This is a genomic window from Bounagaea algeriensis (genome assembly GCF_054491375.1).
Genome location: NZ_CM137102.1, coordinates 2057896 through 2172116, shown reverse-complemented (window position 1 = coordinate 2172116; position 114221 = coordinate 2057896). Strand labels below are relative to the sequence as shown.

Sequence of the window (114221 nt, the reverse complement as noted above, 5' to 3'; positions counted from 1 at the left end):
GCCGCCGTCGGCCAGTCTGAACTCGGTGCTCACTGCCTCACCGCCCTTGCCGTGGTCATGGCATCGTCGTGGATCTCGTTGGTGCTGGTGTCCCGGTGCACGGTCAACCAGCGGCGACAACCGGCCGCGTGGAACCACCTCTCGGTGAACAGGCCCTTCGGGTTGGCGCGGTAGAACAGGAACTGCGCCCAGTCCACATCGGAGACGGCCTGCGGATCGGTCGGGTAGGGCACGCCGGCCTGGCCGCCGTAGTGGAATTCGACTTCGTTGCGCGGCCCGCACCACGGGCAGGGGATGAGCAGCATCGTGGACTCCTTCAGTGCGCCACGCCGGCGGCGCCGTGTTCGTCGACCAGGGCCCCGGTGGTGAATCTGTCCAGGTTGAACGGTGCGTTGAGCGGATGCGGTTCGTCGTGGGCGATGGTGTGGGCGAAGCACCAACCCACCCCCGGGGTGGCTTTGAAGCCGCCGGTTCCCCACCCGCAGTTGATGTAGAGGCCGTCGAAGGGCGTCAGACCCATGATCGCCGAGGCGTCGGGGGTGACGTCGACGACTCCGGCCCAGGTGCGCAGCACGTGCGCGCGGGCGAACATCGGGAACAGCTCGACCGCCGCGGTCATCTCCCGTTCGATGGTGTGAAACGCCCCGTGTTGGCGGTAGGAGTTGTAGGCGTCCACTCCCGCCCCGAGCACGAGTTCGCCCTTGTGGGCCTGGTTGACGTAGACGTGGACCGAATTGGACATGACCACGGTCGGGTGCACCGGTTCCAGCAGCTCCGAGACCAGTGCCTGCAGCGGGTGGCTCTGGATCGGCAGGCGCAGCCCGAGCGTGTCGGTCAGTACCGACGTGTTGCCCGCGGCGGCCAGCGCGACCTTGCCGGCACGGATCGGCCCGCGCGTGGTCTGCACTCCGACGATCCGGTCGCCGACGCGTTCGAAGCCGGTGACGTCGCATCCCTGGATCAGGTCCACGCCCATGCGGTCCAGCGCGCGGGCGAAGCCCCACGCGACGTGGTCGTGCTTGGCGATACCGGCCCGCGGCTGCCACGTGGCCCCCAGCACGGGGTAGCGCAGGTCCGGCGAAGTGTTCAGGATCGGGCAGATCTCGGCGACCTGGGCGGGATCGAGCCATTCGGCGTCGATGCCGTTGAGCCTGTTCGCACCCGCGCGGCGCACGGCATCGCGCACCTCCTGCAGCGAGTGCGCCAGGTTCAGCACTCCGCGCTGGGAGAACAGCAGCGGGTACTCCAGCTCCTCTTCGAGGCCTTCCCACAGCTTCAGCGCGTGCTCGTACAGTCCCGCGCTTTCGTCCCAGAGGTAGTTGGACCGGATGATCGTGGTGTTGCGGGCCATGTTCCCGCCGGCGAGCCAGCCGCGTTCCAGCACGGCCATGTTGGTGATGCCGTGGTTGACCGCGAGGTAGTAGGCCGTGGCCAGGCCGTGCCCGCCGCCACCGACGATCACCACGTCGTAGGAGGGCTTCGGGTCTGCGGAGTGCCAGAGCCAATCGGGGTGCTCCGGCAGGTCGGCGCCGGGGGTGCGCGGCATCAGAGCCCTCCTGTCAGATTCGGGTGAAGACTGGCACGCAGTTGTCATCTAACTGACATATCAGATGGCTTTTAGCTTAGCAGCGCGCGTCGTGAGGTCAAGGGAGTCGCGACATCGGCTGTGCCGCCTCGCCGTGCGCTCCTGCGGCAACGGCCGGCTCCCGCGCGCACAGGACCCTCGGACCCGGAGCCGCTGCGCGGACAGCAGCAGCGCCCGCAACCTACCTCGGTTGCACCGGGGTGTTGACCACGCCACACCCACGGCTTATCTTGCTGACCAGTTGATATATCAGATGTAGATCTCAGGGATGCACTCGGACCCGGAACCCGCCACCGAGCCCGTCCGCTCGTCAGCCCGAACACCCCGCCACCGCGGCAACGCAGCCCGAAAACGCCGCCCTCGCAGCAGTCCTCGCAGCAGTCCTCGCAGGCCGCTCGTTAGGAGACCAGCATGAGCACGAGCCCTCGTGTCGTCATCATCGGAGCCGGGATCGTCGGTGCGAACCTGGCCGATGAGCTGACCGAACGCGGATGGAACCAGGTCACCGTCCTCGACCAGGGGCCGCTGCCGCTCACCGGCGGATCGACCTCGCACGCGCCCGGTTTGGTCTACCAGACCAGCGGATCGAAGACGATGACCGAGTTCGCCCAGTACACCGCCACCAAGCTCAAGAGCCTCGACGTCGACGGTGGATGGTGCTTCAACGAGGTCGGTGGGCTCGAGATCGCCACCACGCCCGAACGACTCAGCGACCTGCACCGCAAGCAGGGCTGGGCCACCTCCTGGGGAGTTCTCGGCGAGATCATCGGACCCGAGGAGTGCGCGAAACTGCACCCCCTGCTCGACCCGGAGAAGGTCCTCGGGGGCTTCTACACGCCCGCCGACGGACTGGCCAAGTCCGCTCGAGCGGTCGTCGCGCTCGCCCGCCGCGCCGAGGCACGCGGCGCCCGGTTCCACGGGTCGACGCGGGTCCTCGACATCGCGCAGCACGGCGGGCGGGTCACCGGCGTGCACACCGACCACGGCGAGGTCGCCGCCGACGTCGTCATCTCCTGCGCGGGTTTCTGGGGCCGGGCCGTCGGCGACATGGTCGGCATGAACGTGCCGCTGCTGCCGCTGGCCCACCAGTACGTGCAGACGAACCAGCTCCCCGAACTCGTCGGCCGCAACGACGAGCACATCGAGGCGCAGATGCCGATCCTGCGCCACCAGGACCAGGACCTCTACTACCGCGAGCACAACGACCGCCTCGGGATCGGCACCTACGCCCACCGCCCCATGCCGGTGCGCCCCGACGAGCTGCCGCAGCAAGACACCGCTGCCGAAACGTCCATGCCCTCGAAGCTGCCGTTCACCGCGGAGGACTTCGCCCCGTCCTGGGAGAACAGCCGGCAGCTGCTGCCCGCGCTGAACTCGGCGCAGATCGCAACCGGGTTCAACGGCGCCATGTCGTTCACCCCCGACGGAGGCCCGCTGATCGGCGAATCCCCCGACGTGGCCGGCTTCTGGATCGCCGAGGCCGTGTGGGTCACCCACTCCTCCGGCGTGGCCAGGGCTGTCGCGGAGCTGCTGGTGCACGGCCGCAGCCAAGTCGACCTGCACGGCTGCGACGTGCACCGCTTCGACGAGATCGAAACCACCCAGCAGCACGTCGAAGAAACCGCCCAGCAGAACTTCGTCGAGGTCTACGACATCAAGCACCCGCTGCAGCCCAAGCTCTCCCCGCGCGAGCTGCGGGTCAGTCCGTTCCACGCGCGGCAGAAGCAGCTCGGCGCCTTCTTCCTGGAGGCGCACGGCTGGGAGCGGCCGCACTGGTACGAAGCGAACGCCCCGCTGGTCGACGAACTGCCCACCGACTGGCAACCACCGTCGCGGGACGCCTGGTCCGCCATGTTCCACTCCCCCATCGCGGCAGTGGAAGCGTACAAGACCCGCAACGCCGTCGCCCTGTACGACATGACCTCCCTCAAGCGCCTGGAGGTCAGCGGCCCCGGCGCTCTGGAGTTCCTGGACCGACTCACCACCGGCAAAATGGACAAGTCCGTCGGTGCGGTCACCTACACCTTGATGCTCGACGAAGCCGGCGGCGTCCGCAGCGACCTCACCGTCGCCCGCCTCGGTCAGCAGTCGTTCCAAATCGGAGCCAACGGCAACCTCGACCACGACTACTTCCACCGCCAGCTCCCGGCCGACAACAGCGTGCAGGTACGCGACATCACCGGCGGCACCTGCTGCATCGGCGTGTGGGGACCGCTGGCGCGCGAGCTGGTGCAGCCGCTGAGCCGCGACGACCTCTCCCACGAGGGCCTGAAGTTCTTCCGCTGCAAACCAGCGCACATCGCGGGAATTCCGGTCACGGCGATGCGGGTGTCCTACGTCGGCGAGCTGGGTTGGGAGATCTACACCAGCGCCGAGTACGGCCAGCGACTCTGGGACGTGCTCTTCGACGCCGGTCAACCTCTCGGCGTCGTGGCCGCCGGCCGGGCCGCGTTCAACAGCCTGCGCCTGGAGAAGGGCTACCGCGCGTGGGGGGCGGACATGACCACCGAGCACAACCCCTACGAAGCAGGCCTCGGGTTCGCCGTGCGGCAGCAGAAGGACTCCTTCGTCGGTCGCGACGCCATCGCCCACCTCGACAAGGACGCGATCTCCCGCCGCCTGTCCTGCCTGACGATCAACGACGGCCACAGCGTGGTGCTCGGCTCGGAGCCGGTGTTCGTCGACGGCGCCCCCGCCGGCTACGTCACCTCTGCGGCCTTCTCCCACACGCTCGGCACGCCCATCGCCTACGCGTGGCTGCCCGCCGCGGCCACCGTCGGCACGGAAGTCGACATCCAGTACTTCGACCGCCTCGTGCGCGCCACCGTCACCGCCGAACCACTGGTCGACCCGGACATGAACCGCATCCGCCGTTGACCGGTACGACGCCCGCGCCGGCCACGAGTCCTGCCCACGTATGCGAGCGAGTTGGGAGCACCCATGACCCTCTCCGTCTTCGACCTGTTCAAGGTGGGCATCGGCCCCTCCAGTTCGCACACGGTCGGTCCGATGCGCGCGGCCTATCTCTTCGCCGCTCGGTTGCGCGCGTCGGGGGTTCTGCCCCGCGTCGCAACCGTGCGCTGCGAGCTGTTCGGCTCGCTCGGAGCGACCGGGCACGGCCACGGCAGTGTCCAAGCCGTGGTTCTCGGCCTCCGCGGTGAACAGCCCCACCTCGTGGATCCGGTCGCTGCCGAACCCGAGGTGCGGGCAACGCGCGAACGAGGGCGCATCAGCCTCTGCGGCGAACACGAGATCGCGTTCTCCGTCGACGACGACGTCGTCCTGCACCGCACGAAGCAACTCGCCTTCCACAGCAACGGCATGGTCTTCGAGGCCCACGACGACGGCGGCGCCCGGCTCGACCGTCGCGAATACTACTCCGTGGGCGGCGGTTTCGTCCTCGACGAGGACGAGACGGGCCAGTCCGCGCTGGTCGAGGACGACACCCCGGTGCCCTACCCGTTCCGCACCGGCGCAGAGCTGCTCGCGCACACCCGCGCAACCGGGATGCGCATCAGCGACATCATGCTGGCCAACGAACTCACCTGGCGCCGTGAAGACGACGTCCGGGCCGAACTGCTGAACATCTGGGCGGTGATGCAGGAATGCGTCCACCGCGGCACGCACACCAGCGGAACCCTGCCCGGCGGGCTCAAGGTGCGTCGCCGGGCGGGTGAACTGCGCGAGCACTTGGAGTCGAGCGCCGACACCACCGACGCCCTGCCCGCCATGGAGTGGGTCACCCTCTACGCCCTCGCCGTGAACGAGGAGAACGCCGCGGGCGGACGAGTGGTGACCGCACCGACCAACGGTGCTGCAGGAATCGTGCCCGCCGTTTTGCACTACGGCGAGCAGTTCCTGCCCGGCTTCGGCCCGGACGCGGCCGTGCGGTTCCTGCTCACCGCGGCGGCGATCGGCATCCTGTTCAAGGAGAACGCCTCGATCTCGGGAGCCGAGGTCGGCTGCCAGGGCGAGGTCGGCTCGGCCTGCTCGATGGCCGCGGCGGGACTCGCCGAGATCATCGGCGGCACTCCCGAACAAGCCGAGAACGCGGCCGAAATCGGCGTCGAACACAATCTCGGTCTGACCTGCGACCCCGTCGGCGGCCTCGTGCAGATCCCCTGCATCGAACGCAACGCCGTCGCGGCGGTCAAAGCGATCACCGCCGCCCGCATGGCCGTGCACGGCGACGGCAGTCACCACGTCTCCCTCGACAAAGCGATCAAGACCATGCGTGAGACGGGAGCGGACATGAAGGACAAGTACAAGGAGACCGCCCGCGGCGGACTGGCTCTCAACATCGTGGAATGCTGAGGAGAAATCCGTGACACGCTCGTTCATCCTCACCCTGAGCTGCCCGAATCGCACCGGCATCGTCCACGCCGTCAGCTCCTACCTGTACGAGCACGGCTGCGACATCGGCGAATACCAGCAGTTCGACGATCCGGTGCGCCAGCGCCTGTTCCTGCGCACGCACGTCACAGCCGCAGACGACGTCGACCTGGCGGAGATGTCGAGCGGATTCGAACCCATCGCCGCGGACTTCGAGATGAGCTTCGACTTCTGCGCCGACCGGAACGCGCGGATCCTGGTGATGGTCTCCAAGCTCGGGCACTGCCTCAACGACCTGATCTACCGCTGGCGCGCCGGCAACCTCAGCGCCGACATCGTCGCCGTGGTCTCCAACCACGAGGACCTCCGGCCCATGGCCGAGGCCGCCGGCCTGCCCTTCATCCACATCCCCGTCACGTCGGCGGACAAGGCAGCAGCCGAGACCCGGCTGTTGCAGGTCGTCGACGAGTACGACGCCGATCTCGTCGTCCTCGCACGCTACATGCAAGTCCTGTCCGAGCAGACCTGCAAGGCCCTGCACGGCAACGCGATCAACATCCACCACTCGTTCCTGCCGGGCTTCAAAGGCGCGAAACCCTACCACCAGGCCTACGACCGCGGCGTCAAACTCGTCGGCGCCACGGCGCACTACGTCACGCCGGAACTCGACGAAGGCCCGATCATCGAGCAGGAGGTGATCCGCATCGACCACACCCACGACCCGCAGGCCCTGCAGACCGTCGGGCGGGATGCCGAAGCGCTCGCGCTCTCACGCGCGGTGCGCTGGCACTGCCAACGCCGGCTGTTGCTCAACGGGCACGGCACCGTCGTTTTCCAATAGCGCACAGCCGGCCTCGTCGGCAAGATCCGGCACTCGCCCCGTTTTCGGCAACGACCTCGGCGGCACGCTGCTGTTCCGCGGCGCTGCCGTTGGGTAGCGTGTCGCACAACTCCCCTCCCCTTTCCACCCCCGCTGCTGCGGAACGCGGCCCGGCGCGTGCATCGCCGCCCGGGCCGGCGCCGCAGCAACACGTCCCCGTCTTCCCGAGCGAGGAGCACTGCTATGACGACCAGTGAACTGCCCACCTCCGCCGAGGGCCAAGACCTGCCGGAGAGCCTCCGGGAAACGCTGGCAGGCCACTACTACACCGATCCCGCGATCTTCCGGGCGGAACAGGAGTCGATCTTCGAGGCCAGTTGGTTCTGCGCTGTGCTCAGCGCGGACCTCGCCCGCCCCGGCCAGTACGAGACCGTGCAAATCGGACGCGAGAGCGTCGTCGTCGTGCGCGACCGCAACGGCGCCGTCAACGCCTACCTCAACGTGTGCCGCCACCGCGGAGCTCGGCTGTGCACGCAGGAGCAGGGCGAAGTGCGGCGCTCCTTCCAGTGCCCCTACCACGCCTGGACCTATTCCTTGGACGGAAAGCTGGTCTCCGCTCCGAACCTCACCACGATGTCGGACATCGACCGCGGCGAGTTCGGGTTGCACCGGGTGCACGTGCGCGAGTGGCTCGGCTACGTGTGGCTGTGCCTGGCCGAACAGCCACCGTCGTTCGAGGACACCGTCGTCGAAGACGTCGCCAACCGCTTGGGCACACCGGATGCGATCGTCGGTTACCAGATCGCCGAGCTCAAACTCGGCCGGCGGATCGAATACGACGTCCAGGCGAACTGGAAGCAGATCGTCGAGAACTTCATGGAGTGCTACCACTGCGCGACGATCCACCCCGAGCTGACCGAGGTCCTGCCGGAGTTCGCCGACGGCCTGGCCGCGCAGTACTTCGTGGGGCACGGCGCGGAGTTCGGCGAGGACGTCCAGGGCTTCACCGTCGACGGCTCGGCCGGTTTCGACCGCATCCCCGGGGTGGACGAGGAGCAGGACCGCCGGTACTACGCGATCACCGTCCGCCCCCAGGTCTTCATCAACCTCGTTCCCGATCACGTGGTCTTCCACCGCATGTTCCCGCTCTCGGCGCACCGGACGATCGTCCGGTGCGACTGGCTCTACCTGCCGGAGGTGGTCGACTCGGGTTCGGACATCGCGAACTCGGTGGAACTGTTCCACCGGGTCAACCAGCAGGACTTCGACGCCTGCGAGCGGTGCCAGCTCGCCATGGACTCCCGCGCCTACAAGAACGGCGGTGTCCTCGTGCCCAGCGAGCACCACATCGGCGATTTCCACGACTGGGTGCGCCAGCGCATCGCCTGATCCGCGGTTCTGCTCGCCCCGTGCGGACGGTGACGTCCGCACGGGGTTTTCCGCACGGCTGAGCCGGTGGTCGCTGCTCCACGACGGGCTTTCAGCGTCCGCACCGGCGCGGACCGCGCGGGCCCGGAGTCAACGCTGCGGACTGTCGTCGTCTCGGCCTGAACTCCGCACTGGTGGTCTGACTCCGCACTGGCGAAGAGCGCGTCAGGAGTTCGAACGGGGGTGTTCCATGGGAATTCCCTCCGCCGACAGCGGCGGGGACGGAAGTTCCGCACTGGAGGCCAGCGGAGCAGCCCCGGCCAGCGGCCGACCGGCGTGTTCCCGCAGGAAGTGGGTGCTGATGACACCGATGATTCCGGCAGCGATGAGGTAGTACCCCGGCCAGTCGAGGTTTCCGGTTGCGGTCGTCGCGGTTTCGATGATCGTCGGGGCCGTGCCGGCGAACACGGACACGGCGACGTTGAAGATCACGGCCAGGCTGGTGTAGCGGAGCATCGTGGGAAACAGGGCCGGCAGCAGCGAGGGCGAAACGGCCGCGAAGCACATCAGGGACATCCCGATGATGAGCAGTCCCGCGATTTGACCCAGCAGTCCCTCCCTGAGCAGCCACACGGCCGGCAGTCCGAGCACGATCAGCGACAGGCTGGCCGTCATGAGGATCGGTTTGCGCCCGATCCGATCGCTGAGCCGCCCCACGGACACGATCGCGCACAGCATCACGACCATGACGGCCACTTGCAGGGCGGTCGCTGTGGCTTCGCTCGTTCCGCTCTGCCCGTGGCGGGGGAGCGTCCCGGTGAGGTAGGCGGGTATGTAGTTGGTCAGCACGTAGTTGGTCACGTTCCACGCCACGATCACGCCGGCTGCCACCAGCGCCGCGGACCGGTAGCGCACGGCGATGATCTGCACCGCGCGTTTGACGGACATCGTGGCCAGCGCGGGTGAGCGCTCCATGAGCTGCCGGAACGCGGGTGTGTCCTCCAGGCGCATCCGCAGGTAGAGACCCGTGATGCCCAGCGGCAGCGCGAGCATGAACGGCAGCCGCCAGCCCCACGAGAGCAGCTCGTCCTCCGGCAGCAGCGCGATCACCGTTCCGCAGACACCGGCGCCGAGCGCGTATCCGGTCAGCGTGCAGAATTCCAGCCAGCTGCCGAAGAATCCGCGCCGCCGGTCCGGTGAGTACTCGGCAACCAGGGTCAGCGCCCCGGTGTACTCCCCGCCGGCCGAGAAGCCCTGCACCATCCGCGCGAACAACACCAGCAGCGGAGCTGCGATGCCGAACGCGCCGTAGCTGGGGACCAGTCCGAGCAGTACTGTCGCGCCCGCCATCAGCAGCACGGTGACGGACAGGACTTTGGTGCGGCCGATGCGGTCGCCGAGCCAACCGAACACGACCCCGCCGAGCGGACGCATCAGGAAGGCAGCGGCGAACGCCCCGAGGGCGTAGACCGTCGTCCACTGGCCGACGTCGGGGAAGAAGACCCGGTTCAGCACCACCACCGCCAGGTAGGAGTACAACCCGAAGTCGTACCACTCGGCGATGTTGCCCACCGACGCTGCGGCCACGGCTCGGCGAACAGTGCGCTCCTCCTGCACGACGGGCGGGGTGATGCCCCCCCACGGCCCTCCCGACTGATCGCTCATGCGGTCTCCCGATGCTGCCTGCAGCGCATCCCAACGCGGTGTCGCGATCCCAGCAGACTCAGCGCCCTTGTGACAGGGATCGACGATTGATATATCTGTGCAAGATAAGTTACCGGTCCTGCGAGGTCAACGTGCTGCTCAGCACGTCCCTCCCCGCCCCTTCGCGTCGACGGTTCGATACCACGTACGCGCTCGAGCACGCCCCGCCACGAGCGGCTGCACGCATCCGGCCCGGGTGCGGGCCGAACACGATTCTCCTGGCTGGCCACCAAATTCCATCGTTGACGACCGGGGGTCGGGGCCGCATTATGTGAGTTGCGCATTGCACTACCTAATCCGCAATATGCAACAGGAGGCGAGATGATCTTCGTGGGCGAGCTGGCTGACCTCCCGCCCGGGGAGTCGGTGCGCGTGCAAGGCGAGGTGGCGATCGCGGTGTTCAACGTGGACGGCGAGCTCTTCGCGATCGACGACACCTGCACGCACCAGGACGCGTCGCTGTCCGACGGATGGTTGGAGGGATGCGCGGTCGAATGTCCCCTGCACGCCGCCTGCTTCGACCTGCGGACAGGCCGACCCAGCGGACCGCCCGCGAAGAAACCCGTCCGCACCCACCACGTGGACCTCGCTGACGGACTGATCTACGTCCACGAGTCGGCCCCGGTCGGCGCGGAAACAGTTGCGAAAGAGGTGGGTTGATGCAAGACATCACCGTCATCGGGTCATCGCTGGCCGGCCTGGCGACCGTGCGCGCCCTGCGAGCGCACGGCTTCGAGGGACGTGTCACCGCCATCGGCGACGAGAAGCACACCGCCTACGATCGCCCGCCGCTGTCGAAGGAGTTCCTGGCCGGCACCGCATCCGAAGACGACATCCGCCTCACCGACGAGGACGACGCGGAGCTCGAGGTCGAGTGGATGCTGGGCCGCACGGCCCGTGCCCTCGACACCGAGGAGCAGGCCGTGCTGCTGGACGACGGCAACCGCATCGCCACCGACGGCGTCGTCATCGCCACCGGCGCACGGGCGCGGACGCTTCCGAGTTCGGCGCCGGCGGGAGTGCACACGCTGCGCACGCTCGATGACGCGCAAGCACTGCGCGGGGAACTCGCCCCCGGGGCACGGTTGGTGATCATCGGCGCCGGGTTCATCGGAGCCGAGATCGCCTCCACCGCAGTCGGTCTCGGCTGCGAAGTGGACATCGTCGAAAGGGCGGCAGTGCCCTTGCAGCGGGCACTGGGCACCGAGATGGGCACCGTGTGCGGCCGGCTGCACGCCCAGAACGGCGTACGGCTGCACGCGCAGACCGACATCGCCGAGCTGGTCGGCGATCCCCGCGTCACCGCTGTCCGGCTCAGCCACGGACGTGAACTGCCGGCCGACGCGGTGGTGGTCGGCATCGGTGCGCAGCCGAACGTCGAATGGCTCGAGGGATCGGGTGTCGCGCTGGACAACGGCGTTCGCACCGATGCGCGGGGCCTGACCAACGTCCCGGCCGTCGCTGCCGTCGGTGACTGCGCCAACGCGCACCGGACTTACACCGCACACCCCGTGCGACTGGAGCACTGGACCAATGCCCTGCAGCAGCCGGCAGCGGCCGTGGCAGCACTGCTCGGCACCGAACACACAGCACCCGCGCACCACGCCGTTCCCTACTTCTGGTCGGACCAGTACGGGCACAAGATCCAGTTCGCGGGGCATCGCAGCGAGGACTGCTCGGTGCGCATCGACGAGGGCGACCCCGACTCCGGCGAGTTCCTCGCGCTCTACCTCGACCACGCGGGTGAACCGGTCGGCGTCCTCGCGATCGACCGCCCCCGCTCATTCGGACGATGGCGCCGACAGCTCGCCCAGCGCATCTGACCGGGCCGTCCCGCACCGAGGTGCTGGACGCCGGCGCTTGCGCTGCTGCTGTTGGTGCCGCGGAGCTCAGCGGGCTCGCCCCGGGGAACCAACGCTCAGACCACTGCGCGGATCGCCTCCTCGAAGCCGAGCACGTGCTCGCGGGCCAACTCCTCGGCCTGCTCGGGATCGCGCGCGCCGATCGCCCGGAGCAGTCCGGAGTGCTCTCCCACGTGGAGGTCGAAACGCACCATGCGGTCCAGGAACAGGCAGAATATCCGGGTGGCCAGGTTGTCGTAGCGCACCAGGGTGTCTTCGAGGTGCGGATTGCCGGCCGCGCGGTAGATGGCGCGGTGCACGTGCAGGTCCCAGCGCATCAGTTCATCGCGGCTGAGCGAGTGCACGTCGACCGTGTCCAGCGTGTCGGCGAGTTCGGCGAACTCCGCGAGCGTCGCTGCACCGGCCGTCTCGGCAGCCCGGCGCGCTGCCAGCGGCTCCAATTGAACCCGCAACTCGGAGATGTAGGCGAGGTCGGTGATGTCCACTGCCGTGGCGAACGTGCCCCGGCGCGGGTAGGACACCACGAGGCGGTCGCTCTCGAGGCGTTTGAGCGCTTCGCGCACCGGGGTTCGACCGATATCGAGCGAGCGGGCGAGTTCCACGTCATCGATCGCCGCCATGGGAGGAATGTCGAGCATAATCAGACGATCGCGGATTTCCTCGTAGGCCTTGTCCGCCAACGAGCCGTAAACCGGTTCGCCGGCCGGTGCAGCATCCACCCCGGCCGCGACGTCGCCATCACGTGACATACTAGGAGTGTATCTGTTGACGCGCGAACGGTGGCGGGTGTACGTGGGTCGCGTCACAGCGGGCCGGCACGGGCGCGGACCCCGGTTCTGCACGCCTGCGCGAACTTCGAGCAGCGGTCGGACGGCTCGGGCGGTCGAGTCGGAGCTACGCGACGGATTCACCGCGCAGGATCGCGAGCACGGTCAGCACCGAGAGGATGCCGAAGAACACGAACGTCGCGAGCAGGACCGCCACGCGGGGCCAGCCGATGCGCAGCGGCCGCGGCAGAGCGGTGCGGTTGAGCACCACGAGCAGAGCCGAGTACAGGAACATCTGCACCCCGGCGACCGACGAGGAGATCACCACCAGCAGGAACGGTTCTTCGATGCCGAGCAGGAGGATCACGCTGCCGGAAGCGATCAGCAGCCACACCACCGCGACGTAGAGCTTGCTCTCGCTCCAGAACCGGTTGCGCGCCAGCGCGTGGATCTTGACCTGGTCTGCGATGAGACGCGCCGTGTAGTCGATGATGCCCAGGTTCGTCGACAGCAGAGCCACCATCCCGGCGAGCCAGAACGCCACGCCGAACCACGGGGCGATGTTTCGCTGCAGCGCCTGGCCTTCTTCGAAGACGAAGCCGACCTGCGAGGTGATGTACGGCCACAGCACGTATTCGCCGGAACCGAGCGCGGTTGCGAGGATGATGACGCTCGCGCCGGTGATGCGCCGCAGCCGCACGGGCTCGGGCAAGTCGTGCGCGGAAACGCCCGGCAGGTGTTTGGTCGGCAGGGTGCTCTCCGGCTGCGCGGGACGGTCGCTCATCGATCCGCCTTCCGGGTCGTGACGCGGACGCGCTGCACGCTACTGCGCGATCCAGGTCACGTCAGCACGCGTTCCAGTGAGCAGAATCCGCCGCGCACCGGCGAAACGTCGCCGCACGCATCACCCTTCGTCGCCGCGTCCGGCGATGCCCCGGCACGGTCGCGAGAACGGCTTGCAAATCGCGGCGATCGGCCGCACCGGGCGTCCGCAGCGCGGAACACCCCCCGCGCGGTAGGGTGATCAGCCCACCAGGTCCAACGCGCAGTCGCCGACGGGGAGTGCTGGGATGGTCCGCGAAACACCGTGGCCGGACAAGGTCGTGCCCGCCGATGCCGAACAGGGCCGGCGTGCCACCGAGGCGCTTTTCCGCGAGTGGCAGTGGAACGAACCGCGGCGCAGCAGCGTGCTCGACTACCTGCAGCGCTGGTACGACGCCGGCTGGAGCCCGCAGGCGGTGAAGATCGCGCTGCAGTCCACCCCGGACGGCACGCACCAGCGCCCGCGCGGGCCGGGCGAGGACGTCGAACACTTCCTCAAAGACCGCCTACGACCCTGGCACACCGACGAGGCCGACTCGGAACGCGGCTCGCGGCTGGACCCGCCCCGGCAGGGGATGGACTACCAGCAGTGGTGGGAGATCACCCGAGCCGACCGGGAACGCAGCGGCATCCGCCGCCGGCAGCAGTTGGGCCGGCAGGGGCGGCGCGCACGCGAACAGGCCCGGCGGCAGGCGGACACCGCGCGCAAGGACGCGCTCACCCGCGGTGCCGAGAAGGACGCGCGCATCGCCGAGGCGTTCACCTCCCTCGACGAGCTGCTGCGCCCCACAACGGACAGCGGGGGCGGGCCCGCTGGCGCGGCACCTTCGAGCGAACCGCAGTCCCGCTCCGGCATGGCCGCCGCCTACGCGGGCCGCCGCGCGAGCATTTCCGAGCACCCCACCATCCGGCGGATCGTGCAACGCCTCGTCGACGAGGACCGCCGCCCCGGCACTTCCGAACGGCAGGTGCTGGCCAACGCCCTGTCCGAGGCGAAGGCCCAGGCGGCGCTGGGCACGTTGGAAGCCAGCTGCGCCGACGACACCGGCGAAGTGCTCAGCGACAGCGCGCAACGCATCCTCGGCTACCTCGACCACACCGGCCAGGACGACGTGCCGTTGGACGCGCTGCTGGTGCTGCTCGACCGGCACGCCGCCCGCGGCGAGTGAGATCAGCCCAGCACTCCGACGGCGGCGTAGCTGTTGGACCGGCGGGCCTGCGCGTCGGTGACGGGAGCGTCGGGCCGCCAGGCGGCGCTGGGCACGACGCCGGGGTCGAGCAAGGTGTAGCCGGCGAAGAGCGCGGCGATCTCGTCGCGGTCGCGCAGGTGCAGTTGCGGCGTGCTGGTGTGCGCGAACACCTCCTGGGCCCCGTCGCGTTCGGCCTCGGTGAGCTCCAGGTCGGCGCTGTGCGACACGGCCAGGGCACTGCCCGGGCGGCACGCGTCGCGGTAGGTGGCCAGCAGCCCGGCCGGGTCGGTGTCGACGATGTCGAGCACCGCCACGACCAGCACCGCCACGGGCCGGGTGAAATCCAACAGCCCGGCCACGCCGGGGGCGTTCAGCACGCTCCGCGGCTCGCGCAGGTCGGCCCGGGTGACGGTGGTGCGGGTGGCGTCCTGCAGCAGGTGCCGCGCGTGGGCCACCGCGGTCGGGTCGATGTCCACATAGGCCACCCGCGCGGCGGGGTTGGCCGCCGCGGCGACGTCGTGCACGTTGCCCGCGGTGGGGATGCCGGATCCGAGGTCGAGGAACTGGTCGATGCCGCACGCGCACAGCGTGCGCACGGCGCGCAGCAGGAAGGCGCGGTTGATCTGCACCCACACCTGGTTGCCGGGGAAGGCGGCGAGCAGCTGCGCGACCGCCTCGCGGTCGACGGGCAGGTTCGCCGACCCGCCCAGCAGGTGGTCGTACATCCGGGCGATGTTCGGGGTGGAGGTGTCCACCTCGGGCAGTTGCGACGGGTCGGTCACCGGCGGTGCCTTTCTGTGCTGGGCGAGCGGGCGGCTGGGCGTGGTCTGCACCGGTGATGCTGCGGGAACCGCCGCCGCTGCGGCAACGGGCGTGGCACGGATGCGGCACAGTGGGGGGCATGCCTCGCACGACGAAGGTGGCGGATCTGACCGGTCCCGGACTGACCGACGCGTTCGGCGTCGGCGGCACGGATCTGGGCGTGCTCACCACGGCGCCGGACGGACGGTTGGTGGCCGTGTTCGGCGACACGTTCGCCCGGCCCACCGTGGGCGGCCCCGGGTGGCGCTCCCCCGTGGTGCTGTTCGCCGATCCGAGCAGCGCGTTCGGCGGGTTGCGCTGGACCGGCTCCAGCGGGGGCCGCACCGTCCGCGCCGGCCAGCTCATCAACTACCCGAAGACCGGGCTGCTGCGTCGGCCGCGGTGCTCCACGATCCTGCCCACCGACGTGATCACGCTCGGCGACACGATGTTCCTGCACGTCATGGCCTGCCGCGGCCTCGGCAACGTGCTGTTCACCGACGTGCTGGTCTCGCGCGACAACGGGGAGAGCTGGCACCGCGCCGGCGTGGAATGGCCCGGTTCGGCCTGCGGCGGGCTGTTCCAGATGCTCACCTGGGAACTGGCCGACGACGGCTACGTCTACGCCTACACCACGGGGTTCCAGCGCAACGCCGGGCTGCTGCTGCACCGCGTTCCCGCCGAGGCGCTCACCGACGGGCGGGCGTGGCAGCCGTGGGGTTTCGCCGACGGCCGGTGGGCCTGGGGAAACGCGGCGACGCTGACGCTGCCCGGCGCGCACGGCGAGCTGTGCCTGCGACGAGTGCCCGGCCCGGACGGGCAACGCCACTGGCTGCTGGTGTTCTTCGACGCCGGCGGCTACCGCATCGACGCGCTGCTGCTGGACCGGCCGAACGCGAACCTGTACGAAGCGCCGCGGGCGACCGTGCTGGCGGGCACGGCCTGGGACGGCGAGGACCACGGCACCGGCCGGGTGGCCCAGCTCTACGGCGGCTACGTCGTCCCCGGGTCCACGCTGGAGGACCTGCACCTGGTCGTCAGCCAGTGGAACACCACGACCAACTGGCCCTACCACGCGATGCAGTTCGCCACCGACGTCTCCGAACTGCTGTGACGGCGGCGCCGCGCTCGCCCCGCCCTACCGCGCTGAGCACTCGGACTCGGCGGCAGGCAGGTCCCAGGCGCGTCTGCGGATGTGCACCGGCACCTCGTCGCCGCAGGCGATGGCGGCGAACACCGCGCCGCGCGCCCGGCGCCACCACACCAGCACGCGGTAGGCGCCGACGATCAGCACGGCGACGACGGCGAGCAGCGCCACGCGGTACTGCCCGGCGGAGACCTGCACCAACACCCCGACCAGGAGCGCGGCGATGGTGGTCGCCACGAACCCGCCGACGTTGACGACGCCGGTCGACGTGCCGACCCGGTGCGTCGGGTTGTAGTCGCGGGCCAGCATGAATCCCACCGTGGACACCGGCCCGCCCAGCGACAGCAGCGCGAAGCACGGGATCAGCACCGCCAGCGGGATCGAACCGGGCCAGCTGAGCAGCACCGCCCACACCAGCAGCGCCACCAGCAGGTAGGCAACGGTCAACGGCATGCGCAGCGACGCCCTGCGCGCGATCAACCCGCCCACCGCAGGACCGCCGATCATGGAGCCGAACACGAACACCATCAGCAGGGCGCTGGCCGCGGCCGGTTCGAAGCCCTGCCCGCGCACCAGGAACGGCACGCCCCACAGCAGGGTGAGCACGTTCGGGGCGAACATCGTGGAGAAGTGCACCCAGAAACCCAACCGCGTGCCCGGTTCCCGCCAGGCACCTGCCACCTGCTGCGCGAGCGAACCGCCAGCGTGCTCCGCGGCGGGGCGCTCCGCGGTGGGGCGCGTCGCACGCGCGGCCGCCCCGTGCGGAGCGTCCCGCAGGCACAGCACCGCGACCGCGGCGAAAGCGCTCGTGCCCAGCCCCACCACCAGGAACGTGGGCGTCCAGCCCTGCCCCGCCACCGCCATCGCGAGGGGAAACGTCGCGGCGAGGTTGCCGACGTAACCCATGGCCGTGGTCAACGAGGCGATCAGCGGGTACTGCCTGCCGGAGAAGTGCGTGGCGATCAGCCGCAACACGCTCACGAACGTCAGCGCATCACCGAGGCCGAGCACACCGCGGGCGAACAGCCCCACCGGGTAGGACTGGGCCAGGGCCAGCAGCACCTGGCCGAACCCCAGCAGCAGCAGAGCTGCCGTGAGCACCCGGCGCGGACCGAAGCGATCGACGAGCACCCCGGTCGGGATCTGCATCGCCGCGTACACGCCGACCTGCAACACGGTGAACGCGGCCAGCGCCGCAGCACCCACCGCGAAGCGCTCCGCCGCGTACAGGCCCGCCACCCCGAACGAGGTCCGGTGGAACACGGCGAGCAGGTAGATCAACGCCCCGACGAACCAGATCAACCAGGAACGAGCACGCGCACGGTCCTGCTCGCGCTGCTGCGACGGCCGCGGCCGGGCCACCACTACGCCCCTCCCCCTCGATGCCACTCATGGTCCAGTAGTTATATCGACCAACCAGCCGGGAAACGTACCCGTCATCGCGGTAAGCTTGCCCACACTCGCCGGCAGCGCCCCGGCCGGCCGCGTCACTGCTGGTGGGCGGCGAGCACGTGGGCGCGAGCACCGTCGATGTGCGCGCTGATCACCTGCCGCAGCGCCGCGGCGTCCCGCGCCGCGAGGGCGTCGACCATGCGCTGGTGCTCGTCGTCGATGCGCTGCAGGTCGTGCCCGGAGCGCACCCACCGGCGGCTGTAGGGCTCGACCAGGTGCAGCAGCTGGTCGACGAACCGCAGCGTCAACCGCTGCTCGGCCAGCTCGTAAATGCGGCGGTGGAACCGGTAGTTCAACGCCGCCCGCGCGTCGGCATCGGTGCCGTGGGCGCGCATCTGATCGGCCAGCTGCTGCAGCTGCTCGCGGTCGCGGTCGCGGCACCCGCGCACGATGTCGCAGGCCAGGTTCGGTTCGAGCTGCCGGCGCAGGTCGAACAGCTCGGCGATGTCCTCGCCGCTGAGCTCGGCCACGGTCATGCCCCGCGGGTGCACCTCGATGAGCCCTTCGGCGGCCAGCGCGTGCAGCGCCTCCCGCAGCGGGATGCGGCTGACTTCCAATTCGGCGGCGAGGCGCTCCTGGATCAGCCGCGTGCCGGGCAGCAGCTGCCCGCTGCGGATCGAGGTGCGCAGCTGCTCGGCGATGGCCACGGCGCTGTTGGAGGTGTGGGCAGCACGGATCACGCCCGGGAGAATACTGGTTGAACCGGACGCAGCGTCTGTATACACTCGCTGCGCCCTATGGCGAGGGAGGTCCGGCATGGCAACCGACACCGACGTCGCAGTCCTCGGCGGCGGCATCCTCGGCCTGGCCACCGCCCGCGCGCTGCGCCGCGCCCACCCGGCCACGTCGGTCACCGTGCTGGAGAAGGAAACCCACTGGGGCGCGCACCAGTCCGGGCACAACAGCAACGTCATCCACAGCGGGCTGTACTACACCCCGGGCAGCCTCAAGGCCCGCCTGGCCCGCGCCGGCGGCGAGGAGATGATCCGCTTCTGCCGCGACCACGACGTGCCCGTGCAGCGCACCGGCAAACTCGTCGTCGCCACCCGCCCCGCGGAACTGCCGCGCATGGCCGAACTCGCCCGCCGCGGCAGGGCCAACGGCGTGCACCTGCGCCAGCTGGACCGCGCCGAGATCGCCGCACGCGAGCCGCACGTGGCCGGCATCGCCGCCCTGGCCGTCGACGACACGGCGATGACCGACTTCGGCCAGGTCTGCCGCGCACTGGCCGCCGACCTCGCCGCCAGCGGCGCCGAACTGCACCCGGCCACCACGGCCCGCGGCCTCACCCGCGCGCACGGGCGCACGGTGGTGCGCACCGACCGCGGCGAGCTGCGCGCGCGGGTGCTGGTCAACTGCACCGGGCTGCACAGCGATCGCATCGCCGCGGCCGCCGGCGCGCAGCCGTCGGTGCGGATCATGCCCTTCCGCGGCGAATACGCCGCCCTGGCTCCGCCGCGACGTGCGCTGATCACCAACCCGGTCTACCCCGTGCCCGATCCGGACCTGCCGTTCCTCGGCGTGCACATCACCCCGATGCTCGACGGCGCGGTGCACGTGGGGCCGAACGCGGTGCCCGCGTTGGCGCGGCAGGGCTACCGCTGGCGCGACGTCGACCCGTGCCTGGTCGGCGAGCTGTTGCGCGACCCCGCGCTGCGCGGACTGGCCCGCCGGTACTGGCGCTCCGGCCTGGCCGAGGCCGCCCGGTCGCTGCTGCGGCCGCTGTTCGCGCGCGAGGCCCGCCGGCTGCTACCGGCACTGTCCACGCAGGACCTGCGTCCGCACGGCGCGGGCGTGCGGGCGCAGGCGATCACCCCCGACGGGCGGCTCGTCGACGACTTCGTCCTCGACCGCTCGCCCGGCGCGGTGCACGTGCTCAACGCCCCGTCGCCGGCGGCCACGGCCAGCCTGCCCATCGGCCGGCGCATCGCCGCCGACGCCTGCGAACAACTCGACCTGCCCGACGTGGCGCGCGCGCTGCGCGCCAATTGACCACCGTCACCGCCCGGCAACGCCCCGCCATCCCCCGTTTCCTGCTCCGTTCTCCTTCAACGACGAATCGAGGACTGCCATGAGCACACCGCAGCAGCCCGCAGCGCAGCCCGCGGCCCTCGACCCGCCGATCGGGTGGCGCGCCAAGGCCAAGCAGATCGGCCCGGGGATCGTGGCCGCGGCCACCGGCGTCGGCGCCGGCGACCTGGTGGCCTCGATGGTCGCCGGCTCGCAGTACGGCTACACGCTGCTGTGGGCGGTCGTGCTGGGCACCGTGTTCAAACTCGCCCTCGGCGAGGCCGTCGGCCGGTGGCACCTGGCTTCGAACCGCACCATGCTGTCCGGCTGGCGCACCCTCGGCCGGTGGGCCACCGGCTTCTTCGGCGTCTACATCGTCATCTGGGGATTCGTCTACGGCGCCACGGCCATGTCGGCCTCCGCGCTGCCGTTGAACGCGCTGTTCCCCGCGCTGTCGGTGCGCTCGTGGGCGGTGCTGTGCGGACTGGCCGGGCTCGGGCTCGTCTGGTTCGGCCGCTACGCCCTGCTCGAACGGGTCATGACCGTGCTGGTCGGTGTCATGTTCGTCACCGTCGTCGGCACCGCCGTGCTCGTGACCCCGAACCTGACGCTGCTGGCCGGCGGGCTGGTGCCTTCGCTGCCGGACGGGTCGCTGGCCTACGTCCTCGGCCTCATCGGCGGCGTGGGCGGCACGATCACCATGGCCGCCTACGGATACTGGACGCTGGCCAAGGGCTGGCGCTCGCCTCGCTGGCTGCCGTTCATGCGGCTGGACAACGCCCTCGGCTACACGGTGATGGGCGTCTTCGTCGTCGCCATGTTGATCATCGCCTCCGAACTGCTGCTGGGACAACCCGTCGTCGACGGCGACGAAGGGCTGCTGCAGCTGGGCGAACGGCTGGCCACCGACTACGGGCAGTGGGCGCGGCTGCCGTTCCTCGTGGGCTTCTTCGCCGTGACGATGAGCTCGCTCATCGGCGTGTGGAACGGGGTGAGCCTGCTGTTCGCCGACTGGTGGCGCACCTGGCGCATGCCCCGGCAAGCCCCCGCCGAGACCGCCGACTCCTACGCGGAGCAGGCCGGTGAGCACAGCCGCCCGTTCCGGCTGTACCTGCTGTGGCTGACGTTTCCGCCGATGGCGCTGCTGTTCTTGGACAAGCCGTTCCAGGTGACCATCATCTACGGCGTGCTCGGCTCGCTGTTCATGCCGTTCCTGTCCGGAACGCTGCTGGTGCTGCTCAACTCCCGGCTCATGCCCGCCGCGCACCGCTCGCGGTGGCTGTCCAACGCGGTGCTGGGGCTGTGCCTGGTGCTGTTCGCCGTGCTCGCCGTCAACGAGATCGCCGGCTACGTGGTGTAGATGCGCACGGCACCGGTTTCGTCGTCGGCTGGCGCACTCCCGCGAACCCGAGCACCGCGCCGGCGGCGTCCCCGATCACTTCGTACCCGAAGCCGTGGCGCTGCCAGTGCTGCATCCACTCGGCGAGTCGTGTGCGGCTGGCCGCCTCGTCGTCGGGTCCGGCCGGGTTGTGGACGTTGGTTCGCGGGTCGCCGTGCACCCGGAGCACCTCGCTCAGGTCGGCAGCAATCGGCCGGCGGAAGAAGAACTGGGCGGTCATGCCCGAACCGTGCTGATGGGCCCTGACAGTCCTGGTCGACTGGACGGGGGCGCAGAAGTAGGCACCTCCGCCGGGAGCGACAACGCCCCGGCAGTCCGGCCGTCTCACCGAACGACACGCGCGAGGTTCCCGCCCCGGAGCGGGAATTGGCGGATATCTGCCTCACCGCAACCGAGCAACAACGAGTCGACGCCGTCTTCCGCGATGTCGCCGAAGCGCAGGCGTGCGGACGAAGCGGGCTGAGGCGCCTTCCCGTCCACGGGCCACAGCGCCGGCAGTGCTGCGGGATCGCCACTCGCCAAGGCCCCTGGTCGAGAATCTCGTGCAGCTTTGCAGGTTCACACGCCGAGCCGTTGTCGGTGCCCGCCGCTACGGTCGGCCGCATGGCACTTTCAAAACCGGAACGAGAGCAATTCCTGGCCGAGCCGCACATCGGCGCGCTGTCCGTGGTCGAACGAGCCGAGCGCGGACCGCTGACGGTGCCCATCTGGTACCACTACACCCCGGGCGGGCAGCTGTGGGTGCGCACCGGAGCGGATTCCCGCAAGGCGCGGGCGATTCGGGCTGCGGGGCGGTTCAGCCTGCTGGTGGAACGGACCGCGCCGACGGTGCGCTACGTGTCGGTGGAGGGCCCGGTGAGCAGGACGGTCCACGACAGCCGCGAGCAAGCGCGGGAGATGGCCGCGCGGTACCTGCCGGAGGAGGCGGTCGCCGACTTCGTCGAGTACGAACGGACCCATCTCGGCGAGCACGTCGTCATCTGCATGCAACCGGAGCGCTGGGTGTCCGCCGATTTGGGAGCCGTGTAGCCGCGGCGGCGAAGTCGTCGAAAACCCGCATCGCCGCCGCGCTGCGCCGGGCCGGCCGCAAACATCTCGTCGAGGCCACCGCCGTTGAGCGGCAGCCAGCACCGCGCCGCGACCAGCTGCATCGACCCGAGCTCGTCGAGCACGCCGCACCGAAAGGTCGCCGAGATGCACGCTGCGGACGGTTACCGGACCGATCTCCACGAGCTGAGGACCACACCGCAGGACACCGCGCTCGTCGGGATCTATGCGCCAGTGGTCATGGACCTCAGCGACGTCGGCGGCCGTCCGAACACGACGGTGTACGACTACGTGGTCCAGGAAGTCGACATCGCCACCGGAGCCAAGTTGTTCGAGCGGCACGCGCTGGACCATCTCGACATCCGCGATTACCAAGTACCGGTCCCGACGGACGGCCGTCCGTACGACTGGATCCACGGCAACTCCGTCGGCCTCGACCGGGACGGCAACCTGCTCACCTCGGCCCGGCGCACGTGGACGTACAAACTGGACCGTCGCACCGGTGAGGTGATGTGGATCCAACGTCCCGCAGGCCACGGAGTTCCGCGAGGACGGCAGTCAGGCGTTCGACCTGTACCTGACGAACAACTCCCACCGCGTCGTTCGGCACCCGTGGACCGGACGACCGTTGGAGGCGCCCGCCGTCGCGGCTCGCGCGACGGAGCGCGCGCGATGACCGTGTTCGCGAGCTGGAACGGTGCCACCGAAGTCACAGACTGGCAGATCGTGGCCGGTGACCGCGTGAACACGCTCGATCCCGTCGGTGCTCCGAAATCCAAGGCAGGCTCGAGACCCCGACACCCGAAGGCAGGAGCTTGCACCGACAGGTGGCCTGGTGATCCGAGGTGCTTGACCGATTCCGGCGGCAGGTGATCGTGGTTTTCCACGGGCGCGGCGACGGCGGCTGTGGCGCACCTCTCGAAGGCTCGGCCTGTGATCCGCGGCGGGGTGCATTGGCTGGCTGCGCTGGCCGGATAGCATCCAGCCAGGTAATCCACCCGGCTAGCAGGAGATCAACGCTGATGACCCCAACGCCCGTTACCGTCACCGTCACCGGTGCTGCCGGTCAGATCGGCTACGCGCTGTTGTTCCGCATCGCCTCCGGTCAGCTCATCGGCCCGGACACGCCGGTGCGGCTGAAGCTGCTGGAGATCCCGCAGGCGGTCAAGGCCGCCGAGGGCACGGCCATGGAGCTGGACGACTGCGCGTTCCCGCTGCTGAGCGGCATCGACATCACCGATGACGCGCGGCAGGCCTTCGACGGCACCAACGTCGCGCTGCTGGTGGGGGCGCGCCCGCGCGGCAAGGGCATGGAACGGGGCGATCTGCTCGAGGCCAACGGCGGCATCTTCGGCCCGCAGGGCGAGGCGCTCAACGCCGGCGCGGCTGCGGACGTGCGGGTGCTCGCGGTGGGCAACCCGGCGAACACGAACGCGCTGATCGCGCAGGCGCACGCGCCGGACATCCCGGCCGACCGGTTCACGGCGATGACGCGGTTGGACCACAACCGGGCGCTGACCCAGTTGGCCAAGAAGCTGGACGTGTCGGTGACCGACATCCGCCGCCTGTTCATCTGGGGCAACCACTCGGCCACGCAGTACCCGGACGTGTTCCACGCGGAGGCACGCGGCAAGCCGGTGGCCGAGCAGGTGGATCAGGCGTGGCTGGCGGAGGAGTTCATCCCCACGGTCTCGCAGCGCGGCGCGGCGATCATCGAGGCCCGCGGCGCGTCGTCGGCGGCGTCGGCGGCGAACGCGGCGATCGACCACGTGCACACGTGGGTCAACGGCACCGCGGAGGGCGACTGGACGTCGGCGGCGGTCGTCTCGGACGGTTCCTACGGCGTGCCGGAAGGCTTGATCTCCTCGTTCCCGGTGCGGGCGCGTGCCGGCGAGTTCGAGATCGTGCAGGGCTTGGAGGTTAACGAGTTTTCGCGCGAGCGGATCGACGCCTCGGTCAACGAGCTCGTCGAGGAGCGCGACACGGTGCGCCGGCTGGGGCTGGTGTGAGGCCGGTGCCGCAGCACGTGTGACTGCCGTCGTAACCGCGGGGCGGTCGGTGTCCGCGAGCGCGGACGTCGGCCGCCCCGTTGCTCGTCCGGGACCGCTCCCGGCGGCGCTGGTGCCGTTCATCGCCTCTCGTGCGCGTGCTGCACGTGGACGCGTGCGTCGAACGCGTGTATGCTCAGTGGTGCGAGCCACGGGGAACCGATCGCTGATCGAGGTGGCGGTTGTGACCGTTCGTGACAGTCGGGTGGAGCCGGTTCAGGTGCTCCTGGTCACGACCTAGTGGTCTGTTGTGGACGCGCGGCTGTCATGCCGCGTCGGTGCTGCGTCCGCGTGTTGGCTGTCGCCGCGGGGCATGGAGTGCCTCGCGCGGTGCCGGTGCGCGTCGAGCGCGGCCGTGCGTGCAGACCTCTCCCTGCGTGGTTCGTGTCGGGCGGTGGCTCCGCCCGTTGGACACGAGGGAGGAGGGCTCCTCATGACGATCACGCAACGTCGACGTGTCAGCCCGGGACTGCTGCGCGGCTGGATCATCACCGATGGTGAAGGTCAGCACACCGCGCACGTCAACGGGTCCCGTTCGCAGGCGCTCGCCTGCGCTCACCGCCAGTTGGACGCTGTGGGCGGCGGCGAGGTCCTCGTCGACGAGGACGAGGACATGTGACCACGTCGCGTGGTGAACGCGGCCAGCGGCGCCGGTGGTCCCGGTTTTTCCGGGGCCGCCGGCGTCGTTGTTTCTCCGGGGTTTCCGCACACCACGGGTCCACTGTGGTGCGTGGAGCGCCCGGTGCTTGCGTGTTGTGCTGACCAGTGGTGGGCTCTGATCGCCGTGGACGACGATCAGTCCACTGTGCTGTGACCCGCCGTGCGGGCAGCACCGGTCGCGCACCGGGTGCTGAACACGACCGGCACGACCAGCTCCAGCAGCGGCACCGGAAAGCCGGCGCTGCTCAGCGCGACATCGACCAGCGCTGCGCAGTGCGACGGCGAACACGCGGCGGTGTTCAGCCGGCGGTGTCGTCGGCGGACGTGTGGCTGCTGCCGGAGCTCGCGCCGGTGTCGTCTTCCGCACCGGCGGACGAGGCGGCCGTGACCTGTCCGCGGTCCTGCCCGCGGCCACCGGTCTCAGCGCCACCTGCGGTTTCGGCCGCGGCGGTCTGCCAGCGCCGCAGGTCGGCCTGGGCCTGGTCCAGTTGGCTCTCGGCGCGCTGCGCGCGCGCCAGTGTTTCCTGCCGGGCAGCTTCGACGGCGGCCACACGTTGCTCGGCGGCCTCGCGTTCGGCCTGCACGAGGTGCTGGGTCTGCTGCCGTTCGCGGTGCAGCGCCTCGTCGTGCTCGCGGCGCAGCCGGTCGGTTTCGGCCTGCTGCTCGCGCAGTTGCTGCCGGGCGGTATCGCGTTCGCCGCGCAGCTCGCCGTGCTGCTGCTCGACGGTGTCGCGGGCCTGTTCGGCCCGCACGGCCCGCTCGTGAGCGGCGTCGCGGTCGGCTTCGGCGGCGGCGACGTCGTCGCGGGCCTGCTGCTGGGCGGCCTCGGTGGCCTCGCGCGCCTCGGTGCGGGCCTGCTCGGCGGCGGATTCGGCGTCGGCGGCGCGCTGGTCGGCCTCACGTCGGGCGGCGTCGATGGCCACGTCGGCTTCGTTGCGGGCGGCGTCGATCTGCTCGGCCGCGCGGGTTTCGCTCTGCTCGGCGCGTTGCTCGGCGCGCTGTTGCTCGGCCTGGGCCTGCTGCGACTGCTGCCGCGCGGTTTCGGCGTCGGCCCGTGCCGCGTCGCGGTCGGTCTCGGCTTGCTGCTGGGCCGCCTCGGCCTGCTGCGCCCGGTGCAGCGCGGTCGCCAGTTCCTGCTCGGCCTGGGCGGTGCGCTGCGCCGCGTCGGCGTGGGCGGCGCGCACCTGGGCTTCGGCGGTGCTGGGGTCGGTGAGGTTGTCGAAGTGTTCCAGCGCGCCGGAGAGCGTGCGGGTGAGCTGCTCGGACAGGCTGCGGTACTGGCGCAGCAGCTCGGCGGTGCGCAGCCGGGTGGCTTCCCGGTCGGAGGGGGCCGCCTCTCCCCCGCTGCTGTTGGGCTCGCCCGCGCGGCGCTGCCGTTCTTTCCACGCGCGCCAACGGGTGTGGTCCGGAAGGTCGCAGTACTCCGGAGGGCGGCCGGGTCCGGAGGCGGCGGCCACGGGCCGGTCGCACCCGGGGAACTTGCACCCGCCGTCGCTGCTCGCGTCGGCCTCGGCTTCGCTCACGGTGGATGACGCTAGCAACGTGCTCGCACCGTCCCTCCGCCGGCCGTGTCCCCGACGCGTTCGGCTGTGGTCGAATCGGTGGCAGGTCGCCGGAACGGATCGCCGCCTGGAGGTGGACCGTGCACATCGATTCGTGTCGGGAGCTCAAGCGCAGTCTCGCCCGTCGCCTGCCTGATCTGGGGCTGCGTCCGGAGATGGCGCCCTGGATGGGACTCGGGGTGGTCAAACGGACCGAGGACGCGTACCTGTTGGCCGTGCGGACCCCCGAGGCGGCCTCCGTCAGCGAGGTGCTGGCGCGGGTTTCGGAGGAGGCGCACGAGGAGATCGACGTCCGCGAGGTGGGGCGGGTCGTGCCGCAGCAGGCAGCCGGGGAGTTGCAGCAACGCCGCCGACCGCTGGTTCCGGGATGTTCAGTGGCCCACACCGACGTCACGGCGGGCACGCTCGGCGGGTTCGTGACGGTGCGGGCAGAACCGCACCTGCTGTCGAACAACCACGTGCTCGCCAACAGCGACCAGGGCGCCGTCGGCGACACCGTGCTGCAACCCGGCCCCGCCGACGGCGGGCGGGATCCGGACGACCGCGTCGCCACCCTGGCCGCCAAGGTCGATCTGGTCACCGACCGGCCCAACCTCGTCGACGTCGCCGCCGCGCGGATCGTGGACGACGTGCAGTTCGACGCCACCGCCTACCCGGGCGGGAAGCTGGGGGAACCGCTCGCCGAGGCCCCCGCCGAGGACACCGTCGAGAAGGTGGGGCGCACCACCGGGCACACCACGGGCACCATCACGGCCTTCGAAGTGGACGGTCTGCGCATTTCCTTCCCGGAAGGGCAGATGGTCTTCGACGACCAGATCGAGATCTCCGGGCAGGCCGGCGAGTTCAGCTCCGGAGGCGACTCCGGCTCGGTGATCTGGACCCGCGGCGAGCGACGCCCCGTGGGGCTGCTGTTCGCGGGCAGCAGCCAGGGCGGTCCGGACGGCACGGGACTGACCTACGGCAACCTGTTGACCACCGCGCTGAACGAACTCGGCGCCACCTGGATCGGCGCGGCGTGAGCGGTCTGGAGCAGGCAAGGCGGGCCAAGCGCGATCTCAGCGAACGCTTGGCCACCGTCCCCGGTGTCGTCGGTGTCGGTCTCGCCCGGCAGGAGCGGGGCTACGTGGTCGTGGTGCGTCTGGCGCAGCAGGTGCACGGCATTCCCGACGCGGTCACGGTGACCGACCCTGACGGGCGGGAAAGCGAGGTCGCGGTGCGCTGCCAGGTCGTGGGAACGATCCGGCCCGAGTAGACCGCCGGCACCGCTGCTCCCGCACCGCCGGGCGCCTGCCCGGACAAGCCGGTGCACTGCGGTTTTCCGCCCTGCCTGGCGGTGCCGCGAAAAGCGGGTGCTACGTTGGCCGCGGCCAGTCGAACTCGTGCACGACACGAGTCAGGGAATCCGGTGCGACTCCGGAACTGACGCGCAGCGGTGTGGGCGACGGGCGGAACACGGGCCACTGGAGCGCTGCTTCGGGAAGGCGTCCCGCCCGCAAGACCCCGAGTCCGAAGACCTGCTGGCACTCGGCCCGTGCGGCCGAGGCGTTGTCATGGACCGTGGGCCCGCGGACCGGCCCGTCGACACCGAGGAGCGTTCGTGCGCCTGCCCGCTGCTCTGCACCGTCCCGTCCTGCCGCTGTCCGTGCTGGCCGTGCTCGTGCTGCTGGCCGGCTGCGGCACCGGTGCGCCACCGCAGCAGCCGCCGGCACCGGGCTATCCCCGCGCGGTCGACAACTGCGGCACGCGCACCGAACTGGACCGCCCGCCGCAGCGGGTCGTGTCGCTGAACCAGGGCACCACGGAGATCCTGCTGGCGCTCGGCCTGGGCGAGCGCATCGTCGGCACGTCCATGTGGACCGACCCGCTGCCGCCGCACCTGGCCGAGGCGAACGCGTCGGTGCCGCGCCTGGCCGAGGACATGCCGTCGTTCGAGTCGGTGCTGGCAGCCGACCCCGACTTCGTCGCCGCCTCGTTCGTGTCCACGCTGGGACCCGGCGGAGTGACCACGCGGGAGCAGCTCGCCGACCTCGGCGTGCCGAGCTACCTCTCCCCGGCCGACTGCGCCAAGGACAACAGCGGCTCCGGCGACGGACGGCGGCAGCACCCGCTGTCGATGCACACCATCTACCGCGAGGTCCGCGAACTGGCGGAACTGTTTGACGTGCCCCAACGCGGCGAACAACTCGTCGCCGACCTGCAAGGGCGGATGGACCGCGCCACCCGCGGGCTCGACGCCTCCGACACGTCGCTGGCGTTCTGGTTCGCCAACTCCGAGTCGCCGTACCTGGCGGGCTGCTGCGGCGCGCCCGGCATCATCACCGAGCAGGTGGGCGCGGACAACGCCTTCGCCGACACGCACGCCGAGTGGCCGCAGATCAACTGGGAAACCGTGGCCGCGCGCAACCCGGACGTGCTCGTGCTCGGCGACTTGTCGCGCCGCTCGGAAACGGCCGAGACGGCGCGGGCCAAGATCGCCTTCCTCGAGTCGAACCCGGCCACGGCCACCATGGACGCGGTCAAACACCACCGGTACGTGCAGCTGAGCGGGCAGGCGATGAACCCGTCGATCCGCACCGCGGCCGGGGTGGAGAAGGTCGCCACCCACCTGCGGGGCACCGGAGCGGGCCGGTGAGCGCCACCGCGACACCGACGCGTGCGGCCCGGCGCACGTGGCTGCCACTGCTGCTGGCGGCGGGGTTGGCCGTGCTGGCGGGGTCGGTGGCCGTGGCCATCACCATCGGCCCGGCCGACCTCCGCGTCGGCGACGTGTACTCCACCCTCGCCGCCCGGCTCGGACTCGGCGAGTCGTCGCTGTCGCAGATCCGCGAGGCCATCGTGTGGAACCTGCGCCTGCCGCGCACGCTGCTGGCCGCCGTGTGCGGCGCGGGCCTGGCCACCTGCGGGGCGATCATGCAGTCGCTGCTGCGCAACCCGCTGGCCGACCCGTTCGTGCTGGGCGTGTCCTCCGGCGCGTCGACCGGAGCGGTGCTGGTGCTCGTGCTCGGCCTCGGCGGCGGCGTGGTGTCGATGTCGGCCGGCGCGTTCGCCGGTGCCGTCGGTTCGTTCGCGTTCGTGCTGGTGCTGTCGCACCTGCTCGGCGGCACCACCGACCGGGTGGTGCTGTCCGGAGTGGCGGCGATGCAACTGTTCTCGGCGGTGACCTCGTTCATCGTGCTCACCTCGGCCGATGCGCAAACCACGCGCGGAGTGATGTTCTGGCTGCTCGGCTCGCTCGGCAACGCCGAGTGGACCGAAGTGGGCACCTGCGCCGCGGCGCTGGCCGCGGCGCTGGCGATCTGCGGCGGGCACGCCCGCCCGCTGGACGCGTTCGCCTTCGGCGAGGACGCCGCGGCCACCCTCGGGGTGGCGGTGGGGCGCACGCGGTTGGTGCTGCTGTGCACCACGGCGCTGCTGACCGCGGTGGTCGTCAGCGCCGTCGGCGCGGTCGGGTTCGTCGGCCTGGTGCTGCCGCACGCCGCGCGCGCCGCGGCGGGACCGAACCACACGCGGCTGCTGCCGGTGACGGCGCTGGCCGGGGCGGTGTTTCTGGTGTGGGTGGACACGCTCGGCCGCACGCTGCTGGCGCCGCAGGAGATCCCGGTGGGCGTGATGACCGCACTGATCGGGGTGCCCGCGTTCGTGCTCATCCTCTACCGTGCCCGGGAGGTGCGATGACCGGTGCAGGACTGGCCGCCGACCGCGTGACCCGCACGCTCGGCGGCACGCTCGTCCTCGACGGGGTCAGCCTCGCACCGCAGGCCGGCTCGACGGTCGGCGTGCTCGGCCCGAACGGCTCCGGCAAGTCGACGCTGCTGCGGCTGCTGGCCGGGGTGCTCACCCCGACGGCGGGTGTGGTCACATTGGACGGTCGCGCGCTCGACGAGCTCGGCCGCCGCGCCGTGGCGCGACGGGTGGCGGTGGTCGAGCAGCACAGCGACACGCAGGTACCGCTTTCCGTGGCCGACGTGGTGCGGCTGGGCCGCATCCCGCACCGGCGGCCGTGGCATCCCGCCTCGCCCGGCGACGAGGCCGCGGTGCGGACCGCGTTGCAGCACACCGGACTGGCCGACAAGGCCGACCGGCGGTGGCAAACCCTCTCCGGCGGGGAGCGGCAGCGCGTGCAGATCGCCCGCGCGCTGGCGCAGCAGCCGCACGAGCTGCTGCTGGACGAACCGACGAACCACTTGGACGTTCAGCACCAGTTCGAGCTGCTGAACCTGTTCGCGGAGCTGCCGACGACGACCGTGGTGGCGCTGCACGACCTCAACGTCGCCGCGATGTACTGCGACCACATCGTCGTGCTCGACCAGGGCCGGGTCGTCGCCGCCGGCGATCCGCACGCGGTGCTCACCGCCGAACGCATCGCCGAGGTGTGGGGCGTGCCCGCGGTGGTCACGCCCGAACCCGAGGGATATCCGCACGTGCGGTTCGTGCCCGCGCGCCGCGCCGCGCGCACCACCCGGACCGGCTGACCGCACTGTTCGGCAACGTTGGTCCCGCAGGCCGCGGCGACGGTCCCGGCCAGCGCGGCGGGCCGCCCGGCAGGGTGCGGCCCGGGCCGCTGAGCGCGACGATGTCGGCGCGGGTGGCGGCACGTCGCAGCACCTGCCGGTTCCCGCCGCCCACGACGAGGCTTATAGCGTGTGCGCAATTCCGGTCACCGCGGTGCGTTCGGGATGCTGGCGGCGTTTTGCCAGGATTTCTGCGAGTTCCCGCCCGCGCGGGGGATGTTGTCTCCGGCCCGTGCTGACCGCGCTCGTCGCCGCGGGCCACCGACGGGCGTCGCGCATGGCCAGCACGAAAATTTTTTGGCAGACTCACGGTGAAACTTCGGGCGAGAATTCCGCGGGGCCAACAGCCAGCGGTGGGTCCGACGTGTTGAGGAAATGATCAAAAATGGCCGTGTTGATTGAGGTTTTTCCGGTTTTCGCGGTCCTTTTTATTGCTTTCGTCGCCACGGCGGTCGATCGGAAGCGTGCTGGCACCGACGAGGAGGACGAGGACGCTGGAGAGGTTTTCGCCTTGTTCGTCGACAACGAGAACTCGCTCCGCACTCGACGCGCGGCGGCAGCTGCGGCGAGCACGGCGGAACCGACTGCCTGCGGCGAGGCCGGGGTTCCGGCTTTGCCGCAGCCCAGCACGAGCGGGAGCGCTCCGCCCCCATCGGGCGGCTCACCTGGGCCTCGCGTGCACGCACCGGGGCCTTGTTCAGCTCTCGCGGGGCGTCATCGCCCTGGGGTGAACACGCTTCGTGCTGTGACCAAGGCGAAAGTCATTTTGCCTGGCGAGGGGGTTTTCTCGCGTACTGTTGAAGGCACGGGCCCGGGAACGGCGCCGGCCGATCAGACCGGTTTCCCGGGGCGCACGAGCCTTTTCCGCTGTCCGTCGGGGAGTTGTTGCATGTCTGAATCCACGGGCCGCACCGTTTCGCCACCGACCCCGCGCTCGGGGTGGGAGCACGACGCACCGGTACTGCAGCTGCGGATGCATCACCACCCGGGCGGGATGGTGGCGCTGCAGGCAGCAGGTGAGATCGATGCGACCGAGGCCGGCCAGTTCGCCGAGTCGGTCCGCACCGCCCTGTCGTCGGCGGTCGGCGCAGTGGTGCTGGACCTGTCCCGGGTGGCGTTGCTGTCCACGGCCGGTGTTGTCGTCCTGACCGAAGCTGCCCATCGCGCATTCATGCGCAACCTGCCGTTGGTGCTGGTGACCAACAGCCGTCCTGTCGACCGGGTGCTGTCGGCCCTCGAACTCGTCGAGCAGTTCGACTACGCCGACAGCCTCGAAGCGGCGCTGAGCTCCCGGCGCGGCCACGGCACGACCCGGCCGCACCTCCCCGCCGCTCGCGGGCACCATCCGTGAACCGCTGCACGCCGATCCGGCGGTGAGTCCCTCCTCGGCTGCAACTGCGCAGGCTGCAGCGCCGCAATCCCGACACTGCTCGCGGTGCGGCGGGTACTCGCCACCACGCCACCGGGAGGCTAGGCTCGCCGGCGATCACCCGCGATGCCGTTTGTGGTGCAGGAGGCGTGCCATGGCCCAGTACGGCGACTTCCAACACGAGATCTACCTCGGCGGCCTGTCCGGGCAGATGCCCGCCTACCCGGTGGACGTGGCCAGCCTCGAACGCAAGGCCGCCGAAGTCCTGCCGTGGTGGGTGCACTCCTACGTCGCCGGCGGCGCCGGCGACGAGAACACGCAACAGCGCAACGCCTCCGAGTTCCACCGGTGGGGTCTCGTGCCGCGCATGCTCAACGGCGCCTACGAACGCGACCTGTCGGTGACGCTGTTCGGCCACACCCTGCCGCACCCGCTGTTCCTCGCCCCGATCGGAGTGCTCGGGTTGTGCTCGCAGGACTTCCACGGCGACCTGGCCACCGCGCGGGCCTGCGCCCGCGCCGGCGTGCCGCTCGCCGCCTCCACCCTCACCCAGGATCCGCTGGAGGACGTGTCCGCCGCCCTCGAGAGCACGCCCGGATGGTTTCAGCTGTACCCGCCGAAGGACGAGGAGTTGATGCTCAACCTCGTCCACCGCGCCGAACACGCCGGGTACCAGGCATTGGTGGTCACTGTGGACACGTGGGTGACCGGGTGGCGCCCGCGGGACCTCAACCGCGCGAACTTCCCCCAGCTGCGCGGCTACTGCCTGAGCAACTACACCAGCGATCCCGTGTTCGAACGCCTCTGCGGAGACGTCGACGACCCGCGTGCCGTGGTGGGCACGTGGGCCTCGGTGTTCGGCAAGTCGCTCGGCTGGGCCGATGTGGACCTCCTCCGCCGCAACACGAACCTGCCGATCGTGCTCAAAGGGCTGCAGCACCCCGAGGACGTGCGCCGCGCCCGCGACCACGGGGTGGATGGCATCTACTGCTCCAACCACGGCGGGCGCCAAGCCAACGGCGGCATCCCCGCGCTGGCGCTGCTGCCGGACGTCGTCGACGCCGCGGGGGACCTGCCGGTGCTGTTCGACTCGGGTGTGCGCAGCGGCACCGACGCGGTCAAAGCTCTCGCGCTGGGTGCTTCCGCGGTCGGGCTCGGCCGCCCCTACGCCTACGCGCTCGCCCTCGGCGGCACCGACGCGGTGGTGCACCTGCTGCGGTCCGTGCTGGCCGAAGCGGACCTGCTCATGGCCATCGACGGCTATCCCGATCTGGCGGCGCTGCGCCGGGCGGGGCTGCGCCGCGTCGAGTAGACGGGGCCGTCCCCGACGCGGCGCGGCCCCGCCCGGCGGACCGGCCCACCGGCGGGGCGTCGCCCGGCTGGCAGCACGACCGATTCAGCACACCGGTTCAGTACGCGGCGGGCCGCTGCGGGACGGGTTCGGGGAAGTCGGAACTCACCCGCATCGGGAACTGGTCCTGGCGCTTGTCCAGGAACGCCGACACGCCTTCGGCCGCGTCGGCGGCCGCGCTGGGCGGTCGCGCTGGGCGACGACGTCGATCCGCACTCGCGGCTGGCCGCTAACCTCGCCTGGGCATGTGAGTGCGCCGCGCCGGCGGAGTTCTGCGAACAGCCGGAGCGGCCGAGACGAGGAAAGAGGCGGAGCATGAGCGAGTCGATCGCGGGCGTGCGGATCCCGGACAGCCCGCTGGCGCGGGAGGCGACCGAGCTGGTGCGCGAGGCGGCCTCGCCGCTGCTGTTCGACCATTCGCGGCGGGTGTTCCTCTGGGCGTCGTTGCGCGGGCACGAACACGCGTTCCGGTTCGACCCGGAGCTGCTGTACGTGGGGGCGATGTTCCACGATCTGGGGCTGACCGAGCGTTTCCGCCGCACCGACCAGCGCTTCGAGATCGACGGTGCCGACGAGGCGCGGCGGTTCCTGCGGGCCCGCGGTGTCACCGGTGAGGAGGCCGACCGTGTGTGGACGGCGATCGCCCTGCACACCACGCCGGAGGTCCCGCTGCACATGAGCTCCGAGATCGCCCTGGTCACGCGGGGAGTGGAACTGGACGTGCTGGGTGTGGGCTACGACGCGGTCACCGCGGAGCAGCGCGCGGCCGTGGTCGCCGCGCACCCCCGACCGGATTTCAAGAACCGGATCCTGGCGGCGTTCACCGAGGGCATCAAGGACCGGCCCGAGACGACGTTCGGCAACGTCAAGGCCGACGTGCTCGCCCACTGCGTGCCCGGGTTCGTCCGCGGTGACTTCGTCGAGGTCATCAAGAACTCCCCCTGGCCGGAGTGAACGCGCTGCTCCGTCGGCGGTGGCTGTCGCGGTCGTTCCTTCGGCGCGTGCTCGCCGAGGGTCACGGCCGCGGCGGTCGGGACCGACGAAATACCTCTCGCGGTAAAACTGTTTCCCCGCGAGAGATTGTTCGTCCGTTCCCGGAGGCACCCGATGCAGTTCGGCATCTTCACCGTCAGCGACGTCACCACCGACCCCACCACCGGCCGCGCCCCCAGCGAGACCGAACGGCTCCGGTCGATGGTGAAGATCGCCCAGCACGCCGACCAGGCGGGCCTGGACGTCTTCGCCACCGGCGAGCACCACAACCCGCCGTTCGTGGCCTCCTCGCCCACGACGCTGCTGGGACACCTGGCCGGCACCACCGAGAACATCGTGCTGTCCACCTCGACGACGCTGATCACCACCAACGACCCGGTCAAGATCGCCGAGGACTACGCGATGCTGCAGGTCCTCGCCGACGGGCGGATGGACCTGATGATGGGCCGCGGCAACACCGCCCCGGTGTATCCGTGGTTCGGCTACGACATCCGCCAGGGCATTCCGCTGGCGATCGAGCACTACGCGCTGCTGCGGCGACTGTGGGACGAAGACGTCGTCGACTGGGAAGGCACGTTCCGCACCCCGCTGCGGGGATTCACCTCCACCCCGCGGCCGCTGGACGGAGTGCCGCCGTACGTGTGGCACGGCTCCATCCGCAGTCCCGAAATCGCCGAACAAGCCGCCTACTACGGCGACGGCTTCTTCCACAACAACATCTTCTGGCCCATGCACCACACCAAGAAAATGGTCCGGCACTACCGCCAGCGGTTCGAGCACTACGGCCACGGCCGCGCCGACCAGGCCATCGTCGGCCTGGGCGGGCAGGCGTTCATGCGCAAGAACTCCCAGGACGCCTGGAACGAGTTCCGCCCGTACTTCGACAACGCCCCCGTCTACGGCCACGGGCCGACGATGGAGGACTTCACCACCACCACCCCGCTGACCGTGGGCAGCCCGCAGCAGGTCGTCGAACGCTATGCGGCGATGGCCGACGAGGTGGGCGACTACCAGCGGCAGCTGTTCCTGCTCGACCACGCCGGGCTGCCGCTGAAGACCGTGCTCGAGCAGATCGACCACCTGGCCGAGGACGTGGTGCCCGTGCTGCGCGAGGAGATGCAATCCCGCCGGCCCGCGCACGTGCCCGCCGACCCGCCGTCGCACGCCGAACGCGCCGCCGGCCGGGCCGAGCAGGACGCGCACAACGCATGAGCTCCGCAGGTGCTGATCAGGTAGCCGCCCCTGCCGCGAGCAGAGGAGGACCGACGACCGAGCGCACCGCGGTGGCCGTTTCCGCCGGGCCGGCCCAGCCCTCGTCGACGCGGATGCTCGCCGATGAGGCCGTCGGCCAGCAACGCGCGCACCAGCGTGCCGCTGCCGCTGATGTAGATGTCGCCGACCTCGCTGGAGAGCGCTCGCACCGCCGACGGATCGTAGGCGCCGAGCACGGTCGAGTTCTGCCAGCCCTCGGCCGAGCTCAGGGTGGACGCGACCACGTACTTCGGGATGTCGTCGAAGAACGGTGCTCCCGGATCGTCTCGCGTCAGTGGCGTGGGTAGATGGCGGCTACAACAACGTCGTCAACAGACATCACGACATAAAACGAGATCAGGCGCCCTCTTTGCCGAGGGTGTGGGGTTGTCGGTCGTGGAGGAGTTCGCCGTCGTAACGAGGAGTTGCCGAGCGGCGCGGACCTGGTCGAGGACCTGCTGGAGGACGGCGAGCAGCGGACTCCGGCTCACACGTTCCTCGACGTGGCCCGCTCGTAGTCACCTGGGTGTGGGGCTGCCGTCCGAACCGCTGCGGCATGCCGCCTGATCCCCGCGCGACGGGGGAGCAGCAGTGCCACGGCGCAGGCGATCATCACGATGCTGCTGATCGGCACTTGTTGTCCGCCGACTTCGAGGCTGGGATTCACCGAGGTGCCCGCCGCGGCCACCATCGTGACGACGGTGAACAGCATGCTCGCGCTGGCGTGCAGCATCACGGCGGGCCACACCGATCCCGACGCCAGCCGCAACCATGTGATCAGCACGGTCTGCGGCAGCACGTTTCCCAGCACGAACACCAACATGTAGCCGGCGAGGTCTCCCGACCCCTGGTAGTTGCCGAGCAGGATCAGCGGCAGGTGCCAGATGATCCACACCGCCCCGGTCACCAGCATCGCCGCCCACACGCCGAGCGGCAGTAGCGCAGGGAACAGGTAGCCGCGCCAGCCCAGTTCCTCGCCGAAGGCGAGCCCGGCGATCGCGAACACGCCACCGAGCTGTAGCGCCAGCCATCCCAGCAGCGGCCAGCCTGCGGGGAACCCGGTGCCGTCGGCGGCGACCTGTCCGGGGAAGGTGGCGGCGAGCTCGGTGCGCAGCATCGAGAAGTTCTGCAGGTCCAGTTCGATGACGCCGGTGGCCGCCGCGAATAGCGCGGTCAGCAGGCCGACACCGGCCAGCAGGAGCAGGCCGAGCAGGCACCAGCGCACGGTGCGGCCGAGTGGGCGGACCGGTGTCATCGACGTCGCCCGCGGTATGGCAGCCCGGCCGCGGCTGCGCCACACCACGACGAGCGCAGCCAGCGCCGGCGTGAGCATCGCCGCCAGACTCACCGTCCTCTCGCCCCCGAACAGCCAGACCAGCAGGCTGATCACAGAGCACATCCCGATCGCCAACGCGAGGAACCAGCTCACCTCACGCCATCGCACCCGTTCGGCCACCGTCGTCACCTCTCCGTCTGCCGGCGCGCCGGTTCGCGCCGTTGCCCACGACGGTGCCGGCAGACGGGGTCGGTGGCGTCTGCCGTACGTCGTTTCTTGGGTGCACGTTCGACGTATCAACCGCCGGTGCGGATCACCCCAGAGTCTGAGGTCACCGCCCAGCGGCACCGGCAGGATCAGCACGGGCAACAGCCACGTCCCGTCCGAACCGCCGGCCCCTCGGGAGGCGGCCACCGTCCGGCCACCGAGGCGTCGGACGAGCGGCCCTGCACAACGCCGCCCGAGGAGGAATGCCACGACAGAACCGGTGATGGTTCCGGCGATGCCCATCGCCAAACCCGGCCTGGCGCCGCACCCCACTGTCCGGCAGGGCGGGCGTTTGGCGATGCCATCTGCGGCGGTGCCGAGATGACCGGGGCGGGTTCCTCCGCATGAAGTCGTCGTTCGGGGACTGTCGGGGACGGGCACCGGGGGCGACGGTCTTGCCAGGTGCGGAAGGTGTCAGTCCCCTGGACGGACCAGCCGGTGCTCGTAGGCGAAGATCACGGCTTGCACGCGGTCGCGCATGCCGAGCTTGCCCAGGATTCGGCCGACGTGGGTCTTGACGGTGCCTTCGGACAGGAACAGCCGTCCGGCGATCTCGGTGTTGGAGGCGCCGCGCGCGATCTCGACCAGGATCTCGCGCTCCCGTTCGGTCAGGGCCGCCAGTGGATCCGGTCCCGGAGCGGGCGTGGGCAGGTCGGGGGCTACGTGCTCCAGCAACCGTCGGGTGGTTGACGGTGCGATCACGGCGTCGCCCCGGTGGACGGTGCGCACCGAAGTCAGCAGCTCCTCCGGGTCGGCGTCCTTGATCAGGAATCCGCTGGCGCCGGTGCGCAGGGCGGCGAAGGCGTACTCGTCGAGGTCGTAGGTGGTCAGCATGACGACCTTCGGTGCTCGGTGGTCGGCTAGCAGTTCGCGGGTCGCTGCCACGCCGTCCACGTGCGGCATTCGCACGTCCATGAGCACCACGTCGGCGGTGGTGGCGGACAGCTGCTGCAGCGCTTCGCGGCCGTCACCGGCTTGGCCTACGACCTGCATGTCGTCCTGGGAGTCGACGACCATGGCGAACCCGGCCCGCACCAGTGCCTGGTCGTCGGCGAGGAACACCCTGATGGTCATCGCGTCGCCTCCTGGCGGAGCGTGTCAGCGTGGAGCGGGATCCGAGCCCGCACGCGAAAGCCGCCCGCGGGATCCGGGCCTGCCAGTACCGAACCTCCCACGACGGCGAGTCGTTCCCGCATGCCGATCAGGCCCTGACCATCCCCGGTTCCGGGCGGGCCGAGCCCGTTGTCGCCCACCGTGACCGCCAGCTCCCCGTCGTTCCAGGTGAAGCCCACGTCGGCCCGCACGCCGGGGCCGGCGTGCTTGAGGGTGTTGGTCAGGCCCTGACCATCCCCGGTTCCGGGCGGGCCGAGCCCGTTGTCGCCCACCGTGACCGCCAGCTCCCCGTCGTTCCAGGTGAAGCCCACGTCGGCCCGCACGCCGGGGCCGGCGTGCTTGAGGGTGTTGGTCAGGCCCTCCTGGACCAGCCGGAACACGGCCAGCTCCGCGGCCCGGCTCAGACCGCGTGGCGTTCCGCGCTCGTGATGCTCGACCGGCACGCCGGCCTCGCGCATCCGGTCGTACAACTCGGGCAGGTCGGTCAGCGCCGGTTGCGGGAACCGTTCAGAAGCGCCCTCGCCGTCGTCATGGCGCAGCACCGTGAGGATGCCGCGCATGTCGGCCAGGGCCTGCTTACCGGTTGCGGCGATCGTGGTCAGCGCCTCGACCCCCTGCTCAGGGTCGGCGCGGGCCGCGTACCGGCCGCCGTTGGCCTGGCTGATGACCACCGACAGGGCGTGGGCGACGATGTCGTGCATCTCGCGGGCGATCCGGGAGCGCTCGTCGGCCACCGCGCGGCGGGCGCGCTGTTCGCGTTCGGCCTCGGCGCGCAGCGCCCGCTCCTCCAGCGCAGCGACGTAGTCCACCCGTATCCGGCGGAACATCCCCAGGCTCCACGCGGCCACCACGCACGGCAGGAAGCGAACGAAAACATGCATCAGCAGGTCCGAGTTCATCGGACGACCGGCGAGCGCGAACCCCGCCACGGCCACCACCACAGCACCGCCGACACCGGTCGCCAGCCCGATCGCCGGTGCCGGTCGCCTTCCGTGGGTGCAGTAGGAATACAACGACACCAGAAACAGCAACACCGAGGGGGCGATCACGTAGACGCTGCCCAGCAGCTGGAGTCCCGTCGTCGCGCTCACCACGGTGAACGAGACCGCTGGCCGCACGCGCCGGACGACGATCGCCCCGTGGGCGAGGAGGGCCGAACAGGCCACGATCCACGACGCGTGCGCGGCCGGCGACTCCGTCATCCGCGCTTCGGCGAGGTAGTAGGGCCAGGCTGGCACGGCCAGGCAGACCAGCACGGCGGCGATCACGCCGTCCACGGTCAGCGGATGCTCGCGGGACCACGTACTCGCCCGCTCCAGCCATCGCGGTGCCGGGGCCGTCGTCGTCATTCGGCGAGCGTAACCGGACGCGGGCAGGCCAGACGTCCGACTCGGGCCCCACGTCCGTACGACTTCAGAAAGACACCTGGCGAAAACCACCGACCCCGGCCACACGCCCAAGCTGATTCATGGCGTGTTCACGGAATCGGCGGCCGTGCTGTCCCGTTCGATGGCGAGGTGCCCGTCGCTGCTGGTTTCTGGTGGGTGAGATCGAGGTGCCAGTAGCCGATCGTCGGGGCCGACGGGGTGGCCGTCGGCGACGAGGCCGTTGACGATCTGGGGTAGGTCGGTGGCGCTGGAATACAAGGCGCAGTTGGCAGACCAGCTGGTTGAATGTGCCAGAAAATTGTGCTCTCTGGAACGAGTCCAGACTGGACGGCGGGGTGGTGCCGCCATCTTCCGGCCGCATGCGGATGCCGCGCACCCGAGAGGCGCGTGGGACGTTGTCCTCTACCGGCCGCGGACGCGGCGGCGCACCGTGGGTGCCTCGAAGGCATCCGCAGCGCCGCCCGCCCGGTGGCGCCTCGAGGTGAAGACGAGGTTGTCATGTCGACGTCGGTGATTCCCAACCTGTGGTTCGACGGGCAGGCCGAACAGGCCGCCCACTTCTACACCAGCGTGTTCCCCCGCTCCCGCGTGGTGGCGGTGACCCGTTTCCCCGAGGGCGCGCCGCGGCCGGCGGGCTCGGTGATGACCGTCGAATTCGTCCTCGACGGCCACCGGTTCGTCGCGCTCAACGGCGGGCCGGAGTTCACCTTCAACGAGGCGGTGTCGTTCCAGGTGCCGTGCGCCAGCCAGGACGAGGTCGACCACTACTGGCGGCGACTCACCGACGGCGGGCGGGAAGGTCCCTGCGGCTGGCTGACCGATCGGTTCGGCCTGTCCTGGCAGATCGTGCCCACGGTGCTCGAGGAGCTCATCACCGATCCGGATCCGCAGCGGGCGCGGCGGGCCACCGAGGCGATGCTGGGCATGGGCAAGTTGGACATCGCCGCGTTGCAGCGCGCCGCCGAGGGCCAGCCCGCCTGAACCCACCGGGCCCGGATCGCCGCGGCCTCCGGACTGTGCGCGCTGGGCGAAACGCCCGATGCCGCACGCGCGGAAACGTAGCATTGATCACACCGCGCCATGGCGCTGCGTGCTGCACAGCCGTCCGAGGTGATCACGATGCGTACATATCGCCGGGCTCGATCATGCTCGCACGACCCGGACGGACACGCACCGTGCCGGAGCGTATCGCCCAGGTAGACGAACGCGGTGTGTGGCACGCGGTTTCTGACGCCGGAGAGGGTTGGGCTTTATCGCACCGTTACCGGTAGGGTCTAGATCCAACCGGACCGCCCCCGGCCGGAGGCAGTGACCAACCCGCCCTCGCGAAGACGATCAGGGATGACTGTTCACGACGATCTGACCCGACCGTGGTTCCAGCCGCTGCTGCCGTCGGAATCCACACGGCCGCAGCAGCACGCGCACACCGCCCCGAACAACGACACCTCGACCGAGGCAGGACCGCTGACCACCCGCATCGAAGGGAACCTGTCCCTCGAGGACGCGGCGCACCCCCCGACCGCCACGTCCACCCCCGCGCACGCGGACCCGACCGGCCAAGCCCCCGTCGACCGGGTCGAGGTGACCCAGCCCTACATCCCGGCGATCCGCACCGAACAGCCGGAATTCGCCAAACGCCTCAACCCCGGCCCCCGCGGCAACGCACCCCCACCCCCGCCACCAGCTGCGCCGCAAGCCCCACCGGAACCGGCGTCCGAACAGGACACCGAAACCACGGTGGCCCTCCACCGGCACACCGATCCCGCCCCCACCGCCCCACCGCGCAAGAGCTGGCTGCGCCGCGCCGTACGCGCGATCATCGGCCCCGACCTGCTGCGCAAAGACCCCCCCAAACCCACCAAACGCAGCTGACGTCCACCCGCCCCACCGCGCCGCCTCCATACCGGACGGCGCGCCAGCTCGTGCCAGCCGCGGCACGCAGCGACAACGCAACACCGACCACGAGAGCACCCCGCAGAGGAGGTGTCGCCGGCCACACTCGTCGCGCGCGGGTTTCCCGCCGCGGGCGGAACGGAAATTCCCCCTCCGGCACCGCCCACCGGCACCGCCGGCTGCCGCCGCAGCAACGATGCCGCTCGTGGCGACCGCGCAGCGGACCAGGAGAGGTATGAGCACGCGCGCACAGGCCACGGACCTCCCGGCCGGGACCGTGCGGATGGCCCTGATCGCCCTCGCCCTCGGCGGATTCGGCATCGGCACCACCGAATTCGTGATCATGGGCATGCTGCCCGACGTCGCCAGCGGCATGCACGTCGACATCCCCACCGCCGGCAACCTCATCTCCGGTTACGCCCTCGGCGTCGTCCTCGGCGCACCGCTGCTGACGATGCTGACCGTGCGCATGCCCCGACAACGCGTCCTCATCGGACTGATGGGGCTGTTCACCCTCGGCAACCTCGCCTCCGCCCTGGCCCCCACGTTCGGTCTGCTGCTGTCCGCCCGGTTCGTCAGCGGCCTGCCGCACGGCACGTTCTTCGGAGTCGGCGCCGTCGTCGCCGCCAGCCTCGTACCGCCCCGCCGCCGCGGCAGCGCCGTGTCGATGATGTTCCTCGGCCTGACCCTCGCCAACGTCATCGGCGTGCCCGCAGGCACGCTCATCGGCCAACAACTCGGCTGGCGCTGGACCTTCGGCATGGTCGCCGCACTCGGCGCCGCGGCCACGCTCGCCGCGTTCCTGCTCATCCCCGCCCACGCCGGCCGCGCCGCCACCAGCTCGCTGCGCGCCGAAGTCGGCGCGCTCGCGCGCCCCCGCGTACTGCTGTCACTGGCCGTGATCGTCACCGGCTTCGGCGGACTGTTCGCCTGCTACAGCTACATCACCCCCATGATGACCGAAGTCGGCGGATTCTCCGCCGAAGCGATCACCGCGCTGTTGGTGGTCATCGGTCTGGGCATGACCGTCGGCTCCTACGCCGGCGGCCGCCTCGCCGACCGCAACCCGCTGCGCACCCTCACCACCGGGATCCTCGGCGTCGTCATCGTGCTGTGCACGCTCACCATCGCCGCGCCGGTACCGTGGCTGGCCGTGCCGCTGCTGTTCGCCCTGGGCATGTTCAGCCTCGCACTCGGCCCGGCCGTGCAAACCCGCCTGCTCGACCAAGCCCGCGACGCCCCCTCGCTGGTCTCGGCCGCGCTGCAATCCGCGGCGAACCTGGCCAACTCGCTCGGCGCGTGGCTGGGCGGGTTGACCATCGCCGCCGGCTACGGCTACGCCTCCCCGAACCTGGCCGGCGCGGCCCTGGCCGGCACCGGTCTGGCACTGCTCGGCGTATCCGTGGCCTACGAGAGGCACCGCGGCCGGCCGGACCGCCGTGCGCCCGCGCCGGAAACCCCCGCAAGCTCCTCGAAAACGGGACACCGCCGAGGTCCCCCACAGGAGGAGACGGAGACCGCGGAATGACGACCGAGAACGTGCTGGCGCAGATGACCGTGACCGGCGGAAACCCGTTGCCCCGCTCGGGCACACTGACCTGGTGGACAACTCGTTCCCCCTGCGCACCCCGCGCCTGCTGATCCGCCCGTTCACCCCGCAGGACCAGCCGGCGATCCACGCGATCTACGCCGACCCGGTGGTCATGCGCCACGTCGGCCACGGCCAGCCGATGACCACGGAACAAACCACGGCACTGCTCGACCACGCCGGACAGCACCAACACGAGCACGGATTCGCCGTGTGGGCCCTGCTCAACCGCGACACCGGCACCATCACCGGCGACATCGGATTCGAAACCACCGAACACGGAACCGAATTCGGCTACACCCTCGCCCGCACGAGCTGGGGACGCGGCCTGGCCACCGAAGCCGCCCGCGCCTGCCTGCACCACGCCTTCCACACGCTGGCCCTGCCCGAGGTGTACGCACTGGTCGACCCGCGCAACACCCCCTCGACCCGCGTGCTGCACAAACTCGGCTTCACCCACCACCGCACCCGCAGCGCCTACGACCGCCCCCACCACGAATACCGACGTGCCCGGCCGCACCCACCCGCCCCGTAACCTGGGAACAACACCACCCGCGACAGCACGTCCCGACGAGGAACCCCCATGACCACCACCGACACCGCCCCCACCCTGGCGCGCAGCGTGCAGCTCGACGACACCGGCGTGCACCTGCTCGACCGGCGCGCATTCCCCTTCGAACACCGGTGGGTGCACGCGCGCAGCACCGACGACGTCGCCCGCGCCATCGAGGACATGGTCACCCAATCCTCCGGGCCGTACTTCGCCGTGCTCGCCGGCCTGGTGCTCGCCGCCCGCGAAACCACCGACCAGCCCCCGCAGCAAGCCCGCGCCCACCTCGGCGCGGCCGCCGACCGGCTCATCGCCACCCGCCCCACCAACGAACAACCACGCCTGGCAGCCGCATGGGTGCTCGACACCGTCGACACCGCCCTCGCCGAAGACCCCGACGCGGACGTGCCCACCGCCGCGGCCCGCGGCGCCCACGCCGGCGAAGCCGACTACCACGACCGCAGCCGCGCCCTCGGCCGGGCCGCAGCCGCCCTGCTGCCGGACACCGGCCGGATACTCACCCACTGCTGGGCCGACCTGTACCTGATCGAAACCGTCCGCGCCGCCCAGCAGGCAGGCAAAACACTGGCGTTCACCTGCACCGAAACCCGCCCCTACCTGCAAGGCGCCCGGCTGACCGCCCACACCCTGGCCGAAATGGGCTCGGACGTCACCGTCGTCACCGACGCCGCGCCCGCCGCGCTCATGCGCGCCGGCGAGATCGACGCGCTGATCACCGCCAGCGACCGGATCACCCTCGACGGACACGTCATCAACAAGATCGGCACGCTGCAACTGGCCACCGCAGCGCACACCTTCGGCGTGCCGTTCCACGCGCTGTGCCACGTCCCCGACCCGCACGCCGCCACCGGCACCGACGTACCCATCGAATACCGCGACGGCAACGACGTGCTGCACACCCGCGGCACCCGCACTGCCACCCACCGCGCCACCGGGCTGTACCCGGCGTTCGACGTGACCGACCCCGAACTGGTCACCACGATCGTCACCGACCGCGGCGCCTACACCCCCGCCCAGGTGGGCACCTACTGGCAGCGCTGACCGCTCACGACCGCGTGGCCACCACGGGCCCGTCCTCGGTGACGACGACGGTGTGCGCCGCGTGCGCACCCGGCACGTGCGAGTCCGACCGCACCGACCCGTCCGCACCCCAACTCACCGCCTGCTCACCGCCGACGACGAGCACAGGTTCAACGGTGCACACCACACCCGGCCGCAACGGCACCCGCCCCGCCGCGTCCGCCTCGTTCAACACCACCGGCGGCTCCCACAACGCCCGACCGATGCCGTGCCCGCACAACGACCCGGGCACCCCGAACCCACCACCGAAGGCCACCACACCAACCGCATAGGCCACATCCGCCACCGCACCACCCGGGCGGACCGCGGCCACCCCGTCGCCCAACGCCTGATCGACCGCGGTGAGCAAGGACCGCTCCTGCTGGCCCACGGTGCCGACCGGAACCGTCTCGGCCGCCAGCGCGTGCCACCCGCCGCAACGCACCGCGCACGCCAACGACACCACCTCACCCGCGGCCAGCCGCCGACCGTCCGGCACACCACGGGCGAGCACCTCGCCCACCGACACCGACAACGCCCCACCCGACCGCAACCCCGGCCCCACCGGCCTCGCCCCGTGCTCGGCCACGACCGCCGCAGCCGCCGCATCGACATCGGCGACCGCCACCCCGGCACCGACCCGCGCCCGGGCAGCGGCCAACGCCGCAGCCACCACCCGACCCGCGCTGCACACCCCCGTGCGCTCGGTCGAGCTCTTCCACTCCACGGGGCGCCCCACCAGCCCGCCCCACCGTGCCGCCAACACGCGCGTCAACCCTCCACGCACCAGCGGCCGCAACCGCACCACCAGCTCGGCCCGACCCGCTGGGCAACCAGCACCACACCCAACTCCTCACCCGACGCGGCACAGCCGCGTGGTGATCACGTGGTTCTTCTCCGGACCGGTGACCACCCACCGCTGCCACCAGTGATCGACGTCCAGCACGGCGAACTCGCCCCGGTACAGATCCGCCCGGCACGGGTGCTGCGCCGTGGCGTAACCGCTGCGCAGATCCAACTCGTGGAAGAAATCCCCGTAGTCGAAGAACACGCGCGCCTGCCCCGGCCCCGTCACGTGGTAATGCAGGCACCGCGACGCCGCGCCCTCGTGCCCGCCCAGCCGCATCCGCCCCCGCTCCCGGTACACCACGACACCGTCCTCGACCCGCGCCTCGGCCGTGCCGGAGAACTCCCCCGCCGGACCGGCCGTATCCACGATGTCGCGCTCCAGCGACCACTCACCCACCAGGAACCACTGCACATCCGTCACCGGGCAATACACGCCCCCATTGTCCCGCCCCGCCGCAGCGGGAACGACCACCCGCTTCAGCCCTCGGCCGCACCACCACCGGTGTCCCCACCGACCGCGGCCTCACCGCTGCCGGAACCCTCCTTCGGCGCCAACGCCGACAGATCACCACCGGTGTCGTTGAGCCGCAGCACGAACGGCCGCGACTCGGTGTAGCGGACCACGCTCACCGACGCGGGCTCGACCACGATCCGCTGGAACAGATCCAGGTGCATGCCGAACGCATCGGCCAACACCGACTTGAGCACATCGCCGTGCGAACACACCACCGCTACCCCGTGCGAACCGACCTCCGCCTCCAACTCCCGGTCACAAGCACGCGCAGCCGCCACCGCCCGCGCCTGCATCGCGGCCAACCCCTCACCACCGGGAAACACCGCCCCGGCCGGCTGCTGCTGCACCACCTTCCACAGCGGCAGCTCGGTCAACTCCGGCAACCGGCAACCCGTCCAGTCGCCGTAGTCCACCTCCAACCACCGCTCATCAGTGGCCACCCGCAACCCGCGCTCGGAAGCCACCCCGCGCACCGTGTCGCCGCACCGCCGCAGCGGCGAAGCCACGACCCGGTGCAGCGGCAACCCCCGCAGCCGCCCCGCAAGGCCGGCCGCCTGGCGCCGACCGGTGTCATCCAGCTCCACCCCCGCTGTACGTCCGGCCAGCGTGCCGGACCCGTTGGACGTCGACCGCGCATGCCGTACGAGAACCAGAGTCGCCACGCCCCGCGAGGGTAGTCACCGACCACGCGCACCGATCCACACCCGCACCCGCCGCGGCCGCCCAACCCGGCGACCACGCCGACACGCCCATCGGGGATGCTGGACACGGGCCAACAACACGTGCGCCGCCCGCGGCGCGGCGCACCGCACGGGAGGTACGCGTTGCGTCGGCTACTGATCACCTGCCTGGCAGCCACCCTGCTCGCCGGATGCGGCAACATGGACACAGGTGATCCGCTGCAAGCCACCGACCAGCTCAGCGCCGCCACCCCCGCTCCCGCACGCGCCCCCGCCGACCCGCAAGGCACCGTCCACCCCGCACCCGCCGCCGACACCAGCGCGTTCGACACCATCACCGGCACCCTGCTGCTGGCCGGCGAACAGGGACTGACCCTCCTCAACACGAACACCAACCAGCAACGCACCGTGCCGCTGGGCGCACCCGCCGCCAACGTCACCGCCGACGACGGCACCGCCCTGGTCGCCGTGCCCGACCGCGGCGAAATCGCCCACATCGACATCCGCAGCGGCCACCGCACCGACACCACCCGCGTACCCGGCGGGCCCGTGGACGCGACCCGCCTCGACGACGGCGCCCTGGCCGTGGCCCAACGCGACGCCGGCTCGATCACCATCCACGGCGACGGGCGCCCCCGCACCGCCGGCCAATTCGACGGGCCGGCGCGCCTGTTCGCCCAAGGCGGCGAAATCCAGGTGCTCGACCGGCTGACCACCTCGCTGACCTCCGTCGACCCGCGCACCGGCGATCAGGGTGAGGCGCTGCGCGCCGGCCAAGGCGCCACCAACGGCGTCGCCGACCGCTACGACCGCGTGCTCACCGTGGACACCCGCAAGAACGAACTGCTCGCCTTCGACACGAACGAACTCATCCTCAAACAGCGCTACCCGCTGCCCGGCAGCCCCTACGGCATCGCCTACGACGCACGCCGCGACCTCGCCTGGATCACCCTCACCGACCGCAACGAAGTCCTCGCCTACGACGTGGCCGGTGGCGAACCCGAACCGCGCCACCGGTTCCGCACCGTGGCGCAACCGCATACCGTGGCCGTCGACTCCCGAACCGGCGCCGCCTACGTCACCTCCGCGGGCGGCGCCGGAGTACAGGTGGTGAAACCATGAGTCGCAACACCCCCCAGGACGCCGCTGAGGCCGATTCCAAGTGGGAATACCAACCGCTGCGCCTGCCCCCGGGCACGACCCGGATCAGCGCAGCGACCCAGCTTTCCGTGCACGCCGAATTCGCCGGGTGGGAACTGTCCCGCGTACTGCTCTACGCCGACGGCACCCGAAAGGTGTGGCTGCGCCGCAAAGCCGGCACCGCCGGATTCGCCGGACCACTGCCCTAGCACCGACCAGCAGGACCCACCGCCGGTATCAGCGCTGCACCGGCCGCCGGTTGCCACCCCGCTGCAGCAGCGCCGCGAACACCCCGGCCACCGCGCCCCACACAGCGTTGACCACCAGTGTGGCGACGACGCCCGCACCCAGCGGCGTGGCCAGCGGCCCCTGCAACTGCCCCGTCAGCAGCAGCGACCCGACCGCGCTCAACACCATCGCCAGCACGGCGTAGACAAGCCCCGCGCCCACGAGCGTGAGCACCGGGTGCCGCACCCGCGACATCCCCACCGCCACGATCCACACCGCTGAGATCACCGCAGTGGCCACGATCGGAGACACGGGCCTGCCCAGGTGCTCCATCACCCCGGTCATCGACAGCAGCGGCCGCAGCAAGGCGAACGTTCCCAACGCCGAAGCCAGCAACCAGGACGCACCGTTGAACCGCTCCACGCACCCCAGCGTCGTTCCGCGGCACCTCTCCGACCTCAGGGACAAACCCGGACGTTTCCCCGAACCGCGGCGCCACCGACCCCGGCTCAGGGCACCCGGTAGAACCAGTCGTCGGTGGCGAACTTCGCCTCGATCAGCTCCGCGGCCCGCTTCTCCTCATCAGCCGTGACCGGCGTGTCGCTGAGCCCGTAGCGGCTGCGGAACCCGTCCACGAGCCGCTCGATGATCACCGAGCGGTCCAAACCCGTCTGCCGCCGCAGCGGATCGACCCGCTTCTGCACGCTGGCCACACCCTTGTCCGACAGCTTCTCCCCACCGACGCGCAGCACGTCGGCCAGCTTCTCGGCATCCACGTCGTAGGACATCGTCGCGTGGTGCAGCACCGCCCCCGAGGCCACGCGCCGCTGCGCCGCACCGCCGATCTTGCCCCCGTCCGAGGAAATGTCGTTCAGCGGCTCGTACCACACGTTCAGCCCCAGTTCGCGCAGCACCTGCAGCACCCAGTCGTCCAGGAACGCGTACGACTCGGCGAACGGCATGCCAGCCACCAGCGACACCGGCGCGTACAGCGAATACGTCACCGCGTTTCCCGGCTCGGTGAACATCGCCCCACCCCCGGTGATGCGGCGGACCACCTCGATGCCGTACCGCTCGGCGGCCTCCAGGTCGACTTCGTTGCTCACCGACTGGAAGCTGCCCAGGATCACCGCCGAACCGGTCCACTCCCAGATGCGCAGCGTGGGCGCGCGGCGACCCGCGGCCACCTCCTCGGCCAGCACCTGGTCCAGCGCCATGTGCATCAGCGGCGACCGCGCGGCCTCGTGCACCACGCCCCACTGGTGATCGGTCCACTGCGACGCCTGCGTGACCCCGCGGCGCACCGCGATCGCCACCGCCTCCAGTGAGAAGCCCACCAGCCGCGCATCGGAGGGAAGCTCGGCACGCATCCGCGCCACGAGCTCGCTCAACTCCGCATCGGAGGTCGCGCCCGCCAAGCTCCGATTGAGCTGCTCCAGCGCCTCGTCCGGTTCCAGGAAGAAGTCACCGCTGACCCGCACGTCGGTCAACCGCCCGTCCACGACAGCGGCGTCGACCTTCACCAGCTTCCCGTCCGGAACTTTGTATTCCCCGTGCACACGCCCCTCCTACTCGACTCGCGAGCTGTTCGGCCCGCAACGCCGTCCTCCCGGATCAACTCTCATTTCCGCGCGGAATTCCTTGCGCTGTTGGTGATGCCGGGCACGTGGTGTTAATTTTATTCAGTACTGAAACAGCAAAGAATATTATGTTGAAAGGCACGCCCGACCTCGGACAAAGCATGCGTTCCGTGGCGCACACCACCATCATGGCGGTATCGAGCGTCGTCGAGAGGAGCCGAAACGATGCGAACCACGGAGGCGGAGAAAGCGCAGCTGCTCCCCCAGCGCACCACGACACCGATCGATGATCCGAGCGCCCCGGTGCGCCAGACCCAACTGCCCCGCCAGCTCCCCCAATCCCGGCTGGCCGACGCCGAGGACGAGCACCACCTCATCCGCGGCTACGACTGACCCACCGCCCGGCAACGGCGCGTCGCACCACCGGCGCGCCCGCCACCACCCGTGCTCGAACACCGCAGTCCGCGCTCCCCTCCCCCCGAACACGCGGCCGAACCGCGTCAGACGACTCCGCGGAACCCGCGCGACACGCACCGAGCGGCACGCGGTGCCCGCAGCGGCGGTGCTCAGCCCACCGGTGCGAACGGACCACCAGCACCGAAGGCGAACTCCGCGAAACGCCCGCCGATGCGACGGTGCGCAGTCGGATCCGGGTGCAGCTGATCCGGCAGCGGCAGCTCGGCGAAATCAGCTCGGCCGTAGAGTTCGCATCCGTCGAGGTAGTGCAAGTTCGGATCCTCGTCCGCCCGCTGCTTGACGATGCGAGCCAGCTCCTCCCGGATGACGCCCAGCGTCAACTTGCCCGCAGCGCGCTCCGCCGGATCGCCCGTGGCGCGGAACCGGATCTGTTCCCCGCTGAAATCCGGCGCACCCGGCCCGGGCGTGTCCTCGTGGATCGGGCAGTGCAGCGGCGAGATCACCAGCAGCGGCGTGCTGGGACGACCTTCCCGGATGGTGTCGAGGAACCCGTGCACCGCGGGGCCGAAGGCGCGCAACCGCATCAGGTCGAGGTTGACCACGTTGATGCCGAGCTTGAGGCTGATCACGTCCGCGGGGATGTCGCGCAGGGTGCGCGCGGTGCACGGGTCGAGCAGCGCGCCGCCGCCGAACCCGAGGTTGATCAGTTCCGCCCCGCCGAGGGATGCGGCCACCGCGGGCCACGTCGTCGTCGGACTCGCCGCGTCGGAACCGTGGCTGATCGAACTGCCGTGGTGCAACCACACCCTGCGCTGCCCCGGCGGCACGGGCTCGACGGGCGCGTCCGTGCGCAGCGCGACCAGCCTGGTGGTCTCGTTGTGCGGCAGCCAGATCTGCACGTGCTTGTCCCGAGCGGGCAAGCCGGTGAACCGTACCGCGCCCACCGGGCCGGACTCGAAGTCCACGGCTCCGGTGGTCATGTCCACTGTCTCGACGTCACCGCCGGTGGTGCTGGCCTGCGCGGTCAGCTGCCCGTCGACGAGCAGGTCGTACACACCCTCCGGACGTTCCCCCAGTCCCCGGTAGGCGATCCTCGAGCGCAGCGTGTCCACCTCCACCGCGGTCGCACGAGTGCGCAGCGCCAGCCGCACCCCGGCGGGCTGGGCCTCAGCCCTGGCCAACTGCGGATCGCCGCACTGGGCACGCGCCCACGCGGGCAACCGGTGCGGCAGCACGCCACGCCCGGTGGTTTCCAACTCGACCGCACCGCGCACGAGATCCCCGGTGACAGGCGTGCTGATCCACTCCACGCGTGCAGCCTAGCGCGGCGGCCCAGCCCGGTCTCGTGCCCGTTGACTTCGATCAGCAGACCGCTCCCCGCGGCGCGAACGGACCGGGTCACGCGTCGTTCCGGCTCGCCAGCAACGAGGAGGTTTGCTGAACCGCCGCCGGGCACGGCGAGGTGGCCCACTCCCCTGCCTCCGAGCTACTGCCCGACCCCTTCCGCTGGACGAATATGTCGCCTTCCCGGCGCCGCCACGGCCTTGCCAGGCTCACCCGCCACGCGCTCTCCGCCCGATCCGTCCGGGTGGAAGCGACCGGGCAGCGCAACCGAGCAGGGGACACGATGACCACGGAGCAGGCACGGCACCGGGCCGCGACCAACCAGCGGCGGGTCGCCGCAGCGACCGTGATCGGCACGACGATCGAGTGGTACGACTTCTTCATCTACGGCACGGCCGCCGCACTGGTCTTCACCGACTTGTTCTTCGCCCCGGCCGGCGCGCAGATCGGACTGCTGCTGTCGTTCGCCACCGTCGGCATCAGCTTCGTCTTCCGCCCCCTGGGAGCGTTCCTGGCCGGCCACTTCGGCGACCGCCTCGGCCGGCGCGCGATGCTCGTCATCACGTTGCTGCTCATGGGCGGGGCCACGAGTCTCATCGGACTGCTGCCCACCTACGACAGCATCGGCGTGCTCGCCCCCATCGCCCTGATCGCGCTGCGCGTGCTGCAAGGCATCTCCGCCGGTGGCGAATGGGGCGGTGCGGTGCTCATGGCCGTCGAGCACGCCGAGCCGCACCATCGCGGACGCTCCGGTGCCGTGCCCCAGCTCGGCGTGCCGCTGGGCATGCTGCTGGCCTCGGGGGTCATGGCGCTCATGACCGGGGTCCTCTCCCCTGGCGAGCAGTTCCTGCAGTGGGGCTGGCGGGTGCCGTTCCTGCTCAGCGTCGTGCTCATCGGCGTGGGCTACGTCGTGCGCCTCGCCGTGGACGAAAGCCCCGTCTTCGCCGACCTCGCCGAACGGCGACGCAGGACCACGGCGCCGGTGCTGCAACTGGCGCGTCACCACTGGCTGCTGGTGCTGCTGGCAGCCCTGGTCTTCGCGGGCAACAACGCGGCCGGCTACATGGTCACCGGCGGGTTCATCACCAACTACGCGACCGACCCGAACGGACCGGCGCAGCTCGACCGCACGCCCGTGCTGCTGATCGTGTCCGCCACGGCCCTGCTGTGGCTGGTCACCACCTACCTGTCCGGCATCACCGCCGACCGCCTCGGCCGCAAACGCTCCTACCTGTACGGCTACGCGGCGCTGCTGGTGACGGTGTTCCCTCTGTTCCTGCTCACCGCCACCGGCAACGCCGCGCTCCTCATGCTCGGGCTCGCCCTGTTCACCATCGGCCTCGGACTCACCTACGGGCCGCAGTCGGCCTGGTACGCCGAACTGTTCCCCGCTTCGGTGCGCTACTCCGGGGTGGCGATCGCCTACGCGCTCGGATCGATCATCGGCGGAGCCTTCGCACCGACGATCGCCACGTTCCTCGTGCAGTCCACCGGCACGGTGCTCGCCGTCGGCGCATACCTGGCGGTGATGTTCGTGCTCGCCACGGCGGCCGTGCTGTGCCTGCGCGACCGGCCCGGCATCGACCTCGGCATCGCCCACGAACACGCCCAGCGCCGCGGCACGACCGTCTTCGACTCCGCGAGTGCCGGCTCGAGCGCTGAGCGGTGATCTCGGAGCGCTGCTTTTCCTCCGGTGCTGGTTTTGTGGCTGGTACTGGAGAGATAGTTTCATCTAATACTGAAAAAACCAATGCTATTGATACATTGATATGGCATCGAGTGCCGCTCGGGTTCCGAGCACGCGGACTCAGTCGTCGAGGGCGCCCCGCAGCGCCTCGCGGACCTCCCGCAGCACCGCATCGTTGCTCGAGGACGTGCGCACGACGCCGACGATCACGTCGTCACCCTCGTCGGCCTCCACCCTGGTGGGCTGCGCTGCGAAGACCTCCCCCAGTTCGCGCAGAGCCGCGTGCAGCAGCGCCCGCGCGTCGACCTCTCCCCCGCTCCGGAGCCACTGCCGCAGCACGTGGTTGTGCCCGGCCACGACCGCGGACGCTGCGACGGTGCCCCACAGTTCGCCCTGCCGGCGTTCGGCGAACCTGCTGCGCAGGAACCGGCCGAAGACCCGCTGGTACTGGTCGATGCCGGTGATCTCCCTGTCCCGCAGCGACGGCACCGCGCGGGTCAGGGCGAACCGCCGCAGCGAGATCTCCGGTTCCGTCAGGTACGTCTCCAACACGCGCTCGCTGGCCCGAGTGACGACCGCCCACGGGTCCGCATCCGGGTCGGCGGTGTCGAGCAACTCCGAGACCTCCCGCACGCACTGGTCGTGCCCGGGAAAGACCGCGTCCTCCTTGGAGCGGAAGTAGCGGAAGAACGTCCGCCGCCCCACCCCCGCCGTGGCGGCGATCTGATCCACCGTGGTCACCTCGAACCCCTGCTCGTCGAAGTGCTGCAGAGCGGCGAGCGTGAGGGCGCGCCGCACCCGCTCGGCCCGCTCGACCCGAGCTCCCGGCGCAGGATCGTGGTCGGTTGCCGCGCACATGGGCGCACCCTAGCACCGACGACGGTTGTTAGTGGCACTCAGTGCCGATAGCATTCCAACATGTTGCAGGAGTCGCGCGCCGCGGGGCGGCGGCGCGGAAGCGAACCTACGGAGGCCCGGTGAACCCCGAATTCGACACCTACCAGCTCGCCGAGGAGCACGAAGAGCTGCGGCAGGCGATCCGCGCGCTCGCCGAGAAGGAGATCTCCCCGTACGCGGCGGAGGTGGACGAGCACGAGCGCTACCCGCACGAAGCGCGCGACGCGCTCACCCGGGCCGGGTTCAACGCCGTGCACATCCCGGAGGAGTACGGCGGCCAGGGCGCCGACTCCGTGGCGACCTGCATCGTGATCGAAGAGGTCGCACGCGTGTGCGGCTCGTCCTCGCTCATCCCGGCGGTGAACAAGCTCGGCACGGTACCGATGCTGCTGTCCGCATCCGAAGATCTCAAGCAGCGCGTCTTCGGCGACATCGCCTCGGGTGCTGCCACCGCCTCGTACGCACTGTCCGAACGGGAAGCCGGCTCGGACGCGGCCGCCATGAAGACGCGCGCGCACCAGGAGGGTGACACCTGGGTGCTCAACGGCACCAAGTGCTGGATCACCAACGGCGGCGAGTCGTCCTGGTACACGGTCATGGCCGTCACCGACCCGGACAAGGGCGCCAACGGCATCAGCGCGTTCGCCGTGCACCGCGACGACCCGGGTTTCGTCGTCGGCGGCAAGGAGAAGAAGCTCGGCATCAAGGGCTCACCGACGGTCGAGCTGCGCTTCGAGGACTGCACCGTCCCCGGCGACCGGATCATCGGTGAACCGGGAACCGGGTTCAAAACCGCGCTGGCAACGCTCGACCACACGCGTCCGACGATCGGCGCGCAGGCCGTGGGACTGGCCCAGGGCGCGCTGGACGAGGCCACGAACTACGTCAAGGAACGCCGCCAGTTCGGCAAACCGATCTCCGACTTCCAGGGCGTGCAGTTCATGCTCGCCGACATGGCGATGCGCACCGAGGCGGCGCGGCACATGGTCTACGTCGCCGCCGCGCGCGCCGAACGCGGCGAAGGCGATCTCGGGTTCATCTCCGCCGCCGCCAAGTGCTACGCCTCCGACACGGCGATGAGCGTCACCACCGACGCGGTGCAGCTGCTCGGCGGCGCCGGATACACCCGCGACTTCCCCGTGGAGCGCATGATGCGCGACGCCAAGATCACGCAGATCTACGAGGGAACCAACCAGATCCAGAAGATGGTCATGGCCCGCTCCATGCTCAAGGACTGATTACTGTGGACGGACGGCCTGCCGCCGCGGTGGGCCGTCCGCGCCACGACGAGTCCGCAGTGGAGGCACCTGCCGGGGCAACGGTGCACCGCGGTGCTCGTGGCCTCCCCAATCATCCGGGCCGAATCAGCCGGCCGAATCACGCGGGAAGCGCCAGCGCCCGGAACGTCCCGTGACGTGGCACACTGCTCCTGCCACAGTTCCGCCCGCTCTCCGGCTCGTGGAGGCGACACCGCGTGCTCACCGGTCTCAGCGCGTTTCCCCTGACCCCGGTCACCGACGAGGGCATCGACGAAGCTTCGTTCACCGGCCTCGTCGGACGACTCGTCGCTGCGCGCGTCGACTCGGTGGCCGCGCTCGGCTCGACCGGCGCGTACCCCTACCTGACCCGGCAGCAACGCGCCCGGGTCGCGCGGCTGGCCGTGCGGCGCGCGGAGGACGTCCCCGTCATCATCGGCATCGGAGCACTGTCCACCCGGCACGTGCTCGAACTCGCCGAGGACGCGCAGCGCGCCGGCGCCTCGGCCGTGCTTCTGGCGCCGATGTCATACCACGCGCTGACACCCGATGAGGTTTTCGTCCTCTACGAAGAGGTGACCGCGAACCTCTCCGTGCCGCTGGTGGTCTACGACAACCCCGGCACGACCCACTTCGCCTTCACCGACGAGCTCTACGTCCGCGTGGCCGAGCTGCCGCACGTGGCCTCCATCAAGATTCCCGGTGTGCCGACCGATCCGGACGCGGCCGCCACCCGCGTCACGTACCTGCGCTCGCTGCTGCCCGCGAACATCACCATCGGGGTCAGCGGTGACCCGCACGCCGCGACGGGACTCGCCAGCGGTTGCCAGGCCTGGTACTCGGCCGTCGGCGGCACCCTGCCGGACCCGATGCTGACGATCACCCGGGCGGCGCAGGCGCACGACCCGGCCACCGCCATGGCGGCCTCGCGGCGTTTGCAACCGCTGTGGGACCTGTTCGCGCGGCACGGCAGTCTGCGCGTGATCTCCGCGATCGCCGAGATCCTCGGACTGGTCCCCCACCCCAATCTCCCGGCGCCGCTGCGCGGCCTCACCGGCGACGACCACGCCGACGTCGCGCACGTCGTCGACCAGCTCGACCTGCGCTGACGAACACCAGGAGTCGGCGATCCCCACCGCGAGCGACTGCGCGGGCGTGCCGGCTCGGGATCAGTGCCACGGGCAGGGCTCGCGCGCACGGGCCGGCCGCGGCACATCAGCCGCTCACGGGGATCGCGACCATCGCGATCGTCGCCGCGACGAGCAGAGCGAGGTAGGTGGTGGCGTGCACGCGATCCGGGATGCGGCCGGGAAGCCGCCGGAGGACCGCGATCGTCGGGATCGAGCCGCACAGCAGCGCGGCAGCGGCGACGAGGTCGACGTAGCCGATCTGCCCCGTCTGAGGCGCCGCGGTCCCGAACCACGCGTAGACGACCGTGGCGACCACGGCGATCGGTGCGCTGAGCGGGCTGGCCATCGAGGTGGCCACGGCCATCGGCAGGCCGCGGCGGCGCAGCAGGGGGACCGTGAGCACGCTGCCGCCGACTCCGAGGGCGCTCGCGACCGCGCCGATGCCGACTCCGCCGACCGTGCCGCCCATCGGCCCCAGCGGCCGCGGCGCGCTGTCGCCCCCTCGGGCGAGGAAGCCGGAACGCACCGCGCAGTCCACGATGGTGAGCACCATGTAGACCAGGAACACGACGTGCAGCACCTGATCGTTCACCCGTGCGGCGGCCAGCGAACCGAGTGCCGCGCCGACGGCGATGAACGCGATCAGCGGCCACACGTACTCCCGCCGCAGCCGGCCCGCACGCGCGTGCGCCGCGGTCGCGGTCAGCGAGTTCACCACCATCACCGCCGTCGAGGTGGCGACCGCGACGTGCATGCTCGCGGCACCGGAGTCGGCCGCGGTGAACCCGAAGATCACCGGCACGGTCAGAAAACCGCCACCGAAACCGAACAGCACGGTGGTCACCCCGGTCAGCACCCCGAAGGCGAGCAGCAGCGCGAGAGAGGTCATCACCGGAGAATAGGACGCCGTCCGCATCCGGGGGCAGCTGCTCGCGCGCAAACCTGCCCGGCAGGCCGCTCAGGCCGGTTGCAGACCCCAGGCCCCGGCCAGCAGCTCGGCCGAACGCAGCCGCTTGTCCAGCGTGGGCGGCTGGTGGGCGACGATCAGCTCATCGGCGTCGGCGTGCTTGGTGAACCAGCCGAGGTAGTCCGCGACGTCCTGGGCGGTGCCGACCGCGGAGTAGGTGACCATCTGGTTCACCGGCCTGCCCTGCGGCGAGTCCAGGATCTGGTCGGCTTCCGCGTCGGTCAACCTGCGCGCCCCGCCCGCCAGCATCTTCAACCGGGCGCGCTTGACGATCTGGAAGTCCTCGCGCGCCTGCTCCAGCGTGTCGGAGGCGAGCACGTTGACACCGGCGATCACGTGCGGTTCGGCCAGTTGCTGCGAGGGCTGGAACTCGCGCCGGTAGGCGGCGACGGCCTCTTCGAGCGCGTCCGGCGAGAAGTGCGACGCGACCGAGTACGGCAGCCCCAGCGAAGCAGCCAACTTGGCGCCGAACAGCGACGAACCGAGGACGTAGAGCGGAACGCCGGTTCCCTTACCGGGCGTCGCGTTCACCCCGGAAACCAGGGTCTGCTCGCCGAGGTAGCCCTGCAACTCCTGCACGTCCTGCGGAAAGCTCTCCGCCGAGCCCGCGTCGCGGCGCAGCGCCCGCAGGGTGTTCTGGTCGGTTCCGGGCGCGCGCCCCAGTCCCAGGTCGATCCGGTCCGGATGCAGGGTTTCCAGCGTTCCGAACTGCTCGGCGATGGTCAGCGGTGCGTGGTTGGGCAACATGACACCGCCCGAGCCGAGGCGGATCGTGCCGGTGTTCGCCGCGACGTGCGCGATGAGCACGCTCGTCGCCGACGAAGCGATCGAGGGCATGTTGTGGTGCTCGGCGTACCACACCCGCCGGTAGCCGAGCTCCTCGGCTCGCTGGGCCAGCACAACGCTGTTGCGCAGGCCCTCACCGACGGTCTCCCCCTTGCCGACCGTCGCCAGATCGAGGATGGACAGCGGGACGGACATGGACGCAGGCCTTTCGTCGGGATTCTCGGACCGGTTCGCTACAAGCTCCCCTCTGGAGGAAAACCCGCGGAGCGGCCGCGGTATTTCACAGGGCCGGCTGAGTGGCGCTTTTCACCCGGGGCAGGCGGTGGACGCGCACCACGCCCGCTGCTGCCAGCGGCACGAGCACGGCGGCCGACACGCTGACCCACACCATCGCCGCGGCCAGCGACGATCCGAGCGTGAGCAGGCCGATGGCCATGGCCGGGCAGCCGGCGCCGAGGTAGAAGGCGAGGTAGAGCGCGCCCGTGATCGCGCCGCGCTGACCGTGCGGCGCGATCGTCTCGACGGCAGCGGCGGCACTTCCGTAGGCCAGTCCGTGGCCGGCACCCGCGATGACAGCGGCCAACAGGGTCACCGCGGCCGAGTCGCCGGCGGTCAGCGCCAGGAGGACGAGGCTGACGAACAGCGCCGCGAGCCCGGCCAGTTGTGCGCGCCGCATGCCGAGCCGCGGCACGAGCGGCTGCGCGAACACCGAGAAGGCCAGCACCGCACCGAGAACGCCACCGGCCACCGCCAGGTTGGTCTGGTCCGCGCGGTCGAGCAGCGTCGGGATGACCGACAGGAACAGGCCGGCCACCGTCCAAGCGAGGAACCCGGTCAACGCGGCGGTGCTGAACGCACCGCGCATGCCTGCCGGGACGTGCGGACGGGTGGGCCGGCACCGCCGCACCCGCGCGCCGGGCGCGGGCGGAAGCGCCGAGACGCGGTGCCAGCCGAACCACAGCAGCGCCAGGTGCAGCAGGAACGGCAGGAGGTGCGGCGCGGGTGCGTACTCGGCCAGCAATCCCCCGGCGATCGGTCCGGCGGCCGTACCGGCCACGAACGCGGTGCTCGTCAGCACACCCGCGTCGCGTCCCCGCTCGCGGTCGCCGGTGCTGATCAAGGCGCTCGCCGCACCCGTGACCGCGCCCAGCGCGACGCCCTGCGCAGCGCGCGCGGCGATCAACCAAGCGGACCCGGAGGCGAAAGCCAAGCACGCCGAACCGACAGCGGCGAGCAGCAGGCTGATCCGCAGCACCGAGCGCGGTCCCACCGCGTCCGCCGCGGAGCCGAACAGCAGTAGTGCTGGAGCGCTCACCAGGGCGAACGTGGCGTAGACGAGCGTCATCACCAGGTCGCTGCTGCCGAAGGCCTCCTGATAACCCGGGTAGAGCGGACTCGGCAGGTACGCCCCCGCGGTGAGCACGACGAGCACGTACAGCCCGGTGCGCACCTCGCTGCGACCGGTGGTGCGTCTTCTCGGAACGGTTCGGGATCCGGCAGGGGTGTCCAGCTTCGCCATCAGCACATGTCCAGCCTGCCGCGCAACATTGCTGAAGAGAATCAAACGTTTTGGGTTTTGAGCGTGCAAAATGGTTGCATGGTGGATCCGAAGCTGAAGGTGCTGCAGATGGTCGCCCGCCACGGCACGGTCACCGCCGCCGCGGCAGCGCTGCACTACACGCCCTCGGCCGTCTCGTACCAGCTGCGCCAGCTGGCCGAGGAGCTCGGCGTCGAACTGCTGGCCCAGTCCGGCCGGGGCGTGCAGTTGACCGCTGCCGCCCGCACCGTCCTGCGGCACGCGGAAGCACTGCAGGCCCAGGCCGAGCGCGCCTACGCCGAACTCGCCACCGAGGAACCCGCGGGTTCGTTCACCCTCTGCGGGTTCTCCACCGCGGCCACGCACCTGCTGCCGCCCGCGGCCGCGGCCTTGCGCGAACGCTTCCCCCGGATGCGCCTGCGCGTGATCGAAGCCGAACCGGCGCACTGCTTCGATCTGCTGCTGTCCGGCGACGCCGACCTCGCCCTGGTGATCAACACCGCTGACACGCCGTCGACGGGCGACGAACGCTTCGAGCAGCAACCGCTGCTCGACGATCCGCTGGACCTCGTCGTGCCCGGCGGGCACCGGTTGGCGCAGCTGCCGCGCGTCACGCTCGCCGATGCCGCCGACGAACCGTGGATCGTCGGAAACATCGGCAGCACGTATCACCAGCTGGTGCTGACCGCGTGCACATCCGCGGGCTTCACCCCGAACATCGCCCACTACGCCGACGAGTGGGACACCGGAACGGCCCTGGTGGCGCACGATTTCGGCATCATCCTCGTGCCTCGCCTCGCGCGGCTTCCCGACTGGCCCGTGGTGCGGATCCCGCTGCACGGCGAACCCGCCCCGGCACGCCGCATCCTCGCCGCGACGCGCTCCGGCCGCGGCGACCACCCGCTGGTCACGTCCGCGCTGTCCACGATCAGCGAGACCGCGCCGAAGCTCCTGCCGTCACCGCAGTGGACGGAGGGCGGAGCACGTCCGGTCGAGGACGGGCCGTAGTCGGCTGCGCGTGCCGCAGGTGGTCCGGCCGGTGCAGGTGGTCGGACCACCTGCGGCGCACCGCGTTCCAGCTCGCCGTCGACCTGCCGGTGCTGCGCACCGGAGCGCACGTGCTGCAGTGCGGACTGCCCGAGCGGCCGCCGCTCACTGCGTCAGGGGCTCCTCCGCGAGTTCCCGCACGAGTTCCCGCATGTACGGGGCCACGACCGCACGGGAGATCCGCACGTCGACGACCAGGGTGCCGCGCGCACCGGAGCGCACCCAGTCCTCGACGGCGTCGAGCTCGCGCAGCGTCGTAGCGACCACGCCCCTCGCACCGAAACCCTCGGCCAGGGTCGCGAAGTCGGCCTGGTCGATGTTCATGATCCGCTCGTCGAACCCGCGCGAGCCGTACTGGTGGATCTCGGCGCCGTAGCAGGCGTCGTTGACGACGAGCACGAGCGCGCTGCGCGCCGTGCGGATGAGCGAGTCGAGGTCGGGCAGTCCCATGATGCCGCCGCCGTCGCCGGTGACCACGACCGTCGTCGCTTCCGGCCGCGCGCGGACGGCGCCGGGTGCGGAGGGCAAACCCAGCCCGATGGCCTGGGAGGCGGTGCCGACCATGGTCAGTCCGTCCGGTGCGGTCACCTCCAGGTAGGCGTTGGGCCAGCCGAGGAAGTGGCCGCCGTCGGTGACGACCTGCCGGTCCGCGGGCAGGATCTCGTCGATCCGCGCCACGGCGCCGCGGGGGTCGAGCCGCCCGTCGCCGGCGAACTCCGCACCCCGGTCGCGGCTGTGGTGCAGCCGCGAGCTGCGGGCGTGCTGCGCCAGACCGTCCCAGCGCTGCCGTGCAGGTGCACCCGCGCTGCCGAGTTCGGCCAGCAGGGCGGTGGCGATCTCCTCGGCGTCGCCGGCGAGGTGCCGGTGCGCCTGCGGGAACGCCGGTTCGAGGTCGACCTGGACGATCGTCGCCCCGGGGGCGAACTGGGTGCCGAACGCGGTGGTGAACCGGTTGAGCCCGGCGCCGACGGCGAGGACGACGTCGGCCCGGTGGATGAGCTCGGAGCTCTCCTCCGAGGCGAACCCGCCGCACACGCCCAGGTCCCATTCGCGTCCTGCGAAGGCCCCCCGGGCTGGTGCGGTGCTGGCGGTCAGCGCGCCGAGGCGGTCGGCGAGCTCGCCGAGGCGTCCCGCGGCGTGCCGCGCTCCCCGACCGGCCAGCACGAGCGGACGCTGCGCGGCGGCGAGCACGGAGCTCGCGCCGGCCACGGCGGCGTGGTCCACCTCGGGGGCCGGATCCGGCAGTGCCAGCCCGCGCCACGGGATCGCCTCCGCGGCTGCTTCGGCGGTGGCGGTGTCGTACGGCACCAGCAGCACCACCGGAACCCGGCGGGCCGCGGCGATCTCGAACGCGCGGCGCGCGGCGGCGCGCGGGCCGGTCGCGTCCACCGTCACCGCGGGGACTCCGAGGGCTGCGGCCAGTGCCTGCTGCTCGACGTCGCCCTCGCGCAGGCCCGAACTGGGAGCGTCACCGACGACGTACACGAGGGGTGTGCGGGCCGCGCGGGCTTCGGCGAGCGCGGTCAGCGCGTTGGTGAACCCCGGGCCGTAGGTGGTGGTGGCAACGGCGGGGCGGCGGCTGATGCGGTGGTAGGCGTCGGCGGAGGCGACGGTCGCGGCCTCGTGGCGCACCGCGGTGATCGTGGTGCTTCCGTGCCGCGCCAGCGCGTCGGTGACGTGGGCGTTCCCGTTGCCCATCAGGGCGAACACCTCGGTGGTGTGCTCGGCGACGACCTCGGCGACCGCTGCGGAAACGGTGGTCATCAGCCCTCCTCCCGTGTGCTGCGACGGAACTCGCCCGGTGGTGCGCCGGGACCGACCTGATCCTCGCGCCGCGCACGTGCAGTTGTCCCCGAACACGGGGCGGAACTAGTTTGGACACATGTCGAAACCGGGACTCGGGGAGAGCCTCAACCGCATCCAGTCCTCCGTCGACGAGTTGGCCGCGCAGCTGCAGCGCTCCGTCGTCGTGGACAACGCCTCGCTGGAGTTCCTCTGCGCGAGCGCCCAGATCGGCGCGATCGACCACAAACGCGTGGCCGCGATCATCGACCGGGCCCCGCCGCCCGATCCGGTGCCGTGGATCCTCAGCCACGGCATCGCGACCGCCCGGCATCCGGTGCGCCTGCCGGACAACGAGGAACACGGGATGCTCGCGCGGGTGTGCTTCCCGATCCGCCAGGAGGGGTCCCTCGCCGGCTACCTCTGGTTGTTCGACGAGCCACCGGTCACCGCCGAGGAGATGGCGGCGACGTCGCGGACGGTGCAGCTGCTGGCGCCGATCATGGGCAGCGAAGACGCCACGCTGCGCGACCGCGCCGAGGAGATGCGGCGGCTCACCGACGAGGCGCTGGCGCGGACCACGTCCGAGTCCGCGGTGCAGCAGGCGCAGGAACGCGCGCTGCTGCCGGACGACGGCGAGCTCGTCGTGCACACCGCGCAGCTGCATCCGCAGTCCACGACGACGAGCCTGTCCAAAGACCCCCAGCTCGAGCTCGCGCGCTCACCGGCCGGCCGGCCGTACCTCGCGCGCTGCGGCACGCACCGGATCACCGTGCTCACCCGGCACACCTGCCCGCGCGAGGCCGACGCGCTCGAGACCCACGTCCAGCAGCGCCTCCGAAGCGCGGGGTACCGCGTCCAGGTCACCGGCCGAGCCTCGGCCACCGCACCGCTCGCGGTGGAGAACGCCGCGTCCCGCGCCGGCTTCGCGGCCACCGTCGCCGGACTGCTCGGCCGCGAACACGCGCTCGACTGGGCCGAGCTCGGTTCGTGGCGCCTGCTGCACGGATGGCCGTTGGAACCGGGCACCGTCCGCGCGCTCAGCGAGGACGCCGCGCGGTTGCTGCACCGCGGCACGCGGGAGCAGTGGCAGACCGCGCTGAGCTACCTCGACCACGGGCGCAGCGCCGTACCGACGTGCCGGGCGCTGGCGGTGCACCGGTCCACGTTGTACTACCGGCTCGACCGCATCCGTGAACTGCTGGGAGCCGACGCGCTGGAGGACGGCTGGCGCGCCGCGGCCCTGCACGTCGCGCTCAAGCTGCACGAGGCGCTGCGCGCCCGCGGGCGCGACGAGTAGCGCATGCTCAGCCGCGGAGCCCGCCCAGCACCACGACCTGGGGCACGAGGACATGGCGATGATGGCGGCCTTCGAAACGGATCCGCTGAGCGCCGCGGCCGGGACGCTCAGCTCAGTCCCACCGGCCGGCGCCGAGAGCGCCGCTGCTGACGGCTCCCAGCGCCGGCGGGGGAGTTCAGGGTATGCGGGAGTTCAGGGGATGCGGTCGAACGTGTCCGGGTTGGGCCCGACACGCCCGTTCGCCCCCTTGTCCAGCGCGTCGATCTCGGCGATCTCCTCGGCGGAGAGCTCGAAGTCGAACAGTGCGGCGTTGGACGCCACCCGCTCGCGATGCACCGACTTCGGGAAGATGACGTCGCCGCGCTCGATGTGCCAGCGCAGGATGATCTGCGACGGGGCCTTGCCGCGCGCCGCGGCGATCCGCCCCACCACCTCGTCGTCGAGCACCGTCGCCTGCCCCAGCGGTGCCCAGGCTTCCACGACGGCACCGTGACGCGCAGTGGCGGCGCGAGCGGCCTCGTTGCGGAAGTGCGGGTGCACCTCGATCTGGTTGACCACGGGCACGATGCCGGTCTCGTCGACGATCCGGTCCAGGTGCTCCGGCTGGAAGTTCGACACGCCGACGCTGCGCAGGCGCCCGTCGGCGAGCAGCTCCGCCATCGCCCGCCACGTCGAGACGTAGTCGCCCTCGTAGCGCGTCGGCAGCGGCCAGTGCATCAGGAACAGGTCGAGGTAGTCGACGCCGAGCTCGTCGAGCGTCTCGTCGAACGAGCTGCGCACGTCGTCCGGGTGGTGCTTGTCGTTGTTGAGCTTGCTGGTGACGTACAGCTCCTCGCGGGCGATGCCGGACTTCGCGATCGCCTGGCCGACACCCCGCTCGTTGCCGTACATCTGCGCGGTGTCGATGTGCCGGTAGCCCAGTTCGAGCGCGTGGCCGACGGCCTCCGCCGTCTCCTCCGGCGGCACCTTGTAGGTGCCGAACCCCAACTGCGGAATGGTCGTGTTGTCGTGCAGCGCAATCCTCGGAATCACGTCCCCCACGTTATTCCCATCCGCCGCTGCGTTGCAGACCCGCCGGCGCACCGCCGCGAACGCACCCGCTGACCGGTGGTGCCCGACCGAGGCCCGTGGCGGTCGACGGATCGACGACCACGGGCCTGCGGCGGCCCCGCGACGGCCCCGCGGCGGGGCCGCACGAGGGGCGCTTCACGGCCGTCCGTGCTCCGCGGTCAACAACCGCAGCGCCTCGTCGACGCAGTCGTCCCAGGCGCGCTCACCCAGTTCGGTCACCCCGGTGTCCCCGACGAACGCGCTGGAGATCACGACGTCCGGAGCGAGTTTCGCGATGTCCGCGAGGCTCCGCTCCAGCGCCGCGCGGTCGCTCATGCCGGGGAGGTATCCCGCGAACCACCCGCCGTCGACATCGCGCACGATCGTGTCCCCGGTGAACAGGTACCTCGTCCCCGTGGACGAGTGCACGAGGAAGCAGGTGCTGCCCGGGGTGTGCCCCGGCGTGGGAATCACCTCGATCCCGTGCTGCTCGTGCCGCCGGTCGAACTCCTCGTCGACCGGGCAGGTCTCGGCCACGGTGGCCGCTTCGGCCGAGCTGGCGTGCAGGGTCGAGGTGAACCGGTCCCTGATCGCGCGCAGCGAGGGCGCGATCTCGTCCTGGTGGCTCAGGTAGTGATGAGCCAGCCCGCCGAGCTCGGCGATGCGGTCGAGCTCGCCGAGCAGGGTCGTGTTGTAGAACAGCACGTTCCCGTCCGGGCCGAGCCACAGGTAGGCGTGCGTGCTCAGTCCCGGAGCAGGGTGCTCGGGCTCCGTCTCCCAGAGGTCGTGCTGGATCTGCCGCATCGTCCTTCATCCTTTCCGCGTGTCGTCCGGTCACTGCGACGGGCCGCTGCCGTAGGGGCGGGTGGGGATCTCCGTGGTGTGGTTGAGTTCGATGGTCATGGCTGCTCCCGCGATGTCGTGGTGTTCGCACTGCGTTCCGGGTGCCGGCTGTCGATCACGCGGCCCCGGGTGTTCGGACGTCGCGCCGCGCCTGCACGGCGAGATCGGCGAGGGTCTGCGCCAACCGCGCCCGCAGCGCCGGATCCCGCAGTTCGCCGCCGGGTCCGAACGCCTCGTCGACGCGCGCGAGGCACAGTTGCCGCTCGAGCACCCGCGCGCCGCAGGAAGCCACTGCCTTGTGCAGCGCGGCCTGCGACCACGCGGCGCCGTAGTCGGAAGGGCTCGCGCCGATCACGGCGACCGGCTTGCCGAGCAGCACGCTCTCCCCCTCGGGCCGGGAGGCCCAGTCGATCGCGTTCTTCAACTGCCCGGGAACGGTGGTGTTGTACTCCGGCGTGGCGATCAGCAGCGCGTCCGCGGCATCGATCGCGGCGCGCATGGCGCGCACCGGTTCAGCGGGATGCGCTTCGTCGTCCTCGTTGAACGGTTGGACCTCACCGAGCCGCTGCCACCGCACCAGCCGCGTGCCCGGCGCCGCCAGTGCGGCCGCGGACCGCAGCGTCGCCGTGCTGTAGGACGCGGCGCGCAAGCTGCCGGAGATCCCCAGGATCCGGACCGTGCCGTCAACTGCCGTCTCGGTGCTCATCGGTGCCTCCCTGCCGTTCGGTTGGACCTGCCGTTCGGCTGGACCTGCCGTTCCGTCGACCACGTCCTCGAGCGTGCTCGCCGGCACTTGCGGAGCACTGCTCGTCAACTGACGCCGATCGACCGCGCTGCCGGCCCGCGCCGTAACCTGGCCGCATGCGGTTCGGTGTGCTGGGTCCACTGGCGGTGTGGACCGACGAGGGCGCGGCCGTGGCCGTGCCGGGCCGCAAGGTTCGTGCCCTGCTCGCCTGCCTGCTGGTCAGCCCCGGTCGTGGAGTGCCCGCCGATCGGCTGGTCGACGATCTGTGGACAGCTGAGGCGCCCCGTGATCCGGCCGCGGCGCTGCAAGCCAAGGTTTCGCAGCTGCGCCGGGCCCTGGGCACCGCCGAGTCCGGGGCGCGCAGGCTGGTGGTTTCCACCGATGCCGGTTATCGGCTGGATGTCGCGGTGGAGGCCGTGGACGCCGGCCGGTTCACCGCGCTGCTCGCCTCCGCCCGCGCCCGGTCGGAGCCAGCGCAGCGGGCCGCGGCGCTGGGGGAGGCGCTGGCGCTGTGGCGCGGGCCCGCGTTCGCGGACTTCACCGAGGAGGCCTTCGCGCGCGCCGCGGTCGAGGAGCTGACCGAGCAGTGGTTGGCAGCGGTGGAAGACCGCGTCGACGCGCGCCTGTCGCTCGGTGAGCACCACGCGCTCGTGCCCGAACTGAGCCGGCTGCTCGACGCGCACCCGCTGCGGGAACGGTTGCACGCCGCGCAGATGCGGGCGCTGTACCGGTGCGGGCGCCAAGCAGAAGCGTTGGACACCTACACCCGGCTGCGCACCCGACTCGCCGAGGAGTTGGGGCTGGATCCCGGACCGGAACTCACCGAACTGCAGGAGGCCGTTCTCACCCGCGACCCGGAGCTGCGAGCACCTCAGCACGGCGGCCAGGACAGCGGCACGGCGGTGCGCACCAACCTGCCGACGCCGGTCGGACCGCTGATCGGGCGGGACTCGGCCGTTGTCGAGGTGGCGCAGGCGCTGGACGTCGCGCGGCTGGTCACCTTGACGGGGCCGGGCGGGGTGGGCAAGACGCGCCTCGCCCTGGAGGTGGCGACGCAGCGCACGACGACGCGTCCGGAGGCGCTGCCCGACGGTGCCTGGGCGGTCGACCTCGCCGATTTCGACCCGTCGGCGCACACCGACCCGGTCGGCGCGCTGGCCGATCTGGTCGGCTCGACCCTCGGTGTGCGCGATGACGTGGCCACGAGCGCTCCCCCGCCGGAGGAGCGCTCGCCAGCCGAGGACCGGCTGGCGCAGGCGCTGGCACCGCGGCACATGCTGCTCGTGCTCGACAACTGCGAACACGCGCTCGAACCGGCCGGGCGGATCATCGCGGCACTGCTGAGCGCGGCGCCCCGCCTGCAGATCCTGGCCACCGGCCGCGAACCCGTGGGCATCACCGGTGAACGGCTGCATCCCGTGCCACCGCTGGTGCTGCCCGACTCCGACGCGGACGACGTGGACGCCGCAGCAGGCTCGCCGGCCGTCGAGCTGTTCGTCGCGCGCGCAGCCGCGGCGCTGCCCGGGTTCCGGCTCACACCGGACAACGCACCCGCGATCGCCTCGATCTGCCGGCAGCTCGACGGGCTGCCGCTGGCCGTGGAGCTCGCCGTCACGCGCGTGCGCGCACTCGGCGTGCACGACCTCGCCGTCCGGTTGTGCGACCGCTTCCGACTGCTCACCGCCGGTCACCGCGACGCTCCCGCGCGGCAGCGGACGCTGCGGGCGGTGATCGACTGGAGCTGGGAGCTGCTCAGCGAGAGCGAACGCGCGGTGCTGCGGCGGCTTTCCGCGCACGGCGGCGGCTGCACCCTCGATTCCGCCGAGGCGGTCTGCGCCGGGGGTGACGTGCCTTCCGGGGAGGTGGCGGACGTGCTCGCCCGCCTGGTCGACCGCTCGCTCGTCACCGCCGCGGACACCGCCGGCGGCCGCCGCTACCGTCTGCTGGAGACCATCGCCGCCTACGCCCGGGAACGCCTGGCCGAAGCCGGCGAGACCGAGCCGGTGCAACTGCAGCACGCGCGCTACTACACCGATCTCGCCGAACAGGCCGACCGGTCGCTGCGCGGACCCGGGCAGCGGCGCTGGTTGGAAGTCCTCGATGCCGAAGCGGCCAACCTCCGCACGGCGCTGACCACCACGGCGCACCAGTGCGACCCCGCGTTGGCGGTGCGCCTGGCCACCGCCGCGGCGTGGTACTGGTTCCTGCGCGGTACCTACCGGCAGGCCCACCGCTCGCTCGACACGGCCGTGAACACGCCCGGACACGCGCCCGCCGCCCGCCGGGCCGAGGCCGCGGCGTGGCGGGCCGCGTTCGGTGCGCTCATCGGAACCGATCCGGCACCGCTGCAGCACAACGCCTCGGCCCTCGCGCTGCACAACGGGCGGGACGAGCCCGTCGCGCTGGCGCGCACGCAGTGGCTGCTCGGGCACGTCGGCGGCTTGCGCGAGGAGGAATCGGCCGAGCAGCTCGTCGATCAGGCGCTGCGGAGCTTCCACCGCCTCGACGACCGGTGGGGCACGGCCGCGGCGCTGCACACCAAGGCCGACCTGGCGCTGCTGCGCGGCGATCTCGACCGGGCCCGGGACCGCGGTGCGCAAGCCGCTGCGATGTTCGCCGAGCTCGACGACCTCTGGGGCCAGGCGCAAACGGCGAAGGTGCTCGGGATGCTCGCCGAGATCGCCGGCGAGCACGACCGGTCCGCCCGGTTGCACCGGGAAGCGCTGCACAAGGCCGAAGAGCTCGGCTTGTGGCCGACCGCGTCCGAGCAGCTCTCCCGCCTGGGCCGGCTGGCGCTGCTGGCGGGCGATTACCGCACAGCTGATGCCCACCACCAGCGGGCTCTGCGGCTGGCCCGCGAGCACGCGCACGAAGGCGGTGTCAACTTCGCGCGCGGCGGGCTCGGCCTCTCCGCCCGGCGCCAGGGCCTGCTCGACGACGCCGAGGCCCACCTCCGCCCGGCGCTGTCCTGGGAGCGGCACATCGGCTACCGGGTCGGCCAAGCCTGGATTCTCGCCCAGCTCGGGTTCACCGCCGAGCAGCGCTGCGCTCCCGACACGGCCCGCGACCTGCACCTCGAGGGCCTCGCGGCGGCACGTTCCACCGGCGATCCGCGCGCGGTGGCGCTGGCCCTGGAGGGGCTGGCCGGCGCGCGAGCTTCGGCCGGGGACCACGAGCACGCGGCGGCCCTGCTCGCCGCCGCAGCCACCCGCCGCGATGCCGTGCACGCGCCGCTTCCGCCCGCCGAACGCGGCGACGTCGACCGCATCACGCGGTCCCTGCGGGAACACCTCGACGAGACCGCGCGGGAGGACGCGCGGCGCCGCGGCGAGACCGCCGAGCTGGACGCGCTCCTGCAGCCGCTCACCGACGCGGGCCGCTCCGGCTCGGCGCAGTCGCAGTGCTGACCGGAGCCCGGAACCTTCGGCACCACCCAGCTCCGCAGCTCGTCAACAACTACCGCGGCATGGCCGCTGCCTCGACAGCTGTGACGCGGCCGGATGCCGCCGGCCCCCCGCGACCGCTCCGCTAACGCCCGCGCACCGGGGATTGCCACTCGGTCTGCTCGCGCAGGTTGCCCTTGCGGAGCTTCCCGCCGGGGTTGCGCGGCAGGGGCTCGCCGCGCACGTCGACGTACTGCGGAACCTTGAAATCGGCCAGGCGGGTGGACAGGTGCTCCAGCACCGCCTGCACGGAGAACTCGGAACCGGCTGCGGGCACGAGCACCGCCCCGACCTTCTCGCCGAGAACGTCGTCCGGCACGCCGACGACCGCGGCGTCGGCCACCCCCGGAGCGCCGGCGAGGGCGTTTTCCACTTCGACCGAGTACACGTTCTCCCCGCCGCGGTTGATCACGTCCTTGGCGCGGTCGACGACGTGGACCAGCCCCTGCTCGTCGATGCGCGCGAGATCGCCGCTGTGCAGCCAATCGTCGACGAAGGTCGCCGCGGTCGCCGCGGGGTTGTTCCAGTAGCCGGCGACCACGTTGGGACCGCGGATGAGCAGTTCCCCCACGTCTTCCCGGTCGGGCTCGTCGACGGCGAGGTCCACGACGGGCACGGCGAACCCGACCGAGTCGGTGTGTTCGGCGGCCCACTCGTGCGGCAGGTACGTCGCGATCGACGCCGTTTCGGTCAGGCCGAAACCGTTGCCGACGCGCGCGTTCGGGAAGCCCCGCTTGATCCGTTCGACCAGCGAGGGCGCGATCGGCGCACCGCCGTAGGAGAGGTGCGTGACGCCGCTGACGTCGAACTCGCCGAAGTCGGCCTGCGACAGCGCCAGGGCGTAGATCGCGGGCACGCTGGTGAGCACGTTGATCCGCTCGTCCGCGATGGTGTGCAGGAACGTCAGCACGTCGAAGGTGGGCAGCACGACCGTCGTCCCGCCGAGGGCGAGTTGCACGAGCAGTTGGCTGTTGCAGCCGGTGACGTGGAACAGCGGCACGGACACGAGGTTGCGCAGGTTCGGGCCGTCGGCCCGGTCGATCCCGATCACCCGGATCGCTGTCTCCACGTTGGACAGGAAGTTCTCGTGGGTGGTCATCGCCCCTTTCGGCGAGCCCGTCGTACCGCTGGTGTAGAAGATCGCCGCGAGCGCACCGGCGGCGAGATCGTCCGCCGCGTACGGTTCGCCGTCGGGCAGGGCCTCGTCCGGTGTGAGCACGGCGCTCGCGCCGCAGTCATCCAGCACGTGGTCGACCTCCGGCTGGGCGAACCGGGTGTTGACCGGGACGGCCACGGCCCCGGCGAGCTGCGTGCCGAGGAAACCGAGCACCCAGTCCACACCGGCGGGCAGCAGGTTGGCGACCCGGTCGCCGTGCCGGACCCCGTTCGCGCGCAGCCCGCCGGCCACGCGCGCCGCGCGGTCCCACAGTTCGCGGTAGGTCAACCGGGGTCCGCGGACCTCGACCACCGCTTCCTGCTCCGGGTGGTGTTCGACGGTGCGGCGCAGCATGTCCACCAGGGACGGTGCGAGGTTCGCGTAGCGGGCGATGCCGCGTTCGTCGCGCACGACTCCGGAGGTGTCGAAGGGCGCGGCACCGCGCGCACGGGGTTCGATGCTCGTCATGAGCTCACCTCTCGCCCGCGAAGTAGCGGCGCGGGTTGTCCACCAGCATCGTGCGGATCTGCTCCTCGGTGGTGCCGCGCTCGCGCAGTGCGGGCAGGACGTCGTTGGTGATGTGCAGGTAGTGCCAGTTCGGCGCGGCCTGCGCCAGCGCCTGCTGGGTCGCCTCGCCGGAGAAGAAGTCCATGTAGCAGGCGGCGTCGTGGGACAGCACGATGCGGTCGGTGTAGCCCTGCTCGCACAGCGACGCGATGGTGTCCACCCTGTCCTGGGTGGTGTTGAACAGGTCGAGGCCGAAGCGGTCGCATCCGATCGACGCGCCCCGATCCATGATCCGCTTGAGGTAGTCCTGGTCGTTGGTGTCGCCGGCGTGGCCGATGACGACCTTGGTGAGGTCGACGCCGCGGGAGGCGTAGAAGTCCAGCGCGAGCCGGCCGGTCTGGTGCGCCGCGTTGGTGTGCACCGTGATCGGCACGCCGGTCTCCCGGTGGGTTTCGCAGATCGCCTGCTGAACGCGGGTCTGGTCGTCGGTCAGACCGCGTTGTTCCACGACGCATTTCAGCAGCGCCGCCTTGACGCCGGTCCGCCCGATGCCTTCGCGGATGTCGCGGACGAACATCTCGGTCATCGGCTCGGGACCGCCGAGCATCGTCCCCGGGCCGCGGTAGTGGAAGAAGTGCTGGATCTCGTCGAAGGTGTACAGGCCGGTCGCGCCCACGATGTTGATGTCGACCTCGGCGTTGACCCGCTGCACCCGCGGTACGTAGCGACCGAGCCCGACGACGGTCGGGTCCACGATCGTGTCCACCCCGGCCTGCTTCAGCTCGCGCAGCTTGGTGATCGCGTCGGCGACCCGTTCCTCCTCGTCCCACCACTGGTCGCCGTAGTTCTGCATCACGTCCGGCGTGAGCACGAAGACGTGCTCGTGCATCAGCGTCACGCCCAGCTCGTTCACGTCGACCGGGCCGCGCACCGTCTCCACGGAGCCCATGAACCCTCCTCCTGCGCACTGCCCACCGACTGAGCGGTATGTGACGGTGATTACAGGTGATGTGCCGGGAGTCGTCAAGTGGGCCGGGCGCCGGCCTCGCGAACGCCACCCGCCGCGGCCCGGACCGCGCCGCGGCGGCACGGGGCGCCGACGCCACCGTGGGAGGATGGGGCCGGGATCCTCGCCCCACCCGACGACGACGGAGACGACGATGAGCACACGCGACCGCAACGCCCAAGGCCGAGCGGAGAACGCACGTCCGCGGGACGGCCTCGGCCGGCCCCTGCCGCACGGCAGTGTCGGCGTCGAGCGGGTGAACGAGGACATGGTGCTGACGCCTGCGGAGAGCCTGCGCGAGGGACAGCGCCTGCTCACCGCCCAACGGCCCTTCCACGCGCACGAAGTCCTCGAAGCGGCCTGGAAGAACGCCTCCGGGTCGGAGCGCGGGCTGTGGAAGGCCCTCGCCCAGCTCGCGGTCGGCCTCACGCACGTCCGCCGCGGCAACCCGAAAGGTGCCGCCTCGCTGCTGCGCCGCTGCAGCGAGGGCCTGCACCCGTACACCGCGGATCCGCCGCACGGCATCCGGGCAGCCGAACTCACCGATCACACCGCGGAGCTCGCGACGCGGATCGAGCGGGACGGCTTGAGCGCGGTCGATGACGCCGAGCTCGATCCACAGCTGGCAGCGGACTCGCGACAGCCCGCCGAGCCGCACACCGGAGCGGACTGAAGCACCCGACCGCAGGCTCGCGCGGAGCGTGCGCACCGGCCCGCCGCTCCCGGTGACCGCCCGGGCTCCGCACCAGGTCCTTCAGCCCGGGGAACCCTTCAATCCGGGGAACAGGGTCATCGCGTTTCCGGAGAGGATGCGGCGCACCGTGGACTCGTCCAGTCCGAGCGTGCTGATCGCCCGAGCGTTGTGCGCCGCACCGGGAACACCAGGCCAATCGGTGCCGAAGACCCACTTCTGCGCGAGCCGTTCGAGGTCGAAGCGCGCGTAGTACTCCGGGAGCTTCTTCGGCGGCAGTCCCGCCAGGTCGAGCCAGACGTTGTCGCGCGCCAACGCGAGGAACGCGGCCGCGTCGTACCACCAGCCGCGCCCGCCGTGGGCGAAGACGAACTGCACATCGGGGAAATCTTCGATGACGTCCATGAGCAGTTCGGGGTTGCCGTTGCTCGTGCGCGACCCCGGGAAGGTGCTCGTGCCGGAGTGCAGGATCACAGGTACCCCGCGTTCGCGGCACACCGAGTAGGCCGGGTAGAGCTCCTTGTCGTCGGGACGGAACGCGCCGTGCACGGGGTGCAGCTTCAAAGCGACCGCGCCCATGTCGAGTTGGCGCTCGACCTCCGCCGCGACCGGATGGTGCAGGCACGGGTTGACGTTGGCCACCAGCCGGAATCGCCGCGGATCGTGCCGGGCCAACGGGACCGCGTCCTCGATCGGTTGGATCCCCGTTGCTCGCGGGCTGTACTCGGCGAACAGCAGTGCGGCGTCGACGCCTTCGCGGGCCAGCAGTTCCTCGAAGCGTTCCGGGTCGGGGGTGTCACCGCCGCCGTAGGCCGAGCGCCACGGGTGCGCGCCGGAGAACTGGTCGGCCCAGTCCAGCCAGGCCTGTTTCAGCGTGGACAGGCGCGGTGCGTGGACGTGGGCGTCGATCACGATCTCGCCGTCGAGCATGCTGCGTTCCTTCCGTCGCTGACGTCCATTGTCTAGTTGCCTGACCAGTCAGGCAACACTAGTCTTGCCGAAAGCACCGCCAGCACTCGCGCGACCCGGCGACGGCGCCGCAGGCCGATGCCGACCGCGAGAGGCAGCCACGCCCTCCCGAGGAGCCCGCTGATGAGCACCGTTGACAACGATTCCAGCCCGAACCCCCTGGACCGGCTGCTCGGATTGCGCGTCACCAGCAGCGGTCCGGAGCGGGTGGAGGCCACCATGCCGATCGGCGAGGAGCACAAACAGGCGCACGGCATCGTCCACGGCGGTGTGTACTGCACGATCATCGAAGCCGTGGCCAGCATCGGCGCCAACGTGCGGGCAGGTGAGGAGCACGCCGTCGTCGGGCTGTGCAACAGGACCAACTTCGTGCGGGCGGTGCGTGACGGCACGCTGCGCGGTTTCGGGGTCCCGGTGTTCGACGAGTCGGGGCAGCAGACGTGGGAGGCATCGATCTTCGACGAGGACGACCGGCTGGTCGCCACCGGCGTGGTGACGCTGCTGCAGCTGGACCCCCCGCCCGATCAGCGTCCCAGCGGCACGGCCAGCCTGCAGAGCTCCGGCAGCTGAATGCAGCCCCTCCACCTGCCGGTCGCAGGGGTCGGCATCGCCGCTGCGTCCGTTGCGCGCGGCCGGGTCACCGCTTGAGCACCTGGCCGAAGAAATTCCGGCACGCCCGGCAACGGTGCTGGTCGGTCATCAGTTGGGGGCCGTACATGGCCATCCGTTCCACGTCGTCGCTGCCGCACCACGGGCAGGTCACCCGCTCGTCCTCATCGTCTCCGCTTCCAGCCGGCGTTGCAGCTGGTTCCACCTCCGCCACGGCAGCTCACCCCACTCCCAGGAACCAGAAGCCGTCCGGTGCGCCGGAAAGCCGATGCCCACTTCCTCCAGCACCGGGCCGGTGGCGTCCAACCACTGCCGGCGCCACTGCTCATTGCCACCGGTCACCAGGCCCGCATCGACGAGATCGCGGATTCCGGGCTCACCGGCAGGACCGAACCAGGCCAGCACCTCGGTGAACGATGCGTCGACGCGTTCCTGCAGCATGCGATGCCCGGGTGCGTAGCGTGCGACCAGTTCACGCACCCGGCCCGCGCCGTACTGGTCCTGGAAGCGCTCGTCCTCGAGCATCCGCCCGGCCCGTTTCGCGAGCTCGTCGTGCGCGGACTGCTTCAGCGCGGCAAGCACGACGTTGCACGCGCTGTTGACCAGGAACACGGAACACACGGCGTGCGCCCAGCCCGGCCACGGCTCGTCGAGAAGGGTCATGTTGTAGCGGCGGGTGCGTCCGCCTGCGCTGTCCGGATCGGACAGTCCGGTGGCCTGCAACTGCTCCAGCACCGAATAGAGCATCCGGGCCTGCCCGAGGAACTGCTGGCCGATGGCCGCACCTGCCACGCTTCCCTCCAGAGTGGGCGGTCCTACCGCCCACTCGGCCAGGCGCCTGCCGAGCGCGTACTTGTTGTCAGCCAGCACGACGGTCATGTTGATCAGTCCGGATCTGACCTCTTGGCCTGCGACGTCCCAGTCCGTCATGTCGTTGCGCTCCCAGTCGTGGTGGTTCCGCTCCCGGTGGCGACCGCCGGAGGCATCACCCAGTAGACCGCCTCGGCGGGGACGAGGACCATTTCCACAGGAGTGGTGTGTTGCCCCCGCGCGATCTCGCACGCCGCGTCGTCGTCAGCGGCTTCGACGACGCCGACGTGCTCCAGCGCCCGTTCGGCGTCGTCGCGGGCGAAGACGAGGTACTTCGTCATCGATCCTCCCCTGCCTGTCACTGCGGGGACGTGGCGCGGACGACGCGCGAGCGCGGCACGACGAGCATCTCGACCCACTTCTGCTCGTCGAAGGTCATGTAGGCGAAGACCTCCGCGTCGGCAACGCTGACGGCACGCACCATTCCCAGGTGCCACAGCGCGGCATCCCGGCGACCACGCCCGTAGACCTCGAAGGGCTCCTCCTCGGTCGTGCTCATGTCAGATCACCGCCAGTGCTGCAAGCGCGGCGCGTCCTTCCGGCGTGACGTCCTCGCGGGACCACGCCTCGAAGACCTCCTGCACCCGCGCTCCGTCCACAGCGTCCAGACGGAGCAGGCGCTCTTCGACGTCCTCGACGATCATGTGGGTGCACGGGCACGCCACCGAGGTGAACGTCATCCGCACCGTGACGCTGGTGCCGTCGATGTCAATTCCGCGCACGAGGCCGAGATCGACGATGCTGACGGGCAGTTCCGGATCCTCGACGTCGCGCAGCGCTTCGATGATCTCCGCTTCGGTTGGCATCACGCCGCCTCCTGCAACTGCTTGTACCCGCGCTGGATGCGCCCGACGAACTCCTCGTTGCCCGGGCCGCGGTGGCGCCAGCGCTGCATCACGTCGTCCCACGTCACCTGACCGCCGTCGTGGTCCCACTGCTTGGCGCAGGGATCGAAGGCCATCGGGAACGGGCAGTCTACGACGTAGCGCTCCTGTTCGTCGTCGTAGTGCGCAGGCACCGACATGCCGAGCTTCTCGCACAGCGGCACCGCCGTGGACATCCACTGCTGGCGCAGCTCGTCGTTGGTCTTGCCCTTGATGCCGTACATGATCTGGTCCTCGTGGCGCTTGAGCTCGTCCGGCAACCCGAACCACTCGAGGGTCAGCACGAACATCCAGTCCAATGCGCGCTGCAGTTCACTGCGCTTGTCGGGGTCCTCGGCGAAGATCTTCATCCAGCGCTCCCCGTGCCTGAGGTGGAAGGACTCCTCCTTCTCCACCTTCAGCAGCGCCCGCTTCCACGGGCCGTAGGTGGAGTTCTTGTGGATGTCGCCGAGCAGGACGTAGCCGGCGCGATCGTAGAGGCCGTTGGCCACCACGAGTTCCACCCAGCTGTCCAGCGGTACGTCGAAGGCGTACGGGTATTTCCACTTCTTCGGCGGGCGCTCGAACACCAGCTCGTCCATGTCCTCGCCGAGGTCGGCGAGCATCCGGTAGGCGATGTGGGCGTGCCCGAGTTCGTCCTGGATGGCCCCTGTCTCGGTCATGTACGCCCCGAGGTTGGGGGCGTCCCGCGTGGCCCGCATGTAGGCCGGCGCACTGATCATCTCGGTGTCGCCGGAGACCACGAGCGTCTGCTTGAGCGCCTTGAGATAGCCCTCGCTCGCGTGCTCGGGCCCCTCGATGAGTTTGCCCCGGGAGATCCGCTCGAGAACTTCGTCTTCGCTAACCACCGCACGACCTCCTGTCTGACCGGATAGTCAAATCTTACAGGCTGCATGCCCGCGTGAACAGCCATGACGATGCTTCCGCTACCGCGCATGTCCTCCGCTGCCGCACGTGCGCCGCTGCCGGAGGCCGCGGCAGCTATGCCGACTGCTCGAGCAGTTCCTTGACGAGCGCGGCGCCCTCGGCGGCGACCGGCAGGTCCGCGACCCGGTGAGCAGTGGCCTCCGACTCCGGGTGCACGGTCACCAACACCGAGGCGCCGCGCACGGGCAGCACGTCCTGGGCCTCGCGCACGCCGAGAGCCACGCACAGCGCCGGAGCGAGGGAGCGTTTCAACATGCCCACCTCCCACTGCGGTGGCACGAGCCCGCGATGAACGGCTCCGGCGGTTCCGCCGACACCCGTGCGCCACTGCGCGGCCAACTGGACCACCTCCGCAGCGGCGTCGGCGGGGAGGTCGTCGCCGAGGCAGAACACGACGGACGCCCGATCGAGCAGGCAGTCGTCGACTTCCCGGAGGGCGCCGACCGAGCGCGGCTCGTCCGCAGCCGGTTCCAGGGCGGGTTCGACCACCGCCCCCTCGACCGTCTCCACCTCGGCCTCAACACCCGTCCGCCGCGCCAACGGCCGGTAGGCCCCGGGCCGCAGCGTCGCCACCGTCGGCGTGGTTCGGCTGATCACGAGTGCATCGGCCGTGCCCGCCCACGCCGGTTTGACCCACCCGATGCGGGGCTTCTCCCCCGCTTCGACCTCCACGCCCGTCACGTCACCGGTCAGGCCCAGACCGAGCCGGGCGGCCACCCGCGGCACGTGGTCGCGGCCGCCGGTCGTCCACGGAGCCACGAGCGCGGCGGGCCGTTCGGCCGCCACCACCGCGGCCAGCGCGTCGGTGTGCGCAGCCGTGGTGCAGTCCCGCAACCGCGGGTGGCGCACGTGCAGCACCCGGTCCGCGCCGCGAGCCGCGAGCTCGGTGCTGGCACCGCCGTCGTCCGCGGCCAGCAGCACGGCCGTCACCCGCGCGGCAAGCGGTGCGGCCGCACGCCGGGCGCACGCCAGGCCTTCGAACGAGACCGGATCGAGGACGTCCCCGTCGCGTTCGGCGAGCACCCAGACATCGCGATGCGGGGCGGGATGCGACTGCCATGGCTCCGCGTCCTCCTCACCGGGTGCGTCGGCGGCGAGCTCGTGCACGCGTCCGGCGGCCTCCGCAGCGGTCACGAACGGCTCCCCGCGCGGCTCGGTGTCGCGCGCCCGCACCTCCCTGACGAAGGTCGGTGAACCGCGGGTGCCGTAGTCGGCCGGTTCGCCACCCAGGTCATCGGCCGTGAGCTCGGTGATGTCGGCCGCACGCTGCCCGGTCGTCTCCGGCGGCACGGGCCCGCGGGCCACGGTCACCGCGGCGGGAAGCGGCAGCCGCCAGTGCTCCCGCCCGTAGCCGGTCTCCCGTTCGACGGACAGTGCACCGTCCTCGCGATGCGCGCTCACGATTTCGGTGCTCTGCGCCATGCCGGCGAGCTCGGCCACCTGCTGACCGAGCTGGGCCGTGGCACCGTCGAGCGTGCCCCGTCCGAACAGGACGAGGTCCGGGGCCTCGCGGTCCACGACGGTGGCGAGGGCCCGTGCCGTGGCCAGTGTGTCGGCCCCTTTGAACCGTCGGTCGCACAGGTGCAACGCACGGGTGGCACCGCAGCGGGCCGCCTCCTCGAGCACCGCGCGCCCTCCCGGCGGGCCCATCGTCACCGCGACGATCTCGTCCGCCTCTGCGGCCAGCTCCAGCGCGTGCCCCAGGGCCTGCACATCCAGCGGGTTGCACAGGGCGGGGACGTCCTCGCGAACGACGCGGTTCGCCCGATCGAACCGCACCCGGTCCAAGCGCGGCACCTGCTTGAGACATACCAGGAACTTCACACCTGCCTCCGTTCCGCCGTGGTCTCCGCGGCTGGCAACAACCCCGTCGCCTTCAGCCGCCGCCGGTGCAGCTGCGCCATCTTTCGGCTGTGCCGGGGCGCGACGAGATCGCCCCAGGCCTGCACTGCCGCTTCGCCTTCGTCGACGATGCGCTGCACCTGCTCGGGCGGGACCTGCAAGTCCTGCAGGCACCGCGCGCCGAAGCCGATGTGCCAGCGCTCGTCGCGGTGCACCAGCTCCACGCCGCGACGCAGTCCCGGCAGGCAGTCCAGCTCGTCGAGGACTTCGAAGAAGGCGAACTGCCCGGCGATCAGCACGACGCCTTCCAGCACCATGTGGTACAGCCCGATCCCGGCGGGCATGCCGCCGTCGTGGCCGACCCGCGCCGCGCGCTGCGGGAGTTCCTGTTCGAACAGGCGCAGGAACTGCCGCGGCATCCATCCACGGACCGCGCTGCGCCGCTGCTGTCGCGTGTCGCCGGCGACCCCTGGGATTTCGGCGACGACGCGGTCGAAGAACCGGGAGTGCCGGAATTCGTCACCGTCCTGCATGCGGAAACACGCCGCTGCGTCCGGATCGTCGATGGCGTCCGCGAAGGCCCCCAGTTCGTCGGCCACGGCCCACTCCGCGATGCAGAACCCCGCGATGAGACCCATGACGCGGTCGCGGTCGTGTTGCCGCAGGCCCGCCCAGGCCGCCGCATCCGCGGACAGGTCGATGTCGCGCTCATCCCACTGCAACGAGCGGGCCGTGCGCAGAAAGTACTGGTATCCCGCCAGTGCCATCGCTGCCACGCTCCCTAGATCTCGGGCATCTCGAATTCGTCGATCTCCTCACCGGGGGCGAGTTTGCGGAAGTCCTGTTTCATGGCACCGCAGACGGGGCAGAACCAGTCTTCGTCGAGTTCCTCGAACGGTGTCCCCGGTTCCACGCCGCTGTCCGGGTCCCCTTCTGCGGGGTCGTACACCAACCCGCACACCACGCAGATCCACAGTGCTGTGTTCGGATCCGACTGCTGTTCCTCGCTGACCTTGACCACGGCGTTCGCCTCGCTCGCGCTTCGCAGGGAATCGACAGTTGCCGACCGGTCACCGATTCAGCCGCCGAGGTCGAGCTGCATGAGCCCGCCCACGCCGCGGAACGCGGAATCACCGCCGGGCCGGTACACGTGGGTCTCGGCGGAGACGATGCGCTTGTCCTCGCGGACCCGGATCACTTCCGCCCGCACGCGCACCTCCTCGCCGATCCGCACCGCCGCGGAGAAGCGCACTTCCTGACCCATCAGCACGTATCCGGACCCGGTGAGCCGACTCAGCGCCGAGTTCACCAGGCCGACCAGCAAGCCCCCGTACCAGGCGGCTGCCGTAGGGGGTGCGGGCGGCGAAGCGCTCGTCGGTGTACAGCGGGTTGTGATCGTCCACCAGATCGGCGAAAGCGGTCACGGTCGCGTCGTCGATCACCTTGGTGATTTCCGCAGAACGACCGACCTCGGGCAGCGGGTCCACGCCGGACTCCCTCCTGACCAGGAACGACAGCACTCCGGTGTTGCTTCAAACTAGACACTTCCTGACCGGTCAGTCAAACTCGGCTCCCGATCGGTCCCCCTCACCGCAGCACGCGAGCTCCCCGGTGAGCAGCGCCCTGCGCTGATGCGCGGGCCACGCCACGGCGACCCCGCGCTCGGTGTCGAAGGAGACGATCACCAGTGCGCCGTCGGCCACCAGCTCGTCACCGTGGTGGACGGTGAAGCCGTAGCGCAGCGAGCTCCGGCCGATGTCGTCGATCCGCAGCTGCACGTGCACCAGGTCGTTGAACCGCAGCCGACCCCGGAAGTTGGCCTCGACCCGCACGCGCGGTGTCCTGCCGAACGTCTCGTCGACGATGCCCAGCCGCGTGTGCAGCTCCGCCTCAGCGGCCTCGACCAACCGCACGATGACCGTGTTGTGGTGCTGACCGGCCGCATCGGTGTCCATCCACTCGATCCGCCGCTCGATCACCACGCTCGCACCGCACCCGGACGCCGATCCCTGGTGCTCACTCTCCGGTAGCGCAGACTCGCCGTTGCACCGCACTCCCGCTCACCCCTGCGCCCGGAGCTTGAACCGCTGGATCTTGCCGGTGCTGGTCTTGGGAAGTGCGTCGACGAATTCGACGAACTGCGGGTACTGGTACCGCTGCAGGTGCTGTTTGCACCACTCCTGCAGTTGCACGTCGAGCCCCTCGGAAGCCGGTCCCTGTTCGGGCACGACGACAGCCTTGATCTTGGCGAGCCCTTCGACCTGGATGCTGACGACCGCAGCTTCGAACACCTCGGGGTGTTCCAACAACGCGCTTTCGATCTCGATCGGCGACACCCACAGCCCGCCGATCTTCATCATGTCGTCGGCCCGGCCCTCATACCAGTAGAAGCCGTCGGCGTCGACGTGGTAGCGATCGCCGGTGAAGTACCACTCCCCTTGCAGGGAGCTCTTGTTCTTCTCCCTGCGGTGCCAGTAGGAGGCCAGCGCGCTGTCGCCCTTGACGTACATGTTCCCCGTCTCGCCGGTGGCGACCTCCTGGCCTTCCAGCCCCGCGAGCCTGATCTCGTAGCCGGGCACAGCCGCCCCCGAGGAACCCGGCTTGGACGCGTCCAGCCGATTGGTGCAGTAGATGTGCAACATCTCCGTCGAACCGATTCCGTCCAGGATCGTCAGACCGAACGCGTCGTGCCAGCTGCGCCACACCTCGGCGGGCAACGGCTCCGCAGCCGACACGCACAACCGCACCGAGGACAGGTCGCGCTTGTCCGCGCCCGGCGAGCGAAGCATGGCGTTGTACAGCGTCGGCACGGAGAAGAACAGGGTGGGGCGGAAGCGCTCCGCGGTCTCCAGCACGGCTTCCGGCGCCGGGCGGCCGTGCTGGAGCACCGCTGAACCGCCGTACCACAGCGGGAACGTCATCCCGTTGCCGAGACCGTAGGCGTGGAACAACTTCGTCGAGGAGAAGTGCACGTCGGCGTCGGTGACGTCGAGGACCTGCCCGGCGTACCGCTCGCAGGTCGCCGCGATGTGGTCCTGCAGGTGCACGACCCCTTTCGGTGGCCCCGTCGAGCCGGAGCTGTACAGCCAGAACCCCATGTCCTGGCCGTGCGTGTCGACCGGTGCCAGTTCCCCGGAGTGCTCGGCCAACAGCTCCGGCACCGTCGGGCTCGGACCGTCCGCGTCGGCACTCACCACCGTCACGTCCAACCCCGCCAGCGCTGCCACGACATCGGGATGCAGCGCCGATTCGACCACCACCACTTCGGCGTAGCTGTCCTCGACGAAGAACCGGAAATCCTCGACGCGAGAGCGCGGGTTCACCGGAACTGGAACGGCCCCGATCCTGTTGGCGCCGAGGAAGACGACCGGCAGCACCGGGGTGTCGTCGAGTACGAGCAGGACCCGCTGCTCACGCCGCACCCCGAGCGCCCGCAGCGCTCGTCCCACCGAGCACATGCGCGAGTGCAGGTCCGCGTAGGTGACCTGCTCCTGTCCGCAGTAGAAGGCGACCTTGCCGCCTCTACCGGCCTCGAGGTTGCGGTCGACGAGCGTTGAGATGTTGAAGCGTTCGGACAGCATGCTCACTCCTGGCGTTCCTCTTCGCGATCGCAACGACCGGACGGAAGTGACGCACAACACTCACCCGACCTGGTGCACTGAGACTACCTAAACGGTCAGTCAGAACACACCCCCTGGTCGGGAGTGGTTTCATCGGTTAACCTGCCTGAACAGACAGTCAGTACCGAGGGACTGCGCACTGGCTGCTATCCGACAAGGAGTAACCGCCGATGACACAGGCACCGTCGCCCGCAGGCACGACGCTCGAGGAGTTGGACCAGACCTACGTGGCCACTGATGTCGTCGACGGGGTGGGCTACATACGGCTCAACCGTCCGCCGGCCAACAGCCACGACCTGCAGATGGTTCTCGAGTTCGACCGGGCAGTGCTCGCGACCCGGCTGGACGACGACGTGAAGGCCGTCGTCCTCGGAAGCGAGCTGGAGAAGTTCTTCTCCGCCGGCGCCGACATCAAGGAACTGCAGAACCAGCCCGCGTACCGCACCGGCCTGCTCAGCCAGACCACCAAAGAGATCATCATGCGGATGCGCAGCATTCCGAAGGTTTTCATCGCGCAGATCGAGGGGCACTGCATGGGCGGCGGCCTGGAGCTCGCGATGGCCTGCGACCTGCGATTCGCCGCCGACAGCTCGCAGAAGTTCGGCATGCCCGAGATCCACCTCGGGATGATCCCCGGCGAAGGCGGCACCCAGCTGCTCGGCCGGTCCGTGGGCCTGTCCAAGGCGCTGGACCTCATGCTGGAAGGCGGCTCGTTCGACGTGCACAAGGCCCACGAGCTCGGTCTCGTCGACAAGGTCTTCTCCGCGGAGTCGATCGCCGACGAGACGTTCAAGTACGCCCGCGCCATCGCCGACGGACCGGTCCGCGCCGCCGGATTCACCAAGATCTCACTGACCGAAGGCACCGAGATGTCGCTGCACAGCGCGTTCGCGTTCGAACGCCAGCTGCAGAACGAACTGCTCGGCTGCGCCGACGCGGAAGAAGGGGTCAACGCCTACATGGAAAAGCGGACTCCGAAGTTCCCCGGCGACTGGGGCAACTGACCGCACCCTCGCGCACCGGACCGGGTCGGGCGACGTTGCCCGGCCCGGTGCGCGTTGCGGACGGGCGCGCGATGGCGTGCCGGTCAGACGACAGCCAACAGCCGCAACAAGCCGTCCAGGCACATCGACCGGTACCGCGCGTAGCTGCTCTTCCAGTCCTTCTCCTGCAGCCAGGTCAGGAAGATCCCGTCGATGTAGGCGCGCATCTTCGTGGCCGTGTCGGCGATGTCGTCGATGACGAACGCTCCCTGGCTGACACCGTCGCGCAGGATCTCCTCGTACAGACCGTTGATGATCTCCTTGGTCATCTTGGACAGACCGCTGAACGAAGCAGCCCGCGCGGAGTGCTCCACCAGGTCCAGGTAGAGCAGGTAGAAGTCCCGGTTCTGCTGCGCTCCCACGAACACGGCGTCGATGAGCGCCTGCACGGCCTGATGCGGATCGTTCCCTGCCTCCGCCAGTCGAGAACGGATCCGATCCGCCGTGCGCAGCAGGGCCCACCGCATCGTCGTGCTGAGTACGACGTCCTTGGACTTGAAGTGGTAGAGCAGCAGACCCTTGCTCACCCCGGCGTCCTCCGCGATGTCCTGCAGGGAAGTCCGGTGTCCGCCCTGGCGGGTGATCACGCGGTAGGCACTGCTGATCAGCGAGCGCTCGCGTTCGGACAGGCCCATCCCGGCTTCCGCTTGCCCGGGAGGAGTCACCTTGGTCATGATGCGGACTTCCATCTCACGTGGGTACGGAACCCGTCCAGGATACAGATCTGGCTGACCAGTCAGTCACTCACTCGGTGGTCCTGGCCGGGCATCAGCCGCGCCAACCGACGATACGAATCGAACAGCGCGTTCTCGTCCTGGCCGCTGGTGGTGACCAGCACCTCGTCCGCACCCGTGTCGTCCACGAGGGACTGCAGCTGGTCGGCGACCTCGTCCTCGGTGCCGTACACGTGACCGCGCATCGCGCGTTCGAACTGCTCGCGCTCCCACCGGTTCATCTCCCGGGCGAGGACGTCCTCGGCCGGCTGCAAGGGCGGGAAGACGCCGTGCACGCGCGAATGCGCGGTCGACCACGCCTCCGGAACCAGCAACCGGCGAGCGTCCTCGGTGTTCGCGCCGACCGCCACGGAACGCGACAGCACCACGTAGGGCTGCGCGGACCACGGTGACGAGCGGAAGCACCGCCGGTAGTGCTCGACGGCGCGTCGCAGCGCGTCGTCACCGCGCACGGCGGCGATCACCAGCGGCAGCCCCGCCTGCGCCGCGTGCTCGGCACCCGCTCCGGTCGCCAGCACGAACACCGGCATCCGAAGTCCCTCGGCCGGGACGGCCCGCACCTGCGCGTCCGGTCCACCCGCGAAGTAGCCGAGCAGCTCCGCCAGCTGCGTTCCGAAGCGCTCCGCGTCCTGCCGGCCGCTGCCCAGAGCACTGCGCACCGCCGCGGTGAAGCCGAGCGAGCGCCCCAGGCCCAGATCGATCCGCCCCGGGTGCAGCGAGGCGAGCACGCCGACCTGCTCGGCGACCACGAGCGGCTGGTGGTTCGGCAGCATCACCCCGCCCGTGCCCACCCGGATCCGCGAGGTCGCCGAGGCGACCGCCGCGGCGAGAACCGTCGGAGCCGAACCGGCCACCCCGACAACTCCGTGGTGCTCGGCCACCCAGAACCGGTGGTAGCCCAACGCCTCGGCTTCCGCGGCGAACCGGACGGTGCGGTGCAGCGATTCCGCAGGAGGCCGCCCGTGCCGCACGAGCGAGCGGTCCAGGACCGAAAAGCGCAGCGGTGTCGTCACACCGGTGGCAACACCCGCGGCAACGCCGTGGATTCCACACGGGTCGAACCGCTGCCGCGGCGGAGTTCAGCCGCGCACGTGCGTGCGCGGCGCGGACCGCACCGGCCGGATTCCGGCGACCGGGCGGTTGCTCGCGCGCACCAGCCGCGGACCGGCCGGACCGAACACCGCGCGGGGTTCGGGGAACAGCTGCAGCATCGCCAGGTACAGCAGCGCGGCGGCGACGAGGGTGGCGGGCAGACTCACGTCCACCCCGCCGGCGATGCCCGCCAGCGGCCCGACGATCAGCGGCGTGTTCGCCATCAGCAGCCCGACGGCGGTCGCCGGGATCCACGCCGCCATCGCCCGCCAGTTCACGCCGCGCGCGTACCAGTAGGTACCGCCCCGCTGCCCGCGGTTGAACACCTGCAGGTGTTCGGGCAGGTAGTGGCCGCGCCGCACCCAGTAGCCGAGCATCATGATCACCATCCAGGGCGAGGTGCACAGCAGGATCAGCGTGGTGAACGCGTTGATGCTGGCTACCACGTTGAACACGAACGAACCCAGGAAGATGAACACCACGGCGCAGGTGCCGACCAGCGCGGTGGCACGCACGCGGGACAGCGCGGGGAACATCGAGCTGAAGTCCAGGCCCGTGCCGTACAGCGCCGTGGTCCCGGTCGAGAGCCCGCCGATCAGCGCGACCGCGATCAGCGGCACCGCGTACCACGGCGGGGAGACCGCGGTCAGTCCGGCGATGTAGTCATCCGGGTCGGCGACCAGCGTGGCGGTGGCGATGCCGAACCCGAACGGCAGCATCGTGGCCAGCTGGGCGCCGAGCGGAGCTGCCAGCACCCTCGGTTTCGACGCGCCGTCCGGGATGTAGCGGGACCAGTCGCCGAGGAAGGCGCCGAACGAGACCGGGTTGGCCATGGCGGTGAGCACGGCCAGCCCCCACGTCGGCCAGAACTGCCCGCCCGCGTACCCGCCGTGCCCGGCGAACGTCGGGTCGAAATCGCCGGCGTAGGCGAAGAACCCGAGCAGCATCACCGCGCTGCACGCGATGACGGCGACCCGGTTGACCGCGAGCATCAACCGGTAACCGTAGATGCACACCACCAGGGTGGCCACGGCGATGACGCCGTAGGCGAGCCCGCGCAGCACGTCGCCTCCGTCCACTCCGAACAGCCGGCGGACCGCTCCCGTGAGCGCGTCCCCGGAGACCCACACCGAGATGGAGAAGAAGGCGACCGCTGTGAGCAGGGACAGGAAGGACCCGACGATCCTGCCGACCACGCCGAAGTGCGCACCCGAGGACACCGCGTTGTTGGTGTGGTTCTTCGGGCCGAACAGCGCCATGGGCGCCAGGATCAGCCCGCCGAGCACCACCCCGACGAGGGTCGCCGTCAGCGCGGCGAGGAACCCGAGGCCGTAGGCGATGGGCAGCGAGCCCAGCACCACGGTCGCGAAGGTGTTGGCACCGCCGAAGGAGAGCCGGAACAGGTGCCACGGCGTCGAGGTCCGCTCCGCCTCGGGGATCGGTTCGACGCCGTGCACTTCGATGTCGGTGGCACGTTCACCCATGTCGCCTCCCGCTGCGCCGTTTGTGCCGCACTCGGCTCAGCTCGGCTCGGTATCGACCCGGCTCGCGCTGCGCGCTCCCAGATGGGTCGGCGCGAAGAGCTCCAACCGGTGGCGCAGCAGCACCACGCTCGGGCCCGGTTCGGCGAGCGCGGCCGCCAGCTCGTCGCGCAACGTCCGCACCGTCACTTCCCGCGCGCAGACCCCGAACGACTCCGCGAGCGCCACGAAGTCGGGGCGAGCCAGCTCGGTCGCCGTGGTCTCGCCGAACGCGCCCTGCGAGTACTCGCGCAGGATGCCGTAACCGCCGTCGTCGATGATCAACCAGGTCACCGGCAACCGGTGCTGCACCGCGCTGGCGAGCTCGGCGATGCCGTAGAGCGCCCCACCGTCACCGGAAACGGCCAGTGCGGGGGCACCGGTCGCCGCGCAGCCGAGCGCGGCGGGAAAGCCGTAGCCGAGCCCGCCCGCGCCCTGCGCGGAGTGCATCCGCCCCGGCCAGGCCGACCACGCCCAGTACCCGAGGACGGTCATGTCCCAACAGCTGGGTGCGTCCTCGGGCAACGCGGCCCGCACGTCCTCCAGCACCCGGCGCTCCACCTCGAGGCGCTGATCGTCCAACCGGGAGCGGATCCCGTCGAGCAGCTCCGCGACGGCGGTTTCCGCCGCACCGTCGGCGGGCCGGGCGCGCACCGCGGCAGCCAGTTGCCCGAGCGCCTCCGCGGCGTCGGCGTGCAAGCCCAGGACGGGATGGTTGGCACCCAACTTGCCCGCGTCCGCTTCCACCTGCACGACCGTCCCCCGGGGACGGAGGGTGTGGTAGTTGCTGGACAGTTCCCCGAGTCCGGAGCCGACGACCAGCAGCACGTCGGCGGCGGCGAGGAACTCGGTGCTGTGGCGGTCCTCCAACCAGGACTGCCCGGAGAGCGGGTGCTGCCAGTCGAACGCTCCCTTGCCGCCGAAGGTGCACAGCACGGGTGCGCGCAGCTTCTCCGCGAGCGCGCGCAACTGCTGCTGCGCGCCGGCGCGCAGCACGCCTCCGCCGGCGAGGACGACCGGGTTCTCGGCGCCGTCCAGCAGCCGTGCGGCTTCGGCGAGCGCTTCGGGCTGCGCGGCGAGCTCCGAGCGCTGCACCGCGAGGCTGCGCACCGGCGGCAGCACCGCCGGTCCGCGCAGCACGTCCTCCGGGACTTCCACCCACACCGGGCCGGCAGGTGCTTCGGCCGCGGTTTGCCAGGCCTCGCGCAGCACCGTCGGCAGCTGCGCGGCATCGCGCACCAGGTGCGTGGACTTCACGACCTGCGCCGCGCTGGCCTGCTGGTCGGGCAACTCGTGCAGATAGCCGTGCCGCCCGCCGCCCAAACCGGCTCGCGGGACCTGGCTGGAGATCACCAGCAGCGGAACGGAGGAGGACCGCGCTTCCTGCAGCGAGGCGAGCGTGAGCAGCGCACCGGGCCCCGTGGACACCAGCAGCGGTGCCACCTCCCCCGTTTCGCGGGCGAACCCGTCGGCGGCGAACGCGGCGTTGTTCTCCACGCGCGAGGCGACCAGCCGCAGATCACCGCTGCGGCGCAGCGCGTCGAACAGGCCGAGCGCGTGCTGGCCGGGGATCCCGAACACGGTGTTCGCCCCGAGGGCGCGCAGGGACTCGACGACCAGGTCTGCCCCGGTGCGGTCAGCCACGGTCACCTCCTTCCCCGCGCGCCGGCGGTCGCCGCGCAGTCGGGCGGGGTAATCGGCGTGGCCGTCGGGCAGGTCATGTGCGCTCCTTCTCCGCGGTGGGCTCCCCGGTCAGCCGCTCGTCCCAGTTGTCCAGCACCTCGGGTTCGGTGCGCGTGGTCACCAGGCTCACCAGCACGTAGCTGAGCAGGCTCGCGCCGAGGCCGTAGTAGATCGCCTCCTCTGCGAGCAGCCCCTCGGTGACCATCGTGCCCAGTGCGACGACCGAACCCGCGATCATCGAAGCCCCGGCGCCCGCCCGCGTGGCGCGCTTCCACACCAGCGCGCCGAGGATCGGGACGAGCAGGCCACCGACGAGGATGTTGTAGCCGACCGTCAGCGCGGCCACGACGTCGTTGACCGCCATGGCGATGCCGATCGCGAGCAGCCCGAGCAGCAGTGTCGCCAACCGGTTCGAGCCGACCTCGCCCTCCCCCGCCGGACGCTGCCGGCCGCGCAACCGGGCCCAGACGTCGTTCGTGCTCACCGTGGAGCAGGCGATCAGCGCACCGCTCGCCGTGGACATCAGCGCCGCCAACGCGGCCACGAGCACCAGCCCGCGCAGCCCCGCGGGCAACATCCCCTCCACGATCGTCGCGAACGCGACGTCGGGATCGGCCAGGTTCGGGTACACCGCCCGAGCCGCGGTACCGATCAGCGCACCGGCGACGGCGTACAGCACGCAGTACGCCCCGGAGGCCAGCCCGCCGCGAGTGGCGATGCGCGGAGTGCGCGCGGTGAACACCCGCTGCCAGATGTCCTGGCCGATCAGCAGGCCGAACACGTAGGTGAACACGTAGGACACGATCGTGGCGCCACCGATGTTGGTGATGTCGAAGAACTCGGGGCCGACGCGCTCGGCGATCCCGTCGAAACCGCCTGCGGAGAGCAGGCTGATCGGCAGCAGCAGGAAGAACACGCCCACCGTGGTGATCAGGAACTGCACGATGTCGGTGAGCGTGATGGACCACATGCCGCCGAGCACCGAGTAGCAGACCACGATGCCGCCGCCGATCGCGATGCCGCCGATCGCGGGCACGTCGAACAGCACGGTGAAGACGGTCGCGAAGGACAGGATGGAGGTCACCGACAGCATCAGCGTGTAGCCCCACATCACCACGCCGGAGAGCACGTCCACCGCGCCGCCGTAGCGCAGCTTGAGCATCTCGGCGACGGTGAACACCTTCAGCCGGACGATCCTGCGCACGAACAGCGCGTGCAGCAGCAGGATGCCCAGTCCGATGGAGCTCACCAGCCAGGCACCCGAGATGCCGTAGCTGTAGCCGAGCCCGACGCCGCCGATGGTGGACGCACCGCCGAGCACCACCGCCGACATCGTGCCGGAGTACAGGAAGGTGCCGAGCCGGCGGCCGGCGACCAGGTAGTCGCTGCGCGTCCGCGCCAGCCGCGCCCCGCGCCAGCCGATGCCGAGCATGCCGGCCAGGTACAGCCCGATGACCAGGTAATCAAGAGCCATGGCGCCTCCGGGAGGATGCTGTGCGGTGACGTCCGCCACCGCTTGCCGGAAACGCTAAGCAGCCCGCAGACTGCTCGGTAGTGGACGTTCTGTCCATCGGATCGCTAATCTTTGGATGAAATGACCAGTGCGGAATTCCTCCCGGCCACGGTCCCGCTGCGGGTCTTCGTCGACCGCGACGACCTGGGCGCGGTCCTGCTCGCCGGCCCGGACGAGGCGTTGGAGCGGCCCGTGCGCTGGGCGCACGTCAGCGAGCTCACCGACCCGGTGCCGTACCTGCTCGGGGGCGAGCTGCTGCTGTGCTGCGGGGTGGAACTCGCACCCGATCCGCAGTCCACGGACGACTACGTCCGCGGACTGGTCGGCGCTGGCGTCACCGCCCTCGGCTTCGGTGTCACCCCCGTTTTCGACGCGGTACCGCCGGCGCTGACCGAGGCGTGCCGCCGGCACGGACTGCCGCTGTTGGAAATCCCCGAACGCACCCCGTTCCTCGCGGTGTGCCGGACGGTCGGTGAAGAGCTGAACACGCGGGCGCAGGCCTCGCTGCGTCGGCTCACCGAGGCGCAGCGCGCGCTCACCGCCGCAGCCGCGCGCTCGGCGCCGCGCGCCGAGGTGCTGCGCGAACTCGGCAACCGCCTCGGAGGGTGGGCGGAGATCGTCGAGGCGGACTCGCCGGTGCCGGACGCCGTGCACGAACTCGCCGAACGAGTGCGCGCCGGCATCGCCAGCGCGGCGACGGAACTCGACGACGGCACGCAGGTGGTGGCGCAGCCGGTCGGCAGGCGGATCCTCACCGCGGGCAAACCGGGGCGTTTCGACGGTACCGATCGCGCGGTGATCGCCGTGGGGATCGCGCTGCTCAGCGTGGTGGCCGGACAGGTGACGAGCGCGTCACTGGGGTCGCTGGTCACGGCGCTGCTGTCCGGTGCGGGCGCGTCCGAACCGTTGCTCGGCGCCGTGTTCGGCCGCCCCGGCGGGCAGTACCGGGTGGTCGCCGCCGACGCCGGTGCGCGCTTGGACGGGCTGGCCACGCCGCTGGTCGGTGACGACGGGCGCACCGCGATCGTGGACACCGACATCGACGTGTCCCGCGTGGACGGCTTGATCGCGGTCAGCAAGGCGCACGCCGCGGGCGAACTGGCGGATGCGGCGCGGCAGGCGCGGCAGCTGCTCGACCGCGCGCGCTCGGTGGGGCGGTCGTTGCACGCCGAGCGCGCCGACACCGGCTTCGCCTCCGCCGTGCGGCCCGAGGCCGCACGAGCGTTCGCGAGCGAAGTGCTCGCACCGCTCGACGGACATCCGCAGCTGCTCGGAACGCTGCGCACCTGGCTGGCTCAGCACGGCAACTGGGACCGCACGGCGGGCGCGCTGGGACTGCACCGCAACAGCGTGCGACACCGCATCGGCAGGGCCGAACGGCAGCTCGCCGTGGACCTCGCCGATCCGCAGGTGCGCATGGAACTGTGGTTCGCGCTGCAGTGGCACGCGACCTGAACACGCCGATGTGCTCAGCGGAACCGCGCCGGAGTCGAGAGCGCCGCCGGATCGGCGTTCCCGGCCCAGCTACAGTGCGGCTGTGCGGTGCAAGGCGAGAACGAAACGCGGCGATCGAAGCCCCGCGGATTCGATCCCCACCTCGGGCCGCCCGAGCAGACCTGCCTCGCGCCGCACCAGAACACCCGAAACCGCGAGGAGAACCTTCCTTGACCGAAATGGACTCCGCTGCCCATCGCGAGCGGTTGGCGGCCGAACGCGCGCGGATCACCGAGTTCGCCGCCGCTTCCCGCGCCCCCGGGGGCGGGTTCGGCTGGCTCGACCGCGCGGGACGGCTGGATCCCGACCGACCGGTGGCGACGTGGCTCACCGGCCGGATGACGCACGTGTTCAGCTTGGCACACCTGCTCGGCACCCCGGGGACCGCGGAGCTCGTCGACCACGGGCTCGCCGCGTTCCGCGGCCTGCTGCGCGACGACGAGGCCGGCGGGTGGTACTCCAGCGCGGAAGATTCCGCGAAGGCCGCCTACGAGCACGCCTTCGTGGTGCTCGGCGCCGGCAGCGCCACCGCTGCCGGCCGCCCCGGCGCCGCGGAACTGCTGTCCGAGGCGCTCGACGTCGTCGACACCTGGTTCTGGGACGAGCAGGTCGGTCTCGCGCGGGAGAGCTGGGACCGGCAGTGGCAGGTCACCGAGGACTACCGCGGCGCCAACAGCAACATGCACCTCGTCGAGGCGTTCCTCACCGCCGGTGACGTCACCGGCGACAGCTCCTGGCACCGGCGGGCGTTGGGCATCGCCGAGTTCCTGATCAACGAGGTCGCCGCTTCCTACGACTGGCGGTTGCCGGAGCACTTCACCGCGGACTGGAAGCCGATCGCGGACTACAACCGCGACCAGCCGGCACATCCCTTCCGCCCGCACGGGGCGACGGTCGGCCACTGGATGGAATGGGCGCGGTTGTTGCTGCACCTCGAGGCCTCGCTCGGAACGCAGGCACCGGACTGGCTGCTTGCCGATGCGCGGAACCTCTTCGACTCCGCCGTCCGGCGGGGCTGGAACGTCGACGGCCATCCGGGCTTCGTCTACACGCTCGACTGGCAGGACCGACCCCAGGTCACCGAACGCATGCACTGGGTCATCGCCGAGGCGATCATGGCCGCCGCCGCGCTGCACCACCGCACAGGTGAGGCGGAGCACGAGCGCTGGTACCGGTCGTTCTGGGACTACGCCGAGAACCACCACATCGACCGCGGGGCGGGCAGCTGGCTGCACGAGATCGCGCCCGACGGTTCACCCTCGGCAACGGTGTGGCCGGGCAAGCCGGACGCCTACCACGCGTACCACGCGGCGCTGCTGCCCGAGCTCCCGCTCGCGCCGGCTGCGGCCCTGAGCGTGCCGGACCTGCGCGACGCGCGTGCGTGAGGTTCGTGGAGCACCGCCACTCGTGCGGCCCGGACGCCGCGTTCCGGTGTGGACTCGCCCGCCGGTGAGCAGCAGAGCAGTGCTCAGGACACGAGGAACGCCCGGCTGGTCGCGGTGAACCCGGTGACGGCACCGCTCGCGGCGTCCTTCCAGTCGCCGTGGTGGACCACCCGGTAGCGGCCACCGGGCGCGGCGGCCGGGACGTCCCACGTGATCCGCGCCGTCGAGGCCGCCGCGCCACTGCGTTCCCAGTGGTACTTGGTGGACCAGTCCCGATCGTCGGCGACGGTCTCCCACCGGCCGCGGCGCAGTCGCTGGATCTCGGCGAAGGTGCCGCCCCGGTGCACGTCGTTCTTCGGGTGGCCGGTCGCGAACACCGCCGTGACCTGCTGGCCGCGGCGATGGCCCGGCGCCGGTTGGGTGAGCACATCGCCGAACGACCGTCCCGGTGGTGCGACGTCTGCGACCACGTCGGGCTGGAGGTCCGGCAGCGTACCGCTCATGTCCGGCGGGATCGGTCCGAGCGGGAGTTGCCCGCCGGTCCGCATCGCCGCGGCCAGGCGGACGAACTCCTGCTGGTAGGCCGGTTGCGTGTACCGGCCGAACAAGGTCGAGGCTCCTTCGTACTGCTGGGAGTCGTATTCCTCCGGGGTGGTGACGTACTGGCTGTAGGCGTTGGCGTAGCCCTGCACCAGCACGTTCTCCAGCGGCACGCCCAGTTCGGCGGCCACCGCGCGGCGGATGCGCAGGCCGGCCACGACGGTGAACTCCGCGCCCCCGGCGACCAGGTACAGCTCACCGATGCGGACCAGCTGCAACGGCAGCACCTCTGGGCACCACGGGTGGGGCCGCATCGCTCCGAAGGGAACCGCCACGGGTTTGGGCGCCTGCTCGTCGGCCAACTGCTGCGGGATCGGCGCATCGGCGCCACCGAGCCACTCCACCAGCGGGTTGCGCACGCCCTCGCCGACCGGGATGCCGGGACCGTCCTCGGTGCTGCCCGCCAGCATGGACACGCCGATGGCCGCGGTGGTGGTGCGGTGCTGCTCGCCGTCCGGGGTATATCGACCGTCCACAGTGACTTCGGAGAGATCCACATAGCACGTCCGGTGCTCGATCGGACCGACGACCGGCCGCGCGGCGGCGAAGGCGCGCTTCGCCGCGCGCAGCTGGCGTTCGCCGATGATGCGCGTGTTGGCGAACTCGTCCTCCGTGGGGCCCGATCCGGGTCGCAGGTTCAGGTTCGGCGACATGTCCCCGGCGTTGGTCTGCGCGAAGCAGGCCACGAACCCGTCCGCGTCGCGTTCCCAGGCGTGGGCGGCGTAGCCCTTGTTGTCCGAGCTGATCAGGTGGTTGGTGTTGGTCATCGAGGTGCCGTGGGTGGCGAACCAGCTGATCGCACCGATGTCGCGCCCGCCCCGGCGGAACCGCAGCACGGTCACCGCGGGATCGATGGCCTGCGGGAAGTGGTCCTTGTCCTGCTGCGGATTGCGGTCGAAGGCGCTGCGCGAGCGGTTCACGCTCGCGTCGGTCAGCTCGGCGCGCCCCAGGGCGATGGTGCCCGGTTCGAGGTCGTCGTGGGCCCGGTCGATCGCTTCGGTGATGCCGTCCACCACCGCGGTGAACGTCCGCTCCTGGAATCCGAACGTGGCCAGGTCGTAGGCGGCGTAGTGCGAGTCGCCGCCGCAGGCGGCGTGCGTGTGCGTGGCGTTAAGCAGCACGTTCTGCTCGGTGTAACGGCCGCCGTGGGAGCGCTCGAGCCGGCGCAGGACTTCTTGGTGCACCGACTGGAACAGCGCGCCCAGCTCGGCGATGACGAAGGCGATGCGCCGCGCGCCGTCGTCGACGACGAACGCTCGCGCCAGCGTGCGCAGGTGGATCCCCGCGGTCTGCTGCTGGGGCGTCGAGTAGCCCATCATGCCGTTCTCGGCGGCCGGGCCGGTCACATCGGCCACGCCCCGGCCGACCAGGTAGTCCGCCTCCTCCCGACCGGCTGCGGCGGCTCCACCGCCCCCGAGGGCGGAGGCCGCCAGCGATGCGGTCGCCGCTGCGGTGAGCACCCGTCTCCTGGCAACCGGCATGCGCTCGCACCCCTCACTATGTGAACTGTATTCGCGTTCGTGGGCGGCGAGAGATTACGCGTGGCGACCGCGCCGCGCCAAGGAGTTCCGGCGGGGATTCCGACGAGGATTCCGCTGACGCGGTGCGCGGCAACTTCGCGGTCCGCGCAGGAGCGCGCCGGGTCCGGGAACGCGACACGCCCCCGTCTCCGGCGTTATGGTGCGCGCTACCGTCGACGGTGCTCGCCCACCGCCGCTGCCGGAGGGCGTCCGACCGGCAGCGGCAACCGCACCGGCGAAAGGTGATCACTCATGCGAGTCAGCGTGGACAACGACCTGTGCGATGCCCGCGGCCAGTGCAACATCGTCGACCCGGAGCTGTTCACCCTCGACGAGGACGGCTACAGCGACATCGGCGAGGGCAAAGAAGTCCCCGCCGGCAAGGAAGACGCGGCGGAGCAGGGCGTGGAACTCTGCCCCGTGCAGGCGCTGCGCATCGACTGACCCGCGAGGTGCGCGGGTCATCACCCGAGCCGGTGGCTCGCCGTCCGCGGCCGGGTCTTCCGCGGCTCCGGAGGCCGCCATCCACCGAGCCGAGCGCGCGCGGGTGCTCGATAGACTGCCGGATGGTCCGCTCAGCACGGTGAATGGAGATGGCGGTGGCCTCGGTGTCGATCGATCCGGTAGACATTGCCCGACGTTTCCGCGAATACCGTGCGGATTCCGGACCGGCCTACCAGCGGTTGAAGGATCTGATTTCGGAGCAGCTGCTGACGGGGCGCTGGCCCGAGGGGGAACTGCTCCCGTCCGAGAGCCAACTGGTCGACTCGTTGGGGTTGTCGCGGATGACGGTCAACCGCGCGCTCCGCGAGCTCAGCGCGGAAGGCCTGATCACGCGGGTCCGCGGGGTGGGCACGTTCGTGGCCGACCGCAAGGGAAGTTCCGCTCTGTTCGAAGTGCACAACATCGCCGACGAGGTCCGTTCCCGCGGGCACGAGCCGCGCACCGCGGTGGTCCAGCTGCAGGCGGAGCAGGCCGATCCGCGCACGCGCCACCTGTTCGGCCTGGCAGCGGACAACGTGATCTTCCATTCGCGCATGGTGCATTTCGAGGACGAGGTGCCCATCCAGCTGGAGGACCGCCACGTCCACCCGGGGGTGATTCCCGGTTATCTGGACCAGGACTTCGCGCGGCAGACGCCGAACGACTACCTCTCCGCGGTCGCTCCGCTCACAGCGGGCGAACACGTGGTGGAAGCGGTGCTGGGCACCGCCGAGGAGTGCGAACTGCTCCACGTGGGTCCCGCGGAACCGTGCCTGCTGATCCACCGGCGCACCTGGTCGCAGCAGCAGCTGGTGAGCGCGACGCGACTGCTGCACCCCGGCTCGCGGTACCGCCTCGAAGGAGCTTTCGAGTCTCCTTGACGGGCGCGGATGCGCGCCTGCGGACAACTGAGCTCTCCATGCTCTTGCCACTTGTATGTACAGGCATATACCTTCCCTCCAGTCGGTCGGCCGCACCACACGTGCCCACCGCAACGCCCGCACCACCGCAACGCCGTCGCAGCCGGGAAAGCCCTGCCACCCGTCCGAGGTGACCCTGGCGTCCCCGGAACGCACCCGAGATCCGCACGCCGAGCACAGCTGCGACGGCGGGAAACCGGCGACGGCGGGAAACCGGCGAGCACGAGAACCACCACGGCGCACGGAGGCATCGCACATGGCGGCAGAGCAGCAGCGCGGCGAGGGAGCGAACCCCGAAGCGCGCGCGGGCGTTTCGATGTGGAAGTTCTTCGTCTACAGCCTGGTGGGCGCATTCGTCTTCTTCGTGCCGCTGGAGATCGGCGGGAAGAGCTCCATCCTGCTCGACCACGTGGTCACGGCCCTCGAGTCCTGGATCCCGGACGTGCTGCCGTACTACGCGCTCGCGGTGATCCTCGCCGGGGCCGTCCACCCGTTCATCACCGGGACGTGGAACCGTTCCGCGGTTGCCGTGGTGTTCTCGGTTTTCAAGGTCATCGGCTTGGGCGTGGGCACCATGCTCGTGTTCGGCTTCGGACCCGCGTGGTTGTTCCAGGAGGACGTCGGACCGTTCCTGTTCGACACGGTCGTCATCCAGGTGGGGCTGCTGGTGCCGATCGGCGCGGTGTTCCTCGCACTGCTCGTCGGTTACGGCCTGCTCGAGTTCCTCGGCGTGCTGCTCCGCCCCCTCATGCGGCCGGTGTGGAAGACACCGGGCCGGTCCGCGATCGACGCGGTGGCCTCGTTCGTCGGCAGTTACTCGCTCGGGCTGCTGATCACGAACCGCGTGTACAAGGAGGGCAAGTACTCGGGGCGGGAAGCAGCGATCATCGCGACCGGTTTCTCCACGGTCTCGGCGACGTTCATGGTGGTCGTGGCCACGACGCTGGACCTGATGGGAAGTTGGAACACGTACTTCTGGACCAGCCTGGGCGTGACCTTCCTGGTGACGGCGGTGACCGTGCGCATCTGGCCGCTGTCGCGGATCGGCGATGACTACTACGCGGGCACCGCTCCCCAACCGGAGCAGAAAGGCCGGGGCAATCGGTTCGCCCAGGCGTGGGACGAAGCCAGGCGAACGGTCGCCGCTGCGCCCTCGCTCGGCAAGAACGTCGTGCACACGGTCAAGGACGGGCTGCTGATGACGATGGCGATCCTGCCGTCGATCCTGTCGATCGGACTGCTCGGACTGGTGCTAGCGACGTACACCCCCGTCTTCGACTGGCTCGGCTACCTCTTCTACCCGTTCGCGTGGATCATGCAGGTGCCCGAACCGCTGGTGGTCTCCAAGGCCTCGGCGGTGGGGATCGCGGAGATGTTCCTGCCGGCGCTGCTGGCCGTGAACGCGAGCGCCGCGGCGAAGTTCATCGTGGCCGTCGTGTCGGTCTCGCAGGTCATCTTCTTCTCCGCCCAGGTGCCGTGCGTGGTGGCCACCGAGATCCCGATCTCGATACCGCGGATGATCGTGATCTGGTTCGAGCGGGTGGTGCTGACGCTGGTCTTCGTGACCCCGCTGGCGCTGCTGCTGCACTGACCCGCGCGAGCCCGGAACACCGGAACGAGCGGGGTCCGCGGTGCTCCGCGACGGGCCGGAGATGCGTCTGCGGACAGCCGAGAGACGCACGCTCTTGCCACTTGTATGTACAGGAATATACCTTTCTCCCCGCCGGTCGACCGCACCACGCGTGCAACACCCGCACCGCGACAACGCCGTCGTAGCCAGGAGGCCTTCTTGCAGAAGGGGAAACCGGCGCTGAGCCGAGGGCTCAACGCCCGACACATCCGGTTCATCGCACTCGGCTCGGCGATCGGGACCGGTCTGTTCTACGGATCCTCGGAAGCCATCGGCCTGGCCGGCCCCTCGGTGCTGCTGGCATACCTCATCGGCGGGTTGGCGGTGTTCTTCGTGCTGCGAGCCCTCGGTGAAATGGCGGTCGACGACCCGGTGCCGGGATCGTTCGGCGAATACGCGGCCCGCCACCTCGGCCCCCTGGCCGGCTTCGTCACGGGCTGGACATACACGTTCGAAATGATCATCGTCTGCCTCGCCGACGTGACCGCCCTGGCCGTCTACATGGGCTTCTGGTTCCCCGACGTGCCGCGGTGGATCTGGGTGCTGGCCACCCTCGCCGTGCTCGCGGCGATCAACCTGCTCAGCGTCCGCGTCTTCGGCGAAGTGGAATTCTGGTTCTCGCTGATCAAAGTCACCGCGATCATCGCCATGATCGCGGGCGGACTCGCGGTGCTCGCCTTCGGGCTCGGACTCGGCAGCATCGAGCCCGGCCTGGGAAACCTCACCGCGCACGGCGGTTTCTTCCCCGCCGGCATCGAAGGGTTCATCGCCTGCTTCGCCGTGGTGATGTTCGCCTTCGGCGGCACCGAGATCATCGGCATCACGGCCGGCGAAGCCGACAACCCGCGCAAGACCATCCCCCGCGCGGTGAACACCGTGCCGATCCGCGTGCTCCTGTTCTACGTCCTGGCCCTGGGCGTGATCATGACGATCATCCCGTGGAACGGCATCGGTGCCGACGGCAGCCCGTTCGTGCAGATCTTCAGCGGCCTCGGGCTGAACTCCGCCGCAGCGGTGCTCAACGTCGTCGTCATCACCGCCGCCCTGTCCGCGATCAACAGCGACATCTTCGGCGCCGGCCGCATGCTCTACGGCATGGCGCACCGCGGCCAAGCCCCCGCCGTCATGACCCGCGTGTCCCGCAACGGCGTACCGTGGATGACCACCGTCATCATGACCGCGGCGCTGCTGGTCGGCGTCGTGCTCAACTACCTCGCCCCCGAGCGGGTCTTCACCATCATCGCCTCGCTGGCGACCTTCGCCACGGTCTGGGTGTGGCTGATGATCCTGCTGTCGCACTTCGCCGCCCGCCGCCGCATGAGCTCGCAGCAGCGCGCACGGCTGCACTTCCCCGTCCCGCTCTGGCCCTACGGCCAGGTCCTCACCACCATCTTCATCATCGCCGTCATCGTCGTGCTGGCCTTCTACGCCGAAACCCGCATCGCCCTGGTCACCGGCGTGGTCTGGCTGGTGCTGCTGACGAGTACCTACCTGCTGCGGTTCCGGAATCGGCACGGCACCGCAGCAACCGCGCCCGACAGCGCGCACGAGGAGCGCGTGCCGCACGGCACGATCCCCGCGGGCGCCGGGCAGCACCCCGCAACGCGAAACGAAACGGAGAGCTCGTGACCACCTTCGCCAACCCCGCCACCTCGACGGACACACCGGTCACCGTCGACGTCGGCCCGCTGGACGCCGCCGACGTCGTGCGCGTCGCCCGCCACGACGCCCCGGTGCAGCTGTCCACCGCGGCGCTGGAGAAGATCGCGGACAGCAGCGCGCACGTGCAGTCGCTGGCCCACGACGCCAAACCCGTCTACGGCGTGTCGACAGGTTTCGGGGCCCTGGCCACTCGGCACATCCCGGTGGAGTCGCGGGCTCAGCTGCAGAAGAGCCTGATCCGCTCGCACGCCGCCGGTTCGGGTCCGGAAGTGGAACGCGAGGTCGTGCGCGCGCTCATGCTGCTGCGGCTGTCGACGCTGGCCACCGGACGCACCGGTGTGCGCCCGATCGTGGCGCGGACGTACGCCGACGTGCTCAACGCCGGGATCACGCCCGTCGTGCTCGAGTACGGCAGCCTCGGCTGCTCCGGCGACCTGGCACCGCTCGCCCACGTCGCGCTCGCGCTCGAAGGCGAAGGCACGGTGCGGGACGGCGCAGGCCAGAGCCGGCCGGCCGGCGAGGCGCTGGCGGCTGCGGGGATCGAGCCGGTCGAGCTCGTCGAGAAGGAAGGCCTCGCACTGATCAACGGCACGGACGGCATGCTCGGCCAGCTCGTGCTGGCCTGCCACGACCTGCGCAGGCTCGTCTCCCTGGCCGACATCACCGCCGCGATCAGCGTCGAGGCCCTGCTCGGCACGGACCGCGTGTTCGCCGCGGACCTGCAACGGCTGCGCCCGCACACCGGGCAGGCGGCCGCGGCGGCGAACATGGCGCGCATCCTCGCCGACTCCGGCATCATGGCCAGCCACAAAGGCCCCGACTGCACCCGCGTGCAGGACGCGTACTCGCTGCGGTGCGCACCGCAGGTGGCCGGTGCGGTCCGGGACACCCTCGCGCACGCCGAGTCCGTGGCGGCGGTGGAGCTGGCGAGCGCCGTGGACAACCCGGTGGTGACGCTGGACGGCCGCGTCGAGTCCAACGGCAACTTCCACGGTGCTCCCGTGGGCCACGTGCTGGACTTCCTCGCCATTTCCGCGGCGGACCTGGCCAGCATCAGCGAGCGGCGCACCGACCGGTTCCTCGACCCCGCGCGCAACCACGGGCTCACCCCGTTCCTCGCCGACGATCCCGGTGTGGACAGCGGCCACATGATCGCGCAGTACACCCAGGCCGCGATCGTCTCCGAACTCAAGCGCCTGGCCGCACCGTCCAGCGTGGATTCGATCCCGTCCTCGGCGATGCAGGAGGACCACGTTTCGATGGGCTGGTCGGCCGCGCGCAAGCTCCGCCAGGTGGTCGACGGGCTCACCCGGGTGCTCGCCATCGAGCTCCTCACCGGTGTGCGTGCACTGGACATGCGCGCCCCGCTGGAGCCTTCCCCCGCCACCGGTCGGGTGCGCGACCGCGTCCGCGAGCTCGTCGCAGGGCCCGGCGCGGACCGCCACTTGGCACCGGAGATCGAATCGGCGGTCGAGCTGTGCCGTTCCGGCACGCTCGTGTCCGATGTGGAAGAGGTGCTGGGCGAGCTCGCCTGAGACCGGCCTGCGCGGCAAAAAAGACGGTAGCGTGCAGCGAAGGGACAGTCCCGTGCGGTGAACTCCGGGTGCTCGCTCCTCGCGAGCACCCGGAGTTCACCTTCGGGGCGGTTTTCGCCCTCGCTGCTGCGATCTTCGCCGCTGCGGCTTCTCGGCGCGACGGATCAGCGCACGCGCCGTCCGCAGCGCCACACCGACGTGGTCAGCGGAACGCCCGGCCGGTAGGCCAGGTGCGTGATCGACGGCGCTTCGAGGACCTGCACGTCAGCGCGCGCGCCGACCCGGAGCGTCCCGACGGAGCCCTCACCGGTGTGCCGCCGCAGTGCGCGCGCTCCGCCGGCCGTGGCCGCCCACACGGCCTCCCGCACCGACATCCCCATCTGCAGCACGGCCGTGGCCACGCAGAAGGCCATCGACGTGGTGTAGGACGATCCGGGATTGGCGTTGCTCGCGAGCGCGACCACGGCGCCCGCGTCGAGCAGCCGCCGGGCCGGCGCGAGCGGGTGCTTCGTGGACAGGTCGCAGGCGGGGAGCAGCGTGGCCACCGTGTCCGACCCCGCCAGCGCCTCCACATCGGACTCGGACAGGTACGTGCAGTGGTCCACGCTCGCGGCACCGGTGCGCGCCGCGAGCGCGACCCCCGGCCCGTAGCCGAGCTGGTTGCCGTGCACCCGCGTGCCGAGGCCGTGCCGAGCTGCCGAACGCAGCACCCGTGCGGACTGCTGCTCGTCGAAAGCCCCCTGTTCGCAGAACACGTCGACCCAGCCCACGTGCGCGGCCGCGGCGTCGAGCATCTCGCCGCACACGAGATCCACGTACGATTCCGCCTGCGAACCGGGCGGGACGAGGTGGGCGCCGAGGAACGTCACGTCATCGGCCACGTCACCGGCGATGCGCGCCATCCGCGCCTCGTCGACCACGGTCAGCCCGTAGCCCGTCTTCGTCTCCAAGCACGTCGTGCCCTGGGCGAGGGCCTCGTCGACGTGCCGCCGCAGGTTCTCGGCGAGCTGCGCGTCCGAAGCGGCCCTGCTCGCCTCGGTCGTCACGCTGATCCCGCCGGCCGCGTAGGGTTCGCCGGCCATCCGCGCTTCGAACTCGGCCGTGCGGTCCCCGGCGAAGACCAGGTGCGTGTGGCTGTCCACCCATCCGGGCAGCACTGCGCGGCCGGCGACGTCGACCTGCTCGTCGGCCGGCGGCGCGGAGGCCGCCGGCCCGGTCCAGGCAACCCGGTCGCCGTCGAGCACGAGCGCCGCATCGCGCAGCGCGTCGTGCTCCGGATCGTTCGTCGTGAGTTCACCGATGCCGGTGATCACCGTGCTCACTGCCACAGCAGTGCCACCTCCTTTCCCAACAGGCCGGCGGCGTCCGGCACGTGCTGGTGCACGCCGTCCCGGACGACCCAGCGGCCGTCGACCAGCACGGAGCGGACATCGCCCGCCGTGGCGGCGAACAGCACACCGCTCGGTTCGACACCGGCCGTGCGCTCCGTTCCGAGGTCCACCACGAGCAGGTCGGCGCGCGCTCCCTCCGCGATCGCACCGACATCGCTGCGGCCGAGCGCGCGGTGGGCGGTGCCCGCCGCGGCGAGCTCATCGACGGTGAAGCATCCGCGCCGTTCGCTGCGCAGGCGTTCGTCGAGTTCGACCGCGCGCACCTCCTCGAAAGCGTCCACGACCGCGTTGCTGTCGCTGCCGATGCCCAGCCGCACCCCTGCATCGGCCAGCTCCCGCGCCGGCCCGATCCCGTCGCCGAGGTCCCGCTCCGTCGTGGGGCACAGGCTCACCGCGGTGCCGCTGCCGGCGAGCGCGGAAACGTCCGCGCCGGTGAGGTGCGTGGCGTGCACGGCCGTGGTGCGCGGTCCCAGCACACCGGCCTCGGCGAGCACCTGCGTCGGCGTCGCACCGCGGTGGTGCAGGCAGTCGTCGTTCTCCGCGCGCTGCTCGGACACGTGCACGTGCAGCGGTCGGTTCCCGGCCCACTCGGCCACGGCACCGAGTTCCGGGGGGTCGAGCGCGCGCACCGAGTGCGCGGCCGCGCCCAGCACGACGTCGCCGCCGGGCCGGAACCGGTCGACCCGCTCCGCCCACGCTTCGGCGCTGCCGTCGCCGAAGCGCAGCTGGTGCGGGGCGAGGTCCGCGTCGAAACCGCCGCGCAGGTAGCAGGTGTCCAGCAGGGTCAGGCGGATCCCGGCCTCCCGCGCGGCCTGCACGAGGGCGGCGCCCATGGCGTTGGGTTCGGCGTAGGCCGCTCCGCACGGGGCGTGATGCAGGTAGTGGAACTCGGCGACACCGGTGTAGCCGGCCAGCACCATCTCCGCGTACGCGGCCCGGGCCAGCCGGTAGTAGGAGTCCGGGTCGAGGCGTGCGGCGAGTTGGTACATGCGTTCCCGCCACGTCCAGAACGTCCCGCGGTCGTGGTGGGTGCGGCCGCGCAGCGCGCGGTGGAACACGTGCGAGTGCGTGTTCGCGAAGCCGGGCAGCACCATCCCCGGCAGCTCCGTGCCGCTGCGCGGTGCTCCGGCTTCGACGCGGGTGAGCACGCCCTCGCGCACGTCGAGGCGCACCGCCGAGGCAGGACCGTCCGGCAGCCACGCGTGCTCGCACCAGTAGGTCCAGTAGGTCGTCGTCATCCAGCATTCCTTTCCAGCACCCGGGTGAGGGCCCGCGCGCCGGCTTCGACGTCGTCGGGTTCGGCGAACTCCTCCGGGGCGTGGCTGATCCCCGTGGGGTTGCGCACGTACAACATCCCCGCCGGCACGTGCGCGGCCAGGATCGCCGCGTCGTGGCCCGCCCCCGTGGGAAGTTCGGGAACTCCGCCCAGCGCCTCGGAGAGTTCGCCGCGCAGCGCGGTGTCGAACGAGACGCTGCCCGAATAGGACTCCTCGGAGACGCTGAGCTCGCAGCCCTCCTCGGCGGCCGCGTCCCGGGCGGCGGCGGCCAGCTCGGCCACGAGCGGACGCGTGTTCCCCTCCCCGGGCACGCGCGCGTCCAACCACAGCCGCACCCTGGAGGGGATCACGTTGGCACCGCCGGGTTCGGGCACGAGCTTGCCGACCGTCAGGCGGGCGCCCTCCGCCGCCGCGGCGATGCGTCGTGCGGCCGAGACGACCGCGGCGGACGGCACCATCGGGTCGCGGCGGTCGGCGAGCTCCGTGGCTCCGGCGTGGTTGCCCTGGCCGGACACGGTGAAGCACCAGCGGCCGTGTTCGAGCACCGTGCTGCCGACCGCGACCGGCGAGCCCAGGTCGACCAGTCCCCTGCCCTGTTCGACGTGCAGTTCGACGAACCAGCCGATGCGCGCCAGCGCGGAGCGGTCGGGGCCGAAGCGCTCGGGGTCGTGCCCCGCCCGCCGGGCCGCTTCGGCGAGGCTGGTGCCGTCCTCGTCGGTCAGCCCGCGGGCGCGATCGGGGTCGATGCCGCCGGTGAGCAAGCGCGATCCCAGGCAGGGAACGCCGAAGCGTCCACCTTCCTCCTCGGCGAAGGCGACCACGGCCAGGGGCCTGGTCGGTGCGCGGCCGCTGCGGCGGAGCCTGCGCACCGCTTCGAGCGCGCTGACCACGCCGAGCGGTCCGTCGAACGCGCCGCCGCCCGGCACCGAATCGAGGTGGCTGCCGGTGACCACCGCGTCCGGGCCGGGGGCGCCCCACCAGGCCCAGAGGTTCGCGTTGCGGTCGGTTTCGACCGCGAGCCCGGAGCGCTCGGCCTCCTCGACGAACCACGTGCGCATGTCGGCTTCCGCGGCGGTGAACACGTGGCGCGAGTAGCCGCCGCGCGCGCGGTCGCGGCCGACGTCGTCGAGGGCCGCGAGCAGTTTCGCCGCTCCGGCGGAGTCATCTGCTGATGTCATCGCACGCTCCTCGGCATCCGCCGTCACTGCTCCTGCATGGGCACGCGGACTCCCCGTTCGGCCGCGACGTCGCGCGCGTGCTCGTAACCGGCGTCGACGTGCCGCACGACGCCGGTGCCCGGGTCGTTGGTCAGCACCCGGGTCAGCTTCTGCGCGGCGAGGTCCGTGCCGTCGGCGACGCACACCTGCCCGGCGTGGATGGACCGGCCCATGCCGACGCCTCCGCCGTGGTGCAGGGAGACCCACGAGGCCCCGGACGCGGTGTTGAGCAGCGCGTTGAGCAGCGGCCAGTCAGCGATCGCGTCGGAGCCGTCGCGCATGGACTCGGTCTCGCGGTACGGCGAGGCGACCGACCCGGAGTCGAGGTGGTCGCGACCGATCACGACCGGGGCGGAGAGTTCACCGGAGGCGACCATCTCGTTGAACCGCAGTCCGGCGCGGTGCCGTTCGCCGTAGCCGAGCCAGCAGATGCGGGCCGGCAGCCCCTGGAACTCGACCCGCTCGCCGGCCATCTCGATCCACCGGCGCAGGTGTTCGTTCTCCGGGAAGAGCTCGAGAACGGCCCGGTCGGTCGCGGCGATGTCAGCGGGGTCGCCGGACAGCGCGGCCCAGCGGAACGGCCCCAGGCCTTCCTCGAAGAGGGGGCGGATGTGCGCCGGCACGAAGCCGGGGAAGTCGAAGGCCCGCTCGTAGCCGGCCTTGCGGGCTTCGTCGCGGATGGAGTTGCCGTAGTCGAAGACCTCCGCACCGGCGTCGAGGAATCCGACCATGGCTTCCACGTGCCGGGCCATCGATTCGCGCGCGGCCCGGGTGAACCCCTCGGGGTCCCGTTCGGCCTCGGCGCGCATGTCGGCGAAGGGGATGCCCGCGGGCAGGTACGACAGCGGATCGTGCGCCGAGGTCTGGTCGGTGACGATGTCGATCGGTGCTCCTGCGGCGAGCAGTTCCGGGAACACCTCGGCGGCGTTGCCCTCCAGACCGATGGACAGCGGGCGAGCCGCCGCGCGTGCTTCGGCGGTCAGGCGCATCGCTTCCTGGACATCGCCGGCGCGGGTGTCGAGGTACCTGTCGCTGATGCGGCGTTCGATGCGGCTGGGGTCGCAGTCCACGCAGATGGCGACACCGTCGTTCATCGTGACCGCCAGCGGCTGGGCACCGCCCATTCCGCCGAGGCCGGCGGTGAGCGTGACCGTGCCCGCGAGGCTTCCGCCGAACCGCTTGCGCGCGGCGGCGCCGAACGTTTCGTAGGTGCCCTGCAGGATGCCCTGCGTCCCGATGTAGATCCACGAGCCGGCGGTCATCTGGCCGTACATGGTCAGGCCGAGCGCTTCGAGGCGGCGGAACTCCTCCCACGTGGCCCAGTCGCCGACGAGGTTGGAGTTCGCCAGCAGCACCCGGGGAGCCCACTCGTGCGTGCGGAACACTCCGACCGGTTTGCCGGACTGCACCAGCAGCGTCTCGTCGGATTCGAGGGTGCTCAGCGTGTGTACCAGGGAGTCGTAGGACGCCCGGTCGCGGGCGGCGCGTCCGGTTCCGCCGTAGACCACGAGGTCCTCGGGGTGTTCGGCGACCTCCGGGTCGAGGTTGTTCATCAGCATCCGCATCGCGGCTTCCTGCTGCCAGCCGCGGGCGCTGAGCGAACTCCCGCGCGGTGCTCGGATCGATCGGTGGTTGTGGGGACTCGTCCGTGATTCGACCATGGTCTCTCCCGGCTGCCAGGACGTCAGGGCTGCTCTATGTATAGTCATGTATATACAGGTAGTCAACTCCCCCCTCCGCGCACTAAGGTGTGCCGCAAGGACACGCCGCCCCCGGCCCCGCCCGGCAGGCCGCGCGGTGGCTGTCGCAACCTCGAGCAGACAGGAGTCGCCACGTGAGCGAGCCGGCGTACTACGCCCCCGAGGGTGGCCTTCCCGACCAGCGCACGCTGCTGACCGATCGGGCCATCGTCAAAGACGCGTACACCGTCATCCCGCGCGGTGTGTTGCGCGACATCGTCACGAGCAACCTGCCGGGCTGGCACCGCACCCGCTCGTGGATCCTGGCCAAGCCCATCGCGGGATTCGCCACCACGTTCGCGCAGTACATCGTCGAAGTCAGCCCCGGTGGCGGCAGCTCCGCACCGGAGCCGGAAAGCGGCGTCGAATCGGTGCTGTTCCTGCTCACCGGCACGTTGCACGTCGCCATCGAGGGCGAAACGCACGTGCTCACCCCGGGCGGATACGCCTACCTCCCCGCCGGCGGCACCTGGTCGGTCGCCAACGAGTCCGGCGAGACCGCCACGTTCACGTGGGTCCGCAAGGCCTACGAACCGCTGGAGGGCCACGCGCCGAAGGCCTTCGCCGTGCAGGAGCAGGACATCGCCCCCGCTGCGATGCCGGACTGCGACGGCGCCTGGGCGACCACCCGGTTCGTCGACCCGGACGACATGGCCCACGACATGCACGTCAACATCGTCACGTTCCAACCGGGCGCGGTGATCCCCTTCGCCGAGACCCACGTGATGGAGCATGGCATCTACGTGCTGGAGGGCAAGGCGGTCTACCGGCTCAACGACGACTGGGTCGAAGTCCAGGCCGGTGACTTCATGTGGCTGCGCGCCTTCTGCCCGCAGGCCTGCTACGCCGGCGGTCCCGGCAAGTTCCGCTACCTGCTGTACAAGGACGTCAACCGGCAGATCAGCCTGACCTGAGCCGGTCACCCCGCTCCCCGGAACGGTCCCACCGGCGGGGAGCGGGGCGCGCCCGTGCGCACCGCCACGCGTCAGTCAGCGGCGGGTGGAGCTCACACCGGGGATCTCACCGCTGCGGAACGCGTCGACGAACAGGCGGTGGTCGTCGCGGACGACGTCGGAGTAATCGCGCGCGAACTCCCACAACCACTGCGTGAACTCCTCTTCGCGCCCGTCGATGACGGCATCGATGGCGTCCTCGGTCTGGAACGGCACCAGGGTCTGGTCCGAGTCCGAATCCGAGACGCAGTGGATCTTGGCCACCGCCCTGCCGAGGTAGTCCAGCACCGGAACGATGTCCTCCGGCTCGGTGAGTTCGCCCCAGTCGAGATCGGACTCGTACGGCGAGACCTCGTCGACGACGTAGCCGAGACCGTCGATGTCCGCGTAGCCCAGCATCGGACTGGCGTGGGCCTGCAGCGCGCGCTGCGACAGCGCGGTGCGCTGGCCGTGGTGGCGGAAATAACCGCGGATGCTCTCATCGCGCACCACCCGCGAGGGTGCTGCCACATTGCCCTGCTTCATCGACAGGATGATGTCGTTCTCCAGGGCTTCGTTCGCGCCTTCGATCAAGAAGCTGTACGCGGGAAGCCCGGCACTTCCGATGCCGAAGCCGCTGCGGCCCACCACGTCCTTGACCGTGTACGCCACCTCGCGCATCTTCTTGTCCTGCGGGATCGTCTCCAGGTAGCCCTCGAACGCCGCGAGCACCCTCCCGCGTTCCTGCTCGCCGAGGCGCCGCACCCCCGCACCGTCGCGGAAGCGCCGGTCGTAGTCCTCGGTCACGGTCTCCCGGTCGAGCAGCGCCGTCCTGCTGCGCAACCGCGCGTCCAGCAGGACCTCGCGGATCACCCCGTCGGTGGTACCCAGGTTCAGCGAGAAGAGGGCGTCCTGTCCACCGTGGACGAATCGGCGGACCTGATCGATGTACGCGTGCGTGGCGGTGCGGACGAACCGCTCGATCTCCTCGTCGGGCAGCGCCTTGCTCCACCCGAGCAGTGCGACGCTGGCCGCGAAACGCTGCAGGTCCCAGGTGAAGTGTCCGAGGTAGGCCTCGTCGAAGTCGTTGACGTCGAAGATGAGCTTGCCTTCACCGTCCATGTAGGTGCCGAAGTTCGCGGCGTGCAGATCTCCCTGCAACCAGACGCGGCTGGTGCGCTCGTCGGCCCACGGATCGCTCAGCCGGGCCACGTCGGCGAAGAACAGCGCTGCCGTGCCGCGGTAGAACGCGAACGGCGAAGCGGCCATCTTGCGGAACTTGCTCCGGAACGCCGCTGGAGCGGCTTCCATGAGGTCCGAAAAGGCCTCGACGAGGGTGCTCACGATGTGGCCGCGCCGCCGGTCCGGCTCGTCGACGTCGAGCACGCGGGCGAGCTCGGGCATACGCACCTCCCCAACAACGGGATCGAACGGCAATCCGCCCGGATCAGCGTACTGCTTCTGGTGCCCCGTTGCGTCGAGCGGCCCCGCCGGCGCCGTCAAGAGGAGAGCTCCTCCAACGAGCGTCCGGTGGTCTCCTCGCCGAACAGGGCCACCACCCCCGCGACCGCCGCCACGCCGGCGAGCAGGGCGAACACCGCGACCGGGCCCGTGCCCGCCGACACCATCCCGCCCACGACGGCCGGACCGACGATGACGCCGAGCCGGTTGCACACCCCGCCGAGGCTCGAGCCCACGGCCCGGAGGCTCGTGGGGTACAGCTCGGCGGTGTACAGGTACAGGCACAGGTTCGCCGCGAAGATGAAGACCGCCGTGAGCGTGCACCAGAGCGCGACCTCCGCGCCGCTTCGCGCCCCGAGCAGCACGAGCACTCCGAGCAGCACGGCACCGACGCCGGAACCCGCGATGAGGCTGGCCTTGCGCCCGATGCGGTCCACGAGCAACGCGACCACCACGCAGCCGGCGAAACCGGCCACGCTGGTCAACAGCGTGTAGTTCAGCGCGGTGCGCAGCGGAACGTCGTAGATCGTGGTGTAGATCGTCGGAAGCCACGCGGTGATGCCGTAGTTGACGAAGTACCCGCAGAACCACAACAGGGCCACCACGACCGTGCGGCGCAGGTAGCGGCGCCCGAACAGCTCCCGAGCACGACCGCGGGACTCCTGCCGGGGAACTTCTGCACCGGGCTCCGGAGGCGGCAGCTCCTGCCGCGAAGCCGAGCGCACGCCGGCTTCGATCGCGGCCATCGCCTTCTCCGCACCCGCGAGGTCGCCCCGGGACACCAGCCACCTCGGCGACTCCGGGACGTAGTGGCGGACCATGAACGCGAGCACTCCCGGAAGCGCACCGATCACGTACAGCGGACGCCAGCCGAACACCGGCACGAGCCAGGAGGCGATCACCGCCGCCGAGGTCAGGCCGGCCGGAAACGCCAGCTCGTAGAGCAGCACGAATCGACCGCGGTGCGCGGAGCGCGCGATCTCGCTGACGAACGCTGCGGCCACCGGGACCTCACCACCGATGCCGACCCCCTGCAGGAACCGCAGCAACGTGAAAGTGGTGAAATCCGCGGCACCGGCCAGCAGCAGGCTGCACACCGCGGTGAGCAGCATCGCAGCGACCATGACGCGAATGCGCCCGAACCTGTCGGCCAGCATTCCGCAGACCAGGGCTCCGAGGAGCATCCCGACCGAGCCCGAAGTCACCGTCAACGTCAGCATCGCCGGGGTCAGCGACCACTCCTGCTCGATCAACGGCAGCGTGTAGGACACGAGCATCTGGTCGAAGGCCTCGAAGAACGTCACGGTGCCGATCAGCACCCGGATGTTCGTCTGCCAGCGCGACCCCGGCAACCGTTCCAGCCGTGCGGCGATGTCCTGCCGCATGGCGGCACGTTCTTGCGGTGGTGGAACCGTCATGAGCCCTCCCCTGCCAAGGAGTACGGGTGCGTCGTGTGCAGCGGCGCCGGTACCGCTGGGAACACGAGCGGAACGGAAGTGTCAGAAACGGGACTGCAGGAACCGCACCGCCTCGTCCCAGCCACCGAGCTCCGCGGAGCCGGCCGCCGGTTCGGACGGGGCGTGCACGTCGGCCATGCCGTTCGAACGCCCAGCGGCGGTGCGCAGGGCGCCGCGCTCGGAGAGGCCCGCACGCGTCGCGATCCCCAGCCACGGAGTCCGCAGCTCGGTGAGGAACTCCGCGGTCGTGGTGACGCCGTGCCACGGGAGAGCTTCGTCCACCCACGGGTCGACGGCTGCGGCACCGGCCAGCGCGTGCACCGCGCAGGCGCGCGCGGCGAGGTAACCGCCCAGGCCGAAACCGAGGACACCGATGCGCGCCGGGGGGATCGCCGCCTTCTCCTCGAGGTGCGCGACGGCCGCCGAGACGTCGGCGTCCAGATCGTGCGGTGACAGCACGGACATCGCGGCGACGGCGGTCTCCTCGTCGTCCGGCCGGAACTCCTTGCCGCCGTTCTCGTAGTACAGGTACGGGGCCGCGGCGGTGTAGCCGAAACCGGCCAGTTGGCGGCAGCGCTGTTCGACGTCTTCGTCCAGACCGCGCGCGTCGTGCAGCACGATCACAGCGGCCCGCGGCTGGCCGGTCGGCTGCCGGACGAACAGCGGCGCTGCTGTCGGCATGATCCACCGCTTGCGGTTCGCCGGGCCGTGCGCGTGGTGGTGTTCGTGGTGGTGGGTGGCGAGTTCGGGGCTCATGGCGGGCACTCCTGCTCAGCTGTTCGCGGGGACGTGCACGGGAGGGATGAACGGCTCGGGAGCGGGTTCCAGTGCGGTCATGTCCACCTCGACCACGTACGGCCCGTTGCTCTCGACCGCCTCGTCGAACACCTCGGCGAAGGAGTCGACGCGGTTGACCAGCGAGTACGGCAGGTCGAACGAGGCTGCCAGCCTCGCGAAGTCGGGCGTGAACAGGTCCACTCCGGCTCGCGCGCCGGTGTGGTGGTCCTGCATGTTGCGCAGCACGCCGTAGCCGCCGTCGTTGAACACGACCAGCACCAGCCACGGGCGCTCCTCGGCGAGCGTCGCCAGCTCACCGAGGTGCACCTGGATGCCGCCGTCGCCGGCGAGGACGAGCGTCGGCACCTCCGGCCGGGCCAGTGCGGCGCCGATGCCGGTTGCGAGCCCCTGCCCGATGCCGCCTCCCGCCGGGAACACGTTCACCGCGGGATGCGGTATCTCCAGCAACCTGTTCCCCCACTGACTGGAAGGGATGGTGACGTCGCGCGCGATCACGGATTCCGCCGGAAGTGCGGCCCGCAGCTCGTCGCAGATCCGCGCTTGTGGGCCGATCGCCGCCCGCAGCCGGGTGCGCACTGCGTTCTTGGTGTCCAGCACGCGAAAGCGCCACTGCTCACCACCGCCGGCAGCCCGCTGCTCACCACCGCCGGCAGCCCGCTGCTCACCACCGCCGGCAGCACCGTCGAGCTCCTGCAGCAACGTCCGCAGCACCTCGCCGGCCTCGCCAGTCACTCCGGCCGTCACCGGGTACACGCGGCCGATCGCGGCGGGGTCGGCGTCGATCTGCACGTGCCTGCCCGGCAGTCGCAACCCGTAGTGCTTGGTCTCGTTCGACCTGAACCGCGTCCCCACCGAGACCAGCAGGTCGGCATCGGCCAGCAAGCTCGCCGCCGCCGGGCTGGTGGCGAAGTTCCCGATCACCAGCGCGTGGTCCTCCCGGACCGCGCCGCGTCCGGAGTTGCTCGTGAAGACCCCCGCCTGGAGCCGTTCCGCGAGTTCGCGCACCTGCTGTCCGGCGTGCACCGCTCCGCCACCGATCCACAGCACCGGCCGTCGGGCCGAGCGCAGCAGATCCACCGCGCGCCGCACGGCCTCCGGGTCGGGTGGTGCCACGGCGGCGCCGCGCTCCGCGGGAGCCGGTTCGATCCGCTGCTCGGCGTACTGCAGGTCGATCGGCCATTCCACACTGGACGGTCCGCCGGGTACCGTCCAGGCCTGCCGCACGGCGTGCCGCAGCTCCGACTCCGCCTCCTCCGCCTTGCGGATCGTCCCGGCGTAGCCCGAGATCGCCGCGAGCATGCCGAGCTGGTCGCGGGTCTCGTGGATGACCCCGCGCCCCTGCCCCAGGTAGGGCGAATCGATCTGCCCGGTGACGTGCAGCACCCGGCTCCCCGCGGACAGCGCTTCCACCATCGCTCCCGCGGCGTTGCCGGCACCGGTGCCGGTGCTGGTGAGCGCGACGCCGATGCCAGCACCCGCGCGAGCGTGGCCGTCAGCGGCGTTGACCGCGGCGGCTTCGTGCCGCACCGGGACGAACCGCAGCTCGCGCGCGACCGCTTCCACCAGCGGCAGGTTGTGCACGCTGACCACGCCGAACGCGGTGTCGACGCCGTTGTCCCGCATGAC

105 protein-coding genes, 1 pseudogene and 1 riboswitch (2 of these 107 only partly in view) are annotated in these 114221 nt (G+C 70.8%); of the genes and pseudogenes, 48 read left to right on the top strand and 58 right to left on the bottom strand.

Translation table 11 applies throughout. The features are described 5' to 3' along the window. The 3 genes in view from ACVGV2_RS09810 to ACVGV2_RS09800 are tightly spaced (at most 11 nt apart) and all read right to left on the bottom strand, a layout consistent with a single transcriptional unit that may run on beyond the window. Positions 1–33: the beginning of a 2Fe-2S iron-sulfur cluster-binding protein gene (locus ACVGV2_RS09810; protein WP_459165742.1), read on the bottom strand. Its footprint begins 2808 nt before the window's first position; only the first 33 of its 2841 coding nucleotides appear in the window; its start codon is at positions 31–33; its stop codon lies beyond the left edge, outside the window. Continuing rightward, positions 30–305: a sarcosine oxidase subunit delta gene (locus ACVGV2_RS09805; protein WP_459165741.1), complete on the bottom strand. Its 276-nt coding sequence runs from the start codon at positions 303–305 to the stop codon at positions 30–32. The genes ACVGV2_RS09810 and ACVGV2_RS09805 overlap by 4 nt, the downstream gene beginning before the upstream one ends. 11 nt (positions 306–316) lie before the next feature. After that, complete coding sequence (locus tag ACVGV2_RS09800; RefSeq protein ID WP_459165941.1) at positions 317–1549, bottom strand: sarcosine oxidase subunit beta family protein; 1233 nt, start codon at positions 1547–1549, stop codon at positions 317–319. Between the two features lie 447 nt (positions 1550–1996). Here ACVGV2_RS09800 and ACVGV2_RS09795 point away from each other — a divergent pair, with 447 nt between their 5' ends. The 4 genes from ACVGV2_RS09795 to ACVGV2_RS09780 all read left to right on the top strand — a co-directional run bounded on the left by ACVGV2_RS09795 (position 1997) and on the right by ACVGV2_RS09780 (position 8126). Then, positions 1997–4462 carry a GcvT family protein gene (locus ACVGV2_RS09795; protein ID WP_459165740.1) on the top strand — a complete coding sequence of 822 codons (2466 nt, stop codon included), beginning with the start codon at positions 1997–1999 and terminating at the stop codon, positions 4460–4462. Between the two features lie 63 nt (positions 4463–4525). Continuing rightward, positions 4526–5899 (top strand): L-serine ammonia-lyase, encoded by a 1374-nt coding sequence (locus tag ACVGV2_RS09790; RefSeq protein ID WP_459165739.1) that lies wholly within the window; start codon positions 4526–4528, stop codon positions 5897–5899. A 10-nt stretch (positions 5900–5909) separates the two neighbouring features. Further along, a complete protein-coding gene (purU, locus tag ACVGV2_RS09785) occupies positions 5910–6758 on the top strand; it encodes a formyltetrahydrofolate deformylase (protein ID WP_459165738.1) in 849 nt (282 codons plus the stop codon). 222 nt (positions 6759–6980) lie between these two features. Then, the gene (locus ACVGV2_RS09780; RefSeq protein WP_459165737.1) at positions 6981–8126 is read left to right on the top strand and encodes an aromatic ring-hydroxylating oxygenase subunit alpha; all 1146 of its coding nucleotides are present in this window, start codon (positions 6981–6983) and stop codon (positions 8124–8126) included. Between the two features lie 204 nt (positions 8127–8330). Here ACVGV2_RS09780 and ACVGV2_RS09775 read toward each other — a convergent pair whose 3' ends face one another. Further along, positions 8331–9770: an MFS transporter gene (locus ACVGV2_RS09775; protein ID WP_459165736.1), complete on the bottom strand. Its 1440-nt coding sequence runs from the start codon at positions 9768–9770 to the stop codon at positions 8331–8333. Positions 9771–10130: 360 nt separating this feature from the next. Here ACVGV2_RS09775 and ACVGV2_RS09770 point away from each other — a divergent pair, with 360 nt between their 5' ends. Next, the gene (locus ACVGV2_RS09770) at positions 10131–10469 is read left to right on the top strand and encodes a bifunctional 3-phenylpropionate/cinnamic acid dioxygenase ferredoxin subunit (RefSeq protein WP_459165735.1); all 339 of its coding nucleotides are present in this window, start codon (positions 10131–10133) and stop codon (positions 10467–10469) included. Beyond that, positions 10469–11632, top strand: a complete 1164-nt coding sequence (locus tag ACVGV2_RS09765) for an NAD(P)/FAD-dependent oxidoreductase (RefSeq protein WP_459165734.1) — start codon at positions 10469–10471, stop codon at positions 11630–11632. Before ACVGV2_RS09770 ends, ACVGV2_RS09765 begins: the two co-directional genes overlap by 1 nt. 95 nt (positions 11633–11727) lie before the next feature. Here the strand turns inward: ACVGV2_RS09765 and ACVGV2_RS09760 are convergent, their stop codons facing one another. Further along, positions 11728–12420 carry a GntR family transcriptional regulator gene (locus tag ACVGV2_RS09760; protein WP_459165733.1) on the bottom strand — a complete coding sequence of 231 codons (693 nt, stop codon included), beginning with the start codon at positions 12418–12420 and terminating at the stop codon, positions 11728–11730. 145 nt (positions 12421–12565) lie between these two features. Then, entirely contained in the window at positions 12566–13222 is a 657-nt protein-coding gene (locus ACVGV2_RS09755) for an Nramp family divalent metal transporter (RefSeq protein WP_459165732.1), read from the bottom strand. 286 nt (positions 13223–13508) lie between these two features. Between ACVGV2_RS09755 and ACVGV2_RS09750 the strand changes: the two genes are divergently transcribed. Further along, positions 13509–14429, top strand: coding sequence for a hypothetical protein (locus ACVGV2_RS09750; protein ID WP_459165731.1), 921 nt, complete (start codon positions 13509–13511; stop codon positions 14427–14429). 2 nt (positions 14430–14431) lie between these two features. Here ACVGV2_RS09750 and ACVGV2_RS09745 read toward each other — a convergent pair whose 3' ends face one another. Next, positions 14432–15232, bottom strand: a complete 801-nt coding sequence (locus tag ACVGV2_RS09745) for an SAM-dependent methyltransferase (RefSeq protein ID WP_459165730.1) — start codon at positions 15230–15232, stop codon at positions 14432–14434. 119 nt (positions 15233–15351) lie between these two features. Between ACVGV2_RS09745 and ACVGV2_RS09740 the strand changes: the two genes are divergently transcribed. Next, positions 15352–16365: a DUF4185 domain-containing protein gene (locus tag ACVGV2_RS09740; RefSeq protein ID WP_459165729.1), complete on the top strand. Its 1014-nt coding sequence runs from the start codon at positions 15352–15354 to the stop codon at positions 16363–16365. A gap of 24 nt (positions 16366–16389) precedes the next feature. Here ACVGV2_RS09740 and ACVGV2_RS09735 read toward each other — a convergent pair whose 3' ends face one another. Both ACVGV2_RS09735 and ACVGV2_RS09730 read right to left on the bottom strand, forming a co-directional pair. Next, on the bottom strand, positions 16390–17760 hold the full coding sequence (locus tag ACVGV2_RS09735; protein WP_459165728.1) for an MFS transporter: 1371 nt from the start codon (positions 17758–17760) through the stop codon (positions 16390–16392). Positions 17761–17885: 125 nt separating this feature from the next. Then, positions 17886–18530: a GntR family transcriptional regulator gene (locus ACVGV2_RS09730; RefSeq protein WP_459165727.1), complete on the bottom strand. Its 645-nt coding sequence runs from the start codon at positions 18528–18530 to the stop codon at positions 17886–17888. 76 nt (positions 18531–18606) lie between these two features. Between ACVGV2_RS09730 and lhgO the strand changes: the two genes are divergently transcribed. Both lhgO and ACVGV2_RS09720 read left to right on the top strand, forming a co-directional pair. Further along, complete coding sequence (gene lhgO, locus ACVGV2_RS09725; RefSeq protein ID WP_459165726.1) at positions 18607–19842, top strand: L-2-hydroxyglutarate oxidase; 1236 nt, start codon at positions 18607–18609, stop codon at positions 19840–19842. A gap of 79 nt (positions 19843–19921) precedes the next feature. Beyond that, positions 19922–21220, top strand: coding sequence for an Nramp family divalent metal transporter (locus ACVGV2_RS09720; protein ID WP_459165725.1), 1299 nt, complete (start codon positions 19922–19924; stop codon positions 21218–21220). Here ACVGV2_RS09720 and ACVGV2_RS09715 read toward each other — a convergent pair. Beyond that, positions 21192–21479, bottom strand: coding sequence for a GNAT family N-acetyltransferase (locus tag ACVGV2_RS09715; RefSeq protein ID WP_459165724.1), 288 nt, complete (start codon positions 21477–21479; stop codon positions 21192–21194). The genes ACVGV2_RS09720 and ACVGV2_RS09715 overlap by 29 nt on opposite strands. A gap of 383 nt (positions 21480–21862) precedes the next feature. On the opposite strand from ACVGV2_RS09715, the gene ACVGV2_RS09710 reads away from it, so the two are divergent. The 4 genes from ACVGV2_RS09710 (at position 21863) to ACVGV2_RS09695 (ending at position 24973) form a co-directional block, all read left to right on the top strand. Further along, on the top strand, positions 21863–22288 hold the full coding sequence (locus tag ACVGV2_RS09710; protein ID WP_459165723.1) for a pyridoxamine 5'-phosphate oxidase family protein: 426 nt from the start codon (positions 21863–21865) through the stop codon (positions 22286–22288). Between the two features lie 165 nt (positions 22289–22453). Then, positions 22454–23179 carry an arylsulfotransferase family protein gene (locus ACVGV2_RS09705; RefSeq protein ID WP_459165722.1) on the top strand — a complete coding sequence of 242 codons (726 nt, stop codon included), beginning with the start codon at positions 22454–22456 and terminating at the stop codon, positions 23177–23179. Between the two features lie 149 nt (positions 23180–23328). Further along, positions 23329–24315 carry a malate dehydrogenase gene (locus ACVGV2_RS09700; RefSeq protein WP_459165721.1) on the top strand — a complete coding sequence of 329 codons (987 nt, stop codon included), beginning with the start codon at positions 23329–23331 and terminating at the stop codon, positions 24313–24315. Between the two features lie 472 nt (positions 24316–24787). Further along, entirely contained in the window at positions 24788–24973 is a 186-nt protein-coding gene (locus ACVGV2_RS09695; RefSeq protein WP_459165720.1) for a hypothetical protein, read from the top strand. A 340-nt stretch (positions 24974–25313) separates the two neighbouring features. On the opposite strand, the gene ACVGV2_RS09690 is transcribed toward ACVGV2_RS09695, so the two are convergent. Next, on the bottom strand, positions 25314–26537 hold the full coding sequence (locus ACVGV2_RS09690) for a hypothetical protein (RefSeq protein ID WP_459165719.1): 1224 nt from the start codon (positions 26535–26537) through the stop codon (positions 25314–25316). A gap of 119 nt (positions 26538–26656) precedes the next feature. Here ACVGV2_RS09690 and ACVGV2_RS09685 point away from each other — a divergent pair, with 119 nt between their 5' ends. From ACVGV2_RS09685 to ACVGV2_RS09645, 9 genes are all read left to right on the top strand, one after another. After that, a complete protein-coding gene (locus ACVGV2_RS09685; protein WP_459165718.1) occupies positions 26657–27595 on the top strand; it encodes a Nal1-like putative serine protease in 939 nt (312 codons plus the stop codon). After that, positions 27592–27828, top strand: coding sequence for a hypothetical protein (locus ACVGV2_RS09680; RefSeq protein ID WP_459165717.1), 237 nt, complete (start codon positions 27592–27594; stop codon positions 27826–27828). The genes ACVGV2_RS09685 and ACVGV2_RS09680 overlap by 4 nt, the downstream gene beginning before the upstream one ends. Positions 27829–27928: 100 nt before the next feature. Beyond that, positions 27929–28112, top strand: a riboswitch (cobalamin riboswitch). Positions 28113–28179: 67 nt separating this feature from the next. Continuing rightward, a complete protein-coding gene (locus ACVGV2_RS09675) occupies positions 28180–29208 on the top strand; it encodes an ABC transporter substrate-binding protein (RefSeq protein ID WP_459165940.1) in 1029 nt (342 codons plus the stop codon). Then, positions 29205–30251 (top strand): FecCD family ABC transporter permease, encoded by a 1047-nt coding sequence (locus tag ACVGV2_RS09670; protein ID WP_459165716.1) that lies wholly within the window; start codon positions 29205–29207, stop codon positions 30249–30251. Before ACVGV2_RS09675 ends, ACVGV2_RS09670 begins: the two co-directional genes overlap by 4 nt. Next, on the top strand, positions 30248–31048 hold the full coding sequence (locus ACVGV2_RS09665) for an ABC transporter ATP-binding protein (protein ID WP_459165715.1): 801 nt from the start codon (positions 30248–30250) through the stop codon (positions 31046–31048). Before ACVGV2_RS09670 ends, ACVGV2_RS09665 begins: the two co-directional genes overlap by 4 nt. A gap of 784 nt (positions 31049–31832) precedes the next feature. Beyond that, positions 31833–32438: an STAS domain-containing protein gene (locus ACVGV2_RS09660; RefSeq protein WP_459165714.1), complete on the top strand. Its 606-nt coding sequence runs from the start codon at positions 31833–31835 to the stop codon at positions 32436–32438. 172 nt (positions 32439–32610) lie between these two features. Then, positions 32611–33768 (top strand): alpha-hydroxy-acid oxidizing protein, encoded by a 1158-nt coding sequence (locus ACVGV2_RS09655; RefSeq protein WP_459165713.1) that lies wholly within the window; start codon positions 32611–32613, stop codon positions 33766–33768. Positions 33769–34122: 354 nt separating this feature from the next. Continuing rightward, complete coding sequence (locus ACVGV2_RS09650) at positions 34123–34761, top strand: HD domain-containing protein (RefSeq protein WP_459165712.1); 639 nt, start codon at positions 34123–34125, stop codon at positions 34759–34761. Between the two features lie 153 nt (positions 34762–34914). Then, a complete protein-coding gene (locus ACVGV2_RS09645) occupies positions 34915–36012 on the top strand; it encodes an LLM class flavin-dependent oxidoreductase (protein WP_459165711.1) in 1098 nt (365 codons plus the stop codon). 116 nt (positions 36013–36128) lie between these two features. Here ACVGV2_RS09645 and ACVGV2_RS09640 read toward each other — a convergent pair. From ACVGV2_RS09640 to ACVGV2_RS09625, 4 genes and pseudogenes are all read right to left on the bottom strand, one after another. Beyond that, a pseudogene (locus tag ACVGV2_RS09640) lies at positions 36129–36338 on the bottom strand (dihydrofolate reductase family protein); the annotation flags it as partial. 200 nt (positions 36339–36538) lie between these two features. Beyond that, positions 36539–37507, bottom strand: a complete 969-nt coding sequence (locus ACVGV2_RS09635; RefSeq protein ID WP_459165710.1) for a CPBP family intramembrane glutamic endopeptidase — start codon at positions 37505–37507, stop codon at positions 36539–36541. Between the two features lie 501 nt (positions 37508–38008). Beyond that, positions 38009–38668 (bottom strand): response regulator transcription factor, encoded by a 660-nt coding sequence (locus tag ACVGV2_RS09630; RefSeq protein WP_459165709.1) that lies wholly within the window; start codon positions 38666–38668, stop codon positions 38009–38011. Next, positions 38665–40056, bottom strand: coding sequence for a sensor histidine kinase (locus tag ACVGV2_RS09625; RefSeq protein WP_459165708.1), 1392 nt, complete (start codon positions 40054–40056; stop codon positions 38665–38667). Before ACVGV2_RS09625 ends, ACVGV2_RS09630 begins: the two co-directional genes overlap by 4 nt. Positions 40057–40593: 537 nt before the next feature. On the opposite strand from ACVGV2_RS09625, the gene ACVGV2_RS09620 reads away from it, so the two are divergent. The 5 genes from ACVGV2_RS09620 to ACVGV2_RS09600 all read left to right on the top strand — a co-directional run bounded on the left by ACVGV2_RS09620 (position 40594) and on the right by ACVGV2_RS09600 (position 45188). Next, on the top strand, positions 40594–41076 hold the full coding sequence (locus ACVGV2_RS09620) for a VOC family protein (protein WP_459165707.1): 483 nt from the start codon (positions 40594–40596) through the stop codon (positions 41074–41076). Between the two features lie 360 nt (positions 41077–41436). Beyond that, positions 41437–41967, top strand: a complete 531-nt coding sequence (locus tag ACVGV2_RS09615; protein WP_459165706.1) for a hypothetical protein — start codon at positions 41437–41439, stop codon at positions 41965–41967. Between the two features lie 298 nt (positions 41968–42265). Next, positions 42266–43516 carry an MFS transporter gene (locus ACVGV2_RS09610; protein ID WP_459165939.1) on the top strand — a complete coding sequence of 417 codons (1251 nt, stop codon included), beginning with the start codon at positions 42266–42268 and terminating at the stop codon, positions 43514–43516. Positions 43517–43589: 73 nt separating this feature from the next. Beyond that, positions 43590–44111, top strand: a complete 522-nt coding sequence (locus ACVGV2_RS09605; RefSeq protein WP_459165705.1) for a GNAT family N-acetyltransferase — start codon at positions 43590–43592, stop codon at positions 44109–44111. Positions 44112–44159: 48 nt separating this feature from the next. Beyond that, positions 44160–45188: a translation initiation factor eIF-2B alpha/beta/delta subunit family protein gene (locus ACVGV2_RS09600; RefSeq protein WP_459165704.1), complete on the top strand. Its 1029-nt coding sequence runs from the start codon at positions 44160–44162 to the stop codon at positions 45186–45188. Positions 45189–45192: 4 nt separating this feature from the next. Here ACVGV2_RS09600 and ACVGV2_RS09595 read toward each other — a convergent pair whose 3' ends face one another. From ACVGV2_RS09595 to ACVGV2_RS09585, 3 genes are all read right to left on the bottom strand, one after another. Then, positions 45193–45972, bottom strand: a complete 780-nt coding sequence (locus tag ACVGV2_RS09595; protein ID WP_459165703.1) for a M24 family metallopeptidase — start codon at positions 45970–45972, stop codon at positions 45193–45195. 87 nt (positions 45973–46059) lie between these two features. Continuing rightward, positions 46060–46488, bottom strand: a complete 429-nt coding sequence (locus ACVGV2_RS09590) for a DUF6314 family protein (RefSeq protein WP_459165702.1) — start codon at positions 46486–46488, stop codon at positions 46060–46062. A gap of 44 nt (positions 46489–46532) precedes the next feature. Next, a complete protein-coding gene (locus ACVGV2_RS09585) occupies positions 46533–47231 on the bottom strand; it encodes an MSMEG_4193 family putative phosphomutase (RefSeq protein WP_459165701.1) in 699 nt (232 codons plus the stop codon). Positions 47232–47393: 162 nt separating this feature from the next. Between ACVGV2_RS09585 and ACVGV2_RS09580 the strand changes: the two genes are divergently transcribed. Continuing rightward, the gene (locus tag ACVGV2_RS09580) at positions 47394–48371 is read left to right on the top strand and encodes a YncE family protein (RefSeq protein ID WP_459165700.1); all 978 of its coding nucleotides are present in this window, start codon (positions 47394–47396) and stop codon (positions 48369–48371) included. Then, a complete protein-coding gene (locus tag ACVGV2_RS09575; RefSeq protein ID WP_459165699.1) occupies positions 48368–48598 on the top strand; it encodes a DUF5703 family protein in 231 nt (76 codons plus the stop codon). The genes ACVGV2_RS09580 and ACVGV2_RS09575 overlap by 4 nt, the downstream gene beginning before the upstream one ends. A gap of 28 nt (positions 48599–48626) precedes the next feature. Here the strand turns inward: ACVGV2_RS09575 and ACVGV2_RS09570 are convergent, their stop codons facing one another. After that, positions 48627–49040 (bottom strand): hypothetical protein, encoded by a 414-nt coding sequence (locus tag ACVGV2_RS09570; RefSeq protein WP_459165698.1) that lies wholly within the window; start codon positions 49038–49040, stop codon positions 48627–48629. Positions 49041–49126: 86 nt separating this feature from the next. Further along, complete coding sequence (locus ACVGV2_RS09565) at positions 49127–50176, bottom strand: lipoate--protein ligase family protein (RefSeq protein ID WP_459165697.1); 1050 nt, start codon at positions 50174–50176, stop codon at positions 49127–49129. Positions 50177–50422: 246 nt separating this feature from the next. On the opposite strand from ACVGV2_RS09565, the gene ACVGV2_RS09560 reads away from it, so the two are divergent. Next, positions 50423–50590: a hypothetical protein gene (locus ACVGV2_RS09560; protein WP_459165696.1), complete on the top strand. Its 168-nt coding sequence runs from the start codon at positions 50423–50425 to the stop codon at positions 50588–50590. 173 nt (positions 50591–50763) lie between these two features. On the opposite strand, the gene ACVGV2_RS09555 is transcribed toward ACVGV2_RS09560, so the two are convergent. Then, positions 50764–51924 (bottom strand): GDSL-type esterase/lipase family protein, encoded by a 1161-nt coding sequence (locus ACVGV2_RS09555; protein WP_459165695.1) that lies wholly within the window; start codon positions 51922–51924, stop codon positions 50764–50766. Positions 51925–52241: 317 nt separating this feature from the next. On the opposite strand from ACVGV2_RS09555, the gene ACVGV2_RS09550 reads away from it, so the two are divergent. Beyond that, complete coding sequence (locus tag ACVGV2_RS09550) at positions 52242–53627, top strand: MFS transporter (RefSeq protein WP_459165694.1); 1386 nt, start codon at positions 52242–52244, stop codon at positions 53625–53627. Between the two features lie 138 nt (positions 53628–53765). On the opposite strand, the gene ACVGV2_RS09545 is transcribed toward ACVGV2_RS09550, so the two are convergent. Next, on the bottom strand, positions 53766–54503 hold the full coding sequence (locus tag ACVGV2_RS09545) for a TetR family transcriptional regulator (RefSeq protein WP_459165693.1): 738 nt from the start codon (positions 54501–54503) through the stop codon (positions 53766–53768). A 119-nt stretch (positions 54504–54622) separates the two neighbouring features. Here ACVGV2_RS09545 and ACVGV2_RS09540 point away from each other — a divergent pair, with 119 nt between their 5' ends. Together ACVGV2_RS09540 and ACVGV2_RS09535 are read left to right on the top strand one after the other, a co-directional pair. Next, positions 54623–55780 (top strand): acyl-CoA dehydrogenase, encoded by a 1158-nt coding sequence (locus ACVGV2_RS09540; protein WP_459165692.1) that lies wholly within the window; start codon positions 54623–54625, stop codon positions 55778–55780. A 236-nt stretch (positions 55781–56016) separates the two neighbouring features. Next, a complete protein-coding gene (locus tag ACVGV2_RS09535; RefSeq protein WP_459165691.1) occupies positions 56017–56907 on the top strand; it encodes a dihydrodipicolinate synthase family protein in 891 nt (296 codons plus the stop codon). Positions 56908–57013: 106 nt separating this feature from the next. Here ACVGV2_RS09535 and ACVGV2_RS09530 read toward each other — a convergent pair whose 3' ends face one another. The 3 genes from ACVGV2_RS09530 to ACVGV2_RS09520 all read right to left on the bottom strand — a co-directional run bounded on the left by ACVGV2_RS09530 (position 57014) and on the right by ACVGV2_RS09520 (position 60200). Beyond that, on the bottom strand, positions 57014–57820 hold the full coding sequence (locus ACVGV2_RS09530) for a sulfite exporter TauE/SafE family protein (protein WP_459165690.1): 807 nt from the start codon (positions 57818–57820) through the stop codon (positions 57014–57016). Positions 57821–57886: 66 nt separating this feature from the next. After that, complete coding sequence (locus ACVGV2_RS09525) at positions 57887–58876, bottom strand: LLM class flavin-dependent oxidoreductase (RefSeq protein WP_459165689.1); 990 nt, start codon at positions 58874–58876, stop codon at positions 57887–57889. 85 nt (positions 58877–58961) lie between these two features. Beyond that, positions 58962–60200: an MFS transporter gene (locus ACVGV2_RS09520; protein ID WP_459165688.1), complete on the bottom strand. Its 1239-nt coding sequence runs from the start codon at positions 60198–60200 to the stop codon at positions 58962–58964. A gap of 78 nt (positions 60201–60278) precedes the next feature. Between ACVGV2_RS09520 and ACVGV2_RS09515 the strand changes: the two genes are divergently transcribed. Beyond that, positions 60279–61226: a LysR substrate-binding domain-containing protein gene (locus ACVGV2_RS09515; protein ID WP_459165687.1), complete on the top strand. Its 948-nt coding sequence runs from the start codon at positions 60279–60281 to the stop codon at positions 61224–61226. Between the two features lie 144 nt (positions 61227–61370). Here ACVGV2_RS09515 and ACVGV2_RS09510 read toward each other — a convergent pair whose 3' ends face one another. After that, on the bottom strand, positions 61371–63029 hold the full coding sequence (locus ACVGV2_RS09510) for a thiamine pyrophosphate-binding protein (protein ID WP_459165686.1): 1659 nt from the start codon (positions 63027–63029) through the stop codon (positions 61371–61373). 118 nt (positions 63030–63147) lie between these two features. On the opposite strand from ACVGV2_RS09510, the gene ACVGV2_RS09505 reads away from it, so the two are divergent. Further along, the gene (locus tag ACVGV2_RS09505) at positions 63148–64347 is read left to right on the top strand and encodes a PucR family transcriptional regulator (protein ID WP_459165685.1); all 1200 of its coding nucleotides are present in this window, start codon (positions 63148–63150) and stop codon (positions 64345–64347) included. A 192-nt stretch (positions 64348–64539) separates the two neighbouring features. On the opposite strand, the gene ACVGV2_RS09500 is transcribed toward ACVGV2_RS09505, so the two are convergent. The 3 genes from ACVGV2_RS09500 to ACVGV2_RS09490 all read right to left on the bottom strand — a co-directional run bounded on the left by ACVGV2_RS09500 (position 64540) and on the right by ACVGV2_RS09490 (position 66946). Then, a complete protein-coding gene (locus ACVGV2_RS09500; RefSeq protein WP_459165684.1) occupies positions 64540–65379 on the bottom strand; it encodes an aldo/keto reductase in 840 nt (279 codons plus the stop codon). 174 nt (positions 65380–65553) lie between these two features. Beyond that, a complete protein-coding gene (locus ACVGV2_RS09495) occupies positions 65554–66201 on the bottom strand; it encodes an MBL fold metallo-hydrolase (protein WP_459165683.1) in 648 nt (215 codons plus the stop codon). A gap of 154 nt (positions 66202–66355) precedes the next feature. Beyond that, complete coding sequence (locus ACVGV2_RS09490) at positions 66356–66946, bottom strand: NADPH-dependent FMN reductase (RefSeq protein ID WP_459165682.1); 591 nt, start codon at positions 66944–66946, stop codon at positions 66356–66358. A 155-nt stretch (positions 66947–67101) separates the two neighbouring features. Here ACVGV2_RS09490 and ACVGV2_RS09485 point away from each other — a divergent pair, with 155 nt between their 5' ends. Then, entirely contained in the window at positions 67102–70392 is a 3291-nt protein-coding gene (locus ACVGV2_RS09485; RefSeq protein ID WP_459165681.1) for a BTAD domain-containing putative transcriptional regulator, read from the top strand. 121 nt (positions 70393–70513) lie between these two features. Here ACVGV2_RS09485 and ACVGV2_RS09480 read toward each other — a convergent pair whose 3' ends face one another. Together ACVGV2_RS09480 and ACVGV2_RS09475 are read right to left on the bottom strand one after the other, a co-directional pair. Next, on the bottom strand, positions 70514–72052 hold the full coding sequence (locus ACVGV2_RS09480; RefSeq protein ID WP_459165680.1) for a class I adenylate-forming enzyme family protein: 1539 nt from the start codon (positions 72050–72052) through the stop codon (positions 70514–70516). A gap of 4 nt (positions 72053–72056) precedes the next feature. Beyond that, positions 72057–73040 (bottom strand): phosphotriesterase family protein, encoded by a 984-nt coding sequence (locus ACVGV2_RS09475; protein ID WP_459165679.1) that lies wholly within the window; start codon positions 73038–73040, stop codon positions 72057–72059. Between the two features lie 211 nt (positions 73041–73251). On the opposite strand from ACVGV2_RS09475, the gene ACVGV2_RS09470 reads away from it, so the two are divergent. Continuing rightward, the gene (locus ACVGV2_RS09470; RefSeq protein WP_459165678.1) at positions 73252–73770 is read left to right on the top strand and encodes a DUF309 domain-containing protein; all 519 of its coding nucleotides are present in this window, start codon (positions 73252–73254) and stop codon (positions 73768–73770) included. Between the two features lie 81 nt (positions 73771–73851). On the opposite strand, the gene ACVGV2_RS09465 is transcribed toward ACVGV2_RS09470, so the two are convergent. Further along, complete coding sequence (locus tag ACVGV2_RS09465) at positions 73852–74718, bottom strand: amidohydrolase family protein (protein ID WP_459165677.1); 867 nt, start codon at positions 74716–74718, stop codon at positions 73852–73854. A 162-nt stretch (positions 74719–74880) separates the two neighbouring features. Between ACVGV2_RS09465 and ACVGV2_RS09460 the strand changes: the two genes are divergently transcribed. Beyond that, complete coding sequence (locus tag ACVGV2_RS09460; RefSeq protein ID WP_459165676.1) at positions 74881–75327, top strand: PaaI family thioesterase; 447 nt, start codon at positions 74881–74883, stop codon at positions 75325–75327. 67 nt (positions 75328–75394) lie between these two features. Here ACVGV2_RS09460 and ACVGV2_RS09455 read toward each other — a convergent pair whose 3' ends face one another. The 12 genes from ACVGV2_RS09455 to ACVGV2_RS09400 all read right to left on the bottom strand — a co-directional run bounded on the left by ACVGV2_RS09455 (position 75395) and on the right by ACVGV2_RS09400 (position 83470). Next, positions 75395–75520, bottom strand: coding sequence for a PaaD-like zinc ribbon domain-containing protein (locus ACVGV2_RS09455; RefSeq protein WP_459165675.1), 126 nt, complete (start codon positions 75518–75520; stop codon positions 75395–75397). After that, positions 75517–76296: a Phenylacetic acid catabolic protein gene (locus ACVGV2_RS09450; RefSeq protein ID WP_459165674.1), complete on the bottom strand. Its 780-nt coding sequence runs from the start codon at positions 76294–76296 to the stop codon at positions 75517–75519. The genes ACVGV2_RS09455 and ACVGV2_RS09450 overlap by 4 nt, the downstream gene beginning before the upstream one ends. Then, the gene (locus tag ACVGV2_RS09445; protein WP_459165673.1) at positions 76293–76517 is read right to left on the bottom strand and encodes a hypothetical protein; all 225 of its coding nucleotides are present in this window, start codon (positions 76515–76517) and stop codon (positions 76293–76295) included. The genes ACVGV2_RS09450 and ACVGV2_RS09445 overlap by 4 nt, the downstream gene beginning before the upstream one ends. Before the next feature lie 17 nt (positions 76518–76534). Beyond that, the gene (locus ACVGV2_RS09440; RefSeq protein ID WP_459165672.1) at positions 76535–76735 is read right to left on the bottom strand and encodes a hypothetical protein; all 201 of its coding nucleotides are present in this window, start codon (positions 76733–76735) and stop codon (positions 76535–76537) included. A 1-nt stretch (position 76736) separates the two neighbouring features. Next, the gene (locus ACVGV2_RS09435) at positions 76737–77042 is read right to left on the bottom strand and encodes a metal-sulfur cluster assembly factor (protein WP_459165671.1); all 306 of its coding nucleotides are present in this window, start codon (positions 77040–77042) and stop codon (positions 76737–76739) included. Next, positions 77042–77968 (bottom strand): Phenylacetic acid catabolic protein, encoded by a 927-nt coding sequence (locus ACVGV2_RS09430; RefSeq protein WP_459165670.1) that lies wholly within the window; start codon positions 77966–77968, stop codon positions 77042–77044. Before ACVGV2_RS09430 ends, ACVGV2_RS09435 begins: the two co-directional genes overlap by 1 nt. A 133-nt stretch (positions 77969–78101) precedes the next feature. Then, positions 78102–79871 carry an electron transfer flavoprotein gene (locus ACVGV2_RS09425; protein WP_459165669.1) on the bottom strand — a complete coding sequence of 590 codons (1770 nt, stop codon included), beginning with the start codon at positions 79869–79871 and terminating at the stop codon, positions 78102–78104. Beyond that, on the bottom strand, positions 79868–80656 hold the full coding sequence (locus ACVGV2_RS09420; RefSeq protein ID WP_459165668.1) for a ribonucleotide-diphosphate reductase subunit beta: 789 nt from the start codon (positions 80654–80656) through the stop codon (positions 79868–79870). Before ACVGV2_RS09420 ends, ACVGV2_RS09425 begins: the two co-directional genes overlap by 4 nt. Positions 80657–80670: 14 nt before the next feature. Beyond that, entirely contained in the window at positions 80671–80910 is a 240-nt protein-coding gene (locus ACVGV2_RS09415) for a rubredoxin (RefSeq protein WP_459165667.1), read from the bottom strand. Positions 80911–80967: 57 nt separating this feature from the next. After that, the gene (locus tag ACVGV2_RS09410) at positions 80968–81213 is read right to left on the bottom strand and encodes a hotdog family protein (RefSeq protein WP_459165666.1); all 246 of its coding nucleotides are present in this window, start codon (positions 81211–81213) and stop codon (positions 80968–80970) included. Between the two features lie 232 nt (positions 81214–81445). Then, a complete protein-coding gene (locus ACVGV2_RS09405; protein WP_459165665.1) occupies positions 81446–81871 on the bottom strand; it encodes an acyl-CoA thioesterase in 426 nt (141 codons plus the stop codon). Positions 81872–81949: 78 nt separating this feature from the next. Next, a complete protein-coding gene (locus tag ACVGV2_RS09400; protein ID WP_459165938.1) occupies positions 81950–83470 on the bottom strand; it encodes a benzoate-CoA ligase family protein in 1521 nt (506 codons plus the stop codon). Between the two features lie 209 nt (positions 83471–83679). Between ACVGV2_RS09400 and ACVGV2_RS09395 the strand changes: the two genes are divergently transcribed. Continuing rightward, a complete protein-coding gene (locus ACVGV2_RS09395; RefSeq protein ID WP_459165664.1) occupies positions 83680–84513 on the top strand; it encodes an enoyl-CoA hydratase/isomerase family protein in 834 nt (277 codons plus the stop codon). A gap of 83 nt (positions 84514–84596) precedes the next feature. Here ACVGV2_RS09395 and ACVGV2_RS09390 read toward each other — a convergent pair whose 3' ends face one another. From ACVGV2_RS09390 to ACVGV2_RS09370, 5 genes are all read right to left on the bottom strand, one after another. Next, positions 84597–85241 (bottom strand): TetR/AcrR family transcriptional regulator, encoded by a 645-nt coding sequence (locus ACVGV2_RS09390; RefSeq protein ID WP_459165663.1) that lies wholly within the window; start codon positions 85239–85241, stop codon positions 84597–84599. Between the two features lie 47 nt (positions 85242–85288). After that, positions 85289–86299: an LLM class flavin-dependent oxidoreductase gene (locus ACVGV2_RS09385; protein WP_459165662.1), complete on the bottom strand. Its 1011-nt coding sequence runs from the start codon at positions 86297–86299 to the stop codon at positions 85289–85291. A 66-nt stretch (positions 86300–86365) separates the two neighbouring features. Then, positions 86366–87862 carry a purine-cytosine permease family protein gene (locus tag ACVGV2_RS09380; RefSeq protein WP_459165661.1) on the bottom strand — a complete coding sequence of 499 codons (1497 nt, stop codon included), beginning with the start codon at positions 87860–87862 and terminating at the stop codon, positions 86366–86368. A 36-nt stretch (positions 87863–87898) separates the two neighbouring features. Next, on the bottom strand, positions 87899–89548 hold the full coding sequence (locus ACVGV2_RS09375) for a thiamine pyrophosphate-binding protein (RefSeq protein WP_459165660.1): 1650 nt from the start codon (positions 89546–89548) through the stop codon (positions 87899–87901). Between the two features lie 67 nt (positions 89549–89615). Further along, entirely contained in the window at positions 89616–91055 is a 1440-nt protein-coding gene (locus ACVGV2_RS09370; RefSeq protein WP_459165659.1) for a sodium:solute symporter family protein, read from the bottom strand. Between the two features lie 120 nt (positions 91056–91175). Here ACVGV2_RS09370 and ACVGV2_RS09365 point away from each other — a divergent pair, with 120 nt between their 5' ends. Together ACVGV2_RS09365 and ACVGV2_RS09360 are read left to right on the top strand one after the other, a co-directional pair. Further along, positions 91176–92549, top strand: a complete 1374-nt coding sequence (locus ACVGV2_RS09365; protein ID WP_459165658.1) for a PucR family transcriptional regulator — start codon at positions 91176–91178, stop codon at positions 92547–92549. Between the two features lie 218 nt (positions 92550–92767). After that, positions 92768–93973, top strand: coding sequence for an AGE family epimerase/isomerase (locus ACVGV2_RS09360; protein WP_459165937.1), 1206 nt, complete (start codon positions 92768–92770; stop codon positions 93971–93973). Between the two features lie 83 nt (positions 93974–94056). Here ACVGV2_RS09360 and ACVGV2_RS09355 read toward each other — a convergent pair whose 3' ends face one another. After that, positions 94057–96054: a neutral/alkaline ceramidase gene (locus tag ACVGV2_RS09355; RefSeq protein ID WP_459165657.1), complete on the bottom strand. Its 1998-nt coding sequence runs from the start codon at positions 96052–96054 to the stop codon at positions 94057–94059. A gap of 291 nt (positions 96055–96345) precedes the next feature. Here ACVGV2_RS09355 and ACVGV2_RS09350 point away from each other — a divergent pair, with 291 nt between their 5' ends. From ACVGV2_RS09350 to hutH, 5 genes are all read left to right on the top strand, one after another. Further along, on the top strand, positions 96346–96537 hold the full coding sequence (locus tag ACVGV2_RS09350; protein WP_459165656.1) for a ferredoxin: 192 nt from the start codon (positions 96346–96348) through the stop codon (positions 96535–96537). 149 nt (positions 96538–96686) lie between these two features. Continuing rightward, entirely contained in the window at positions 96687–97457 is a 771-nt protein-coding gene (hutC, locus tag ACVGV2_RS09345; protein ID WP_459165655.1) for a histidine utilization repressor, read from the top strand. 355 nt (positions 97458–97812) lie between these two features. Next, positions 97813–99087, top strand: coding sequence for a YjiH family protein (locus ACVGV2_RS09340; RefSeq protein ID WP_459165936.1), 1275 nt, complete (start codon positions 97813–97815; stop codon positions 99085–99087). Between the two features lie 198 nt (positions 99088–99285). Then, positions 99286–100755, top strand: coding sequence for an amino acid permease (locus ACVGV2_RS09335; protein ID WP_459165654.1), 1470 nt, complete (start codon positions 99286–99288; stop codon positions 100753–100755). Further along, positions 100752–102323, top strand: coding sequence for a histidine ammonia-lyase (gene hutH / locus ACVGV2_RS09330; protein ID WP_459165653.1), 1572 nt, complete (start codon positions 100752–100754; stop codon positions 102321–102323). The genes ACVGV2_RS09335 and hutH overlap by 4 nt, the downstream gene beginning before the upstream one ends. Before the next feature lie 164 nt (positions 102324–102487). On the opposite strand, the gene hutI is transcribed toward hutH, so the two are convergent. From hutI to hutU, 4 genes are read right to left on the bottom strand one after another with little or no spacing between them, the layout of a single operon-like run. Beyond that, positions 102488–103645: an imidazolonepropionase gene (hutI, locus tag ACVGV2_RS09325; protein ID WP_459165935.1), complete on the bottom strand. Its 1158-nt coding sequence runs from the start codon at positions 103643–103645 to the stop codon at positions 102488–102490. After that, positions 103642–104952 carry a formimidoylglutamate deiminase gene (locus ACVGV2_RS09320; RefSeq protein ID WP_459165652.1) on the bottom strand — a complete coding sequence of 437 codons (1311 nt, stop codon included), beginning with the start codon at positions 104950–104952 and terminating at the stop codon, positions 103642–103644. The genes hutI and ACVGV2_RS09320 overlap by 4 nt, the downstream gene beginning before the upstream one ends. Continuing rightward, positions 104949–106169, bottom strand: a complete 1221-nt coding sequence (locus tag ACVGV2_RS09315; protein ID WP_459165651.1) for an allantoate amidohydrolase — start codon at positions 106167–106169, stop codon at positions 104949–104951. The genes ACVGV2_RS09320 and ACVGV2_RS09315 overlap by 4 nt, the downstream gene beginning before the upstream one ends. A 23-nt stretch (positions 106170–106192) precedes the next feature. Next, the gene (gene hutU / locus ACVGV2_RS09310; protein WP_459165650.1) at positions 106193–107869 is read right to left on the bottom strand and encodes a urocanate hydratase; all 1677 of its coding nucleotides are present in this window, start codon (positions 107867–107869) and stop codon (positions 106193–106195) included. Positions 107870–108042: 173 nt separating this feature from the next. Here hutU and ACVGV2_RS09305 point away from each other — a divergent pair, with 173 nt between their 5' ends. Then, positions 108043–108861 carry a bifunctional allantoicase/(S)-ureidoglycine aminohydrolase gene (locus ACVGV2_RS09305; RefSeq protein ID WP_459165649.1) on the top strand — a complete coding sequence of 273 codons (819 nt, stop codon included), beginning with the start codon at positions 108043–108045 and terminating at the stop codon, positions 108859–108861. A 75-nt stretch (positions 108862–108936) separates the two neighbouring features. Here the strand turns inward: ACVGV2_RS09305 and ACVGV2_RS09300 are convergent, their stop codons facing one another. From ACVGV2_RS09300 to ACVGV2_RS09285, 4 genes are all read right to left on the bottom strand, one after another. Further along, on the bottom strand, positions 108937–110283 hold the full coding sequence (locus ACVGV2_RS09300; RefSeq protein WP_459165648.1) for a DUF2252 domain-containing protein: 1347 nt from the start codon (positions 110281–110283) through the stop codon (positions 108937–108939). Between the two features lie 95 nt (positions 110284–110378). Then, complete coding sequence (locus tag ACVGV2_RS09295) at positions 110379–111758, bottom strand: MFS transporter (RefSeq protein WP_459165647.1); 1380 nt, start codon at positions 111756–111758, stop codon at positions 110379–110381. Between the two features lie 81 nt (positions 111759–111839). Next, positions 111840–112553, bottom strand: coding sequence for a dienelactone hydrolase family protein (locus ACVGV2_RS09290; RefSeq protein WP_459165646.1), 714 nt, complete (start codon positions 112551–112553; stop codon positions 111840–111842). 15 nt (positions 112554–112568) lie between these two features. Next, a protein-coding gene (locus ACVGV2_RS09285; protein WP_459165645.1) for a thiamine pyrophosphate-binding protein crosses the window boundary here: on the bottom strand, positions 112569–114221 show its 3' portion. It continues 36 nt past the right edge of the window; 1653 of the gene's 1689 nt are visible here — the last part of the coding sequence; its start codon lies beyond the right edge, outside the window — the gene reads right to left on this strand; its stop codon occupies positions 112569–112571.

Excerpts from the sequence above, each read along its gene's own strand:
- ACVGV2_RS09720 (WP_459165725.1), top strand. The coding sequence starts at position 19,922 with ATGAGCACACCGCAGCAGCCCGCAGCGCAGCCCGCGGCCCTCGACCCG.
- ACVGV2_RS09465 (WP_459165677.1), bottom strand. The coding sequence starts at position 74,718 with ATGCTCGACGGCGAGATCGTGATCGACGCCCACGTCCACGCACCGCGC.
- ACVGV2_RS09370 (WP_459165659.1), bottom strand. The coding sequence starts at position 91,055 with ATGGCTCTTGATTACCTGGTCATCGGGCTGTACCTGGCCGGCATGCTC.
- ACVGV2_RS09715 (WP_459165724.1), bottom strand. The coding sequence starts at position 21,479 with ATGACCGCCCAGTTCTTCTTCCGCCGGCCGATTGCTGCCGACCTGAGC.
- ACVGV2_RS09655 (WP_459165713.1), top strand. The coding sequence starts at position 32,611 with ATGGCCCAGTACGGCGACTTCCAACACGAGATCTACCTCGGCGGCCTG.
- ACVGV2_RS09380 (WP_459165661.1), bottom strand. The coding sequence starts at position 87,862 with ATGGGTGAACGTGCCACCGACATCGAAGTGCACGGCGTCGAACCGATC.
- ACVGV2_RS09320 (WP_459165652.1), bottom strand. The coding sequence starts at position 104,952 with ATGACGACGACCTACTGGACCTACTGGTGCGAGCACGCGTGGCTGCCG.
- ACVGV2_RS09630 (WP_459165709.1), bottom strand. The coding sequence starts at position 38,668 with ATGACCATCAGGGTGTTCCTCGCCGACGACCAGGCACTGGTGCGGGCC.
- ACVGV2_RS09740 (WP_459165729.1), top strand. The coding sequence starts at position 15,352 with ATGCCTCGCACGACGAAGGTGGCGGATCTGACCGGTCCCGGACTGACC.
- ACVGV2_RS09490 (WP_459165682.1), bottom strand. The coding sequence starts at position 66,946 with ATGAGCACCGAGACGGCAGTTGACGGCACGGTCCGGATCCTGGGGATC.
- ACVGV2_RS09400 (WP_459165938.1), bottom strand. The coding sequence starts at position 83,470 with ATGCTGTCCGAACGCTTCAACATCTCAACGCTCGTCGACCGCAACCTC.
- ACVGV2_RS09620 (WP_459165707.1), top strand. The coding sequence starts at position 40,594 with ATGTCGACGTCGGTGATTCCCAACCTGTGGTTCGACGGGCAGGCCGAA.
- ACVGV2_RS09365 (WP_459165658.1), top strand. The coding sequence starts at position 91,176 with ATGACCAGTGCGGAATTCCTCCCGGCCACGGTCCCGCTGCGGGTCTTC.
- ACVGV2_RS09395 (WP_459165664.1), top strand. The coding sequence starts at position 83,680 with ATGACACAGGCACCGTCGCCCGCAGGCACGACGCTCGAGGAGTTGGAC.
- ACVGV2_RS09350 (WP_459165656.1), top strand. The coding sequence starts at position 96,346 with ATGCGAGTCAGCGTGGACAACGACCTGTGCGATGCCCGCGGCCAGTGC.
- ACVGV2_RS09780 (WP_459165737.1), top strand. The coding sequence starts at position 6,981 with ATGACGACCAGTGAACTGCCCACCTCCGCCGAGGGCCAAGACCTGCCG.
- ACVGV2_RS09450 (WP_459165674.1), bottom strand. The coding sequence starts at position 76,296 with ATGACGGACTGGGACGTCGCAGGCCAAGAGGTCAGATCCGGACTGATC.
- ACVGV2_RS09520 (WP_459165688.1), bottom strand. The coding sequence starts at position 60,200 with ATGGCGAAGCTGGACACCCCTGCCGGATCCCGAACCGTTCCGAGAAGA.
- ACVGV2_RS09750 (WP_459165731.1), top strand. The coding sequence starts at position 13,509 with ATGGTCCGCGAAACACCGTGGCCGGACAAGGTCGTGCCCGCCGATGCC.
- ACVGV2_RS09475 (WP_459165679.1), bottom strand. The coding sequence starts at position 73,040 with ATGGGCTCCGTGGAGACGGTGCGCGGCCCGGTCGACGTGAACGAGCTG.
- ACVGV2_RS09665 (WP_459165715.1), top strand. The coding sequence starts at position 30,248 with ATGACCGGTGCAGGACTGGCCGCCGACCGCGTGACCCGCACGCTCGGC.
- lhgO (WP_459165726.1), top strand. The coding sequence starts at position 18,607 with ATGGCAACCGACACCGACGTCGCAGTCCTCGGCGGCGGCATCCTCGGC.
- ACVGV2_RS09525 (WP_459165689.1), bottom strand. The coding sequence starts at position 58,876 with ATGTCCGTCCCGCTGTCCATCCTCGATCTGGCGACGGTCGGCAAGGGG.
- ACVGV2_RS09705 (WP_459165722.1), top strand. The coding sequence starts at position 22,454 with ATGCACGCTGCGGACGGTTACCGGACCGATCTCCACGAGCTGAGGACC.
- ACVGV2_RS09625 (WP_459165708.1), bottom strand. The coding sequence starts at position 40,056 with ATGACGACGACGGCCCCGGCACCGCGATGGCTGGAGCGGGCGAGTACG.
- ACVGV2_RS09355 (WP_459165657.1), bottom strand. The coding sequence starts at position 96,054 with ATGCCGGTTGCCAGGAGACGGGTGCTCACCGCAGCGGCGACCGCATCG.
- ACVGV2_RS09770 (WP_459165735.1), top strand. The coding sequence starts at position 10,131 with ATGATCTTCGTGGGCGAGCTGGCTGACCTCCCGCCCGGGGAGTCGGTG.
- ACVGV2_RS09615 (WP_459165706.1), top strand. The coding sequence starts at position 41,437 with ATGACTGTTCACGACGATCTGACCCGACCGTGGTTCCAGCCGCTGCTG.
- ACVGV2_RS09645 (WP_459165711.1), top strand. The coding sequence starts at position 34,915 with ATGCAGTTCGGCATCTTCACCGTCAGCGACGTCACCACCGACCCCACC.
- ACVGV2_RS09420 (WP_459165668.1), bottom strand. The coding sequence starts at position 80,656 with ATGGCACTGGCGGGATACCAGTACTTTCTGCGCACGGCCCGCTCGTTG.
- ACVGV2_RS09560 (WP_459165696.1), top strand. The coding sequence starts at position 50,423 with ATGCGAACCACGGAGGCGGAGAAAGCGCAGCTGCTCCCCCAGCGCACC.
- ACVGV2_RS09760 (WP_459165733.1), bottom strand. The coding sequence starts at position 12,420 with ATGTCACGTGATGGCGACGTCGCGGCCGGGGTGGATGCTGCACCGGCC.
- ACVGV2_RS09510 (WP_459165686.1), bottom strand. The coding sequence starts at position 63,029 with ATGACCACCGTTTCCGCAGCGGTCGCCGAGGTCGTCGCCGAGCACACC.
- ACVGV2_RS09700 (WP_459165721.1), top strand. The coding sequence starts at position 23,329 with ATGACCCCAACGCCCGTTACCGTCACCGTCACCGGTGCTGCCGGTCAG.
- ACVGV2_RS09485 (WP_459165681.1), top strand. The coding sequence starts at position 67,102 with ATGCGGTTCGGTGTGCTGGGTCCACTGGCGGTGTGGACCGACGAGGGC.
- ACVGV2_RS09295 (WP_459165647.1), bottom strand. The coding sequence starts at position 111,758 with ATGACGGTTCCACCACCGCAAGAACGTGCCGCCATGCGGCAGGACATC.
- ACVGV2_RS09445 (WP_459165673.1), bottom strand. The coding sequence starts at position 76,517 with ATGACGAAGTACCTCGTCTTCGCCCGCGACGACGCCGAACGGGCGCTG.
- ACVGV2_RS09435 (WP_459165671.1), bottom strand. The coding sequence starts at position 77,042 with ATGCCAACCGAAGCGGAGATCATCGAAGCGCTGCGCGACGTCGAGGAT.
- ACVGV2_RS09650 (WP_459165712.1), top strand. The coding sequence starts at position 34,123 with ATGAGCGAGTCGATCGCGGGCGTGCGGATCCCGGACAGCCCGCTGGCG.
- ACVGV2_RS09480 (WP_459165680.1), bottom strand. The coding sequence starts at position 72,052 with ATGACGAGCATCGAACCCCGTGCGCGCGGTGCCGCGCCCTTCGACACC.
- ACVGV2_RS09315 (WP_459165651.1), bottom strand. The coding sequence starts at position 106,169 with ATGACATCAGCAGATGACTCCGCCGGAGCGGCGAAACTGCTCGCGGCC.
- ACVGV2_RS09795 (WP_459165740.1), top strand. The coding sequence starts at position 1,997 with ATGAGCACGAGCCCTCGTGTCGTCATCATCGGAGCCGGGATCGTCGGT.
- ACVGV2_RS09575 (WP_459165699.1), top strand. The coding sequence starts at position 48,368 with ATGAGTCGCAACACCCCCCAGGACGCCGCTGAGGCCGATTCCAAGTGG.
- ACVGV2_RS09695 (WP_459165720.1), top strand. The coding sequence starts at position 24,788 with ATGACGATCACGCAACGTCGACGTGTCAGCCCGGGACTGCTGCGCGGC.
- ACVGV2_RS09550 (WP_459165694.1), top strand. The coding sequence starts at position 52,242 with ATGACCACGGAGCAGGCACGGCACCGGGCCGCGACCAACCAGCGGCGG.
- ACVGV2_RS09495 (WP_459165683.1), bottom strand. The coding sequence starts at position 66,201 with ATGCGGCAGATCCAGCACGACCTCTGGGAGACGGAGCCCGAGCACCCT.
- ACVGV2_RS09340 (WP_459165936.1), top strand. The coding sequence starts at position 97,813 with ATGTGGAAGTTCTTCGTCTACAGCCTGGTGGGCGCATTCGTCTTCTTC.
- ACVGV2_RS09545 (WP_459165693.1), bottom strand. The coding sequence starts at position 54,503 with ATGTGCGCGGCAACCGACCACGATCCTGCGCCGGGAGCTCGGGTCGAG.
- ACVGV2_RS09515 (WP_459165687.1), top strand. The coding sequence starts at position 60,279 with ATGGTGGATCCGAAGCTGAAGGTGCTGCAGATGGTCGCCCGCCACGGC.
- ACVGV2_RS09440 (WP_459165672.1), bottom strand. The coding sequence starts at position 76,735 with ATGAGCACGACCGAGGAGGAGCCCTTCGAGGTCTACGGGCGTGGTCGC.
- ACVGV2_RS09600 (WP_459165704.1), top strand. The coding sequence starts at position 44,160 with ATGACCACCACCGACACCGCCCCCACCCTGGCGCGCAGCGTGCAGCTC.
- ACVGV2_RS09460 (WP_459165676.1), top strand. The coding sequence starts at position 74,881 with ATGAGCACCGTTGACAACGATTCCAGCCCGAACCCCCTGGACCGGCTG.
- ACVGV2_RS09390 (WP_459165663.1), bottom strand. The coding sequence starts at position 85,241 with ATGGAAGTCCGCATCATGACCAAGGTGACTCCTCCCGGGCAAGCGGAA.
- ACVGV2_RS09290 (WP_459165646.1), bottom strand. The coding sequence starts at position 112,553 with ATGAGCCCCGAACTCGCCACCCACCACCACGAACACCACCACGCGCAC.
- ACVGV2_RS09790 (WP_459165739.1), top strand. The coding sequence starts at position 4,526 with ATGACCCTCTCCGTCTTCGACCTGTTCAAGGTGGGCATCGGCCCCTCC.
- hutC (WP_459165655.1), top strand. The coding sequence starts at position 96,687 with ATGGCGGTGGCCTCGGTGTCGATCGATCCGGTAGACATTGCCCGACGT.
- ACVGV2_RS09470 (WP_459165678.1), top strand. The coding sequence starts at position 73,252 with ATGAGCACACGCGACCGCAACGCCCAAGGCCGAGCGGAGAACGCACGT.
- ACVGV2_RS09755 (WP_459165732.1), bottom strand. The coding sequence starts at position 13,222 with ATGAGCGACCGTCCCGCGCAGCCGGAGAGCACCCTGCCGACCAAACAC.
- ACVGV2_RS09765 (WP_459165734.1), top strand. The coding sequence starts at position 10,469 with ATGCAAGACATCACCGTCATCGGGTCATCGCTGGCCGGCCTGGCGACC.
- hutU (WP_459165650.1), bottom strand. The coding sequence starts at position 107,869 with ATGGTCGAATCACGGACGAGTCCCCACAACCACCGATCGATCCGAGCA.
- ACVGV2_RS09360 (WP_459165937.1), top strand. The coding sequence starts at position 92,768 with ATGGACTCCGCTGCCCATCGCGAGCGGTTGGCGGCCGAACGCGCGCGG.
- ACVGV2_RS09300 (WP_459165648.1), bottom strand. The coding sequence starts at position 110,283 with ATGCCCGAGCTCGCCCGCGTGCTCGACGTCGACGAGCCGGACCGGCGG.
- ACVGV2_RS09505 (WP_459165685.1), top strand. The coding sequence starts at position 63,148 with ATGTCGAAACCGGGACTCGGGGAGAGCCTCAACCGCATCCAGTCCTCC.
- ACVGV2_RS09805 (WP_459165741.1), bottom strand. The coding sequence starts at position 305 with ATGCTGCTCATCCCCTGCCCGTGGTGCGGGCCGCGCAACGAAGTCGAA.
- ACVGV2_RS09710 (WP_459165723.1), top strand. The coding sequence starts at position 21,863 with ATGGCACTTTCAAAACCGGAACGAGAGCAATTCCTGGCCGAGCCGCAC.
- ACVGV2_RS09775 (WP_459165736.1), bottom strand. The coding sequence starts at position 9,770 with ATGAGCGATCAGTCGGGAGGGCCGTGGGGGGGCATCACCCCGCCCGTC.